The following is a 115,343-nucleotide window of genomic DNA, read 5'->3' as shown; positions in this document are numbered from 1 at the left end:
TGATTGAAATGATCCAATGTGGGAGCGGGCTTGCTCGCGAATGCGCTGTGTCAGTCACCTGTTCTGTATCGGTGACACCCCATTCGCGAGCAAGCCCGCTCCCACATTGGGTTCTGTATATGACTATCCAGCGTTACGTTGTCCCGGTTTGTCGCCACACCTTCACTTGTCCCACCTCCCTCGCCCGTGTAGAAAGCCCCTTCCCAGAAATCTCGCACAAGGACTTTCGATGAAGGCGCTGCCCTGGCTTTATCTCGCGCTGCTCGGCCTCGGTTATGGATTGGCCCTGAGCTATGGCCAACTCGGTTGGCTGGCATTGATCTCCGTGGGGCTTTTGCTGTTCGCCGCGTTCGCTGTGCGCCAGCAACAAGTACCGTTTGCGCGCTGGCTCGGCCATGGCCTGTTCATTGTTTTGGCCGTGGCACTTGCGCTGCACTGGTTACCGGGCTTCGCCAACGGGCGCGCGATCGACCCGCAACGCTTCACTGACAACGCCGTGCCGTTTGCGATGTACCTCAACCTCGACAAACCGCTGGTGGGCTTCTGGCTGCTGTTGGTCTGTCCGTGGATCGTCGCCCGGCGTTCGTTGCGCCTGACGGTCTATGCCACCGCCCTCGCCTTGACGCTGTGCGCAATTCTCGCCCTCGGCGGCGCGCTGTTGCTGGGCGTCATCGCCTGGGCGCCGAAGTGGCCGGATCAGGCCTGGCTGTGGGTGCTGAACAATCTGCTGCTGGTGACGCTGGTCGAGGAAGCGCTGTTTCGCGGTTATATACAGGGCGGACTCAGTCGTCGCCTTAAACATCTGCCCTACGGCGATAACCTTGCGCTGCTGTCGGCGTCGCTGCTGTTTGGTCTGGTGCATGCCGGTGCCGGCTGGACTTGGGTGTTGCTGGCAGGAGTGGCCGGGGTCGGCTATGGTCTGGCCTATCGTTTCGGCGGGCTGGGCGCGGCGATCGCCACCCATTTCGGCCTGAATCTGTTGCACTTCGGCCTGTTCACCTATCCGATGCTGGCCAGTTGACGCAAGCGCGGTTTTGCGACGGCGTACTTGAATCTGAAAAAAAACTTCAATAAAAACCTGTCAGCGCCGACAACCTTTCAAAGCCTTGCGGATTGAAAAACCATGCGTAACAACCAGCCCATTACACAACGCGAGCGGACCTTTCCAGCTCAGCAACGGTTGATTTCCACCACCGATGCCAAGGGCGTGATCACCTACTGCAACGACGCGTTCGTTGAAATCAGCGGGTTTTCGCGGGAGGAACTGATCCGGGCGCCGCACAATCTGGTCCGTCACCCTGACGTGCCATCGGCGGTGTTCTCGCACATGTGGGGCACATTGAAACAAGGCTTGCCATGGATGGGCATCGTCAAGAATCGCTGCAAATCCGGTGACCACTATTGGGTTAACGCCTACGTCACGCCGGTGTTTGATGGCAGCCAGGTGGTCGGTTACGAGTCGGTGCGCGTCAAGCCCACCGCCGAACAGATCCGCCGCGCCGAAGCGCTTTACCAACGCATCAACCAGGGCAAGTCGGCGATTCCTTCGACGGACAAATGGCTACCGATCCTGCAGGATTGGCTGCCGTTCATTCTGGTCAGCCAGTTGAGCTTCATGATCGGCGCGACGCTGAACTCGCAATGGGGCTTTGCCCTCGCCGCCGCGCTGTCGGTGCCGCTGGGCCTGATGGGCCTGCAATGGCAGCAACGCGGGCTCAAGCGCCTGCTGCGCCTGGCCGAACAGACCACCTCCGATCCGCTGATCGCGCAGATGTACACCGACAGCCGTGGCGCGCAGGCGCGTCTGGAGATGTCGATCCTCAGTCAGGAAGCGCGCCTGAAAACCTGCCTGACTCGCCTGCAGGACACCGCCGAACACCTGACCGATCAGGCCAAGCAGTCCGACGCCCTGGCGCACAACAGCTCGACCGGCCTGGAACGCCAGCGCGTGGAAACCGAACAGGTTGCCACCGCCGTCAACCAGATGGCCGCCACCACCCAGGAAGTCGCCAGCCACGTGCAGCGCACGGCTGACGCCACCCAGGAAGCCAATCGCCTGACCGGCCGCGGACGCGACATCGCCGGGGAAACCCGCGAAGCGATTCAGCGCCTCTCGGTGGTCGTCGGCGAAACCGGCCTGACCGTGACGCAACTGGCCAAGGACAGCGACGAAATCGGCGGCGTGGTCGACGTAATCAAAGGCATCGCCGACCAGACCAACCTGCTCGCCCTCAACGCCGCCATCGAGGCTGCACGTGCCGGCGAAATGGGCCGAGGTTTTGCGGTCGTGGCTGACGAAGTCCGCCAACTGGCACAACGCACCAGCGAATCGACCGGGCAGATTCATGCGCTGATCGCCAAGTTGCAACAGACCGCCTCCAGCGCCGTGCAAACCATGGAAGCCGGGCATCGCCAAGCCGAAGAAGGCGTGGCGCGGGTACTGGAAGCGGATCAGGCGTTGGTCGGCATCAGTGAAGCGGTGGCTAATATCACCGACATGACCACCCAGATCGCCGCCGCGACCGAAGAGCAAAGTGCCGTGGCTGAGGAGATTAGCCGCAACATCAGCAATATTTCGGAACTGGCGGATCAGACGTCCGAGCAAGCGCACAACTCGGCGTTGCTCAGTGAAGAACTGACGAAGACGGCCAACACGCAGTATTCGTTGGTGGCGCGGTTTAACCGCTGATTGGATGGCTGGAATGAAAAAACCCGGATGGCGTGAGCTTTCCGGGTTTTTTTTGCCTGCTGCAATTGGCGGTCTCCGGTAGAGCGCTTTCGCGAGCAGGCTCGCTCCCACATTGGAACTGCGTGGGACCACAGTTTTGTGTCCGACGACAATCCCCTGGAGCGAGCCTGCTCGCGAAGAGGCCTTCTCTGCCGAAGTCGATCTCCCTCAAGCAATGTAGACACTGCCTACAACTCGCCCAGAATGAGCCGACTGGTGCTCGTTGAGGCCAGGTTCTATTGTTTGCCGGTCAAAACTTATTCACATAAGCTGGTCAGCATGAATACACATCCTTCGGAGGCTCCGATGGCCACCACCCGAAAAACCGACAAACCCAGCAAAAGGAAGTTCGTGAAGAACTGACATTCCTCGATGTTCGGCAAGCCGCGCGTGATGGGCAGAAAGTGTTCGATAAATTTGTGATCACTGGCAGGCTACCGATCACAAAGTAGGCCTGAATGCCAGCAATCAAAATCTCTGCACTTTTTGAACGAATCAATAACTGGCAGAACTTCGCTGCACACTTCTACAACTACAAAATCTGCGATGAATTACCTGCCATTTTCGGACGGGATGAACGACTCGATCTGAACGACATGCACCATATCCACCTTGCCAGTACACAGGCACTGCAGGCTCGATGGGCAAAAATCAATCGTCAGTATTACCGGACAGCATTGGTAAATGATGCTGACAATGACTTTTGGCTGATTTATGCCTATGACTCTTTTCGGGATGAGTACTTGCTACTGACGATCACCGGCCCGGATGCCCATAACCGAAGCGAGTGGGGGTCATTTTTGCGCACCGTGCATTGTGAAATCGTTGAACCCTGGGCATTAGGCAGGATTATCTTTCCCGATCTGGATGATTTGTGACTCAAAGAGCTAATCGAGACCGGCAACAAGCGAAAGATCGCTACCTGCGCACCGTCCATGCCGATGATTTGTAGGGGCTGTGGCAGGCTGCGATCCTTTGATACTGCAAAACCGGGCAGCGAAAGCTTCCGGTTTTTTTATTGCGTGTCTGAAATTGATAGTGCTTGGCAGACCACCTTCGCGAGCAGGGCTCGCTCCCACTTTGGAACGTAGTGGGATCACAGACATGTGCCCGACGACAATCCCCTGTGGGAGCGAGCCTGCTCGCGAAGAGGCCATAAAAGCCAGCGAAATTACTGAGGCAACTTCAGCTTATCCAGCAGCCGATTGACCAACAGTTCGTTGAGCATGATCACCTGTTGCAGCGCCAGCAGTGGTTTGCGTTCCGGGCCGCCTATCGAGTTGGCGATATTACCGGCCATGGCATGCGCGTATGAAAGCGACTCGCAGGCCTCGACCAACAGGGTTTCGTCATCCAGCGTGGGGTCGACAACATAGATGGGGCGATATTTCGGCGAACTTGGCGGGGCTGCCAGGTCTTCGGGTTTGAGGTAGTAATCGAGGGCGCGGTCGGTGGCTTCCTGGATTTTTTGCGGGTCTAGTGCGCGGTCGTGGGAGGGTGGCGGGTTGGGGGTTACTTTGAACATGATGAAACTCCTATTGCAGATTCAAGGAGCCATCACCTTCGCTACCAAACGAGGGTGGCGGCCATACGCGGGTTGGTAGACCGGCTGCAATAGGAACCCGGCGCCCGCGAACGAGCCCCACGCATGACCACCATATAAACCGAGCCCTCAAAAAAGGACGGCATCAAGGCGTAGACATACGGCCATCACAGACGGGCTACCAAACCCGATCACTGCTTTGTGTCAGTGACCGAGAAACGATATAGCCAACCTCACGGCGCGTAAGCCGGCGGATTCTGGCGTACGCGTAGGCAACGGCGCAAGGAGTTGTAGCCGGGATGGCGTAACGGATCGTGTAGTTTAAACGTTGGTATTTGATGATGTTTAAGGGCAGGGATTGCCTCTGACAGTCAGGTGGTTTGAGGTCGTCTGGAAGAGCGCTTTCGCGAGCAGGCTCGCTCCCACATTTGGACCGAGTACGTCAGTGAGGGATTGGTCGACTGTGAGGCCACCATCGCTGGCAAGCCAGCTCCCACAGGGATTTGGTCCAAACGGTAGAGATTGGTCGACTGGGAGACCGCCATCGCTGGCAAGCCAGCTCCCACAGGGATTTGGTCCAAACGGTAGAGATTGGTCGACTGTGAGGCCACCATCGCTGGCAAGCCAGTTCCCACAGGGATTTGGTCCAAACGGTAGAGATTGGTCGACTGGGAGACCGCCATCGCTGGCAAGCCAGCTCCCACAGGGATTTGGTCCAAACGGTAGAGATTGGGCGACTGGGAGGTCGCCATCGCTGGCAAGCCAGTTCCCACAGGGATTTGGTCCAAACGGCAGAGATTGGTCGACTGGGAGGCCGCCATCGCGAGCAGGCTCACTCCTACAAGGGGCGCGGTGTACATCAGGAAAAATCAGGTCGGCTGTCAGGCCGCCTTCGCCAGCAGGCTCGCTCCCACAGAAAAGCAAAGCAGCGCAGCTGCCCGCGGCAAAGCCGCCCCACTCAACAATGAGCGCAAGCTCGCGTGCCCTTGATCTTGATCCACCGGCGACGTCGGAAGGCTGAGTGGAGGGATTGATCCGGGGAGGGAGCGCAGCGACCGTCTGGCGCAGCCAGACACAGCGGAAGGAGGTGCAGCGAAGCAAACCGGAGCCGCTGCGCCCGGATCGATCCCGGAGCGAAGGGACCCGAGCCTGCGAGGGCCGAACGCAGGAGCTAGCGTTTTTTGCTTACTTTTTTCGGCGCTTGTAAAAAGTAAGTCGCCGTCAGGCGAAACCGCCAGCCGCAGCGCCCGAAGCAACGGATATGCCCCCAAGAGCAAGATCAACAGCTACCCCCTCACCCCAACCCTCTCCCCCAAGGGGGCGAGGGGGAAAGGGAGCCGATCTCCATGGAGAACAGAATCTCGGTCAACCCTTGAGAAACTCGGATACTTTCTGCGCGGCGCGGGCCAAATGCTGTTCATGCGTAAACCCAGAAACCTTCAGCGGCTTCAAATCATGATCCCCTGCCGCCAGCCAAGTCACCTCAATACTCGGTGACAAGCTGTAAGCCGCAACCGCCTCGCGATTCCCCAGAGCATCCCGCTCCCCCTGCACTATCAACGCCCGCGTACGCAACGAAGCCAAATGCTCAACCCGCGGCTTCTCCGGCTTCCCAGCCGCATAAAACGGATACCCCAGACACACCAACGCATCAACACCCAACTCATCCGCCACCAGACTCGCCATTCGCCCGCCCATCGACTTGCCGCCAACCGCCAAAACCCCAGCGACATGACGCCGCACAAGCGCAAACACCTCCCGCCAGCAATCCAACAGTTTCGCAGCAGGATTCGGCGGCCGCTTCACCCCATCCACCCGCCGCTGCGCCATATAGGGAAACTCAAACCGCAACACGTTGACCCCAAGCCCGGCAAGACGCCCAGCCATGTCGTTCATCCAGTCGCTATCCATCGGCGCCCCCGCCCCGTGGGCCAGGATCAAAGTCGCCGAAGCCTCACCAACAGCGGCATCCCATAACCATCCATGATCGAGCACACACTGCGCCCATTGATCCCCGTCAATACTGGCCTTGTGCTGTTTGTCCATGCTTGCCTCGCTTTTAGTCTGCCTATAACTCCAGGCGAAGGATTCGTGCGGCTTGCGCGCGCTCACTTCGGCTGAACCGTGGATGGGGAACCATGAACACTTCTATCAGTACCGCCTACAACTACAAGGTGGTCCGCCAATTCGCCATTATGACGGTGGTGTGGGGCATCGTCGGCATGGGCCTCGGGGTTTTTCTCGCGGCGCAATTGGTCTGGCCGGAACTCAACTTCAATCTGCCCTGGACCAGTTTCGGCCGTCTGCGCCCGCTGCACACCAACGCGGTGATCTTCGCCTTCGGTGGCTGTGCGCTGTTCGCCAGCTCTTTCTATTCGGTGCAACGCACCTGCCAGACGCAATTGTTCGCGCCGCAAATCGCCGCATTCTGCTTCTGGGGCTGGCAACTGGTGATCCTGCTGGCGGCAATCAGCCTGCCACTGGGTTACACCAGCTCCAAGGAATACGCCGAACTGGAATGGCCGATCGACATCCTGATCACCATCGTCTGGGTTGCCTACGCCATCGTGTTCTTCGGCACGATCATGCAGCGCAAAACCAAACACATTTATGTCGGCAACTGGTTCTTCGGCGGGTTCATCATCACCGTGGCGATCCTGCACATCGTCAACAATCTTGAGTTGCCGGTAAGTTTCACCAAGTCCTACTCGGTGTACGCCGGTGCAACCGACGCGATGGTGCAGTGGTGGTACGGCCACAACGCCGTGGGCTTTTTCCTCACCGCCGGCTTCCTCGGCATGATGTATTACTTCGTGCCGAAACAGGCCGAGCGTCCGGTGTACTCGTATCGCCTGTCGATCGTGCACTTCTGGGCCTTGATCACCCTGTACATCTGGGCCGGCCCGCACCACTTGCACTACACCGCGCTGCCGGACTGGGCGCAATCGCTGGGCATGGTGATGTCGCTGATCCTGCTGGCACCGAGCTGGGGCGGCATGATCAACGGCATGATGACCCTCTCGGGCGCCTGGCATAAGTTGCGCAGCGATCCGATCCTGCGCTTCCTCGTGGTGTCGCTGGCGTTCTACGGCATGTCGACCTTCGAAGGGCCGATGATGGCGATCAAGACTGTCAACGCCCTCTCCCACTACACCGACTGGACCATCGGCCACGTTCACGCCGGCGCCCTCGGCTGGGTGGCGATGATTTCGATCGGCGCGCTGTACCACATGATCCCGAAAATCTTCGGCAAGGCGCAGATGCACAGCGTCGGTTTGATCAACGCGCACTTCTGGCTCGCGACCATCGGCACCGTGCTCTACATCGCGTCGATGTGGGTCAACGGCATCGCCCAAGGCCTGATGTGGCGCGCGGTGAACGAGGACGGCACGCTGACCTACTCCTTCGTCGAAACCCTGGTGGCCAGCCATCCGGGATTTGTCGTGCGGCTGATCGGCGGGGCGATTTTCTTAAGCGGCATGTTGCTGATGGCTTACAACACCTGGCGCACCGTGCGGGCCTCGCAGCCTGCCGACGTCGTCGCTGCCGCGCAGATGGCCTGAGGAGTCCGCCATGAAACACGAAACGATTGAAAAGAACGTCGGCCTGCTGATGCTGCTGATGGTGTTCGCCGTGAGCATCGGCGGCCTGACCCAGATCGTCCCGCTGTTCTTCCAGGACGTCACCAACAAACCGGTAGAAGGCATGAAGCCCTACACCGCGCTGCAACTGGAAGGCCGCGACATCTATATCCGCGAAGGCTGCGTCGGTTGCCATTCGCAGATGATCCGCCCGTTCCGAGCCGAAACCGAACGCTACGGGCACTACTCGGTGGCCGGTGAAAGCGTCTGGGATCACCCGTTCCTGTGGGGTTCGAAACGCACCGGGCCGGACCTCGCCCGGGTTGGTGCGCGCTACTCGGATGACTGGCACCGCGCGCATTTGTACAACCCGCGCAACGTCGTGCCGGAATCGAAGATGCCGGCCTATCCGTGGCTGGTCACCCAAGCGGTCGACAGCAGCCACACCGAAACCAAGCTGAAAACCATGCGCACCCTCGGCGTGCCGTACACCGATGACGACATCAGCGGCGCGGTCGCCAGCCTCAAGGGCAAGACCGAAATGGACGCCCTCGTTTCCTACCTGCAAGTGCTCGGCACTGCAATCAAGAGCAAGAGGTAAGTCATGGTCATTGAAATGAGTGCAGGCCTGATTCGCGGCCTCGGCACGGTCGTGGTGTTCGTCGCCTTCGTCGGCCTGACCTTGTGGGTGTTCAACCGCAAGCGCACCCCGGAATTCGCCGAAGCACGCCTGCTGCCCTTCGCCGACGAACCACTACCCGAAACAATTTCAGCCCCTGAAACAAGGAGTACCCGGCCATGACCACCTTCTGGAGTACGTGGATCTGCGTACTGACCATTGGCAGCCTGATCGGCCTGACCTGGCTGCTGATCGGCACCCGCCGGGGCGAGACCAAGGGCAGCGTCGACCAGACCATGGGCCACAGCTTCGACGGCATCGAGGAGTACGACAACCCGCTGCCGCAGTGGTGGTTCATGCTGTTCGCCGGCACGCTGGTGTTCTCGGTGGGTTATCTGATTCTGTATCCGGGCCTGGGCAACTGGAAAGGCATCCTGCCCGGTTACGAGGATGGCTGGACCGGCGTGCACGAATGGGAAAAGGAAATGAACAAGGCCGACGCCCGGTTCGGTCCGATCTTCGCCAAATTCGCGGCGATGCCGCTGGAAGAAGTGGCCAAGGATCCACAGGCGCTGAAAATGGGTGGTCGTCTGTTCGCCTCCAATTGCTCGGTGTGCCATGGCTCGGATGCCAAGGGCGCGTTCGGCTTCCCTAATCTCGCCGACAGCGACTGGCGCTGGGGTGGCGATGCCGAGACGATCAAGGCCACCATCATGGGCGGCCGCATGGCGGCGATGCCGGCCTGGGGCGAAGTGCTCGGTGAGGCTGGGGTGAAAAACGTTGCCGCGTATGTGCGCCACGAACTCGCCGGCCTGCCGCTACCCGCCGACAGCAAGGCAGATCTGCAAGCCGGGCAGCAGGCGTTCAGCACTACTTGCGTTGCCTGTCATGGCGCCAGCGGCCAAGGCACTGCAGCGATGGGCGCGCCAAACCTGACTCATCCGGCCGGCTTCATTTATGGCACCAGCCTTACCCAGCTTGAGCAGACCATTCGCCATGGTCGCCAAGGGCACATGCCAGCGCAGAACGAACTGCTGGGCAACGATAAAGTGCAATTGCTTGCCGCTTATGTGTACAGCCTTTCGAAAAATGATGAGCAATTGAGCGGCAAGCTTCAAGCTGAAAGCTCCAAGTAAAAGCAACAGCCCTGTATGCAATTTTGCAGGCGACTTGTACCCACTTGTCGCTTGCAGCTTGCAGCTCGTAGCTGCTTCTTTTTGTCGCACCCCTCGCGCCCTCTCCTTTCGGAACCCCTGATTCGGGTCTACGCTTCATCGAAGCGGACCGGCTGAAGTCGGTTTTCAGATCAATCCCGAACAATGCGCACCATGAACCGGTTGATGGATTCGCCGCAAACGCAGGTAGATAACGGCTGTTGCGCCGATTGCCTTCAATCCCCCGATCACAACGTGTGAACGGGCACCGTTGACGGCGATCCGGATTGCGAGCTTTTCACGCCCACTGCGACATTTTGTCAGAGGCCATTTTTGACCCTACGCGGCGCATGGAAAGGCCGCAGAATCAGCGTTGGAAAGCATTGACCCAGGTCATGGCGCGTTGCAATGACCCCCTGCTTTATACATACTTGCGGCCGATTTTATCCCTATAAAAATACCCAAACCGTGGAACCTTAGAATGAGCACAGCAATCAGTCCGACTGCTTATAACTATAAGGTAGTCCGCCAGTTCGCCATCATGACGGTGGTCTGGGGGATCCTTGGCATGGGGCTCGGTGTCTTCATCGCCTCGCAACTGGTCTGGCCGGAACTGAACTTCGGTCTGCCGTGGACGAGCTTTGGACGCTTGCGCCCGTTGCACACAAACCTGGTGATTTTCGCCTTCGGCGGTTGTGCACTGTTTGCCACTTCCTACTATGTCGTGCAGCGAACCTGCCAGACGCGACTGATTTCCGACAGCCTCGCGGCCTTCACCTTCTGGGGCTGGCAAGCGGTCATCGTCGGCGCCATCGTTACCTTGCCGCTGGGTTACACCACCACCAAGGAATACGCCGAGCTGGAATGGCCGATCGCGATCTTGCTGGCGATTGTCTGGGTCACCTACGGTCTGGTGTTCTTCGGCACCATCACCAAGCGCAAAACCAAGCACATTTATGTCGGCAACTGGTTCTACGGCGCGTTCATCGTCGTCACCGCGATGCTGCATATCGTCAACCACATGTCGCTGCCGGTCAGCCTGTTCAAGTCTTATTCGGCTTACTCCGGTGCCACTGACGCGATGATCCAGTGGTGGTACGGCCACAACGCCGTGGGCTTTTTCCTGACCACCGGTTTCCTCGGGATGATGTACTACTTCGTGCCGAAACAGGCCGAACGCCCGATCTACTCCTATCGTCTGTCGATCGTGCACTTCTGGGCGTTGATTACCCTGTACATCTGGGCCGGCCCGCACCACCTGCACTACACCGCGCTGCCGGACTGGGCACAATCGCTGGGCATGGCGATGTCGATCATTCTGTTGGCGCCAAGCTGGGGCGGCATGATCAACGGCATGATGACCCTGTCGGGCGCCTGGCATAAATTGCGCACCGACCCGATCCTGCGCTTCCTCGTGGTGTCGCTGGCGTTCTACGGCATGTCGACCTTCGAAGGGCCGATGATGGCGATCAAGACGGTCAACTCGCTGTCGCACTACACCGACTGGACCATCGGCCACGTACACGCCGGCGCCCTCGGTTGGGTAGCAATGATTTCGATCGGCGCGATCTACCACATGATTCCGAAACTGTTCGGCCGGGCGCAAATGCACAGCACCGGGCTGATCAATGCGCACTTCTGGCTTGCCACTATCGGCACCGTGCTTTACATCGCCTCGATGTGGGTCAACGGCATCACCCAGGGCCTGATGTGGCGTGCAATCAACGATGACGGCACCCTCACCTACTCGTTCGTCGAAGCGCTGCAGGCCAGCCACCCGGGCTTCATCGTCCGTGCGCTGGGCGGTGCTTTCTTTGCCAGCGGCATGCTGCTGATGGCTTACAACGTGTACCGCACCGTTCGCGCGTCGGATCCGGTTGAAGCCGAAGCCGCCGCCAAGATTGCCGTCGTTGGAGCTCACTGATGAAGCATGAAGCTGTCGAGAAGAATATTGGCCTGCTGGCCTTCTTCATGGTCATCGCCGTCAGTGTGGGCGGCCTGACCCAAATCGTTCCGCTGTTCTTCCAGGACGTCACCAACAAGCCGGTCGAGGGCATGAAGCCGCGCTCGGCGCTGGAACTGGAAGGCCGCGACGTCTACATCGCCAACGGTTGTGTCGGCTGCCACTCGCAGATGATTCGCCCGTTCCGCGCTGAAACCGAACGCTATGGCCACTATTCGGTTGCCGGTGAAAGCGTCTGGGACCACCCGTTCCTGTGGGGTTCCAAACGTACCGGGCCGGACCTGGCCCGCGTGGGCGGACGTTACTCCGATGACTGGCAACGTGCGCACTTGTACAACCCGCGCAACGTGGTCCCCGAGTCGAAAATGCCGGCTTACCCGTTCCTCGTGGAAAACAAGCTCGACGGCAAGGAAACCGCGAAAAAAATGGAAGTCTTGCGCACCCTCGGCGTGCCGTACACCGACGAAGACATCGCCGGTGCACAGGATGCCGTGAAGGGCAAAACCGAAATGGACGCGCTGGTGGCCTATCTGCAAGGCCTGGGCACCATCATCAAAAGCAAACGGTGAATCTGATGGATATCGGGATGATTCGAGGCCTGGGCACCGTGGTCGTGATGGTGGCCTTCATCGGTCTGGCCTTGTGGGTGTTCAGCCCCAAGCGCAAGTCGGAATTCGACGACGCGACCATGCTGCCTTTTGCCGATGATCCCGAAGCCATCAAGCACGTCGAGCAAGCTTCTAGGAGTAACAAAGAATGACTACATTCTGGAGTCTGTACGTCACAGTCCTCAGTCTCGGTACGATCTTCGCCCTGACCTGGCTGCTGCTGTCGACCCGCAAGGGCCAGCGCAGCGAACAGACGGACGAGACGGTCGGCCACTCCTTCGACGGGATCGAGGAGTACGACAACCCACTGCCGAAATGGTGGTTCATGCTGTTCGTCGGCACCATCGTGTTCGCCCTGGGTTACCTGGCGCTGTACCCGGGTCTGGGCAACTGGAAAGGTCTGCTGCCGGGCTACAATTATCTGGATACCGAGAAGCAGACCGCGTTCGCCAACGGCCAGACCGGCTGGACCGGCGTCCACGAGTGGGAAAAGGAAATGGCCCGTTCCGACGCTCGCTTCGGTCCGATTTTCGCCAAGTTCGCGGCGATGCCGATCGAAGAAGTCGCCAAGGATCCGCAAGCACTGAAGATGGGTGGCCGTCTGTTCGCGTCCAACTGCTCGGTGTGCCACGGTTCCGACGCCAAGGGTGCCTATGGCTTCCCCAACCTGACCGACGCCGACTGGCGCTGGGGCGGCGAGCCGGAAACCATCAAGACCACCATCATGGGCGGCCGCCACGCGGTGATGCCGGCGTGGGCTGAAGTGATCGGTGAGCAAGGCGTGGCTGACGTAGCCGCCTTCGTGGTGACCAATCTCGACGGGCGCAAGCTGCCGGAAGGCACCAAGGCCGACCCGGCCAATGGCCAGAAACTCTTCGCCGCCAACTGCGTGGCTTGCCACGGCCCTGCCGGCAAAGGAACGCCGGCCATGGGCGCGCCTGACCTGACCCATCCGGGCGCGTTCATCTACGGCTCGAGCTTCGCGCAACTGCAGCAGACCATCCGCTACGGCCGTCAGGGCCAGATGCCAGCGCAGGAACAACTGCAGGGCAATGACAAGGTGCACCTGCTGGCGGCGTATGTTTACAGCTTGTCACATGGTGAAAAAGCAGCGGAAGCGCAGGCAGAGTAACGCCAACGCTTGAAGCGTAAAAGGCCCCGCCAATGAGATTGGCGGGGCCTTTTTTCATGCCGGCATTCATGATTCGAAACGTTTGTTCAATGGACCTGAGCTGCGATGCCCGGTAGGGTTTTTCGGCCCCGATAAGCCATATCGGGTCCACTTCAAGGATGAAGCCCTAATGTCGAAAGATGATCAACGCACGCAGCAGAATCAGCCTCACACCAGCTCTGCCCACAGGGCAAGGTTCGAACGAACCTCTGCCAAACCGTTACCTAAGGTTTCGCAGCAGACCATGAACAGCCCCGGTAACGGTGGCGGACTTGACGGCCTCGGCGGCGGTCGACTGCTCTGACAAGGGCGAACCCGAGCGCACCGTCATCACGCCTCGCAGCGTGGATCTTTGCTGATGTTTCTACTGGATACCCATGTAGTTTCCGAGCGGCGAAAAATTGCCGACTTCCAGCTCAGCGGCGTCCCTCTGATCAACCCATGGATCGCCGCGAATAACTGGTAGATAGACACCCCGCGCCCGATCATCGGCGGGGCGTTTTTCATGGGCGTTGGGCAAAGATTGAATGCACCGCCGTGGTGTCGATCAACGTCCGATTGCGCCACTGGTTGTTTTCCACCAGATAAACCTGCAGATGCTTGCGGTCCTCGGTGAAGCTAGCGGTCAGATAGGTCTGCTGAGAGGTACTGCCGCTCAGGTAAACAGGCACGTTCCCCTCCTGATACGCATCACCGCCATCCTTATGCAAATGGCCAGCAAAGATCGCCGTCACTTGATATTTGTTGACCATATCGCGGAAGCGTTTTTGTTGCGTATAGCTCCCCTTGTGGTCCAACGGTTTATGCATATTGATGATGATGGCGTAACCCGACGCTCGGGCCAGTCTCAGATCGGTCTCGAGCCAGTCAAGGGCATCATTGATTTCAAATGTCGTCGGATTCAATGGATGAGCAATCCGGGCGGTGTAGGTCGGCTCGTTGTTGAGCTGAACCATATGCACTTCGCCGATATTTTTCGAATAGGCGAGGCTTCCGGAATACGTCTTGCCCAGAAAGCCGCTGGCTATCTTCAGATCGAAGTTATCGACTTTACGCTCATGATGCTCCTTGAACTCGACGATACTCCCGGCAGCACAGCTATTGGTAAAGCAATCGTCGACGTTATTTTCATAATCGTGATTGCCCAGCCCATACAAATAATCACCAGCGAAATACTTGTTCAAAGTGGCCTTCATATAAGACCGCTGCCAACCGTGCCCAAAAGCGGTTATATCGCCATTGATCATCAAAGGAACCTGCGCTAGAGAGCCGTGTTGATTTCTGAATTCGGCAATGCTCGCGAGTTGGGTTTCAACCAGCCATTTCGAGCGTTCCTTGAAGTCTGAATCCGATTCGGGCTCGCGACTGTCGGTCTTGTCGGTCCACGGATACTGAGTATCCGAAGCAAATACCATGTGTTTCGGCATGTCAGTAGCAGCCTGAGCGGAAATAGCCGAAGCGACCAGGCAAGCACTGATAAAGAGGCTCATTAGATTATTCAAAGTCATGCTTTAAATTCCATTTAAGTTAACCGTCGATGCGCAAAAGAATTTTCGCGAGAACAAAACTTATGCGAATACAGCGAAAACTTCAAAGCATTCACCAACAACAATCAAGTTTATATATTTCAGACCCGACGACTTACAACATGCGGCGCCATTGGAACCTGGTAGAACTTGTAATGGCAGTGATAACGAGCGTCGGATTATCATTCAACTTTGCGAAATCAACGCCTGCGACTTGAACATGCGATTGAAAAGATGAACTAGCCGCTTCGGCAAAACCGTCCATACTCACTTAGTCAATTGATCTGCGTCAGGCTTTCGCGCAATCGCTACACCATCTGCATTTTTTACCCAACGCGACCAAAGGTCGCACCCTTGAGCCAGAGCGGCAGGCGTATCATCGCGCTACTGCAACAGCCCTTTTTGACTTCGGTTGGCACGTATCGACCGAGGCATTTTTCCACTGCCGTGGGATGCAATGATGAGCAATCAGATTCCGGTACACGACGTCACGCCGCCGAGCAAGAACGCGAACAACAGCGTCGACCTTTATGCCTCACGAGAAAAAATCTACACCCGTGCTTTCACCGGCCTGTTCCGCAATCTGCGGATGCTCGGCGGTGCGGCGTTGTTTCTGCTGTATTTCGGCACGGTGTGGCTGAACTGGGGCGGCCATCAGGCGGTGTGGTGGAACCTGCCGGAGCGCAAGTTCTTCATCTTTGGCGCGACTTTCTGGCCACAGGATTTCATCCTGCTCTCCGGTCTGTTGATCATTGCTGCATTCGGCCTGTTCTTCATCACTGTCTATGCCGGGCGCGTCTGGTGCGGTTACACCTGCCCGCAGAGCGTATGGACGTGGATTTTCATGTGGTGTGAAAAGGTCACCGAAGGCGACCGCAATCAGCGCATCAAGCTCGACAAGGCGCCGATGAGCGCCAAAAAATTCCTGCGCAAACTGGCCAAGCACTCGCTGTGGCTGCTGATCGGTTTCGTCACCGGCATGACCTTTGTCGGCTACTTCTCGCCGATCCGCGACCTGGTCATCGAGTTCTTCACCGGCGAGGCCGATGGCTGGTCGTATTTCTGGGTCGGTTTTTTCACCCTCGCCACGTACGGCAATGCCGGTTGGTTGCGTGAGCAGGTGTGCATCTACATGTGCCCGTATGCGCGCTTCCAGAGCGTGATGTTCGACAAAGACACACTGATCGTTTCCTACGACCCGCGCCGTGGTGAAAGCCGTGGGCCGCGCAAGAAAGGCATCGACTACAAGGCGCTGGGGCTGGGCGATTGCATCGACTGCACGATGTGTGTGCAGGTCTGCCCGACCGGCATCGACATCCGCGATGGCCTGCAGATCGAGTGCATCGGCTGCGCTGCGTGCATCGACGCCTGCGACAGCATCATGGACAAGATGGATTACCCGCGCGGGCTGATCAGCTACACCACCGAACACAACCTGTCGGGGCAGAAAACCCATAAACTGCGTCCGCGCCTGATCGGTTACGCCGTGGTACTGCTGGCAATGATCAGCCTGTTGGTCGCCGCGTTCTTCATGCGCTCGCTGGTTGGATTCGATGTCAGCAAGGACCGCGTGCTGTACCGCGAAAACGCTGAAGGGCGGATCGAAAACGTCTACAGCCTGAAGATCATGAACAAGGATCAGCGCGACCACACCTACCTGCTGCAAGCCGAGGGCCTGCCGGACCTGCGCCTGCAAGGCAAGCGCGAGATCAAGGTGGCCGCCGGCGATATCGTCAGCATGCCGGTCGAGTTGTCGAGCGCGCCGGAACAACTGCCATCGAGCACCAACGAGGTGAAATTCACCCTCAAGGACGCCGATGACGACAGCGTCCACGTTGAAGCCAAGAGCCGATTCATCGGCCCACAAATCCGTTGAGAGAATTTTGAACATGCCCGCTGCAAACGCCGCAAGTCCCTGGTACAAGCACCTCTGGCCGTGGATCATCATCGCCATCCTCGCCTGCTCGGTGGCCTTGACCCTGTCCATGGTGACCATCGCGGTGAACAACCCGGACAATCTGGTCAACGACAACTATTACGAAGCGGGCAAAGGCATCAACCGTTCACTGGATCGCGAGCTGCTGGCGCAAACCCTTAAGCTGCGTGCAGCGGTGCACCTGGATGACGTGACCGGTGAAGTCGACTTGCGCTTGAACGGTGACAGCCAGCCGCAAACCCTGGAGCTGAACCTGATCTCGCCGACCCAGCCGGAGAAGGATCGCAAGATCGTTCTGACCCGCAGCGCAAGCGAGAGCGGGCGCTACATCGGCCAGTTGGGTGACAAGGTTGAAGGTCGGCGGTTTGTCGAATTGCTCGGAAGCCAGGACGAGCACGTGTGGCGCATGTTCGAAGAAGAGCTGGTCAGCCATGACAAGGAACTGCTGCTGGGTGATGAGCCATTGCAGGGTGCGGAAGACCTGAAAAACTAAGCCTTTTACTCTGATCGTTCCCACGCTCTGCGTGGGAACGCAGCCGGGACGCTCCGCGTCCCAGCCGAAGCGGACGCGGAGCGTCCGGGGAGGCATTCCCACGCGGAGCGTGGGAACGATCATCGGAACGCGCACCATGACCAGCCCAACCCCCTGCTACCACTGTGCCCTGCCCGTCCCGTCCGGCAGCCGCTTCACCGCCGTCGTCCTCGGGCAGGCCCGCGAGTTCTGCTGCCCTGGCTGTCAGGCCGTGGCCGAAGCCATTGTCGCCGGTGGCCTGGAAAGCTATTACCAGCATCGCAGTGAAGCCTCGGCCAACCCCGAAGCGCTGCCGGTGCAACTGAGCGATGAATTGGCGCTGTACGACCGCGCCGACGTGCAGCAACCCTTCGTCCGCCACGAAGGCGACCTCGCTGAAACCACCTTGTTGATGGAAGGCATCAGTTGCGCCGCTTGCGGCTGGCTGATCGAGAAACACTTGCGCACCCTGCCCGCCGTCGCCGAAGCGCGGCTGAACCTGTCCAACCATCGCCTGCACGTGCGTTGGGCCGATGCACAACTGCCACTGAGCCAGATCCTCGCCGAACTGCGCCACATCGGTTACGCCGCCCACCCCTATCAAGCCGATCGCGCCAGCGAACAATTGGCCAGCGAGAATCGCCTGGCCCTGCGCCAACTCGGCGTCGCCGGTCTGCTGTGGTTTCAGGCGATGATGGCGACCATGGCGACATGGCCGGAATTCAACATCGACCTCAGCCCCGAGCTGCACACGATCCTGCGCTGGGTCGCGCTGTTTTTGACCACGCCGATCGTGTTCTACAGCTGCGCGCCGTTCTTCAAAGGCGCGATGCGCGATTTGCGTACCCGCCACCTGACCATGGACGTGTCGGTATCGCTGGCGATCGGCAGCGCTTATATCGCCGGAATCTGGACGTCGATCACCGGCGTCGGCGAGCTGTACTTCGATGCGGTCGGCATGTTCGCGCTGTTTCTGCTCGCCGGGCGTTATCTGGAACGCCGCGCCCGCGAACGCACCGCTGCTGCCACTGCGCAACTGGTCAACCTGTTGCCGGCCTCGTGCCTGCGCCTGGATAGCGACGGTCAGAGCGAACGCATCCTGCTCAGCGAATTGCGCGTAGGCGAGCGGATTCTGGTGCAGCCGGGCTCGATTCTGCCGGCCGATGGCAAGATCATCGACGGCCAGTCGAGCATCGACGAATCGCTGCTGACCGGCGAATACCTGCCGCAGCCACGCACGCTCGGCGATGCGGTTACTGCGGGCACGCTTAACGTCGAAGGCGCATTGACTGTGCAAGTGCAGGCGCTGGGACAGGACACGCGTCTTTCCGCGATCGTGCGCCTGCTCGATCGCGCTCAGGCGGAGAAACCGCGTCTGGCGGAAATCGCCGACCGCGCCGCGCAATGGTTCCTCCTGCTGTCGCTGATTGCGGCAGCAATGATCGGCCTGCTGTGGTGGCAACTGGATTCAGCGCGGGCGTTCTGGATCGTCCTCGCCATGCTGGTGGCGACCTGCCCGTGCGCGCTGTCATTGGCGACGCCGACCGCCCTCACCGCCGCCACCGGCACCCTGCACAAACTCGGGCTGCTGCTGACCCGTGGCCATGTGCTGGAAGGCTTGAACCAGATCGACACAGTGATCTTCGACAAGACCGGCACGCTCACTGAAGGCCGCTTGGTGCTGCGCTCGATTCGCCCGCTCGGCGCGCTCGACAGTGAGCAATGCCTGAGCCTGGCTGCTGCGCTGGAAAACCGTTCGGAGCACCCGATCGCCCGGGCGTTCGGCCGTGCGCCACTGGCCGCCGAGGACGTGCACAGTACACCGGGTCTGGGCCTGGAAGGCGTGGTCGGTGAGCAACGCTTGCGCATCGGTCAGGCCGAATTTGCCTGTGCCCTGAGCGGCGCGGAGCTGCCGTCGCTGCCCGATGAAGCCGGGCAATGGCTGCTGCTCGCCGACAGCCACGGGCCGCTGGCGTGGCTGGTGCTTGACGATCGCCTGCGTGACGATGCCCCCGCCCTGCTCGCGGCCTGCAAGGCGCGCGGCTGGCGCACGTTGTTGTTGTCCGGCGACAGTTCGCCGATGGTCGCCAGTGTCGCCGCCGAACTGGGCATCGACGAGGCCCGTGGCGGTTTGCGCCCCGATGACAAACTGCAAGTGCTACAGCAACTTCATCGCGAAGGTCGCAAAGTGCTGATGCTCGGCGATGGCGTCAACGACGTGCCGGTATTGGCGGCAGCCGACATCAGCGTGGCGATGGGCTCGGCTACCGATCTGGCGAAAACCAGCGCCGATGCGGTGTTGCTGTCCAACCGCCTCGACGCCTTGGTGCAAGCCTTCACACTGGCGCGACGCACGCGCCGGGTAATCATCGAAAACCTGCTGTGGGCGGCGCTGTACAATGGCCTCATGTTGCCGTTCGCCGCCCTCGGCTGGATCACTCCGGTGTGGGCGGCGGTCGGCATGTCGATCAGTTCGCTGACCGTGGTGCTTAACGCCCTGCGCCTGACTCGCCTGCCGAGCGCGCCGGCCGCCGGCAGCCCGACCCAAACCCGCCCGCTGCCGGCCTGAGCCGCGCGAGCCTGGAGTTACCGATGCCAGCTCTCTACGTGATGATTCCCGCTGCCTTGCTGATCGTCGCCATCGCCGTGTACATCTTCTTCTGGGCGGTGGACAGCGGTCAGTACGACGACCTCGACGGCCCGGCGCACAGCATCCTGTTTGACGATCAGGACCCCAATCACACCGCCGCCGTGGACGAAGCCAACGCCGGCAAACCGGACGACAAGGCGCCGCCCCATGCTTGAACTGGCGCCCCTGCTGGTCTCGGCGCTGATCCTCGGCCTGCTCGGTGGCGGCCATTGTCTGGGCATGTGCGGCGGCCTGATGGGCGCGCTGACCCTGGCGATCCCCAAAGAGCAGCGCAGCCGGCGCTTTCGCCTGTTACTGGCTTACAACCTCGGGCGGATTCTCAGTTATGCCACGGCGGGATTGCTCATCGGCCTGGCCGGATGGGCCGTCGCCAACAGTCCGGCGGCGCTGTTCATGCGCGTATTGGCCGGGTTACTGCTGATCGCCATGGGTTTGTATCTGGCCGGCTGGTGGAGCGGGCTGACCCGTATCGAAGCGCTCGGGCGTGGCTTGTGGCGTTTTATTCAACCGGTGGCGAATCGCTTGCTGCCGGTTTCCAGCCTGCCGCGCGCCTTGCTGCTCGGTGCGCTGTGGGGCTGGCTGCCGTGCGGACTGGTTTACAGCACGCTGTTGTGGAGCGCGAGCCAGGGCAATGCGCTGGACAGTGCATTGCTCATGCTCGCTTTTGGCCTCGGCACCTGGCCGGTACTGCTCGCCACCGGGCTGGCGGCTGAACGGGTCACGGCCATTTTGCGCAAACGCAGCGTGCGCATGGCGGGTGGCTTGCTGGTGATTCTGTTTGGCTTGTGGACCTTGCCCGGGCCGCATCAGCATTGGCTTATGGGCCATTAAACCGGCGGCGTGGCCTTCGCGAGCAAGCTCGCTCCCACAGGGGATTTTAGGCGTACACAAAATCTGTGGGAGCGAGCTTGCTCGCGAAGAGGCCCGCAGGATCAACACACCTCCCCCTGTTGATGCAAATCAACAGCCCCATCGCCGCCCCCGGATAGACTCGCCACACTGCCAGCCTATCCGGGGGAATGCCCGCATGCTCGACGCCATTCGTTGGGACTCTGATCTGATCCGCCGCTACGATCTGGCGGGACCACGCTACACCTCATATCCGACCGCCGTGCAATTTCACGGTCAGGTCGGCACTTTCGACCTGTTCCATGCCCTGCGCGACAGCCGCAAGGCCCAGCGGCCGTTGTCGCTGTACGTGCATGTGCCGTTCTGCGCGAACATTTGCTACTACTGCGCCTGTAACAAGGTCATTACCAAGGATCGCGGGCGTGCGCAGCCGTATCTGCAACGGCTCGAGCAGGAAATCCAGTTGATCGCCTGCCACCTCGACCCGGCGCAAAAAGTCGAGCAACTGCATTTCGGTGGCGGCACACCGACCTTTCTCAGCCACGATGAATTGCGTCAGCTGATGGCGCACCTGCGCAAGCATTTCAATCTGCTCGATGACGATTCTGGTGACTACGGCATCGAAATCGACCCGCGCGAAGCCGACTGGTCGACCATGGGCCTGTTGCGCGAATTGGGATTCAACCGGGTCAGCATTGGCCTGCAAGACCTTGACCCGGCGGTGCAGCGCGCGGTCAATCGCCTGCAAAGCCTGGAAGAAACCCGCGCGGTGATCGATGCGGCGCGAACCCTGCAATTTCGCTCGATCAACATTGATCTGATCTACGGCCTGCCAAAGCAGACACCGGACAATTTCGCTCGCACCGTCGAGGAAGTGATCAGCCTGCAACCGGATCGTCTGTCGGTATTCAACTACGCGCACCTGCCGGAACGCTTCATGCCGCAACGGCGGATCAACAGCAGCGAACTGCCGAACCCGGTGCACAAACTGGAAATGCTCCAGTGCACCATCGAGCAACTGACCGCTGCCGGTTACCGTTACATCGGCATGGACCACTTCGCCCTGCCCGATGACGAGTTGGCGATCGCTCAGGAAGAACACACCCTGCAACGCAACTTTCAGGGCTACACCACCCACGGTCACTGCGACCTGATTGGTCTGGGCGTGTCGGCGATCAGCCAGATCGGCGATTTGTACTGCCAGAACAGCAGCGACCTCACGGCTTATCAGAACAGCCTCTCCAGCGCGCAACTGGCGACCAGTCGCGGCCTGGTGTGCAACGCCGACGATCGCTTGCGCCGCGCGGTGATTCAGCAACTGATCTGTAATTTCAAACTCGATTTCGCTGAAATCGAGCAGCAGTTCAACATCGACTTTCAGGGCTATTTCGGTGCGCTGTGGCCGCAACTGCAAGGCATGGCCGAGGATGGCCTGATCAAACTCGAGCGCGAGCGCATCGAGGTGTTGCCGGCGGGCCGATTGCTGGTGCGCTCGGTATGCATGGTCTTCGATGCGTACCTTGAGCAGCAGAACCGCCAGCGTTTTTCCCGAGTGATTTAAGGTTTGTTCAGCAACGAGCCGACCTTGAAATTCTGGTCAGGAGTCAGCGCCGACTGGTTCATCACTTTCGACAAGGCGAGGTTGGCGGTGATCAGGCCACTGTTGAGCGCGGCGATGGCACCACGCAATGCGGCGAGCTTGTTGATCTTTTCTTCAGCGGAAAGCGTTCTGTCGGACATGACCGCCGCCATGCGCGCTTTCTTCTCGATGATCTCCTTCTGGATTTTTCGGATCATCTTCAGCAATTGCTGGATGTTCTCCGGCAAGCCGCTGTTATCGACGTCGCTGTTCTCGCCGCCGACAGCAGCGGATTTGGCGATGGCCGCGCCAGACAGCGACACTTTGACGCCCTCGACCAAGGTCGGGGTTGCCGTGTTCGACAAGTCGTCATCGCGGTTGATCGCAGCGTCGGTATTGTTGATCTCCGGCGCGGCAGCAACGCCGCTGCTACCGGGGCCTAGCGTGCCAATGGCGGTCATCGGGGCCTTCCCTGAATGGATGCTGATAGCTGTTTATCGGCCGCAGGTGCTGCGGCTTTATGTCTGTGGGACAACGCCGCCGCGTGCTGGCCTGAATGTCCTCGCGTGAGTTACCCTTACGGCTTATGTGTGTTTTCCCACAAGGATTGAAGAAATGTCCGAGCCAGTCAAACTGCGCGCTCACAACCAGGCCCATTGCAAGGATTGCAGCCTGGCCCCGCTCTGCCTGCCACTTTCGCTGAATCTGGAAGACATGGACGCGCTGGACGAAATCGTTAAACGCGGCCGCCCGCTGAAGAAGGGCGAGTTCCTCTTCCGCCAGGGCGACACCTTCGATTCCGTTTATGCGGTTCGCTCCGGCGCCCTGAAGACTTTCAGCCTGAGCGATGCCGGTGAAGAGCAACTGACTGGCTTCCACCTGCCGAGTGAACTGGTCGGACTGTCGGGCATGGACACCGAGAAACACCCGGTGTCGGCCCAGGCGCTGGAAACCACTTCTGTCTGCGAAATCCCTTTCGAGCGCCTCGACGAACTGGCCCTGCAATTGCCGCAACTGCGCCGCCAGTTGATGAGGGTGATGAGCCGCGAGATTCGCGACGATCAGCAAATGATGTTGCTGCTGTCGAAGAAGACCGCTGACGAGCGCATCGCGACCTTCCTGGTCAACCTGTCGGCCCGCTTCCGCGCTCGCGGCTTCTCGGCCAACCAGTTCCGCCTGAGCATGTCGCGCAATGAAATCGGCAATTACCTGGGCCTGGCGGTGGAAACCGTGTCGCGGGTGTTCACCCGTTTCCAGCAGAACGAGCTGATTGCCGCCGAGGGCAAGGAGATCCATATTCTCGACCCGATCCAGCTGTGCGCACTGGCCGGCGGTTCGATCGAAGGCTGATCACGACCCGCGGTTGAGCGAATCGTTTCAGCCGCGGGTATACTGCGCCGTTTGCAGCCCTGCCAGGACACCCCGATGGTCTTCGACTCCTTCGACATCAAATCCCTGATCCGCCCCGTGATCGACTTCCCGAAACCGGGTGTGATCTTTCGCGACATCACCCCGTTGTTCCAGTCGCCGACGGCGCTGCGCCTGGTGATGGACAGCTTCGCCCACCGCTACGTCGAAGCCGACTTCACCCACATCGGCGCCATGGATGCCCGGGGTTTTCTGATCGGTTCGGTACTGGCCTATCAGTTGAACAAACCGCTGGTGCTGTTCCGCAAGCAAGGCAAACTGCCGGCGGACGTGCTCGCCGAAGGATATGCCACCGAATACGGCGAAGCGTTTCTGGAAGTGCACGCCGACAGCCTGTGTGAAGGCGATTCGGTGGTGATGTTCGATGACCTGATCGCTACCGGCGGGACGTTGATTGCAGCGGCCAACCTGATTCGCCGCATGGGCGCGCGGGTGCATGAAGCGGCGGCGATCATTGATCTGCCCGAGCTGCAAGGTTCGCAGCGCTTGCAGGACATGGGCATCCCGACTTTCTGCCTGACGCAGTTTGCTTTGACTGATAAATAATCAAGATCTAAAGATTGATCGTTCCCACGCTCCGCGTGGGAATGCCTCAAGGGACGCTCTGCGTTCCAGCTTGCGATATGGACGCGGAGCGTCCCGGGCTGCATTCCCACGCAGAGCGTGGGAACGATCATGCATCGGACGATTTTTTGCTTTTAGAGTCCCATCTGCTTGCTGATGATTTCGTTCATCACTTCCCGCGTCCCGCCGCCAATCGACAGAATGCGGTTATCCCGATACAGCCGCTCCACCAGGCTTTCGCGCATGTAACCGAGCCCGCCAAGAATTTGCACCGCTTCGGTGGTAATCCGGTCAGACGTGTCGGTGGCGAAGTTCTTCGCCATGGAAATCTCCTTGATCACACTCTGCCCCGCCGCCATTTTTGCCGCTTGCCGATACGTGAACTCGCGCGACACTTCCAGCGCCGTGGCCATTTCGGCGAGGCGATGTTTGATCACCTGAAACTTGCCGATGGGTTTGCCAAATGCCTCACGCGCGCGCGCCCACTTCAGGCTCTCCTCCAGCGCCAATTGCGCCGTCATGTTGGCCATCAATGCCAGCGCCAGCCGTTCGCTCTGAAAATTGCCCATGATGCAGGCGAAGCCCATATTCTCTGCGCCAATGAGGTTTCCTACAGGCACGCGGCAATCGTCGAAGAACAATTCAGCGGTGTCCGACGCCCACCAGCCCATTTTCTTCAATTGCCGACCGACACTGAAACCCGGCGTGCCCTTCTCGATCAGCAACAGGCTGATACCGCCGAACCCCGGCGCACCGGTGCGCACCGCGACGGTGTAGAAATCGGCGCGCACGCCGCTGGTGATAAAGGTTTTGCTGCCGCTGATCCGGTAGAAATCGCCGTCTCGCACGGCGCGGGTTTGCAGGTTGGCGACGTCGGAGCCGCCGCCGGGCTCGGTGACCGCCAGGGCGCTGATCTTTTCGCCGCTGAGCACTTGGGGGACGACCCGCTCTCGCACTTCAGGCCGCGCCCATTTGACGATCGGCGGCAAACCGATATCCAGCGAACCCAACCCCGCCACCAGCCCGCCTGAGCCACAGCGCATCAGCTCTTCACTGGCGGCGACCTTGGCGAACAGATCGCCTTCATGGCTGCCGCCGAGCGCTTCGGGATAGCCGATACCGAGAATGCCCGCCGCACCGGCCTTGAGGTACAGCTCACGGGGAAAGCTTTCGGCTTCTTCCCACTGATCAATGTCCGGCAGGATCTCGCGTTCGACGAAACGCCTGACGCTGTCGCGGACCAATTGGTGGCTGGGGTCGAAGTATTCCTGAAAGGCAGGCATGGGCGAGCTCCACGGAAGGGTTCGCCGACGTTAACCGAGCGCTTGCTTGGTTATCAATGAAATTGTGTGAATCAGATGGACCGCGGCGCGCCATTCGCGAGCAGGCTCGCTCCCACAGGGGATTTGTGAACGACACAAACCAATGTGGGAGCGAGCCTGCTCGCGAAGGCGTCAGTTCAGACGCCGCAAATTCAGAGGGAAATCGGTTTACGCCCGGCAAACGAATGCGCCAGCGTGCCGCCATCGACCAGCTCCAGCTCACCGCCCAGCGGCACGCCATGGGCAATCCGCGAAGCGATCAGACCTTTGTTCTGCAACAACTGCGCAATGTAATGCGCCGTCGCCTCGCCTTCGACCGTCGGGTTGGTGGCGAGGATGACTTCGGCAAAGGTCCCCGCCTCTTCAATCCGCGCCATCAATTGCGGAATGCCGATCGCTTCCGGCCCCAGGCCGTCCAGCGGCGACAGATGCCCCTTGAGCACGAAATAGCGGCCACGGAAACCGGTCTGCTCCACCGCATAGACATCCATCGGCCCCTCTACAACGCAGAGCAGCGTGTCATCGCGGCGCGGGTCGGCGCATTGCGGGCACAGATCATCTTCGGTGAGCGTGCGGCACTGGCGGCAATGGCCGACGCCTTCCATGGCCTGGCTCAAGGCCTGAGCCAGACGAGTGCCGCCGCTGCGATCACGTTCGAGCAACTGCAACGCCATGCGCTGAGCGGTTTTCTGACCCACGCCCGGCAAAGTGCGCAAGGCGTCGATCAGTTGGCGAATCAAAGGGCTGAAGCTCATGGGTACACAGTCCGACTAAACAACGAGACGCGGTTTATACCCGCGCCTCTGGCCAGCGTCAAATCCTCAGTCCTGGGCAACCCGAACCACCAGTTTGCCGAAGTTGCGCCCTTCCAGCAGACCGATGAACGCCTCGGGCGCCTGCTCCAGACCTTCGACCACGTCCTCGCGGAACTTGACCTTGCCGTCGCGTACCCACGGCACCATGTGGCTGATGAATTCCGGCTGACGGTCACCGTAATCGTCGAAAACGATGAAGCCCTGAATACGCACACGCTTGGTCAGTAGAGTGCGTTGCAGCATCGGCAGGCGATCCGGGCCAGTCGGCGCCTCGGCGGCGTTGTAGCCGGCGATCAGGCCGCACAAAGGGATGCGCGCCTTGGGGTTGAGCAATGGCACGACCGCGTCGAAGACATGGCCGCCGACGTTCTCGTAATAGATGTCGATGCCGTTGGGGCAGGCCTTGGCCAGTTGCTCGGCGAAGTCGTCGGCCTTGTGGTCGATGCAGGCATCAAAACCCAGCTCCTCAACCACGTATTTGCACTTCTCGGCCCCACCGGCTACGCCGACCGCGCGCAGGCCTTTGATCTTCGCCACTTGCCCGACCACCGAGCCGACGGCACCGGACGCCGCAGCCACCACCAGGGTTTCGCCTTCTTTCGGCTGACCGATGTCCATCAGCCCCATGTACGCGGTCATGCCTGGCATGCCCAGCACCCCGAGGGCCATCGACGGGCTCGGCAGGCCGGCCGGGATCGGCATGATGTTGCGACCGTCGCTGATGCTGTGGCTCTGCCAGCCAGTCGCGCCGACCACCAGATCACCAACATGAAATTTCGGATGATTGGATTGCTCGACCCGGCTGACGGCGCCGCCGGTCATGACTTCGCCGATCTGCACTGGCGCAGCGTAGGACGGTGCGTCGCTCATACGTCCGCGCATGTACGGGTCGAGCGACAGGTACAGGGTTTTCAGCAACACCTGACCGTCCTGCAGATCCGGCAGCGCCTCGCGCTCCAGACGAAAGTTCTCCGGGGTCGGTGCGCCGGTCGGGCGCGAGGCGAGGACGAAACGTTGGTTGAGGGTGAGAGGGTCGGACATGTCAGCGTCTCCTGTGAATGGGGAATTCGGTGTATAGGGAGCAGACCTTGGTAGCGGTGGTGTGTTCGATGTTTCTTCAGTTTTGACCGAGGCTCGCTCCCACTGATCGTTCCCACGCTCTGCGTGGGAATGCAGCCCGGGACGCTCCGCGTCCCAATCGCAAGCTGGAACGCGGAGCATCCCCAGAGGCATTCCACGCAGAGCGTAGGAACGATCCGCGCCGGTCAGAAACAAAAATGCCAGGCGCGATGCCTGGCATTTTGTGTAGCCCATCTGCCGCCAAATGGCGAATCAGAATGGCAGTTTCATACCCGCTGGCAGGTTCATGCCGGCGGTCATGCTGCCCATTTTTTCCTGGCTGTTGGCTTCGATCTTGCGCACGGCGTCGTTGACGGCGGCGGCGACCACGGCTTCCAGCATCTCTTTGTCGTCTTCGCTCAGGCCTTCGACCAGGCTTGGGTCGATGCTCACGCTTTTCACGTCGTGACGACCGGTCATCACCACGGTGACCATGTCGCCGCCGGCCTTGCCGGTGACTTCGGCGTTGGCCAGTTCTTCCTGCATCTTGGCCATTTTTTCCTGCATCTGCTGCGCCTGCTTCATCAGGCCGGCCATGCCACCTTTCATCATGGGAATCACCTCAAACGTACTTGGATAAAACAGCGCCCGGCCATCTTGGCCGAGCACCTTCAGTTATTAGCCTTGGGTGACCAAGGCGTCGACAGGTTCAATAGTATCGCTTCGCACCACCGCGCCGAACTGCTGAACCATCTGCTGGATGAACGGATCACCGTGGATCGATTCCTCCGCCTCACGTTGGCGATTGGCGCGGCGGCGCGAGGCGGCTTGGGCCGGGGTTTCCTGCTCGGGCTTGATCAGCTCGATGGTCAGCGTCAGCGTGCGCCCGTGGAACTGGTTCAACGCCTCATTGAGACGACGCTGTTGCGTGGCGTTGAACAGTGCACTGTGGGCCGGATCCAGGTGCATCAGCCAGTGGTCGCCGTCGACCGCAATCAACGTGCAGTTGGCGGCGATGCTGCCGGTCATGCCGGAAATCGGCAGTTTCGGGAACAGCTCCAGCCATTGCAGGGCCAGACCGGTTGCCGGCGCAGCAGCAGGTTCCGGCTCGGGTTCAGGTTCGGGATCGGCGGCGTGTTCGCTGGCCAGTTCGTCGAGGTAGCTGTAGGCCGAATCCATGTCCGGCTCGATGTAATCCTCGTCCAGCGGCGGTTCGTCGTCCATGTCCATGCCTGGCGTAGCGGCATCGACGTCAGCGACGGACGGCTCGGGAATTGGCGCAGCGGCCCACTCCGGCGCATCCGGCACCACGCTGTCCGGGGTCGGCAGCGGCATCGGCGGCAGTTCAGGCTGCTCGCCGGCGGTTTCCAGTACCGGCTCGACGGCGGGTTGCTGGAGCGGCGCGGGCTCGGGCTCGGCTTCCACCGGGTCGTTCCACGGCAGATCGACCACGGCTTCGATAGCGACTGGCTCAGGCTCAGGCTCCGGTTGCGCTTCGACAACTGGCGCAACAGGTTCTGGCTCGGCAGCCGGCGCCGCTACCGGTGCGGGCGCAGGTGCCGGGGCAACAGCCGCAGCGACCACCGGCGCAGGCTTCGGCGCGGCAGCCACTGAGTTTGCGGAATCAACTGTGGCCTGGCTGATCCCCACTGGCTTTAGCGCTTGCCTCGGCGCGTCCGCCGTATCCGCCGGGCGGAACGCGAGCATCCGCAGCAAGACCATTTCGAAACCGCCGCGCGGGTCCGGCGCCAGCGGCAAATCGCGGCGACCGATCAGGCCCATCTGGTAATAGAACTGCACGTCTTCGGCCGGCAGTGCCTGGGCCAAGGCCAATACGCGATCACGGTCGCCGTGGCCATTGTCGACGCCTTCCGGCAGCGCCTGAGCGATGGCCACGCGGTGCAGCACGTTGAGAATTTCCGAGAGCACGCCGTTCCAGTCCGGGCCTTGCTCGGCCAGATGCCGCACGGCTTCGAGCAGCGCCTTGGCATCGCCTTCGATCAGTGCATGCAGCACGTCATAGACCTGACCGTGATCCAGCGTGCCGAGCATCGCGCGCACGTCGGTAGCGAGCACCTTGCCTTCACCGAACGCGATGGCCTGATCGGTCAGGCTCATGGCGTCACGCATCGAGCCGTCAGCCGCGCGGCCGAGCAGCCACAGTGCATCGTCTTCGAACGGTACGTTTTCTGCGGTCAGCACGTGAGTCAAATGCTCGACCACACGCTCGGGCGTCATGTTCTTCAGGGAGAACTGCAGGCAGCGCGAAAGAATCGTTGCCGGAAGTTTCTGCGGATCGGTGGTCGCCAGGATGAACTTGACGTAGGGCGGCGGCTCTTCAAGGGTTTTCAGCAGCGCATTGAAGGAATGGCTGGACAGCATGTGCACTTCGTCGATCAGGTAGACCTTGAAGCGCCCACGGCTTGGCGCGTACTGCACGTTGTCGAGCAGTTCGCGGGTGTCCTCGACTTTGGTGCGGCTGGCGGCGTCGATCTCGATCAGGTCGACAAACCGGCCTTCATCGATCTCGCGGCACACCGAACATTCGCCGCAGGGGCTGGAGGTGATACCGGTCTCGCAGTTCAGGCACTTGGCAATGATCCGCGCGATGGTGGTCTTGCCGACCCCGCGCGTCCCGGTGAACAGGTAGGCGTGGTGCAGCCGTTGGCTGTCCAAGGCATTGATCAGAGCCTTGAGCACATGGGTCTGGCCGACCATTTCGCGGAACGAGCGCGGACGCCATTTACGTGCAAGAACCTGATAACTCATCGAAAACCGTCGCAGCGAAGGAAACAGAAGCGGCTAATGCTAGCGGAGCAAGGGCAAAATTGCATCCGGTGTCCTCGTCTAATATGGCTAAGCTGCATCAGCAGAGGCTTTTATCAGCTCGGGATGGGGAATTACCGGAGCGTCTATGCGGTGGGCCGTGGCGGCATTGCTGGGTATCAGCCTCAACGCGATGGCCGCGCAAGCGCCGTTGCGCTTCGCCGTGCCGGATAGCTGGGCGATGCCGATGGTGCAACTGCAAGGCGGCAGACCGACCCAGGGCATCCTGCACGACATCCTGCTCAGCCTGGCGACCCAGGTCGGCGCGCCGGCGCAATTCATCGTCCTGCCGCGCGCGCGGGTCCAGAGCGCCATGGAGCACGGCGACATCGACGTGCGCTGCTATGCCGCACAGTCGTGGCTGCCGAATCAGTCCGGCGATTACATCTGGAGCGTACCGCTGTGGTTCCAGCGCGACCTGCTGATCAGCCGCGAGGATAAGTCAGCGCAGATCAATCCCGCCCAGCTGCCGCGCCAGGCCATCGGCACCGTTCTCGGCTACAGCTACCCTACCCTGCAACCGCTGTTCGACGCCGACCAGTTGCAACGCGAAGACGCGCGCAATCAGGAACAGGTGCTGGAAAAGCTCCTCGCCGGACGCTACCGCTACGCGGTGAGCAATCAGTGGACGCTGGACTGGATCAACCAGCGCCTGTTGCCGGAGCAGCAGTTGCGAGGGGTCGCGGTACTGCAGGAGCAGAATATCGGTTGCTATGTGAGGAACGACCCGAAGGTGCCGGTGCAGCGAATTTTGCGCACGTTGCTGCGAATGAAGATGTCGGGCGAGATCGACGACATTATCCGGCTCTACACCGGCGCCTCATCAACCACACCCTAACCCCATGTGGGAGCGAGCCTGCTCGCGAAAGCGGTATATCAGGCGACACAGTTGTTGAACACGCCGACGTCTTCGCGAGCAGGCTCGCTCCCACAGGGTTGGCCGGGTCAATAACCGTGCGATTCGCGGAATTTCTGATAATCGTGAAAGTCGATCCACTCGACCACGTCGTAAGGCAGATAAAGCTGCTGTCGGGCGCGGGAAATGGCGATGTACACGGCACAGATGCGCTGATCGAACTCGTAGGCGTCCTTGAATTTTTCGTTACTGAGCAACGCCCGCGTCAACAGCACGCGCCTGAACTCCATGCCGCCGGCCTGCTCTGCCATCAGCAACAGGCAGGCCTTGCCCGGTTCGATGATCTTCTGGCTCAGTCGCGTCAGGTCGGCAATCATGAAGCCGTTTTGCAACTGTGCTTCGATCCACAAAAAGGCTTCATCGAACTGGTTGGCGGCGCGCACCTGCTGCCAGTCAGCCATGTCGCTGAAATACGGATGCGGTCCTTTCTCGCTGGACCCGGCGTTATAGAAATCACGACGGAACAGCTCGATGGCGGTGGTCATGAAATGCTTGATGTCATCCTGCGCTTCCCTGTCGGGGAAACTGAAGGCGCAACTGGAATCGTGCAGGTGGATGGCCCACATCATCGTGTCCCACGGTGACGCGGTCAGCACCACGCAACCTTCGGGCGGTACGAAGGCTTCCGGGTAGTACTCGATATCGACGTCGGCGTGACGAGCCCCTTCGAACGGCACTTTGCTCTTCTGCGTATGGCGCGAGATCAGTGGATTGACCAGGCGCTCGACATTGCGCCCCGAGCGCACCGAATAGCAGATATCGCTCTGGCGAACTTCACGCTTGCGCTTGAGCGGCTCGCCCTTGGCCTGCTGATATTCATCGCCGAGGGTGATCAGCACCTGCTGCCCGCGCTCGATGATTTGCAGCAGCGACGCCGGCACATCCTGGCTTTCATCGATGATCACATGGGTGTAGCGCGGCGGGACGCGGCAACCGGCGAGACTGGCGCGTTTGATCATCAACAACGTCTGAAACCCGCTCTGGCTGGCCCAGGCCGGATTGGCCTGCAGATACACCCACAGGCGACTTGAGTATTCCAACAGCGCTTGCGAGTCTGCGCCGGTCAAGGGCTGCTGGAAGTGCGGCAAGTGCCTGGCGGACAACGTGTGGTCTCTTGAGGCGCAGTACAGCTCTAGCACGCGCAGACAGACCTCGAGGGTGCCCGGCCCGTCGTGGTGGCGAAAGCCGAACATATTCAGCTCCTGCGCCAGCGCCTGCTTGCTCGGAAGCCGATTCGGGGCCTTGGCCACATGCAGGCGCGGACCAAGCAATTGCGCCTGGGCAAATTCGAAAAAGGTCTGGCCGATTTCCGTGTCATGCACCTGCACGATGTGCTTGCGCAACGTCGCCAGTTTCGCCGGGGTGCGCGCCAGTACCAGCGTGCGTTTCGAGCGCAGGCACTCGATCAGCGCGCTGAGCATGTAGCTCTTGCCGATCCCCGCATAACCCTGCACATGCAGGTCTTCGTCGAGGTTGGCGCGAAAAGTCCGCAGCAGCTTGTCCTGCGCCGCGCTCAACCAGTGCTCGCGCTCGCGGGGCGTGACCATCTGCTGGCGGAACGGGTTGTTCTGTTGCTGATGGCGAATCTTGAAGTCGACATCCCATTGCCCATCGGGCAACAGGTAGTGCTGCGCAGCGACTTCATCGGTCATGAGAAACCGCAGGTTCAGGCCTTTGAGCGCATTAAGGCCGAAGTACAATTTGCGCGAATCGAACAGACGCCGCGCCTCTGCAAGCAGTCCCGCCGATCCGGAGCGCCGAGCGGTGACGGACCAGTCAATGAGTCTGGCGAGAATCTTCTCCGCAGCGCTGGCGCTCAAGTCCTGTTCCGTGGCCTGGGCGAGGTTCTGGATGACCAGCACCGCCGCCAGCTCCGGGTCGCTCAGGTTGGCCAGTGCCGCGTCACCGTCGGGCTGCAACAACGCCGTACACGCATCATGTGTGATCGGCAGAAGTACCGGTGTGGCCAGATCAAAATGTTTCGGGTGCATACAACCTCGCCGCCTGGGCTTTAATACAACACCAGATCAGTCCTGGTCATTCTTGTCGTGCATTTCATGGGACTGCGGCAGATTTCCCTCACTGCCGCCCTCGGGGCTGATCCGCAGCTCGAAGGAGTAGCCGCCGAGCGTGCCGGACATGCCGCGTCGATCTGCACCGTTAGCCAGCGGGCCTGCATCGATCTGCGCCTGTACTTCGTAGAGCGCCATTTCCAGCAGTTTGCGCAGGTGTTCAGGGCCTTGAGCGGTGGCGTGCAGTTGCAGGTTGTATTGGCCGGTTGCCGAAGCTGATTCGTGCTCAACGATGGTCGACTGTACCTCCACCGGATCCGGCTGTTCGCTCTCTTCGGCCGCATTGAAAGCGGCAGATGCCGCCAGAATTGCGGCGTGCTCTTCGTCCATCAGGTCAAGCACTCGCGACAGCTCCAGCGTGCGCTCGGGCTGATCCTGCATCTGCGCTTTGACTTCCAGACGACGTAACTGCCATTCGCGCAGTTTCTCTCGGGTCAGATCGTCAATTTCAGCCACTTGCCTTACCTCTCGTTGCCAGGCGAGGGAGTATGCCACTGTTCGGCTTCGACAGCCGCACGGGCACCGGGACGCTGCGCTGCTGTTCCGCGCGTTTCTGATGGCGGATCAACGCCAAAGGCCAAATCGCAGGCATAAAAAAACCGCAGTGGGCGAAACCCATGCAGTTCTGTTTGCAGCCTTGGTTCGTTAAGGTGGTGCCCCCACCAGCCACACCCCGGCACACAATGTTCCCGCTGTGGCTGCTTCCTTCCGGATCTGACCAGGTTCACGGGTAATCGTTGCGGGGGGACCGATGGGGTCACCATAACGACGCTTGCCTGTCGGCGAGCCGCGCCATTGTACCTGTCTGAGATGAAGTTACAACCGTTGGTTGCAGATAAAAAATACCAACAGGTTCAAGGACATGCGAAGACGGCGAAAGATCGCAGCCTACGGCAGCTCCTAGAGGGCCAGGACTTCGTCTGCACGACCGCCAGCCTGCTGGATCACCAGATGGATGAAGTGCAGCTTGGCAATTGCCGCTGCCGGCAGTACGAACGGGTAGAAATCCGGCTGGCCCATGCTGCGCGACAGTTCGTTGAGCATGCCGGCCAGTTCGATCCACGCATTGACGAACGACAGGAATGCCGTGCCGCCCGGGTGCTCCGGGTCGTAAAGGGTGCTGGTCGGAAAGGGCTGATAGTCGAAGTCCATTTCCCGCGCGCTCATGCCAAAGCCGAGCGCCGTGTCCACCGCGTCCATCATGTGCAGGTAATGCGCCCAGGTTTCTGCCCAGTCTTCCCATGGGTGCATGGTCGCGTAGGCGCTGACGTAGTGCTGCGGCCAGTCCAATGCCGCGCCTTGCTGATAATGCCGGTCCAGCGCCTCGGCGTAACTGGCGCGCTCGTCGCCGAACAGGGTGCGGAATGCGCCAAGCCAGGGGCCGTTGGCGATGAGGCGATCCCAGTAGTAGTGGCCGACCTCATGGCGAAAATGCCCGAGCAGCGTGCGATATGGCTCGTGCATCACCGCCCTGACCTGCTCACGGTGAGCGTCGTCGGCCTCTTTGATGTCAAGGGTGATCAGGCCATTGGCATGGCCGGTCATCGGCGCGTTGCCTTCCAGGTCGACACCGATGAAGTCGAACGCCAGCCCTGTTTCTTCATCCTTGGTTTTCGGGATGACCGGCAAGCCGAGGGTGATCAGTTGCGCGACCAGCCGACGCTTGGCGATTTCGACCTTGCGCCAGCGCTCGGGGTTTTCCGCGACGGACAGGTCGGGAATGGTGCGGTTGAGGCTGCAAGCGATGCACAAGGTGTCGTGATCGTCGGCCGGCAGCAGCCAGTTGCACGCGGCGGGCATGTCGAGGTTGGCGCAGCGACGGAACAGACCGGCGTCGGGATCGACGTCGAGTGTCCAGGTGCCCTCTTCCGGCCCCGGTTGCAGCGAGGTCAGGCGACTGTGTTCGGGTTGATAGCCAAGCAAGGCGTTACAGGCCAGACACTGACTGTTGCGAAAGAACAGCGACTGGCCGCAACGGCACGGCCAGACTTTGCTGTTGCGCGAGGATCCGGCCACGAACGGCGCGATGATGCGGGAACTGAGCTGCTCGAAAAAGCGGTGCATGGCGATCTCTCCCTGGGACTGGCCAAGACTAGATCATCCTGAAGACAACATCGTTCCCACCCATAACCGCGGAGTCGGGTGATAGCACTATTGTGGTGAGGGGATTTATCCCCGCTCGACTGCGCAGCAGTCGCCAAAAACCGTACACGCGATACAGATGAAATGATCGCTCGCAGGGTTTTGGGGTCGCTGCGCAACCCAGCGGGGATAAATCCCCTCGCCACGGGTGTCGCCGAACGGGGATAAATCCCCTCGCCACAGGTGTCCATCCGAAGAGGGATAAATCCCCTCACCACAGGAGTTCATCCGCTCAGACAGCGACGCCGTGGGTTTTGAGGAAGGCGATAAACGCTTCTTCGTCCATGACCTTCACACCCAGCTCATTGGCCTTGGTCAGTTTCGAGCCAGCACCCGGGCCTGCGACCACACAGTGGGTTTTCGCCGATACCGAGCCTGCGACTTTCGCACCGAGGCTTTCCAGATGCTCCTTGGCCACATCCCGGCTCATCAGTTCGACCTTGCCGGTCAGCACCCAGGTTTCGCCGGACAGTGGCAGACCTTCGACAACTTTCTTCTCGCTCTGCCAATGCATGCCGAAATCGCGTAGTTGCTGCTCGGCCTGCTCGGCCAACTGCCGATGCTCGGGCAAGGCGAAGAACTCGCGCACCGAGTTGGCCTGCTTCTCCGGCAATGCCTGGCGCATGTCCAGCCAGTCAGCGTTCATCACCGCTTCCAGCGAGCCAAAGCGGTCGGCGAGTTTCTGCGCACCACCGGGGCCGACGAAAGGAATGTGCAGTTTGTCGAGCAAGCCGCCCAGCGTAGTGCTGGCGGCGAACTCGGCACCCAGTTCGCCCTGATCCTGAATCTGCAGACCATGGCCGAGCAATTCGCTGATGACCTGTTGGTTGTGCGCATCCTCAAAGAAACTGTGAATCTCGTGCGCCACTTCCAGGCCGACGTCCGGCAGGTAGGTCAGCACATGCGGCAAGGCCTGTTGCACGCGCTCCAGCGAACCCAGCGAACGCGCCAGCACCTTGGCCGTCTCTTCGCCGACATCGGGAATGCCGAGGGCGTAGATGAAACGTGCCAGGCTTGGTTGCTTGCTGTCCTCAATGGCTTTCAGCAGCTTGTTACTGGAAACCTCGGCAAAGCCTTCCAGATCGACGATGTCATCGAATTTCAGTGCATAGAGATCGGCCGGCGAACTGACCAGACCCTCGTCAACCAGTTGCTCGACGCTCTTGTCGCCCAAGCCTTCGATATCCATGGCCCGACGCGAAACAAAGTGGATGATCGCCTGCTTCAATTGCGCGCCACAGGCCAGTCGGCCGACGCAGCGATACACCGCGCCTTCGCTGAAGGTTTCCTGCCCTTGCTGCGCTTGACCAGTTGCGTGCGTTCAACGTGGGAGCCGCACACCGGGCAGCTTTCAGGAATGGCGACGGGCCGAGCGTTGTCAGGACGACGCTCGGTGACTACCTGCACCACTTGCGGAATCACATCGCCGGCGCGGCGAATGATCACCGTGTCGCCGATCATCAAGCCCAGACGTGCGACTTCGTCCATGTTGTGCAACGTGGCGTTGGCCACGGTGACGCCGGCGACTTTCACCGGTTTCAGACGCGCCACCGGAGTGACGGCACCGGTGCGGCCGACCTGGAATTCCACGTCGAGCAGTTCGGTGAGTTCTTCCATCGCCGGGAATTTGTGCGCGATCGCCCAACGCGGCTCGCGGGCGCGGAAGCCCAGTTCACGCTGGTCGGCGATGCTGTTGACCTTGAACACCACACCGTCGATTTCATAGGCCAACGAGTCACGGCGCGCGCCGATGTCGCGGTAATACTCCAGGCATTCGTCAATGCCCTTGGCCAGCTTCAGTTCGTGACTGATTGGCATGCCCCACTTCTGCAACTGCTTGAGGTTGCCGATGTGGGTGTCGGCAATATCGTGGGACACCTGGCCAATGCCGTAGCAACAGAATTCCAGCGGCCGGTTGGCGGTGATTTTCGAGTCGAGCTGGCGCAGGCTGCCTGCTGCCGCGTTGCGCGGGTTGGCGAAGGTCTTGCCGCCGATTTCCAGTTGCGAAGCATTGAGGCGCTCGAAACCGGCCTTGGACATGAACACTTCACCGCGCACTTCCAGCGTCGCCGGCCAGCCTTCGCCGTGCAGCTTCAGCGGAATGTTGCGCACGGTGCGCACGTTGACGCTGATGTCCTCGCCGGTGGTGCCATCGCCACGCGTGGCGCCGCGCACGAGCAGACCGTCCTGATACAGCAGGCTGACCGCCAGGCCATCGAGCTTCGGCTCGCAACTGTATTCCACCGCCGTGCCGCCACCGAACAGATCGCCAGCCGGGACGTCGAGGCCTTCGTTGACGCGGCGATCGAACTCGCGCATGTCGGATTCTTCGAAGGCGTTGCCGAGGCTGAGCATCGGGATTTCATGCCGCACCTGAGTGAACGCAGTCAGCGCCATGCTACCGACGCGCTGGGTCGGCGAATCGCTGGTGATCAGTTCCGGGTTGGCCGCTTCCAGTGCCTTGAGCTCGTGGAACAAGCGGTCGTACTCGGCATCGGGAATGCTCGGCTCGTCGAGAACGTGATAGCGATAGTTGTGCTGATCCAGCTCAGCGCGCAGCTCTAGAATGCGGTTTTTGGCGGCGGTCATGGGTGTTCTCTCATAAAGCAAAAGAGCAGCCGAGGCTGCTCCAGTGTTATTCCATTATCGGCGATGGGGCCAAAGATCGCAGCCTCGTTGCACTCGTCAGCTCCTACAGGCCCAAGGCTGCGATCTTTTGATCTTGCCCTTAGCGCTTCTGGGTCAGGGCGCGGCGCTCGAATTCAACGATGCGCTGACGGTAGTGCTCGATCGTCTGCGCAGTCAGTACGCTGCGCTGATCGTCTTTCAGCTCGCCGTTCAGTTCCTGGGACAGCTTGCGGGCTGCCGCGACCATCACGTCGAAAGCCTGCTTCGGATGACGCGGGCCTGGCAGACCGAGGAAGAAGCTCACCGCCGGGGTGCTGAAATGGTCGATGTCGTCCAGATCGAAGATACCCGGCTTGACCGCGTTGGCCATGGAGAACAGTACTTCGCCGTTGCCGGCCATGCTTTCGTGGCGGTGGAAAATGTCCATCTCGCCGAAACGCAGGCCGCTTTCGAGAATGTTCTGCAATAGCGCCGGGCCCTTGAAGCCGGCCGGGTCGCGGCAGATCACGCTGATCACCAGGACTTCTTCGGCTTGCGGCTGATCTTTTTCCGCCACGGCCGCTGCAGGCTTGCTGTCTTCGGCGAAATCGTCATCGCGGCTGCTGAAGCTCGGGCCGCCGTCCAGATCGAGGTCGAGGTTCAGGTCGCCCTGCGCCGGGCCGTTGCTGCCACGCTTGCCACGTTTCGAACCGGATTCACGCGGCTCGCGGGCTTCGCGGTTGGGCATGCTCACCGACGGCAGATCGTGCTCGTCCAGTTGCGGCTCTTTGTGCGTATCCAGGACGCGGGCCGGGCCCAACAGCTCGGCGCTGGTGTCCTCGTCCGGCAGATTGGACAGGCTCCGGTCGAGACGGAATTTCAGCTTTCCCTTGCCGCCGCGCATACGGCGCCAGCCATCGAAAAGAATACCGGCTATCACAATGATGCCGATGACGATCAGCCACTCGCGCAGACCGATTTCCATGTAATCCCGTGCCTCTATAAAAAATGCTGAAAAATAAGGGGTTTACACTGCGTAAACCGCTTTAAAACGTGGCGCCAACTCTATGTTCTGACAGGCGTTTTGCCCACGTATACGAAAAATTGACATTAAACTAGCACGATCAAAGGCTTCGCAGCTACAAGCTTTAAGCTCCAAGCCACAAGCCGTCCACTTGCAGCTTGGAGCTTGTCACTTGCAGCTGCGCCGCTAGGCATCCACCATCGCCATCGCCTCCTCGACATCCACCGCCACCAATCGCGAACAACCCGGTTCATGCATGGTCACGCCCATCAACTGCTCGGCCATTTCCATGGCGATCTTGTTGTGGGTGATGTAGATGAACTGCACGGTCTGCGACATCTCTTTGACCAGGCGTGCGTAGCGTCCAACGTTAGCGTCATCCAGTGGCGCGTCAACCTCATCGAGCATGCAGAACGGCGCCGGGTTCAACTTGAAGATGGCGAAAACCAGGGCCAGAGCAGTCAGGGCTTTTTCGCCGCCGGAGAGCAGATGGATGGTGCTGTTCTTCTTCCCGGGCGGCTGCGCCATGATCGTCACCCCTGTATCGAGTAGATCTTCGCCCGTCAGTTCCAAATACGCGCGCCCGCCACCGAAAACTTTCGGGAAAAGTGCCTGTAATCCGCCGTTGATCTGATCAAAGGTATCTTTGAAACGGTTGCGGGTCTCCTTGTCGATCTTGCGGATGACGTTTTCCAGAGTCTCCAGCGCTTCGACCAGATCGGCGTCCTGCGCATCCAGATAACGTTTACGCTCCGATTGTTGCGTGTATTCATCGATGGCCGCGAGATTGATCGCACCCAGGCGCTGAATCCGCGCGTTGATGCGTTCGAGTTCTTCTTCGGCTTCGCGTTCACTGGCTTGCGCAGTCAATGTCGCGAGCACGCCGTTGAGATCGTAGCCATCTTCGAGCAATTGATCCTGCAAAGCCTTGCGGCGCACGGTCAGGGCTTGCCATTCCATGCGTTGCTGTTCGAGCTGGCCGCGAATCAGCTGCGATTGCTGTTCGGCCTGAGTGCGGCGTTTTTCCGCGTCGCGCAATTCACGATCGGCGTCTTCCAGTGCGATTTGTGCGGTCTTGAGCTCTTCATCGACGGTCATGCGTTTGTCGAGCAACTCTTCGAGCTTCAGGCGCAGTTCTTCCAGCGGCGCCTCACCCTCCTCCAGATTCAGACTCAACTGTTCGCGCTTTTCAGTCAGGCGCTCGGCCTGCATTTCCAGGCGCTCCAGCGCCTGTCGCGTGGAGTCGTGCTGGGCACGCAGCGAACCGAGACGCACGGCCAATTGATGGGCGTGATCCTTGTGCTGCCGCGCTTCCTGCCGCACACGATCAAGACGTTCGCGCAGGCTGTCGCGCTGGGCCAGCAGCAGCTCGCGTTGCTCGGTGTCGAGCGCCATGGCATCCAGCGCTTCCTGCAATTGCATGCGCGCTTCGCCGACCTGCTCGTGCTCAAGCTCGCGCTGCTCGCCGAGTTCGACCAGCTCTTCATCGAGACGGGTGCGGCGCAATGTCAGCTGTTCGGCCTTGGCTTTGCCAGCGGACAATTGTGCTTTCAGTTCGCCTTGCTGGCGCGCTTCGTCCTGCAGCAAGCGGCGCAGATGTTCGCGGCCGTTTTCCTGCTGGCGCTGTTGCGCGCGCAAGGTTTGCAGGCGGGTTTCCATGGCCTCGACCGTGGCTTCGCGCTCTTCGCGCTCCAGTTGCAGGTCTTCGATTTCCTGGCCACGGGCGAGCATGCCGCTTTCCGCTTCGCTGGCCCGGCGCACGCGCAGGAAATGCCGACCGACCCAGTAACCGTCGCGGCTGATCAGGCTCTGGCCTGCACTCAACTGACCGCGCAAGGCCAGTGCCTGCTCAAGGCTGTCGACCGGTTTGACCTGGCCAAGCCACGGCGACAGATCGATCTGCGCCTCGACTTTATCCAGCAGACTGCCCGCCACCCGCACGCCATCGCTGGCCGGGCTGAGCAGGCGCAGATCGCCCTGAGTGAAACCGGACAGATCAAAACCGCTGAAATCGTCGACCAGCACCGCTTGCAGATCGGCGCCGAGCACGGTTTCCACTGCCAGCTCCCAACCGGCCTCGACCTTCAGGCCTTCGGCCAGACGCGGACGCTCGGCGAGATTGTGTTCTTTCAACCATTCGGCGGTGCCGGTGCCCGGATCGAGCGCGGCCTGCTGCAAAGCTTCCAATGAAGCCAGACGCCCGTTGAGCCGCTGCAGATCGCCCTGCGCCTGCTGCTGCGCGGTCAACGCTTGCTGCAATTCCTGACGCAGTTGTTCGAGCTTTTCGACCTGCGCTTCTTCGCTGGTCTGCAAATCTTCCAGGGTCGCTTCGGACTCGGCGAGCTGCTCGTTGAGCGCCATGATTGCCGCGTCTTCCGGGTCGGCGGAAAGCAACGCGCGCTCTTCGGCGAGACGTTTCTGCCGGTCGGCCAGGCGCTCCATGCTGCTTTCCAGCTGTTGGATCCGCGACTGTTGCACTTCGGCCTGACGGCGCGGTTCGGCAGCGGTCAGGTTGAAAGCGTCCCACTGCTCCTGCCAACCGTGCATGGTGGTTTCGGCTTCTTCGAGGGCCGCGGCGGCTTCCTCGGCGGCGGCGCTGGTGACTTCCTGTTCTGGCGTGAGCATGTCGAGCTCTTCGCCAAGGGTCAGCAGCAACGTGCGGTCGTGGCCCAGGTGCGACTCGGTTTCCAGACGCGCGCGCTCGGCTTCTTTCAGATCGTCCTGCAACTGGCGCAGACGCTGCTGACCGTGCTGGATACTTTGCTCGACCCGGGCGATGTCGCCGCCGACCGAATAGAAGCGGCCCTGCACCAGATTGAAGCGCTCGGACAAGTCGTGGTGGCCGTCGCGCAGGCGTTCGATGGCCGCATCAGCGTTACGCTGTTCAGCGACCAACGCTTCGAAACTGACTTCCTGGTTGCCGATGATCGACTCGCGCTGGCCGACCTGCTCGTTGAGATCCTGCCAGCGCAGCGCCGACAGTTGCGCCTTGAGCTGACGCTCTTCGGCCTTGAGTTCCTGATACTTTTTCGCCGCCTCGGCCTGACGGTGGAGACGTTCGAGCTGGCGCTCCAGCTCTTCGCGCAGGTCGGTCAGGCGGGCGAGGTTTTCGTGGGTACGGCGGATACGGTTTTCCGTCTCGCGGCGACGCTCCTTGTACTTGGAGATGCCCGCCGCTTCTTCGATGAAATTGCGCAGGTCTTCCGGCTTGGATTCGATCAGCTTGGAGATCATCCCCTGTTCGATGATCGAGTAGCTGCGCGGGCCGAGGCCGGTGCCGAGGAAGATATCGGTGATGTCGCGCCGACGGCATTTGGTGCCGTTGAGGTAATAGGTGGTCTGGCTGTCGCGAGTGACTTTACGGCGGATGGAAATTTCCGCGTAGGCCGCGTACTCACCTAGCAACGTGCCGTCGGAGTTGTCGAACACCAGTTCGATGCTCGCCTGGCTCACCGGTTTGCGGCTGGTCGAGCCATTGAAGATGACGTCGGTCATCGACTCGCCACGCAGGTTCTTCGCCGAACTTTCACCCATCACCCAGCGCACGGCGTCGATGATGTTCGACTTGCCGCAACCGTTCGGCCCGACGACCGCCGCCATGTTACTGGGGAAGTTCACCGTGGTCGGGTCGACGAAGGATTTGAACCCCGCCAGTTTGATGCACTTTAGCCGCACGCTCAGGCAACCGTCAGCGCAGACACCACCAGATCGCAGCTGCGCTGGGCATACGCCGTGAGCACGATGCGGATCTGCGGCAAATCACGGGCGAGGACGGCGGCCAGCAAGCGTTCGAACAGTTCGAGGAATTCGCTCATTTCCGCCTTGCGCTGTTCAAGAGCGAGGAAATACGCGCGGCTCATCGCCGGCTGGAGGTTCTCGACGGTTTCTTGCAGGTACGGATTGTTGGCAAACGGATAGGCGGCGCGCATCACCGCAAAGCTGTCATCGACGAAGCTGCGGATATCGCCGCGTTCGTAATTGGCGGTCAGGCGCTGCTGGATCTGCACGAACGGCGCCATGTCCGACTGCACTTGCCAGCCATTGGCCACCGAATTGCCAAGCAGGATGTACAGCTCGCTCATCAGCGTGCACAGGCTCTGCACCTTGTGCGGCGTCAGCTCGGTGACGTGGGCGCCACGACGCGGCAGGATCGCGATCAGGTGACGGCGCTCGAGGATCAGCAAGGCTTCGCGGACCGAACCGCGGCTGACGTTGAGCGCCAGCGTGACCTTCTGTTCCTGGATGCGCTCTCCCGGCTTCATTTCGCCACGAATGATGCGTTCGGCGAGGTGGTGAGCGATTTGCTCGGCGAGGCTGTCCGGCGCCTTGAACGTCATGGTTGTCCTTCAAACTCTATCGATCTGCACAAGCGGCGCAGTGTAGCGCATAAGCACGGTCATGGCGGAGTGCCCACTCAGCGGTTTTTGGCACGAATCCCGCAAAAAAGCGCAGTGACCGATGAAGGTCAATACTGAATAGACACGCTGTTGATCGACGAAACGGATTTTCCTGACCTTTAAGTCAGAAAACCATTGACCGAAAAGTCAGACCTGCTAAATTCGGTTCACGTCGGTTAACAACAATAATGAGTCTGCGAGGCCTTCCGTGATCCAGTTTTTACTTAACCAGGAACTCCGTAGCGAGCACGCCCTGGACCCGAATCTGACTGTGCTCAATTACCTGCGCGAACACGTGGGCAAGCCCGGCACCAAAGAAGGTTGCGCCAGCGGCGACTGCGGCGCCTGCACTGTGGTAGTAGGCGAGTTGCAGACCGATGACACAGGACGTGAACACATTCGTTATCGCAGCCTCAATTCGTGCCTGACTTTCGTCTCGTCATTGCACGGCAAGCAACTGATCAGCGTCGAAGACCTCAAGCACAAGGGCGAACTGCACAGCGTGCAGAAAGCAATGGTGGAGTGCCACGGTTCGCAGTGCGGCTTCTGCACCCCCGGTTTCGTTATGTCGCTGTTCGCCCTGCAAAAGAACAGCGATGCGCCGGATCAGGCCAAGGCTCACGAAGCGCTGGCCGGCAACCTCTGCCGCTGCACTGGCTACCGCCCTATTCTCGCCGCTGCCGAACAATCCTGCTGCGCCAGGCCTGCGGATCAGTTCGACGCCCGTGAAGCCGAAACCATCGCCCGCCTCAAGGCCATCGCGCCGACCGATATCGGTGAACTCAACAGCGGTGATAAGCGCTGCCTGGTGCCGCTGACCGTCGCTGACCTGGCCGACCTCTACGACGCTTATCCACAAGCCCGACTGCTCGCCGGCGGCACCGATCTGGCGCTGGAAGTCACCCAGTTCCACCGCACCCTGCCGGTGATGATCTACGTCGGCAACGTCGCCGAAATGAAGCGCATCGAAACCTTCGCAGACCGCATCGAAATCGGCGCCGCCACCGCCCTCTCCGACTGCTACGAGGCGTTGAATGCCGAATATCCGGACTTCGGCGAATTGCTGCATCGCTTCGCCTCGCTGCAAATCCGCAACCAGGGCACCCTCGGCGGCAACATCGGCAACGCCTCGCCGATCGGTGACTCGCCACCGCTGCTGATCGCCCTCGGCGCGCAGATCGTGCTGTGCAAAGGCGAGACCCGCCGCACCCTGAACCTGGAAGATTACTTCATCGACTACCGCGTCACCGCGCGCCAGGAAAGCGAATTCATCGAAAAAATCATCGTCCCGCGCGCCAGCGCCGAGCAGTTGTTCCGTGCCTATAAAGTGTCGAAGCGCTTGGACGACGACATCTCCGCCGTCTGCGCTGCGTTCAATCTGCGCGTGGAAAATGGCGTGATCAGCGACGCCCGAGTGGCCTTCGGCGGCATGGCGGCGATTCCGAAACGCGCTGCGCATTGCGAAGCCGTGCTGCGAGGCGCGCCGTTCAACAACGCCGTGATCGAACGCGCCTGCGCCGCGCTGGCCGAGGATTTCACACCGCTCTCGGACTTCCGTGCCAGCAGGGAATATCGCCTGCTCAGCGCGCAGAACCTGCTGCGCAAATACTTCATCGAACTGCAAACACCGCACATCGAGACTCGGGTGACCGCTTATGTCTAACCATCACGCCGTAGAGAAGACCCAGGCTGAATTGGCCGAACTGTTCGCCAAGGACCTGACCACCGGTGTCGGCCGCAGCGTCAAGCACGACAGCGCCGCCAAGCATGTGTCCGGTGAAGCGCAGTACATCGATGATCGCCTGGAATTTCCCAATCAGTTGCACCTGTATGCGCGCCTGTCGGACCGCGCCCACGCGAAAATCCTTAGCATCGACACGCAGCCGTGCTACGCCTTCGAAGGCGTGCGCATTGTCATCACCCACGAAGACGTGCCGGGCCTGAAAGACATCGGCCCGCTGATGCCGGGCGATCCGCTGCTGGCCATCGATGACGTGCAGTTCGTCGGCCAACCGGTGCTGGCGGTCGCGGCGAAAGATCTGGAAACCGCGCGCAAAGCGGCGATGGCGGCGATCATCGAATACGAAGATCTGGAACCGGTGCTCGACGTCGTCGAAGCCCTGCGCAAACGCCATTTCGTGCTCGACAGCCACACCCATCAGCGCGGCGACTCGGCTTCGGCGCTGGCAACCGCAGAGCACCGCATTCAGGGCACGCTGCACATTGGCGGCCAGGAGCACTTTTATCTGGAGACACAAATCTCCTCGGTAATGCCCACCGAAGACGGCGGCATGATCGTCTACTGCTCGACGCAGAACCCGACCGAAGTGCAGAAACTGGTCGCCGAAGTGCTCGACGTGTCGATGAACAAGATCGTCGTCGACATGCGCCGCATGGGCGGTGGTTTCGGTGGCAAGGAAACCCAGGCCGCGAGCCCGGCGTGCCTGTGCGCGGTGGTCGCGCACCTGACCGGCCAGCCGACCAAGATGCGCCTGCCGCGCGTCGAAGACATGCTGATGACCGGCAAGCGCCACCCGTTCTACGTCGAATACGACGTCGGTTTCGACAGTAGCGGCCGTCTGCACGGGATCAACATGGAGCTGGCCGGCAACTGCGGCTGCTCGCCGGACTTGTCCGCCTCGATCGTTGATCGGGCGATGTTCCACTCGGACAACTCCTACTACCTCGGCGATGCAACCATCAACGGCCACCGCTGCAAGACCAACACCGCGTCGAACACCGCTTACCGTGGTTTCGGTGGCCCGCAAGGCATGGTCGCCATCGAAGAAGTGATGGATGCGATTGCCCGGCACTTGAAGCTCGACCCGCTGGCGGTGCGCAAGGCCAACTACTACGGCAAGACCGAGCGCAACGTCACCCATTACTACCAGACCGTCGAGCACAACATGCTCGAAGAGATGACCGCCGAACTGGAAGAAAGCAGCCAGTACGCCGAGCGTCGCGAAGCGATCCGTCGCTACAACGCCAACAGCCCGATCCTGAAAAAAGGCCTGGCGCTGACCCCGGTGAAATTCGGTATTTCCTTCACCGCCAGTTTCCTCAATCAGGCCGGTGCGCTGATCCATATCTACACCGACGGCAGCATCCACTTGAACCACGGCGGTACGGAAATGGGTCAGGGCCTGAACACCAAAGTCGCCCAGGTCGTGGCGGAAGTGTTCCAGATCGAAATCGACCGTGTGCAGATCACTGCGACCAACACCGACAAAGTGCCGAACACCTCGCCGACCGCAGCCTCCAGCGGCGCCGACCTGAACGGCAAGGCCGCGCAGAACGCAGCACAGACGATCAAGCAACGCTTGGTCGAATTTGCCGCGCGGCACTACAAGGTCAGCGAAGAAGACGTCGAATTCCGCAACGGTCACGTGCGGGTCCGCGAGCAGATCCTGACCTTCGAAGCGCTGATCCAGCAGGCATATTTCAATCAGGTTTCGCTGTCGAGCACCGGCTTCTACAAGACCCCGAAAATCTACTACGACCGCAGTCAGGCGCGGGGCCGGCCGTTCTATTACTTCGCTTTCGGCGCGGCCTGCTGCGAAGTGATCGTCGACACCCTGACCGGCGAATACAAGATGCTGCGCACCGACATCCTGCATGACGTCGGCGCCTCGCTGAACCCGTCGATTGACATTGGTCAAGTCGAGGGTGGCTTTGTCCAAGGCATGGGCTGGCTGACCATGGAAGAGCTGGTCTGGAACAACAAAGGCAAGCTGATGACCAACGGCCCGGCCAGCTACAAGATCCCGGCGGTGGCGGACATGCCACTGGATCTGCGGGTGAAACTGGTGGAAAACCGCAAGAACCCGGAAGACACGGTGTTCCACTCCAAAGCCGTCGGTGAGCCGCCGTTCATGCTCGGCATCGCCGCGTGGTGCGCGATCAAGGACGCGGTGGCGAGCCTCGGTGATTATCAGCATCAGCCGCAAATCGACGCCCCGGCCACACCGGAGCGGGTGTTGTGGGGCTGTGAGCAGATGCGCCAGCTCAAAGCGGTGAAAGCCGTCGCAGCTGAAACCGAGCTGGCTCCGCTCTAGGACCGAGGCGCGGCCATTCGCTGGCAAGCCAGCTCCCACAGGGTTTTGTGGTGCTCACAGAATTTGGATTCAACACAAATCCTGTGGGAGCTGGCTTGCCAGCGAATAGGCCCGAACAGACAACTATGTTGTAGGGGTGACATATGTACAACTGGATCGACGCCCTCGCCGACCTGCAGAACCAGGGCGAGCCCTGTGTGCTGGTGACGATCATCGAAGAACTCGGCTCGACGCCACGCAACGCCGGCTCGAAAATGGTCGTCAGCGCTGACCGCCTGTTCGACACCATCGGTGGCGGGCATCTGGAATTCAAAGCCATGCAGATTGCCCGCGAGATGCTCGCCAGCGGCAAGCAGGACACCCATCTGGAGCGCTTCAGCCTCGGCGCCAGCCTCGGCCAGTGCTGCGGCGGTGCCACGGTGTTGCTGTTCGAACCGATGGGCCAGGTCCAGGCGCAGATTGCCGTGTTCGGTGCCGGCCACGTCGGTCGCGCCCTCGTCCCGCTGCTGGCCAGCCTGCCCTGCCGGGTGCGCTGGATCGATTCGCGCGAGGCGGAGTTCCCTGAACACATCCCCCACGGCGTGCGTAAAATCGTCAGCGAAGAACCGGTGGATGAAGTCGATGACCTGCCCGCCGGCAGCTACTGCATCGTCATGACCCACAACCATCAGCTTGATCTGGAACTGACCGCCGCGATTCTCAAGCGCAACGATTTCACCTGGTTCGGCCTGATCGGCTCGAAAACCAAACGCGCCAAATTCGAACACCGCCTGCGCGATCGTGGTTTCGAGCCGAGCGTGGTGCAGCGCATGCGCTGCCCGATGGGCATCGGCGAAGTCAAAGGCAAATTGCCTGTGGAAATCGCCATCTCCATCGCCGGCGAAATCATCGCCACCTACAACGCCAATTTCGGCCAGCACAGCGCCCACGCCGAACCGATTGCCCGATTGCTGCCCGCCTCGCGCCGCAGCCAGTCCGCCAAACTCAAAGCCTCAAACTGATTAGAGAACCCTCATGCCTCTGACTCGCAAAGCCTACCGCGCCGCCATTCTGCACAGCATTGCCGACCCTGCCGAAGTCGGCATCGAAGCCTCCTACGAATATTTCGAGGACGGCCTGCTGGTGGTCGATGACGGCAAGATCAGCGCCCTCGGCCACGCCAGCGAACTGCTGCCGACCCTGCCGGCGGATATCGAGATCAACCATTATCAGGATGCGCTGATCACTCCGGGCTTCATCGACACGCACATTCACCTGCCGCAAACCGGGATGGTCGGCTCCTATGGCGAGCAATTGCTCGACTGGCTGAACACCTACACCTTCCCCTGCGAAAGCCAGTTTGGCGACAAGGCCCACGCCGACGAAGTGGCCGATATTTTCATCAAGGAATTGCTGCGCAACGGCACCACCACGGCGCTGGTGTTCGGCAGCGTGCATCCGCAATCGGTGAATTCGTTTTTCGAGGCGGCCGAGAAGCTCGACCTGCGCATGATCGCCGGCAAGGTGATGATGGACCGCAATGCCCCGGATTATCTGGTCGATACCGCTGAATCCAGCTACGTCGACAGCAAGGCGCTGATCGAGCGCTGGCACGGCAAGGGCCGTTTGCACTATGCGGTGACGCCGCGCTTCGCCCCCACCAGCACCCCGGAACAACTGACCCTCGCCGGGCAACTGCTCACGGAATATCCGGATCTGTACATGCAGACCCACATCAGCGAAAACCTCAAGGAAATCGAGTGGGTCAAAGAGCTGTTTCCGGAGCGCAAGGGCTACCTCGACGTCTACGATCACTACCAGTTGCTCGGCGAACGCTCGGTGTTTGCCCACGGCGTGCACTTGTGTGACGAAGAATGCGCGCGACTGGCAGAAACCGGCTCGGCGATCTCGTTCTGCCCGACCTCGAACCTGTTCCTCGGCAGCGGCCTGTTCAATTTGCCGATGGCGGAAAAACACAAGCTCAACGTCGGCCTCGGCACCGACGTTGGCGGCGGCACCAGTTTCTCGCTGCTGCAGACGCTGAACGAAGCGTACAAAGTGATGCAACTGCAAGGCGCGCGCCTGAGCCCGTTCAAGTCGCTGTACCTGGCAACGCTGGGTGGCGCGCGGGCGCTGCGCCTGGAAGACAGGATCGGCAACCTGCAGCCGGGCTCCGATGCCGACTTTCTGGTACTGGATTACAACGCCACGCCGCTGCTGAGCTATCGCTTGAAGCAGTCCAATAACATTGCCGAGACGTTGTTTGTACTGACGACGCTGGGTGATGACCGCACCGTGGCGCAGACGTATGCGGCGGGGGCGCTGGTGCATCAGCGCTAAGCCTCTTCGCACTGATCGTTCCCACGCTCTGCGTGGGAACGATCAGTCAGGCAAAAAATCCCCCGCACCTTTCCAGCTGCGGGGGATTTTTTTGCATCAATGAGTTCAGAGCTTGGCCGCTGGACGCCCCGGCTTCTTGGTCTGCAACAAATGCGAGAACACCGCATGCAGATCATCCGACGCGCCTTCCTCGTCGAGGTTGAGCTTGCTGTCGATGTGATCCATGTGATGCATCATCAGGTTCACCGCCAGCTCACCGTCGCGTTTCTCGATCGCGTCGATCAACTGCGTGTGTTCATCGTACGAGCAATGCGAGCGGTTGCCGCTTTCGTACTGGGCGATGATCAATGAAGTCTGCGACACCAGGCTGCGCTGGAAGCTGATCAACGGCGCGTTCATCGCCGCCTCCGCCAGCTTCAGGTGGAATTCGCCCGACAGCCGAATACCGGCGCCGCGATCGCCGCGCGAGAAACTGTCGCGCTCATCGTTGACCATCTGCCGCAGCTCGGCGATCTGCTCGGCAGTGGCATGTTGCACCGCCAATTCAGTGATCGCCCGCTCGACCAGACGCCGGGCGAGAAACACCTGACGCGCTTCCTCAACACTAGGGCTGGCGACGACGGCGCCACGGTTCGGCCGCAACAGCACCACGCCTTCATGGGCCAGACGCGACAGCGCGCGGCGAATGATGGTGCGGCTGACCCCGAAGATTTCCCCCAGCGCTTCTTCGCTCAATTTGGTGCCGGGCGCCAGACGCTGTTCGAGGATGGCCTCGAAGATATGCGCGTAGACAATATCGTCCTGGGTTCCGCTGCGGCCGGCTTTGCCTGCTCGCGGTTGTTTCTTGAGGGGTTGCAACTGTTCGTTCATGGGCACTCGAGTCGGGAAAGCTGCGGCGAATAGACCGTGACTGTAATACGGCACAGTAGGTCGCTGGCAAGTATCGCGTAAAAAACAGCGCGATTGTACACAATGAATGGTGGCAACACGACTGTACGGCTGTTTGCGCCTGCGGCTGTATTGCAACGGTTTGTCAGGTTTGAGTTTAGGCTTGATCGCAGAATCCGCCTTCTACGCACAATCCCCGTAGGAGTGAGCCTGCTCGCGATGGCGGTGTGTCATTCAGCAATAATTCGACTGACACACCGCCATCACGAGCAGGCTCACTCCTACAGGGGATTGCATCAAAGGGGACATCTCCATTGCTATAAGGAACACCGCCGTCATGACCGACGCCACCCACGCCCGCCTGCGCCCTCTTGCCGACACTTCGCCTTCCGCCATCGTCGCCGGTTTCATCGCGATGATGACCGGTTACACCAGCTCGCTGGTGCTGATGTTCCAGGCCGGACAAGCGGCCGGCCTGAGCAGCGGGCAGATTTCTTCGTGGATCTGGGCGATTTCGATCGGCATGGCCGTATGTTCGATCGGTCTGTCGCTGCGCTATCGCACACCGATCACCATCGCCTGGTCGACCCCCGGCGCGGCGTTGCTGATCACCAGCCTGGGCGGCGTCAGTTACGGCGAGGCGATCGGCGCCTACATCACGTGCGCGGTGCTGGTGACGATCTGCGGCCTGACCGGCAGCTTCGAACGGCTGGTAAAAGATCCCGGCCTCTTTGGCGGCGGCCTTGCTGGCAGGGATTCTGTTCAAGATCGGCAGCGAAATCTTCGTCGCCGCGCAACACCGTACCGGGCTGGTGCTGGGAATGTTCTTCACTTATCTGGTGGTCAAGCGCCTGTCGCCACGCTATGCGGTGCTCGCAGCGCTGCTGATCGGCACCGCGCTGTCGGGCTTCATGGGGCTGCTTGATTTCAGCGGCTTTCATCTGGAAGTGGCCACCCCGGTGTGGACCACGCCGCACTTCTCCCTGGCCGCAACCATCAGCATCGGCATTCCGCTGTTCGTGGTGGCGATGACCTCGCAGAACATGCCCGGCATCGCCGTGCTGCGTGCCGATGGCTATAACGTCCCGGCCTCGCCGCTGATCACTACCACCGGCATCGCCTCGCTGTTGCTGGCGCCGTTCGGCTCCCACGGCATCAACCTCGCGGCCATCAGCGCAGCGATCTGCACCGGCCCGCATGCCCACGAAGATCGCAACAAGCGCTACACCGCCGCGGTGTGGTGCGGGGTGTTCTACGGGATTGCCGGGGTGTTCGGCGCGACGTTGGCGGCATTGTTTGCGGCGTTGCCGAAAGAACTGGTGCTGTCGATTGCTGCGCTGGCGTTGTTCGGGTCGATCATCAATGGCTTGAGCATTGCCATGAGCGAGGTGAAGGAACGGGAAGCGGCGTTGATCACCTTTATGGTCACGGCGTCGGGGTTGACGCTGTTTTCCATTGGTTCGGCGTTCTGGGGGATTGTGGCGGGGGTGGTGACGCTGGTGATTCTGAATTGGCGTAAAGACTAAAAGCAAAGATCGCAGCCTTCGGCAGCTCCCGCAGGAGATCGCGTTCCCCTGTAGGAGCTGACGAGTAAAACGAGGCTGCGATCTTTTGATCCACGAAAAAAAACGGCGACCCTAAGGTCGCCGTTTTTTCAGTATCACTTGGCCGCGTTGATCGGCTTTTCCGGATACCACACGTCCAGCAGCGGGCTGACTTCGTACTTGGTCAGCTCGGAGCGGTTTTTCAGCCAGGCTTCAACGGCAGCGCGCTGCTCTTCGTTGACCGAGCCACGCTTCTGCAGGCACACCAGACCGAAGTCGTCGCCGCCAACATAACCCAGACCGTTGGCTTCCATGGCTTCTTTGATGAATGCTTCGAGGAAAGCGTCAATGGCTTCTTCGGACAAGTCTTCTTTGAAGTCCAGGTTCAGTTCGAAACCCAGCTCTTGAAATTCATCAACGCACAGTTTTTTGCGCAGACGCTGGGAACGGTTAGTCGCCATTGGAACAATCCTCTTAAGTAATAACGGCCGGCACTTTACCAGTTTAAGCCAGCGATTGCCCGACTCTCTGGCCGCTGCGGCCGACCGCCTGTAAAAAAATAAGCGATTGGCCGGGCCTGACACGGCACAAGCTGTTACAGCTTGGGGCATAATGCCGACACTTTCATGACCACTGAGGGCCTTTTCATCCATGTCCTCGTCTTTTTCCCCCTCTTTTGCAGGGTTTTATTGCATATGATCAAATCGTTGCGTCCACTGTTTCTCGCCGGCCTTCTTCTGCCTCTGGCCCTGCCTGTCTCCGCTGCCACCATCAACACTTCCCTCACCCCGAACGTCGAAAAAGCCCTTAAGGCCAGCAAGTTGCAGCCCACTGCGCTGTCGCTGGTGATGGTGCCGCTCGACGGTCCGGGCACGCCGACCGTGTTCAACGCCGACGTCTCGGTCAACCCGGCCTCGACGATGAAACTGGTCACCACTTACGCGGCGCTGGAAATGCTCGGCCCCAACCATCAGTGGAAAACCGAGTTCTACACCGACGGCGACCTGAGCGGCGGCATTCTCAACGGCAACCTCTACCTCAAGGGTGGCGGTGACCCGAAGCTGAACATGGAGAAACTCTGGCTGTTGATGCGCGACCTGCGCGCCAACGGCGTGACGCAGATCACCGGCGACCTGATCCTCGACCGCAACTTCTTCGTGCAGCCGCAATTGCCGGAATTCAACGATGACGGCAACGACGACAACAAGCCGTTCCTGGTCAAGCCCGATTCGCTGCTGGTCAACCTCAAGGCCCTGCGCTTCGTCGCGCGCAATGACGGTGGCCGCGTGTTGATTTCGGTGGAGCCGCCGATTGCCAGCATTCGTATCGAAAACACCGTCAAGGCCCTGCCGTCCAAGCAATGCACCGGCGGCGTGCGCTACAACCAGGTGCCGCAGGCCGATGGCAGCGTGACCGTGACCGTTGGCGGCCAGTTGGGCGAAGGCTGCAGCTCGCAGACTTACCTGTCGCTGCTCGACCACGCGACCTACACCGCCGGCGCCGTGCGGGCGATCTGGAAGGAACTGGGTGGCAGCATTCAGGGCAAGGACCGTCTGGCGCCAACGCCGAGCAGCGCCAAACTGCTCGCCCGCGCGTACTCGCCGGATCTGGCCGAGATCATCCGCGACATCAACAAATACAGTAACAACACCATGGCCCAGCAGCTGTTCCTCAGCCTTGGCCAGCGTTTCCGCAACGATGCCGACGGTGACGACGCCCGGGCCGCGCAACGCGTGGTGCGTCAGTGGCTGGCGAAGAAAGGCATCACCGCGCCGCATCTGGTGATGGAAAACGGCTCCGGTCTGTCGCGGGCCGAGCGGGTCAGCGCGCGTGAGATGGCCAACATGCTGCAGGCCGCCTGGCACAGCCCGTACGCCGCCGAATACATCAGCTCGCTGCCGATTGCCGGTACCGACGGCACCATGCGCAAACGCCTGAAAACGACAGCGATGCGCGGTGAAGCCCACGTCAAGACCGGCACGCTGAACACCGTGCGCGCGATCGCCGGTTTCAGCCGTGACGTGAACGGCAATACCTGGGCGGTGGTGGCGATCCTCAACGACAAGGCCCCGTTCGGCGCCTCGTCGGTGCTCGACCAGGTGCTGCTGGATCTGTACAAACAGCCAAAACTGCCGCAGACCGCTTCGGTGCTGTAACCCAATCCAAGCCACACCACAAAACCCTGTGGGAGCTGGCTTGCCAGCGATAGCGGACTGTCAGTCACCGAATATGCTGACTGGAATAACCCTATCGCTGGCAAGCCAGCTCCCACAGGTTTGTGGTGTATCGAGCATCAGCGGCTCAGCTCATCTCCCGCTCAACCCGATCCCGGCCATTCTGCTTCGCTGCGTAAACCCCTGAGTCAGCGCGCAGCAACAACGCATCCGCGCCCTCCCCCGGCCGCCAGCTGGCGATGCCGAAACTGGCGGTGACCACGCCAACCACATCCACCGGCGCGCTGCGCAGGCCTTCCCACAACTCCATCGCCAGCATGTACGCGTGCTCGCCGTCGATGTCCGGGCACAGCACCATGAACTCTTCGCCGCCCAAACGGCAGAACACATCGGTGCGACGCAGACGATGGCCAATTCGCTCGCAGACTGCTTGCAGCACACGGTCGCCGACGGCGTGGCCGTAATGGTCGTTGATGCGTTTGAAGTGGTCGATGTCGAGCATGATGACCGACAACTCGCCGCCGCCCCGCTCGACCCGGGCCATTTCCGTGGTCAGGCGTTCCTGGAAATAGCGACGGTTGTGAATGCCGGTCAGCGAATCAGTGATCGACAACGCGCGCAATTCTTCTTCCACGCGCTTGAGGTCGGAAATGTCCGAGATGTAGCCGTGCCACAGCACCCCGCCACCGGGCAGTTCCTCCGGCGTCGCTTCTCCGCGCACCCAGCGCAAGCCGCGCTCGGGCAGTTGCACGCGGTACTCCTCGCGCCACGGGCTGAGATTTTCCGCCGATTCACGGATCGATGAGCGCACGCGAATGGCGTCCTGTGGGTGGATGCGGCTGAAGATCGCCTCGGCGTCGAACAGCAGCGCGTCCGGCTCCAGCTCGTAGATCTCGCGGATGCCGTCGCTGGCATAGATCACGCTGAAACGCCCGTCGAATTCCATCTTGAACTGATAGATGCCGCCCGGAACATGGGCGCTGAGCTTCTTTAGCAGAATGTCCCGCGCCGCCAGTACTTCGTGAACGCGCTTGCGTTCGGTGATGTCGATGCAGATCGCCAGATGCCCGACCCACAGGCCTTGTTCGTCGAGCACCGGCGTAGCGAGCATGTTCACCGGCAGATGACTGCCGTCGCTGCGCACCAGCGTCCACTCGCGTGCTTCATGGCCGCCGACTTCGCCGCCCTCGACCAGCATCGCGTGGCAGGTCGGAATACTTTTGCCATAGCGTGCGCTCAACTCGGCGGAACGCGCCGCCAGCTCGCGAGGTAAATGCAGGTTTTCCAGGGTCATGCGCCCGACCACTTCGGCGCTGCTGTAGCCGAGCATTTGCTCAGCCCCGGGGTTGAAAGTGTTGATCACTCCGCGCAGGTCGGTGGCGATGATCGCGACCTGGGTGGCGGCATTCAATACACCGCGCAACTGGCCGTGGGTGCCGCGCAGTTCCTGCTCACGCTCGTGCAGTTCCTGGGTGCGTACCTCGACCAGCCGCACCGCGCGCTGGCGCTGACTGACCAGCACGTAAAGCAAGGCACTGAGCAGCGCGCTGAGCAAGCCGCCGAGAATGATCACGCTGCCCACCGAAGAATGGTTGGCCTGCATGAACGCGTAACTTGGCAAGATATCGACCTGATAATCGTGATCGGCCATGCGCAGCAAACGCGTCGCCGCCAGATCGCCGGGCACCGCCTCGTTGGTCGATTCGAACAACGCCTCGTGCTGACCCTGGGTCGACAAGTCGAGAATCCGCACCGACAGATAATCGTGCAGGGCATCGGGCAGACCGTCGGCGAGCAACTGGCGCATGCTGATCACCGCCATCACGTAACCGAGCGGCTGCGACTCGCCCGGGCGAATGACCGGTGCCAGCAGCAAAACCCCGCGCGCGTAGGACGACTCGATGCCGACCAGATGCATCGGTTTTGACACGACCATGCTGCCGAGGTGGTCGGCGCGCTGCAGTGTTTCGCGGCGCAAGGGTTGGGCGAGCAAGTCGTAGCCCAGCGGGGGCGCCAGTCGACTTTGGGTCTGGGTATAGAGCACCGGCACGTATGCGTCACGCGGCGGCGCCAGTTGCAATTCGCCTTTGGCGTCCAGTTCACGAATGGTGAAATCGCTCAGGCCTTCATCACGCACGCGCTGTTCGAACGCAGCCCGATCGGCGCCAGCGACTTTCGGGGCGTAGGTGTAGGCTTGGGTGCGCAGCAACAAGGGGCGGGAGTAACCGTCGAATTCGGCGCGGGACACCGATTCGGAGTTGGCAAAAAACCGGCGCAGACCATCGAGACGTTGCTCCTGGTCCTGAAAACGTTCGGCGATGCGGCTGTAGCGTTCGTTGGCCAGCAGTTGGAAACGCTGACGCGATTGTTGCTGAAACTGATTGAAGGTGCCCCATGCGAGCAGCCCGGTGAGAATCCCGCCGGCAAGCAATACCAACAGCGCGACCAGCCAGGCTGAGACGTCTTCGCTGATGAAACCGAGGATTTTCGGGCGCACGGGGTGCAACGGCATAAGCACGACTCACTCCGCCAGATTCCCGGGAAAAACCCCATTGGCGGTGAGTGAGTTATAGCTATTAGCCACTAATTTAGCTAGCACCGCTGGATCCACCGAGCCGTTAAAAATCAACGCTCTGTGGATCCAACCGGCGAAAGCGTCAACGAGCCGTGATTTTCCAGGCGCGGTGGATCTTGGTATTGCGGGCAAAATCCGGATCAATGGTCTGCGCGCTGATTTCCTCGACCGCATAACGCTCGGCGAGATTTTCCTCCAACTGGAACTTGCGGAAGTTGTTGGAGAAATACAGCACGCCACCCGGTGCCAGACGCGCCATGGCCAGGTCAATCAACTGCACCTGATCGCGCTGCACGTCGAAGATGCCTTCCATGCGCTTGGAGTTGGAGAACGTCGGCGGGTCGATGAAGATCAGGTCGTATTCGTCGCGGCTGCTTTCCAGCCACGCCATGACGTCGCCCTGCTCCAGACGGTTCTTGTCCGAGAAGCCGTTCAGCGACAGGTTGCGCCGCGCCCAGTCCAGATAGGTTTTCGACAGGTCGACGCTGGTGGTGCTGCGCGCGCCGCCCTTGGCCGCGTGCACGCTGGCAGTCGCGGTGTAGCAGAACAGATTGAGGAAGCGTTTGCCGGCCGCCTCTTTCTGGATACGCATGCGCATCGGCCGGTGATCGAGGAACAGGCCGGTGTCGAGGTAATCGGTAAGGTTGACCAGCAGCTTCACGCCACCTTCATTGACCTCGACGAACTTGCCCTGCGCAGCCTGACGCTCGTACTGCTTGGTGCCACTCTGGCGCTCGCGGCGTTTCACCACCACGCGGTTCTTGTCGACATTCAACGCCTGCGGAATGGCCGCCAGCGCATCGAACATACGCGCCGAAGCCTTTTCCGGGTCGATGGATTTCGGCGCGGCGTATTCCTGAACGTGCACCCAGTCGTGGTACAGGTCGATGGCCATCGCGTATTCCGGCATGTCGGCATCGTAAACGCGGTAGCAATCGATGCCTTCGCGCTTGACCCACTTGCCCATTGCCTTGAGATTTTTCTGCAAGCGATTGGCAAACATCTGCCCGCCTTCGCTCAGGCGCGGCTGTTCGATCACTGGCGCCGGGGCTGGCGTCGGCTTGATCGGGTTACCGTTCTTGTTGAACTTGCGCTCTTGCGGTTCATCCGGGGTCTGATCGTAAGCGGCTTGCTCGCGCTCGGCCTGACGCTGTTCCGGGGTGCGGCGTTCGCCAGTGACGAACTGATCCGGCAAGACCTTGATCAGCAACAGCTTGCACGGCAGCGCGCCGTTCCAGAACGAATATTGCTTATGGCTGCGAATGCCCATGCGCTTGCCCAGATCCGGGGCGCCGGTGAACACCGCCGCTTCCCAGTTCAGGCAGGCCTGACGCAGACGCTCGCCCAGATTCTGGTAGAGATAAAGCAGGCTCGCTTCGTCACCGAGACGCTCGCCGTACGGCGGATTGCAGATGACCAGGCCTTTCTGGTTTTGATCCGGGCGCGGCTCGAAGGTCGCCACTTCGCCCTGGTAGATCTTGATCCACTCGCTGAGGCCGGCGCGTTCGACGTTGTTGCGGCCCGGCTGAATCAGACGAGGGTCAGCTTCATAACCGCGAATCCACAGCGGTGGCTTGGCCAGGCCAGCAGCGGCGCGCTCGGCGGCTTCTTCATGAAGTTTTTCCACAGCGCCGGTACGTGACCGAGCCACGCGGTAAAGCCCCACTGCTCGCGACGCAGGTTCGGCGCCATGTCGGCGGCGATCATTGCCGCCTCAACCAAGAACGTACCGACACCGCACATCGGGTCAGCCAGCGCGCCGCCTTCGGCAGCAATGCGCGGCCAGCCGGAACGGATCAGGATGGCGGCCGCGAGGTTTTCCTTCAGCGGCGCCGCGCCCTGCTGCAAGCGGTAGCCGCGCTGGTGCAGGCTGTGGCCGGACAGGTCGAGGGACAGAATCGCTTCGCCGCGATCCAGACGCAGGTGAATGCGCAGGTCCGGATTGAGCTTGTCGATGGATGGGCGGTCGCCCTGCGGCGTGCGCAGTTTGTCGACGATGGCATCTTTGACTTTCAAGGCGCCGAAGTGGGTGTTGTCGATACCCGAGCCGTGGCCGCTGAATTCGACGGCCAGGGTGCCGTCGCTGAGCATGTGATCCTGCCAGTCAATGTCGAGCACGCCGTGGTAGAGGTCTTCGGCGTCCTTCATCGGGAAACGCTTGAGCACCAGCAACACGCGGTTCGCCAGACGCGACCAGAGGCACAGGCGATAGGCGGTTTCCATGGTTGCCATGCCACGCACGGCAGAGGTGTGCTCGCGCGCTTCTTCAAGGCCAAGCCCGACGGCTTCCTCGATGAGCAGGCCTTCAAGGCCTTTGGGGCAAGTGAGGAAGAGTTCGAAACGATCGGACATGGTAATTCCAGAGCCTTTGGCTAGTGGGCCGGCAACGCATTGCCGACCCGGTTTTCAATCAGGCGCTTTTCTGAAAGAGCGCCCGCGTGGCACGAAGGTGTGCCGTTCCATCCCCGCTGCTCGGGTTAAAAGAGCTTAGATGCCGGGACAGATAAAAAAGTTGGTGCAACAAAAAGACTGAAAGCGACCCTTCGTCGAATAGTACCCAAGCGCAAACGTGGGTCATTCTCACTAAGGATTGACCCGCTGGATCAGCGGGGCGCCGATCATACCGGGGTTTGCGCAATGCACGTTGAATAAATACGCAGTTACTTATCGCCATAGCATCCTTTACGTTACGTGCTTATGACAAAACGATCATTCCCTCGGTGTGACTCATTGGTTAGAACTGAGCGCAGGTTGACGTCGCAACGGCGTCAACACCTTGGCTCGCCACGCCGGCAGCGAGCCGCACAATGGCAGGTTTTTTCTGCCAGACCTCAATTGAGGTCAACGCGACACTACAGTCAACAAGTGAGGGAAACACCCTATGAGAAGACTTAAGCGTGATCCGTTGGAAAGAGCATTTTTGCGCGGATATCAATATGGCGTTGGTGGCAAATCCCGTGAGCTTTGCCCATTTACTCTACCGTCGGTACGCCAAGCCTGGATCAACGGCTGGCGAGAAGGACGCGGCGACAACTGGGACGGTATGACCGGCACTGCGGGAATCCACAGACTCAACGAACTTCACGCCGTCGGCTGACACAGGGCATTTATTCCGACACGACAATCTGAATCTGCATTGAATTAACCACGCACGTCCTTCCCGGACGGCGGGCTACGGCCCAGGGGCTCCTTCGAGGAGCCCTTTTTATTGCCTGCAAAAAAGGTTAATCGGGATCCACGTGGCGAGGGGATTTATCCCCGCTCGGCTGCGCAGCAGTCGCGAAGTCGGAATTTCAATTTAACTGGCATATCAATGTGCAAGGTTTGGGGCTGCTGGGCAGCCCAGCGGGGATAAATCCCTCGCCACAAAGGCTCCCACAAGGCCTCCGCAATCCTCAGCGCAGCGCGGCGATGGCGTCTACCGCTTCGCGAATCAGCGCCGGGCCTTTGTAGATGAAGCCCGAATATATCTGCACCAGGCTCGCGCCGGCAGTGATCTTCTCCGCTGCATGTTTGCCTTCGGTAATCCCGCCCGCAGCGATGATCGGCAAACGCCCGGCCAACTCGCCCGCCAGCACTTTCACCGTGTTGGTGCTCTTCTCACGCACCGGCGCGCCGGACAGACCGCCCGCCTCGTCGCCATGCTCCATGCCTTCAACGCCAACCCGACTGAGGGTGGTGTTGGTCGCGATCACCGCGTCCATGCCGGTTTCGATCAACGCCTGCGCCACCTGCACGGTTTCTTCGTCGGTCATGTCCGGGGCGATCTTGATTGCCAGCGGCACATGCTTGCCGTGGCGCAGCGCCAGTTCGGCGCGGCGCGTGGCCAGGTCCGCGAGCAATTGCTTGAGCGAATCACCGAACTGCAGGCTGCGCAGGCCCGGGGTGTTTGGCGAGCTGACGTTGACGGTGACGTAGCTGGCGTGGGCGTAAACCTTGTCCAGGCAGATCAGGTAATCGTCGACCGCACGCTCGACCGGGGTGTCGAAATTCTTGCCAATGTTGATGCCCAGCACGCCCTTGTATTTTGCCGCAGCGACCCGCGCCAGCAAATTATCCACGCCAAGGTTGTTGAAACCCATGCGGTTGATGATCGCGTCGGCTTCCGGCAGGCGGAAGATCCGTGGTTTCGGGTTACCCGGTTGTGGACGCGGGGTCACGGTGCCGATTTCAACGAAGCCAAAGCCCAGTTGCGCAAAACCATCGATGGCCGCGCCGTTCTTGTCCAGGCCTGCCGCAAGCCCCACCGGGTTCGGGAACTCCAGCCCCATGACGGTCACCGGCATCTTTGCCGGTGCCTTGCACAACAAGCCGTTGAGGCCCAAACGTCCACCCGCGCCGATCAGATCCAGCGACAGATCGTGGGAGGTTTCCGGGGAAAGTTTGAACAACAGCTGACGGGCCAGGGTGTACATGGGCGGCAATGACTCGGGCGGCGAAAAGAGGCGGCGATTATAGCCGGGCATCGTCGCCCGGCGCGAGGCGCCTGCGCGAATCAGGCGACTGGCATATGCCTTGCACCGCCCTGCTCATCAGTCTGCCGACCAATGACGGCGCGCAGGCCAGGACAATGGCGTCGTCCCCGGTTTTGCCTGCGCAGAATCCGGGACGGCGTTTTTTGAGGTAGCGTATGAACGAAACGTCCTTGGGGCCTCTGGCCTGGGTCAACGGCAGCGATGCGCCGGAAAAAAGCGCGATCAATCTCGGCTTCATGGCGCTGAGCGACTGCGCCTCGGTGGTGGTCGCCGCCACTCAGGGCTTCGCCCAGCCCTACGGCCTGACTCTGAACCTCAAGCGTCAGGCATCTTGGGCCAACCTGCGCGACAAACTGGTCAGCGGCGAACTGGATGCCGCGCACAGCCTGTACGGGCTGATTTATGCGGTGCACCTGGGCATCGGCGGCGTCGCCCCCACCGACATGGCGGTGCTGATGGGCGTGAACCAGAATGGCCAGAGCCTGAACCTGTCCCATGGTTTGCAACAGGCTGGCGTGAACAGTCCTGAAGCGCTCGATCGGCATGTGCACCAAAGCCGCGCAAAACTGACCTTCGCCCAGACCTTCCCCACCGGCACACACGCGATGTGGCTGTACTACTGGCTGGCGAGCCAGGGCATCCATCCGTTGCAGGACGTCGACAGCGTGGTGGTGCCGCCGCCGCAAATGGTCGCGCACCTGCAAGCCGGGCGCATCGACGGCTTTTGCGTCGGCGAACCGTGGGCGGCCAGCGCCGTGCAGCAGGACCTCGGCTTCACCCTGGCGACCAGCCAGAGCATCTGGCCCGACCACCCGGAAAAAGTCCTCGGCTGCACCCGCGAATTCGTCGAGCAATATCCCAACACCGCGCGGGCGCTGGTCATGGCCATTCTTGAGGCCAGTCGCTTCATCGAAGAAAGCCCGGAAAACCGCCGCAGTACCGCGCAATTACTCAGCGCCACCGAATACCTCGACACCCCCGCCGCGTGCATCGAGCCGCGTTTTATGGGCGACTACGCCGATGGCCTCGGTAATCGCTGGCAGGATCCGCATGCGCTGCGTTTTCATGGCGATGGCGAGGTCAATCTGCCCTACCTTTCCGACGGCATGTGGTTCATGACCCAGTTCCGTCGCTGGGGTCTGTTGCGCGAGGATCCGGATTATCTGGCCGTCGCCCGCCAGGTTCAGCGCCTGGATTTGTATCGCGAGGCAGCGAGCGCTGTCGGCGTAGCGTCTTCCTGCGCAGACCTGCGCAGCAGCCAATTGCTCGACGGCAAGGTCTGGGACGGCAGCGATCCGGCGGGCTATGCGCGCAGTTTCAAGCTGCATGCCCTGAGCGACGCCGCCCCGCTTCTCGCCCAGCGCTGACAGGAGACCGCGAACATGTTGCGCATTCTGCTGATCAACGATACCGCGAAAAAAGTCGGACGCCTGAAAGCGGCGCTGACCGAGGCCGGCTTCGAAGTGATCGACGAGTCCGGTCTGACCATTGACCTGCCGGCGCGCGTCGAAACGGTGCGCCCGGACGTGATCCTGATCGATACCGAGTCACCGAGCCGCGATGTCATGGAGCAAGTGGTACTGGTCAGCCGCGACCAGCCCCGGCCAATCGTGATGTTCACCGACGAACATGATCCGGGGGTGATGCGTCAGGCGATCAAGTCCGGGGTCAGTGCCTACATCGTCGAAGGCATTCACGCACAGCGGCTGCAGCCGATTCTCGATGTGGCGATGGCGCGCTTCGAGAGTGACCAGGCTTTGCGCGCGCAATTGCAGGCCCGTGATCAGCAACTGGCCGAGCGCAAGCGCATCGAACTGGCCAAGGGTTTGCTGATGAAGATGAAGGACTGCAACGAAGAAGAGGCCTACACCCTGATGCGCCGCCAGGCCATGAGCCGCCAGCAGAAGCTGATTCAGGTGGCGGAGCAGATCATTGCCATGAGTGAGTTGCTGGGCTGAGACTTTGTGTTGTCAGAGCGGGCCTCTTCGCGAGCAGGCTCGCTCCCACAGGTGGCATACATTCCAATGTGGGAGCGAGCCTGCTCGCGAATGGCGGCACCTCGGTCACGAACTGTTGGCACAAATCTCGCTAAGCAAACCGCACAGGTAACCAACGGCGGTTGCCCCACCTACGACAAAGACGTCGCTCACCCCGTTCGCCCCTCGGCGAATCAGGTAGCGGCGTTTTTGCGTTTTGGCCCCACAGAGCGGGGCCGGTGGTGCGGCCGTGAGGCGCTCCACCTGCTGTGCATGACTCCTTTCGAGACTCTTTTCAGCCGAGGTGCGCGATGAATTCAAGCTTCTGGAAATCCGGCCATACCCCGACCCTGTTCGCGGCCTTCCTGTATTTCGACCTGAGCTTCATGGTCTGGTACCTGCTCGGCCCGCTGGCGGTGCAGATTGCCGCCGACCTGCACCTGACCACCCAGCAACGCGGCCTGGTCGTCGCCACGCCGATTCTCGCCGGCGCGGTGTTGCGCTTCGCCATGGGCATGCTCGCTGATCGCTTGTCGCCAAAGACCGCCGGGCTGATCGGCCAGGTCATCGTCATCTGCGCGCTGTTCGGTGCCTGGAAACTCGGCATCCACAGCTATGAACAGGCGCTGATCCTCGGCCTGTTCCTCGGCATGGCCGGCGCCTCGTTCGCCGTGGCCCTGCCGCTGGCCTCGCAGTGGTACCCGCCAGAGCATCAGGGCAAAGCCATGGGCATCGCCGGTGCGGGCAACTCCGGCACCGTGTTCGCCGCGCTGCTGGCGCCAGTGATTGCCGCTGCGTTCGGCTGGAGCAATGTTTTCGGTTTCGCCCTGATCCCGCTGGTTCTGACCTTGGTGCTGTTCGCCCTGTTGGCAAAAAACGCCCCGCAGCGGCCAAAACCGAAAGCCATGGCCGACTACTTCAAGGCCCTCGGTGATCGCGACAGCTGGTGGTTCATGTTTTTCTACAGCGTCACCTTCGGCGGCTTCATCGGCCTGGCCAGCGCCCTGCCCGGTTACTTCAACGATCAATACGGTCTGAGCCCGGTGACCGCTGGCTACTACACCGCGGCCTGCGTGTTCGGCGGCAGCCTGATGCGGCCATTGGGTGGCGCGCTGGCCGATCGCTTCGGCGGCATCCGCACTTTGCTGGCGATGTACACCGTCGCTGCCATCTGCATCGCAGCGGTGGGCTTCAATCTGCCAAGTTCCTACGCGGCGCTGGCGCTTTTCGTCTGCACCATGCTCGGCTTGGGCGCCGGCAACGGTGCGGTTTTCCAACTGGTGCCGCAGCGTTTTCGTCTGGAGATCGGCGTGATGACCGGGCTGATCGGCATGGCCGGCGGTATCGGCGGCTTCGCCCTCGCGGCCGGCATGGGCGCGATCAAGCAAAGCACCGGCAGTTATCAACTGGCGCTGTGGTTGTTCGCCAGCCTGGGTGTGTTGGCTTGGTTTGGCCTGCACGGCGTCAAGCGCCGCTGGAGAACCACCTGGGGTTCGGCGGCAGTAACGGCAGCGCGGGTCTGAGGCTCGAATGGCTCTGCAATTCAGTTTCGCCGAAGCCAGCGTCACCGGCCCGCGCGCGGAGAATCAGGACGCCCTGCGTTCGGTAACACCGGCGCCGGCACTGGCGGTGAGCAAGGGATATCTGTTCGCCATCGCCGACGGCGTCAGCCAGTGCGCCGATGGCGGCCTCGCCGCGCGTTCGACCTTGCAGGCGCTGGCGCTGGACTACTACGCGACGCCGGAAACCTGGAGCGTGGCCCAGGCGCTGGATCGCCTGCTGCTCGCGCAAAATCGCTGGCTGCAGGCCAACGGTGGTGGGCAACCGCTGCTGACCACGGTCAGCGCGCTAGTGATGCGCGGTCGACGCTTCACCCTCGCCCACGTCGGCGATTGCCGGGTTTATCGCTGGCACGCCGAGCGCTTGCAGCGCATCAGCGAGGATCACGTCTGGGAGCAACCGGGCATGCAACACGTGCTCAAACGTGCGCTCGGGCTCGATCAGCATCTGGTCCTGGATTTCCTCGACGGCGAACTGCGTGAGGGCGAAAGCTTTGTGCTGCTCAGTGACGGCGTCTGGTCGACCTTGGGCGATACCGCAATCGCGGCGATTCTGCGCGATCAAGCGGATCTGCCCAGCGCCGCGCAAACCTTGGTCAACGCCGCGCATCTGGCCGGCAGTCGGGACAACGCCAGTGCCCTGCTGGTGCGCGTCGATGCGCTGGGCGAAGCGAGCATTGGCGATGCGCTGGTGCAATTGCAGCAATGGCCACTGCCGCCAACGCTGAAACCCGGGCAAGCGTTTGAAGGCTGGCAGGTGCAAGGCATCATCGGCCAGAGCCAGCAATCATTGCTATATCGCGTGCTCGATAGTCAGGGTCAGCCTTGGTTGTTGAAGACCTTGCCAGCGCGGCTGGCCGACGATCCGCAAGCCGGGCAGGCGCTGCTGTCGGAAGAATGGTTCCTCAAGCGCGTGGTCGGCCGGCATTTTCCGCAAATCCATGCCTGCACTCAGCGTCAGCATTTGTACTACGTCATGCGCGAATACGCCGGGACGACGCTGGCCGACGTGTTTCAACACAGCGGCCCGTTGCCATTGGCGCAGTGGCAGGACATCGCCGAGCGCCTGTTGCGCGCGGTCGGGCTGTTGCATCGGCGGCAGATTCTGCATCGCGACATCAAACCGGAAAACCTGCTGCTGGGTGATGACGGCGAGCTGCGCCTGCTGGATTTCGGTCTGGCTTACTGCCCGGGACTGTCAGAGGACGCGCCGTCAACCCTGCCGGGAACGCCTAGTTTCATCGCCCCGGAAGCGTTTCGCGGCGAACCGCCGAGTGCACAACAGGATTTGTATTCTGTCGGTGTCACTCTCTATTACCTGCTCACCGGGCATTTTCCCTATGGCGAAATCGAAGCGTTCCAGCGGCCCCGATTTTTTGGCGTACCGGTGAATGCCAGTCGTTACCGCCCGGACCTGCCGGAATGGCTGGCGCAAAGTCTGGAACGCGGCGTCGCCGCCGATCCGCAGCAACGCTTCGAAACCGCTGAAGAGTGGCTGCTGGTGCTGGAACAGGGTGAGCGGCAAAGTTTGAGTGTGCGGCCCCGGCCTTTACTGGAGCGGGAGCCGTTGAAGGTCTGGCGGACCATGGCGTTGGTGGCGTTGCTGGGGAATTTAATCCTGCTGGTTTTGTTGTTTCACAGTTGAACCGCGCCGCGCCATTCGCGAGCAAGCTCGCTCCCACAGGGCATTTGTGAACACCACAGCCCCCAGTGGGAGCGAGCTTGCTCGCGAAGGTGTCAGCCCAATCACCACAACTCTATGTGCCTGAACGCTCCACGAACGGGCAACCCGCTTCGATTCGGTGCAAAAAATCAACGCTATAACCGCGCCTAACCAATAAAACCGCGCTTCGCGTAGTTGGCACAACCACTGCATTATCCTTTTCACCATACATAAAGCCCAACCTTCAACGACGAAGGCTGCGCTTCCCGAGAGAACGGGACCAGGACAAAGGCGTCCTCGCTAGGCAACTAGCGGGACGCCTTTTTTGTTTGCGCAAAATTTGTCGAGCAAGGCCCGACGGCCCACCAGAGGCCAGCCGCAGCTCCCGGAGAACCTGATGAAAAAACTCAAACTGGTGATGATCGGCAATGGCATGGCCGGGGTGCGTACCCTGGAAGAACTGCTCAAGCTGAGCGACGAGCTCTACGACATCACCGTCTTCGGCGCCGAACCGCACACCAACTACAACCGCATCCTGCTGTCGCCGGTGCTGGCCGGTGAGCAGACTTTTGAAGAGATCGTCCTCAACGACCTCGACTGGTACCTGCAAAACAACATCAAGCTGCTGCTCAACCGCAAAGTGGTGGAGATCGACCGGGTCAAACGCCGAGTGATTGCCGAGGACGGCACCGAAGCCGAGTACGACCGCCTGCTGATCGCCACCGGCTCGACCCCGTTCATCCTGCCGATTCCCGGCAACACCTTGCAGGGTGTGATCGGTTACCGCGACATCGCCGACACCCAGGCCATGATCGACACCGCCAGGACCCACAAGCACGCAGTGGTCATCGGCGGCGGCCTGCTCGGCCTCGAAGCGGCCAATGGCCTGATGCTGCGCGGCATGCACGTCACCGTGGTGCACCTCGGCGAATGGTTGCTGGAGCGGCAACTGGACAAAACCAGCGGCCAGCTTCTGCAATCGGCGCTGGAATCCCGTGGCCTGCATTTTCGCCTGTGCGAACAGACCCAAGCCCTTCACGACGCCGGCAATGGCCGGGTCGGCTCGGTGCAGTTCAAGAACGGCGACATCATCCCTGCCGACCTGGTGGTGATGGCCGCCGGCATCCGTCCCAACACCGAACTGGCGGAAAAGGCCGGCATCCCGTGCAACCGCGGGATTCTGGTCAACGACACCCTGCAAACCTACGACCCGCGCATCTACGCGATCGGCGAATGCGCCAGCCATCGCGGCATCGCCTACGGTCTGGTGGCGCCGCTGTTCGAACAAGCCAAGGTCTGCGCCAATCACCTCGCGCAACTGGGTTTCGCTCGCTATCAGGGCTCGGTGACTTCGACCAAATTGAAAGTCACCGGTATCGACCTGTTCTCCGCCGGCGACTTCATGGGCGGCGAAGGCACCGAAACCATCACCCTCTCCGACCCGATCGGCGGCGTGTACAAAAAACTGGTGATCAAGGATGACGTGCTGGTCGGCGCCTGTCTGTACGGCGATACGGCAGATGGCGGTTGGTATTTCCGGCAGATTCGTGAGAATCACGCCATAGGCGAGATCCGCGATCACCTTATGTTCGGCGAAAACGCTTTAGGCGACGTAGGACATCAGGGCCAGGACAAAGCCATGGTCATGGCCGACAGCGCCGAAGTCTGCGGCTGCAACGGTGTGTGCAAGGGCACTATCGTCAAGGCGATTCAGGAACACGGCCTGTTCAGCGTCGACGAAGTGAAGAAACACACCAAGGCGGCCAGTTCCTGCGGTTCCTGCGCCGGTCTGGTCGAGCAGATCCTGATCAATACCGTGGGTGGCGCGGCCGACGTCAAACCGAAAAGCGAAAAAGCCATCTGTGGTTGCAGCGACCTCAACCACGGGCAGATTCGTCAGGCGATCCGTCAGGAACACCTGCTGACCATCGCCGAGACCATGAGCTATCTCAACTGGCGCACACCGAATGGCTGCGCGACTTGCCGCCCGGCGCTCAACTACTACCTGATTTCCACTTGGCCCGGCGAGGCCAAGGACGACCCGCAATCGCGTCTGATCAACGAACGCGCCCACGCCAATATCCAGAAGGACGGCACCTATTCGGTGGTGCCGCGCATGTGGGGCGGCGTGACCAACCCGTCGGAACTGCGGCGGATCGCCGATGTGGCCGACAAGTACAACGTGCCGATGGTCAAGGTCACCGGCGGTCAGCGCATCGACTTGTTGGGTATCAAGAAGCAGGATCTGCCCGGCGTGTGGAAAGACCTCGACATGCCGTCCGGCCACGCCTACGGCAAATCCATCCGCACGGTGAAAACCTGTGTCGGCAGCGAGTTCTGCCGCTTCGGCACACAGAACTCGACGCAACTGGGCATCGAACTCGAGCACGACCTGTTCAACATGTGGTCGCCGCACAAAGTGAAGCTGGCCGTGTCCGGTTGCCCACGCAACTGCTCGGAAGCTGGCATCAAGGACGTAGGAATTATCGGCGTCGACTCCGGCTGGGAGATGTACATCGGTGGCAACGGCGGGATCAAGACCGAAGTCGCCGAGTTCTTCGTCAAGCTCAAGACTGCCGAAGAAGTCCGTGAATACAACGGCGCGTTCCTGCAGCTCTATCGCGAAGAAGCCTTCTACCTCGAGCGCACCGTGCACTACCTGCAACGGGTCGGCATGGAACACATCAAGAAGAACGTGCTTGAAGACGCCGAGCGGCGCAAGGCCTTGAACGAGCGCCTGCAATTCTCCTTGTCGTTCGAACAGGACCCGTGGAAGGAGCGCCTGGCGCAGCCGCAATTGAAGAAAGAATTCGATGTGATCCCCGTGAAAAACCTGGAGGTGCCGGCATGAACTGGCTCGATATCTGTGCACTGGAAGAGATCAACGCCCTCGGTTCGCGGATCATTGCCGGGCCGAAAGGTGACATCGCGATTTTTCGTACAAGCGACGACGAGGTTTTCGCCCTCGATGACCGCTGCCCGCACAAGGGCGGGCCTCTGTCGCAAGGCTTGATCTACGGCAAGCGCGTGGCCTGCCCGCTGCACAACTGGCAGATCGACCTCGAAACCGGCGAAGCCCAGGCGCCGGACATCGGCTGCGCCCATCACCATCCGGCGCGGGTCGAGAATGGTCGTGTGCAACTGGCCCTGCGGGACGCCATCTGATGAACCGCCAGACGACCGCCTCGACCTGCTGTTACTGCGGGGTCGGCTGCGGCGTACTGATCGAGCATGACGGCGAGCGCATTCTCGGCGTCAGCGGCGATCCGGCGCACCCGGCCAACTTCGGCAAACTGTGCAGCAAAGGCTCGACGCTGCACCTGACCGGCGACCTCGCCGCCCGCGCCTTGTACCCGGAACTGCGCCTGGGCAAAGGCCTGGCGCGCGGCCGCACCGACTGGAATACGGCACTGGAACACGCCGCCAACATGTTTGCCGAAACCATCGCCGAGCACGGCCCGGACAGCGTGGCGTTCTACATCTCCGGGCAGTTGCTCACCGAGGACTACTACGCTTTCAACAAACTGGCGCGGGCGCTGGTCGGCACCAACAACATCGACAGCAATTCGCGGCTGTGCATGTCCTCGGCGGTGGTCGGCTACAAACGCAGCCTCGGCGCCGACGCGCCGCCGTGCAGTTACGAAGATCTGGAGCTCAGCGACTGCGTGATGATCGTCGGCAGCAACATGGCCTACGCCCATCCGGTACTTTTCCGTCGGCTGGAAGAAGCCAAATCCCGCCGCCCGCAGATGAAAGTCATCGTCATTGACCCGCGTCGTACTGACACCTGCGATTTGGCTGACCTGCATCTGGCGATTCTTCCGGGTACCGATGTCGCCTTGTTCCATGGGATTTTGCATCTGCTGTTGTGGGAAGACTGGATCGATCGCGATTTCATCAAGGCGCACACCGAAGGCCTCGCCGAACTCAAAACCCTGGTTCGCGATTACACCCCGCAGATGGTTTCGCAATTGTGCGGCATCAGCATCGAGCAACTGCAGCAATGCGCAGAATGGGTCGGCACTGCGCCGAGCTTCCTGTCGCTGTGGTGCATGGGCCTGAATCAGTCCTCCGCCGGCAGCGCAAAGAACAGCGCGCTGATCAATCTGCACCTGGCCACCGGGCAAATCGGCCGGCCCGGTGCAGGACCTTCTCCCTGACCGGTCAGCCGAACGCCATGGGCGGGCGGGAAACCGGCAGTCTTTCCAATCTGCTACCGGGCCATCGCGATGCCGCCAACCCGGAACATCGCGCCGAAGTGGCGGCGTACTGGGGCGTGGAGAGCTTGCCCGAGGCGCCGGGCTTGAGCGCCATCGAGCTGTTCGAAAGCGTGAGAAGCGGCAAGATCAAGGCTTTGTGGATCGCCTGTACCAACCCGGCGCAATCGATGCCGGACCAGAGTGCAGTGCGCGCAGCCCTCGAGGCCTGTCCGTTTGTGGTGTTGCAGGAAGCCTTTCGAACCACCGAAACCGCTGCGTTTGCCGACCTGCTGTTGCCGGCCGCCACTTGGGGCGAGAAGGAAGGCTCGGTGACCAACTCCGAGCGGCGCATTTCCCACGTGCGCAAAGCGGTTGTCGCACCGGGCGAAGCGCGGCCGGACTGGGCCATCACGGTGGATTTCGCACAGCGTCTGGAGCAACGTCTGCGCCCCAAACAGCCGAGCCTGTTCGCTTTCGATCAACCTTCGCAGTTGTTTGATGAATTCAAAGCGCTGACCCGTGGGCGAGACCTGGATCTGTCCGGGATCAGCCATGCCTTGATCGACGAGATTGGCCCGCAGCAATGGCCCTTCCCTGCCGGCGCCCGGCAAGGCACGCCACGCTTGTACGGCGACGGCATTTTTCCTACAGCCAATGGCCGCGCGCAGTTCATTGCCGATCCGTATCGCGCCGCCAAGGAACAACGCGACGCGCGCTTCCCGCTGACTTTGATCACCGGTCGCCTGCGTGACCAGTGGCACGGCATGAGCCGCACCGGCACCGCCGCGCAATTGTTCGGCCACGTCAGCGAAGCCGTGCTGAGCCTGCACCCTGACGAAATGCGCCGGCACCGCTTGCAGCCCGGCGATCTGGTCAATCTGAAAAGCCGCCGTGGCGCGGTGATTGTTGCGGTCGGTAGCGACGACAGCGTGCGTCCGGGCCAGGCGTTCCTGCCGATGCACTGGGGCGATCGCTATCTCAAGGGCGGCGTTAACAGCCTGACCCTGCCGGCGTTTGATCCGCTATCGAAACAACCAGAACTCAAACACAGCGGCGTGCGTCTGGAGGCGGTCAACCTGCCGTGGCAGCTGTTCGCCTTGATCGAGGGTGATGTTCAACGGCATCTCGAGACGCTACGACCGCTGTGCGAGGCGTTTACCTACGTCAGCCTCAGCCTTGTCGGTCGTGAGCGGCCAGCGTTGCTGATACGCGCTGCACACGCCGAGGCGCCGGATCCACAGCTGCTGGGTGAGATCGACCAGTGTCTGTCACTACTGGATGGCCCGGTTCTGGCCTACGACGATCCGCGTCGCGCCATTGGCAAGCGAGTGCGCATCGAAAACGGCCGTATCACCGCGATTCGCCTGGCCGGCGAAACCATTGCGCAACACTGGTTGCAGAGCCTGTGGCTGGAGGGCCGCGCCGACCAACAACTGCGGCGCTGGCTGCTCGCGCCGATGAGCGCGCCGCCGGGCGCTGTCGGCGCCATTGCGAGCGACAAGACCTTGTGCAATTGCGAAAACGTCAGCCTCAACGCAGTCTGCGCCGGCATTCGCCAGGGCCTGGATCTGCCAGGTCTGAAAAACACTCTCCGATGCGGCACGCAATGCGGTTCCTGCGTGCCGGAAATCAAGCGTCTGCTGGCTGCCGAAGCGCGGCCGGTCGCGGTCATTTAACGAGGACAACACCATGAATGCGAAAGTCTGGCTGGTGGGCGCAGGCCCCGGCGATCCGGAGCTGCTGACGCTCAAAGCGGTGCGCGCGTTGCGCGAGGCCGATGTGGTGATGATCGATGATCTGGTCAACGACGCGGTGCTGGAGCACTGCCCGGCTGCGCGGGTGATCCCAGTGGGCAAGCGCGGCGGCTGCCGTTCGACGCCGCAGGCATTCATTCACCGGCTGATGCTGCGTTACGCACGCCAGGGCAAATGCGTGGTGCGCCTGAAGGGCGGCGATCCGTGCATTTTCGGCCGCGGTGGCGAAGAAGCGCAGTGGTTGCGCGAGCGCGGTGTTGAAGTGGAACTGGTCAATGGCATTACCGCCGGGCTGGCCGGGGCGACCCAGTGCGATATTCCGCTGACGTTGCGGGGCGTGGCGCGCGGGGTGACGCTGGTCACTGCGCACACGCAGGATGACAGCCAGTTGAACTGGCAGGCGCTGGCGCAAGGCGGGACGACGCTGGTGATCTATATGGGCGTGGCCAAGCTGGGCGAGATTCGTGATCAGCTGCTGGCCGGAGGGATGGCGGCGGATACGCCAGTGGCGATGATCGAAAACGCTTCTTTGGCGCATCAGCGTGAATGTCGCAGTGATTTGACTGCGATGGCTGAGGACGCATTGGCGTTTGAATTGAAGAGCCCGGCGATTCTGGTGATCGGTGCGGTGGCGGCTGTTACTCAAGAGCAAAAGATCGCAGCCTTCGGCAGCTCCGGGACGGCGTACAACGTGCAGGCGCTTTAAGCGTCAAAGCCAAATCGCAGACAAAGAAAAGCCCGGCCTGAGCCGGGCTTTTCCATCAGCGGCAGCTAATTACTTAGCTTGAGCTTCAACCTGCGCTTCTACGCGACGGTTTACAGCGCGGCCAGCGTCAGTTTTGTTGTCAGCAACTGGGCGGGATTCGCCGTAGCCAACAGACTGAACGCGGGACGATTCAACACCGTACTGGTTGGTCAGAACTTGCTTAACGGCGTTTGCACGACGCTCGGACAGTTTCTGGTTGTAAGCGTCAGGACCGACGGAGTCAGTGTGACCTTCAACAGTAGTGGTGGTGGATGGGTACTGCTTCATGAAGTCAGCCAGGTTTTTGATGTCGCCGTAGCTGTTTGGCTTGACTACCGACTTGTCGAAGTCGAATTTCACGTCCAGCTCAACACGAACAACTTCAGCAACTGCTGGGCAGCCATCAGCGTCAACGGTTACGTTGGCTGGGGTGTCCGGGCACTTGTCAACGTTGTCGCAAACGCCATCGTTGTCGCTGTCGGAGCAGACTTCAGCAGGTGCTGGAACTGGAGCAGCAGCTGGCTTGGAGCCGCCACCGAAGTTCACACCGATACCGACGCTAGGAGCCCACTCGGTGTCGCCCTGGTCGATGTTGTACTGAGCTTCAACGCCGGCACGGGCGTAGAAGTTCTCGGTGAAGTACAGCTTGGCACCGCCGCCAACGTTGGCGAAGGTGGAACGGTTACGACCGTTCGAACCGTTCTGGTCGATGCTCTGGTCAGAGAAACCGGCCGAAACGTATGGACGAATCATGTCGCCTGGGTTGTTGAAGTGGTACAGAGCGTCCAGAGCGGTGTTAGCGCCTTTGACGTTCTTGCCATCGTCGGCACGTACGTTGTGCACTTCGTCGTAGCCCAGACGCAGTTCAACGTCGTCGGTCAGGAAGTAACCGATCGAACCGCCGAACAGGTTGCCGTTGTTCTTGAAGTTACGAGCGCTGTCGAATTGTTCTTTCTTAGCGAAGCCTTCGATTTCAACTGCGCCTTGGCCTTGTGCCAGAGCGCCGAACGAAGTGGCGGCAATCAGAGAACCAATGGCCAAGCCCAAGGTGTTTTTCAGTTTCATCCGTTAAATCCCCATCTGGTGATTGTGAAGCAGTCCCGCAAACCGGGGGACAACTCGGCGGCAAGTCTATCAGAACTTGCCTACACGTAAGAGATATTTGCGCTGAACTAAGTTTCAGCAATGCCTGCAAATTTCTCACGCAATTTATCTAGAGCGCGTTTGTAACGCATTTTTGTCGCACTCAAACCCATGTGCATGATGTCTGCGATCTCCTGAAACTCCAGCTCTGCGACAAATCGTAGCACCAGAATTTCGCGGTCAATCGGATTCACATACACCAGCCAGCGATCAAGCCCACCCTTCTCCTCCGGCTTCGGCGCCTTTTCTTCAGACGCTTCTTCAAGAGGGTCCAGACTGAGAGCGTCCATCAAGCGACGCTTACGCCGTTCCTTCCGATACTGCGTGATGCATTCGTTGTAAGTGATGCTGTAAAGCCAGGTTTTGAACTTCGATTTCCCCTCGAAGTTCTTCAGGCCGTACAGCACCTTCAGCATCACTTCCTGACAGACATCGTCTGCGTCGCGATCGTTCCCAAGATATCTCGCGCAGACGTTAAATAATGTTCGCTGGTAACGCCGCATCAACTCTTCGTAGGCGCGCGTTACGTGAAACAGCTCGGTATGCGAGCGCGCGACCAACTCCTCATCAGAGAGCTCGCGGGGGTCGTAGCGCGTGGATAGCGGTTGGGCTTTATTCAAAACAAGTCGTGCCGACAGTCAGGTCAATGTCCGCCACAACCAGCCTCGGCTGGCATTTTGCGGCGGCATACATTAGCAGGGTTTGCCGGTTTAGCGGCTACTCACATGCTGTTCCAGCAGGATCCGATTGGAAAGAGAGACTAGCTCACCCTCATCGGTCAGCAATGTGGTTTTAACCGTGCCGATCTCTTCGATCTGGCCTTCGACCTCGCCAACACGCACTTGTTGCCCAACCTCATACAGCTCACGCACATAGATTCCCGCAAGAATCTGACCGGCAATTTCCCGGCTTCCCAAACCCATGGCCAGCGCAACTGCCAGACCAACGGTAATCAATACGATGACAATCACATGGTTCAGCAGGTCAGTCTTGACCTCGAGCTGGCTGATCGCAACCGAGATGCTGATGATGATCACCAGCCCCTGCGCGATCCGCCCCAACCCGGAAGCGTAGTCCAGGCCTACGCCTTCTGCTGCGCCGCGCACCAGCCCGTTGGCCAGTTGCGCCAGCAGGACTCCGACCAGCAACACCAGCGCGGCGCCGAATACTTTCGGCAGATACAACGCCAGCATATCCAGCGTAGCTGAAACTCGCTCAAGGCCAAGGGATTCTGCCGCAGAAACCAGAAAGATCAGCAGAACGAACCAATAAACGATTTTACCGATCAGCGTCGAGATCGGCACCTGCAGCCCGGCGCGCGACATCAACTTGGTCAACCCGGTGCCGCCCATCAGGCGATCGAGGCCCAGTTTGGCGAGCAATTTGGAAAGCAAGGTGTCGAGCAGTTTGGCCACGACGAAACCCAACAGCAGCACAACCAGTGCGCCGAACAGGTTCGGAATGAAATTAGCGACTTTGGTCCACAACGCAGTCATTGCAGTGACGAGGCTCTGAGTCCAGAGATCAAGTTCCATATTCAATCAGCCTTATCAGCAATGCGAGCAGTGGTTTTACGGAGACGGGAAACCGGCGAGACATGCGCCGAGCCATTGTTCAGGGCGATCATCAGCGCGGGCAGCCAGCGGCCCAGCAGGCTGAACAGATCGCCGGCGCCGACCTGGCGGTTGGCGGTTTTGAGTACGCGGCCCAGGCACGCATCGTCGTCGCGGCTGGACGGCGAAGCGTTGAGCATGTCGCGCAAAGACTGTTCAAACGGATCGTGCATACGCACCTCTCGTGATGTCTGTGAAAGACGCGGGCAGATTTGCTCGGGTCACATGCGCCATGTTCACACCCAGCGCAATCGACGGAACAACCACCACTGGCCGAATGCCAGGGCGAGTACCGTCAGGCAGGCAATCAGGAAACCATACGGGCTCTCGGCGAACGGAATCCCGCCGACATTGATACCCAGCAGACCGGTGATGAAACTCATCGGCAAAAAGATGCAGGTAATGATGCCGAAGCGGTACATGGTGCGATTCATGTGCACGCTCAAACGCCGGTCTTCGGCCTCCAGCACAAGCCCCACGCGCTCTCGGGTCAATTCGAGCTCTTCCAGATAACGGGTCAGGCTGTTGTTCAATTCGTTCCAGTAGTCGGCGTCGTCTTCAACGAACCAAGGCAGTTTTATCCGCGTCAGTTGTCCGAAAATGTCCCGCTGCGGCGCAAGAAAGCGCTTCAGCCCGGCTGCCCGACGGCGGATGTGCAAAATGGCGCCATGCTCGGGGGTATACCGTTCGTCGGCATCGAGTTTTTCTTCCTCTTCATCGACCACTTCCGAGAGACACGTGACCAGATCCTGCACTTTATTGGTGAGGAACTGCGCCAGATACAGCATCAATTCGGAGGACGTTCTCGGCCCTTTGCCCTCGCCAAGCAGCGTCATCAGCTCATCCGTGGCGCGCAACGGACGCAAACGCAGGGAAATCACCCGCTGAGCGGAAGCGAAGATCCGCACCGAGACCATGTCTTCCGGCTCGGCGCCGGGGTTGAGATTGACCCCGCGCAAAAACAACAGCAGCTCGGAGTCGGGCAACGGCAACAGACGCGGCCGGGTATTTTCTTCCAGCAGCAGATCGCAGGTGAATTCATTGAGCCCGCTGGACTTGCGCAGCCAGGTCTGGGTCTGCGGATGGCTGCGGTCCCAGTGCAGCCACAGGCTTTCATGGGCCTGCAACTGCAAATCGTCGAGCTCAGTCCGGGCTATCGAACGCGCACCGCCCTTGCCATCCAGCACCAGGGCATGCACCAGCCCCCATTGCGCGTTTTCTTCCTCGAACATCCGCATCCCTTGTCGAAAAGCTTATTCAGGCATTTTCAGCGGAGCCGGCGAAACAATCACGCCGTTGTTGTCCGCATAAATGTACTGACCGGGGTGAAACGTCACGCCGGCGAAGGTCACTGGAACATTGAGGTCGCCGATGCCGCGCTTGTCGGTTTTCATCGGGTGACTGGCCAGCGCCTGCACGCCGAGATCGGTCTGCGCAATGACGTCGACGTCACGGATGCAACCGTAGATCACCAGCCCTTCCCAACCGTTCTGCGCGGCCTTGGCGGCAATCATGTCGCCCAGCAGGGCGCGGCGCAGCGAGCCGCCACCGTCAACCACCAGCACTTTGCCCTTGCCGTTGAGCTCGGCTTGCTCCTTGACCAGCGAATTGTCTTCGAAGCACTTGATGGTCACGATTTCGCCGCCGAAGGAATCGCGGCCGCCGAAATTGCTGAACATCGGTTCCAGCACCTGTACCAGCTCCGGGTAGGCGTCGCACAGGTCAGGCGTAAGGTAATGTTCCATCGAAAAACTCCTGTAACAAGGAAGACGATCAAGGGATGCCGCATTCTGATGAGACGAGTTCCGGCGGTCGCTGTTTACCTTAGTCCATGCCATGGTCGCTGAGCGAACCTGAACCGCGGCTGAAACGTTATCGCTAAACAGTCACCAAATATGACCGGAACCGCACAATGCGTCATATCTTAGCCGCAAGCCAGGCTGAACGGAACGCCCCTCACCCTGCAGCGGCCAGATCCGCCGTCTGCGCCAGCAATGGCGTCTGCTGATCGTTCAACCAGCGCGCCACCAGCGGCCAGACCTCAGCCTGCGCCGCTTTGCTCACCAGCATTTCGACATGACCGAAATTATCCGAGAAGCCCTGCTCGCGGCCGAGATTGATGAACTGCTTGTGCTCGGAGCCGATCTGCTCGAACAGCTTGCGGCAGGCCCACGCCGGATCCTGATGATCGCCCGCTGCCGTCACGGCCAGCACCGGCACCTGAACCTCGGCGAGCCCCGCCCACCAGTCCTTGTCCTTGTCGCCGAAGCGGCCAAACAAGCCGTACCAGCGCATGCTTTCGATGGCCAGGCCGATCGGCTCGTCTTCCGGACCGCGTTTGAGGCGTGAGCCGGACAACTGCGCGAAACGCTTGAGAATAAAGCGCCCGCCCCACTCCACCGGTGGGATTTTCAACGGCCAATAGGTGCGGCTGACCTGCGTGCCGAAAAACGCCGCCGAGGCCACGGCCGGTTCGCCAAGGTATTCGCCACCGAGCGCTGCTGCCAAGGTGATGCCGCCCAGCGAATGGCCGATCCAATGCGGGATCTGCCCGCTCTGCTCACGCACGAACGCGGCAATCGCCGGCAGGTCGTAACGGGCGTAGTCGGCGACACGGTTGCGCCGATAATCTTCGTTGCGCTGGGACAGGCCGTGACCGCGCATTTCCGGAATCCACACGTCGAAGCCCAGCCGCGTCAGATACGCGCCGAGCCCGAGGCCTTTGGGGGAAAACCAGAAGCGCCGATTGGAAAAGCTGCCGTGCAACAGAATCACCGGCACGCCGCGTGGCGCCGTGTCATCGGCCATGCCCAGGCGGGTGACGGCGATTTCCACGGACCAGTCCGGGCTGTTGCCGGGTTTCAATCGATAGACGTCTTCGCTCAGATCGCCGCGCCGCTCGGCGCTGATCAGCGCGACAGGAAACAGGTTGCTGCTGCTTTGCATAATGCTCTTGCACAAAAAAGGGCGGCATCCGATGGAGCCCGCCCTACTTCAATCTCAAGGCCCGGCCCATGTGGGAGCGAGCCTGCTCGCGAAAGCGGTGTATCAGCCAACATCCATGGGTGAATGTTGCTGCGTCTTCGCGAGCAGGCTCGCTCCCACATGGGGCGCGGGCCAATTACATACTGATCAAGCCTGACCTTCGGCGAGGAAGAACCAGGTTTCCAGCACGGTATCCGGGTTCAGCGACACGCTTTCGATGCCCTGTTCCATCAGCCACTTGGCCAGATCCGGATGGTCGGAAGGACCCTGACCGCAGATGCCAATGTACTTGCCGGCCTTGTTGCAGGCCTGAATGGCATTGGCCAACAGCTTCTTCACCGCCGGATTACGCTCGTCGAACAGGTGCGCGATGATCCCCGAGTCACGGTCCAGACCCAAAGTGAGCTGGGTCAGGTCGTTGGAGCCGATCGAGAAACCGTCGAAGAATTCGAGGAATTCCTCAGCCAGAATCGCGTTGGATGGCAGCTCGCACATCATGATCACGCGCAGACCGTTCTCGCCGCGCTTCAAGCCGTTTTCGGCGAGCAGATCGACCACTTGGCTGGCTTCGCCGAGAGTACGGACGAACGGCACCATGATTTCCACGTTGGTCAGGCCCATCTCGTTGCGCACGCGTTTCAGCGCGCGGCATTCGAGTTCGAAGCAGTCGCGGAACGATTCGCTGATGTAACGCGAAGCGCCACGGAAGCCCAGCATCGGGTTTTCTTCTTCCGGCTCGTAGAGCTTGCCGCCGATCAGGTTGGCGTATTCGTTGGACTTGAAGTCCGACAGACGCACGATGACTTTTTTCGGCGTGAACGCGGCAGCCAGGGTGCTGATGCCTTCGACCAGTTTGTCGACATAGAAGTCGACCGGGTCGCTGTAACCGGCAATACGCTTGTCGACGCTGTCTTTGATTTCCTGCGGCAGGCCGTCGTAGTTCAACAGCGCTTTCGGGTGCACGCCGATCATGCGGTTGATGATGAATTCCAGACGCGCCAGACCGACGCCGGCGTTCGGCAATTGGGCGAAGTCGAAGGCGCGATCCGGGTTGCCGACGTTCATCATGATCTTGAACGGCAGCTCCGGCATGGCGTCGACGGAGTTCTTCTTGATGTCGAAGCCCAGTTCACCTTCGAAGATGTAACCGGTGTCGCCTTCGGCGCAGGATACGGTCACGCCCTGGCCATCCTTCAGCAGCTGGGTGGCGTTGCCGCAACCGACCACGGCCGGAATGCCCAGCTCGCGGGCGATGATCGCCGCGTGGCAGGTACGCCCGCCACGGTTGGTGACGATGGCGCTGGCGCGCTTCATCACTGGTTCCCAGTCCGGGTCGGTCATGTCGGAAACCAGCACGTCGCCCGGCTGGACTTTGTCCATTTCCGAGACGTCTTTGATGATGCGTACTTTACCGGCGCCGATGCGCTGGCCGATCGCCCGACCTTCCACCAGCACGGTGCCGGTTTCCTTGAGCAGGTAACGCTCCATGACGTTGGCCTGGGTGCGGCTTTTCACGGTTTCCGGACGCGCCTGAACGATGTACAGCTTGCCGTCGTCACCGTCCTTGGCCCACTCGATGTCCATCGGGCAGCCGTAGTGCTTCTCGATGATCATCGCCTGCTTGGCCAGCTCACTGACTTCGGCGTCGGTCAGGCAGAAACGCGCGCGTTCGGCCTTGTCGACATCGACAGTCTTGACCGAACGACCGGCCTTGGCCTCGTCGCCGTAGATCATCTTGATAGCTTTGCTGCCCAGGTTGCGCCGCAGGATCGCCGGACGACCGGCTTCCAGCGTGCCTTTGTGTACGTAGAACTCATCCGGGTTGACCGCGCCCTGCACGACGGTTTCGCCCAGGCCGTAAGCGCCGGTGATGAACACCACGTCACGGAAACCCGATTCGGTATCGAGGGTGAACATCACGCCGGCGGTGCCGGTTTCCGAACGCACCATGCGTTGCACGCCAGCCGACAGGGCGACCAGTTTGTGGTCGAAGCCCTGGTGCACGCGGTAGGAAATCGCACGGTCGTTGAACAGCGAAGCGAACACCTCTTTGGCGGCGCGGATAACGTTTTCCACGCCACGGATGTTCAGGAAGGTTTCCTGCTGACCGGCGAAGGACGCGTCCGGCAGGTCTTCGGCGGTGGCGGAGGAACGCACAGCCACGGCCACATCAGGATTGCCGGCCGACAGCGCGGCGAACGCGGTGCGGATCTCGGTATTGAGCTTTTCAGGGAATTCGGCGTCCATGATCCATTGACGGATCTGCGCGCCGGTCTTGGCCAGGGCATTGACGTCGTCGACGTCGAGCGCGTCGAGGGCCTTGTGGATCTGCTCGTTCAGGCCGCTCAGTTCGAGGAAGTCACGATAGGCCTGAGCCGTCGTGGCGAAGCCGCCGGGGACCGAAACACCGGCGCCTGCCAGGTTACTGATCATCTCGCCCAGGGATGCGTTCTTGCCCCCCACATGCTCAACATCGTGTTTGCCGAGCTTATCGAGGGAAACTACGTACTCTACCAAGGTGATCTCTCCACTAACTGTGTTGGAAAAGCTCAGAAACCGGCGGCCCGGGGGAGCCTTGGCCGGTTGTATGGCCTGGACCTGGAAAATAAGTGAGAATGCGGGCCAATGGCGGCCGGCAAATCGCGCCTATCATATCCAAGATTCGTTACTAGCTTAAGGCCCAAGGTGCAAATGAAACGATCTGCTTTCTTCATCTCCGATGGCACCGGCATTACCGCCGAAACCCTGGGTCAAAGCCTGTTGGCGCAGTTCGAAAACATCACCTTCAGCAAATTCACGCGGCCTTACATCGACAGCGTGGAAAAAGCGCGGGCCATGGTACAACAAATCAACAAAGCCGCTGAAACCGACGGCTTTCGCCCGATCATCTTCGACACCATCGTCAATCAGGACATTCGTGAGATTCTCGCAACGTCCAATGGTTTCATGATCGACATTTTCTCGACCTTCCTCGCGCCGCTCGAACAGGAGCTCACCGAGCATTCTTCCTACACCGTGGGCAAATCCCACTCCATCGGGCACAACTCCAATTACATGGAGCGCATCGAGGCGGTGAACTTCGCCCTCGACAACGATGACGGCGCGCGCACCCACTATTACGACAAAGCCGATCTGATACTAGTGGGCGTGTCGCGATGCGGCAAAACGCCGACGTGTCTGTACATGGCCATGCAGTTTGGCATCCGCGCGGCCAACTATCCGCTGACCGAAGACGACATGGAACGCCTGACCCTGCCCACCGCCCTGCGCGCCCACCAGCACAAGCTGTTCGGCTTGACCATCGACCCCGACCGCCTCACCGCGATCCGCAACGAGCGCAAGCCCAACAGCCGTTATTCGAGCTACGCCCAGTGCGAGTTCGAAGTGCGCGAAGTGGAAAACCTGTTCCGCCGCGAGAACATTCCCCATATCAATTCCACGCATTTCTCGGTGGAAGAGATTTCGGCGAAGATTCTGGTGGAAAAAGGCGTTGAGCGGCGTTTCAAGTAGGTTTGCGGTGCCAGATCTGACGCCTTCGCGGGCAAGCCCGCTCCCACAGGGTTTCGTGGTGGATACAACATTGCAACCAGCCTGAAAAACCTGTGGGAGCGGGCTTGCCCGCGAAGGCGGTGGCACATTCAGCATCAATGGTGTCTGACCCACCGCTATCGCGAGCAGACTCACTCCTACAGGTGCTGAAGGCGTTCACAATTCCTGTGTTCATCACGAAACCCTGTGGGAGCCAGCCTGCTGGCGAAGAACGATAACGCGCTCTGTCAGATCACAAACAGATCAATGAATCGATTCACCGCTGTGGCTTCCAGCCGCGCCTGATCCTCACAGAGCGCAAATATCTCAGCGCAACGCTGCCCGGCAAACCGTGTGGCCAGGTTGGCCTTGAACTTGTCCTCCAGCAACGGAATGCCCTCGGCGCGGCGGCGGCGATGGCCGATCGGGTATTCCACCACCACGTTCTCGGTGCTGCTGCCGTCCTTGAAAAAAACCTGCACGGCATTGGCAATCGAGCGTTTGTCGGCTTCGAGGTATTCGCGGGTGAAGCGCGGTTCTTCGACGATGACCATTTTCTCGCGCAGCACATCGATGATCGGGTGCGCCCGGTGGAAATCGTCTTCGTAGTGCTCGGCTGTCAGATTGCCGAATGCCAGCGGCACGGCGGTCATGTATTGCAGGCAATGATCGCGGTCGGCGGCGTTGGCCAGGGGGCCGACCTTGGAAATGATGCGGATCGCCGATTCATGGGTGGTAATGACGATGCGGTCGATCTCATGCAGGCGATTGCGCACCAGCGGATGCAAGGTCACCGCCGCCTCGCAGGCGGTCTGCGCATGGAATTCGGCGGGGAAGCTGATCTTGAACAGCACGTTTTCCATCACATAACTGCCGAACGGCCGGGAAAAGCTGAAGGCACGCTTGCCCTCGGGTTTCAGCGCCAGATCATTGTTGCTGTGGCTGAACGATACCTCATAGAAGCCCCACTGCTTCGCGCTCAACACACCGGGAATGCCCATCTCGCCGCGCATGGCGATGTCGGCCAGCCTTACGCCACGACTCGCCGCATCCCCCGCCGCCCAGGATTTGCGCGAGCCGGCATTCGGCGCATGGCGATAAGTGCGCAGCGCCTGACCGTCGGCGAAGGCATGGGACAGCGCCGACAGCAGCTGCTCGCGATTGGCGCCCATCAGTCGGGCGCTGACGGCAGTCGAGGCGACTTTCACCAAAATGACGTGATCGAGTCCTACCCGGTTGAAAGAGTTTTCCAGGGCGATCACGCCTTGGATCTCATGGGCCATGATCATTGCTTCCAGCACATCGCGGACCGTCAGCGCCGCTTCGCCGTTGGCGACGCGTTTTTGCGACAGGTGATCGGCAACGGCGAGGATGGCGCCGAGGTTGTCGGACGGATGGCCCCACTCGGCGGCGAGCCAGGTGTCGTTATAGTCGAGCCAGCGGAAGATGCAGCCGATGTCCCAGGCTGCCTTGACCGGATCAAGACGATAGCTGGTGCCCGGCACTCGTGCACCGAACGGCACAATCGTGCCCTCGACGATCGGGCCGAGGTGTTTCGTGCATTCGGGGAAACGCAGGGCCAGCAAGCCGCAGCCCAGCGTGTCGATCAGGCAATTGCGCGCGGTGTCCAGCGCCTCGGCGGAGTCGGGCTTGAAGGTGAGGACGTAGTCGGCGATGTCCTGCAGGACTGCGTCGTAATCGGGGCGATTGTTCAGGTCGACGTTGGCGCTCATGTTCGATTCACTCGTGAAGTGGTTCGTTGATGGGACCTCGGTTCAGGGCTAACGATTTCTTATGATTGAAATGCAATCCACAGTGGGAGCGAGCCTGCTCGCGAAGGCTGAGTGTCAGTCAACATTTGCATGTCTGATGCATCGCTTTCGCGAGCAGGTTCGCTCCCACAAGGATACTGCTGTTGCTTAAAAGCAATCACCGGGCACGCGGACGTAACCTTCCATGAGCACCCGCGCACTGCGGCTCATGATGGCTTTTTTCACCATCCACTCGCCATTCTCCAGCGTCGCCTCAGCGCCCACGCGCAACGTCCCGGACGGATGCCCGAAACGCACCGCATTGCGTTCAACGCCCCCCGCCGCAAGATTGACCAACGTCCCGGAAATAGCTGCCGCCGTGCCGATCGCCACCGCTGCCGTGCCCATCATGGCGTGGTGCAGCTTGCCAATCGACAACGCGCGCACCAGCAGATCCACGTCACCAGCAGCGATCGCTTTGCCACTCGACGCCACGTAATCCGCAGGTTTGGCAACGAATGCGACTTTCGGCGTGTGCTGCCGCTTGGCGGCTTCTTCCAGATTGGCGATCAGGCCCATGCGCAACGCACCGTAGGCACGAATCGTCTCGAACATCAGCAGTGCTTGCGGATCGCCGTTGATCGCGCCCTGGAGTTCGGTGCCGGTGTAGCCGATGTCTTCGGCGTTGACGAAGATCGTCGGGATCCCGGCGTTGATCATGGTCGCCTTGAACGTGCCGACACCCGGCACTTCCAGCTCATCGACCAGATTGCCGGTAGGGAACATCGAGCCACCACCGCCCTCTTCTTCCGCCGCCGGCTCCATGAATTCCACTTGCACTTCGGCCGCCGGAAAGGTCACGCCGTCGAGCTCGAAATCACCGGTTTCCTGCACTTCGCCATCGGTGATCGGCACGTGGGCAATAATCGTTTTGCCGATGTTGGCCTGCCACACGCGCACCACCGCAACACCGTTGTCCGGGATGCGGCTGGCGTCGACCAGACCGTTGCTGATGGCGAACGAACCGACCGCGGCCGAGAGGTTGCCGCAGTTGCCGCTCCAGTCGACGAACGGCTTGTCGATCGAGACCTGACCGAACAGGTAGTCGACGTCGTGATCGGCACGGGTGCTTTTCGACAGGATCACGGTTTTGCTGGTGCTCGACGTCGCGCCGCCCATGCCGTCGATCTGCTTGTCGTACGGGTCGGGGCTGCCGATCACCCGCAGCAGCAATGCATCGCGCGCCGGACCGGGCACCTGCGCGGCTTCGGGCAGGTCGGTGAGGCTGAAGAACACGCCTTTGCTGGTGCCGCCGCGCATGTAGGTGGCGGGGATCTTGATTTGTGGTGCGTGAGCCATATTGCTCCTTACCGAAAGCATAGGACTTGAAATCCCATGCCCACATCAGTTGATTTAAACGGCAACCGCCGACTCTTCGAGGAAGTCCTGTGCGAAGCGCTGCAACACGCCGCCGGCCTCGTAGATCGACACTTCTTCAGCGGTATCGAGGCGGCAGGTCACCGGCACTTCGACGCGTTCGCCATTCTTGCGGTTGATCACCAGCGTCAGATCCGCGCGCGGCTTGCGCTCGCCGATCACGTCGTAGGTTTCGCTACCATCGATGGCCAGGGTGTGGCGATTGGTGCCGGGTTTGAATTCCAGCGGCAACACGCCCATGCCCACCAGGTTGGTGCGGTGAATACGCTCGAACCCTTCAGCGGCAATCGCCTCGACACCGGCCAGGCGTACGCCTTTCGCCGCCCAGTCACGGGAGGAACCCTGACCGTAATCGGCGCCGGCAATGATGATCAGCGGCTGCTTGCGCTGCATGTAGGTTTCGATCGCTTCCCACATGCGCATGACCTGGCCTTCCGGCTCGACGCGCGCCAGCGAACCCTGCTTGACCTTGCCGTTTTCCACGACCATTTCGTTGAACAGCTTCGGATTGGCGAACGTTGCGCGCTGGGCGGTCAGGTGATCGCCACGGTGGGTGGCGTAGGAGTTGAAGTCCTCTTCCGGCAGGCCCATTTTCGCCAGGTATTCGCCGGCGGCGCTGTCGAGCATGATCGCGTTCGATGGCGACAGGTGATCAGTGGTGATGTTGTCCGGCAGCACCGCCAGCGGGCGCATGCCCTTCAATGGACGGGCGCCGGCCAGTGCGCCTTCCCAGTACGGCGGACGGCGGATGTAGGTGCTCATCTCGCGCCAGTCATACAGCGGCGCGACTTTCGGCCCGGTGTCTTCATGCACGGCGAACATCGGAATATAGACCTGACGGAACTGCTCAGGCTTGACCGACGACTTCACCACCGCATCGATTTCTTCATCGCTCGGCCAGATGTCTTTCAGGCGGATTTCCCGGCCATCGACCACGCCCAGCACATCCTTCTCGATATCGAAACGGATGGTCCCGGCGATCGCGTAGGCAACCACCAGCGGCGGCGAGGCGAGGAATGCCTGTTTGGCGTACGGGTGAATGCGCCCGTCGAAGTTGCGGTTGCCGGAAAGCACAGCGGTCGCGTACAGATCGCGGTCGATGATCTCTTGCTGAATCAGCGGATCGAGGGCGCCGGACATGCCGTTGCAAGTGGTGCAGGCAAATGCCACAACGCCGAAACCGAGCTGTTCCAGCTCAGTGGTCAGCCCCGCTTCGTCGAGGTACAGCGCCACGGTTTTCGAACCCGGCGCCAGCGAAGATTTCACCCACGGCTTGCGGGTCAGGCCGAGCTGGTTGGCATTGCGCGCCAAGAGGCCGGCGGCGATGACGTTGCGTGGGTTGCTGGTGTTGGTGCAACTGGTGATAGCGGCGATGATCACTGCGCCATCGGGCATTTGCCCCGGCACGTCATCCCATTGGCCGGAGATGCCTTTGGCGGCCAGATCGGACACCGCGACGCGGGCGTGCGGGTTGCTCGGCCCGGCCATATTGCGCACCACCGAGGACAGATCGAAAGTCAGCCCGCGCTCGTATTGCGCGCCTATCAGGCTGTCAGCCCACAGGCCGGTGAGCTTGGCGTACTGCTCGACCAGTTGAACCTGCTGGTCTTCACGACCGGTCAGTTTCAGGTAATCGATGGTCTGCTGGTCGATGTAGAACATCGCCGCGGTGGCGCCATATTCCGGGGCCATGTTGGAGATGGTCGCGCGGTCGCCGAGGGTCAGCGCTGCTGCACCTTCGCCGAAGAACTCCAGCCAGGCACCGACGACTTTCTGTTTGCGCAGGTATTCGGTCAGGGCCAGGACCATGTCGGTAGCGGTGATGCCCGGTTGCAGCTTGCCGGTCAGTTCGACGCCGACGCTTTCCGGCAGGCGCATCCACGACGCGCGGCCGAGCATCACACTTTCGGCTTCGAGGCCGCCGACACCGATGGCGATCACGCCCAGCGCATCGACGTGCGGCGTGTGGCTGTCGGTGCCGACGCAGGTGTCGGGGAACGCCACGCCTTCACGCACCTGAATCACCGGGGACATTTTCTCCAGGTTGATCTGGTGCATGATGCCGTTGCCCGGCGGGATCACGTCGACGTTCTTGAAGGCCTTTTTGGTCCAGTTGATGAAGTGGAAACGGTCTTCGTTGCGGCGATCTTCGATGGCGCGGTTCTTCTCGAAGGCCTGGGCATCAAAACCGCCCGCCTCGACGGCCAGCGAGTGGTCGACGATCAATTGCGTCGGCACCACCGGGTTGACCTGCGCCGGGTCGCCGCCCTGCAAAGCGATGGCATCGCGCAGGCCAGCGAGGTCGACCAGCGCGGTCTGGCCGAGGATGTCATGGCAGACCACCCGCGCCGGGAACCACGGGAAATCCAGATCGCGTTTGCGTTCGATCAGTTGCTTGAGCGAATCGGTGAGCGTGGCCGGGTCGCAGCGACGCACGAGGTTTTCCGCCAGCACGCGGGAGGTGTACGGGAGGGCGTCGTAGCTGCCGGGCGCAATCGCCTCGACCGCCGCGCGGGTGTCGAAGTAATCCAGCGGCGTGCCGGGCAGGTTCTTGCGAAATTCTGTGTTCATCGGGTCAGGACTCGGGTCACGGTAATTACAAGTGATGGGCGTTACACCGGCGCTGAAGTGGACTCGGTCAACTGAGGGAGGGGGCTTGCTCGCGAATGCGGGGTGTCATTCAACCGATTTGTCGACTGATACACCGCATTCGCGAGCAAGCCCGCTCCCACATTGGTTACCGGTTTATCCAGCTACCCGTGTTTCACACTCACCCACTAGCGACGTTCGATTGGCACGAACTTGCGCTGTTCGACGCCGGTGTATTCGGCGCTTGGACGGATGATGCGGTTGTTGGCGCGTTGTTCGAACACGTGCGCGGCCCAGCCGGTCAGGCGCGAGCAGACGAAGATCGGCGTGAACAGCTTGGTCGGGATGCCCATGAAGTGGTACGCCGAGGCATGGTAGAAGTCGGCATTCGGGAACAGTTTCTTCTGCTCCCACATGGTCTTGTCGATGGCCTCGGAAACCGGGAACAGCACCTTGTCACCAACCTCGTCCGCGAGTTTTTTCGACCAGCCCTTGATCACCTCGTTGCGCGGATCGCTGTCCTTATAGATCGCGTGGCCGAAGCCCATGATCTTGTCCTTGCGCTCAAGCATGCCGAGGGTGCCCTTGATCGCCTCTTCCGGCGACGAAAAGCGCTCGATCATTTCCATCGCCGCCTCGTTGGCGCCGCCATGCAACGGACCGCGCAGCGAACCGATGGCCGCGGTCACGCACGAGTACAGATCCGACAAGGTCGAAGCACACGCGCGCGGTAAAGGTCGAGGCGTTGAATTCATGTTCGGCGTAGAGGATCAGCGACACGTTCATGACTTTGACGTGCAATTCGCTCGGTTTCTTGCCGTGCAGCAAGTGCAGGAAGTGGCCACCGATGGTCGGCTCGTCGCTGACGCAATCGATGCGTTTGCCGTCATGGCTGAAGCGATACCAGTAGCACATGATCGCCGGGAACGCGGCGAGCAGACGGTCGGTCTTGTCGCGCTGTTCGGAGAAATCGTTCTCCGGTTCGATGTTGCCGAGGAACGAGCAACCGGTGCGCATGACGTCCATCGGATGTGCGTCGGCGGGAATGCGTTCGAGTACTTCCTTCAAAGCTTGCGGCAGGTCGCGCAGCTTGCTCAGTTTGGTCTGATAGTCGGCCAATTGCGCTTTGGTCGGCAGTTCGCCGTACAGCAGCAGATAGGCGACTTCTTCAAATTGCGCGTCGGCGGCCAGTTCACGCACGTCGTAGCCGCGATAGGTCAGCCCGGCCCCGGCCTGGCCCACGGTGGACAATGCGGTTTGCCCGGCGACCTGACCCCGGAGCCCGGCGCCACTGAGTACTTTTGCTTCGGCCATTGTGTTCTCCAATCTTCTTGAATTTGTATGGGAAAACTTGTGGGAGCGAGCCTGCTCGCGAAAGCGCTGGATCAGTCGACATCAATCTTGGATGTCAGTCCGTCTTCGCGAGCCGGCTCGCTCCCACAGGGTTTTGTTCAGCCTTTTTTCTGTGCAAACAACGCATCGAGCTTCTGCTCGAACGTGTGGTAATCGATACGATCGTAGAGCTCCATGCGAGTCTGCATGGTGTCGATGACATTCTGTTGCGTGCCATCGCGGCGGATCGCGGTGTAGACGTTTTCCGCCGCCTTGTTCATCGCGCGGAACGCCGACAGCGGGTACAGCACCAGCGATACGTCGGCGCCGGCCAGTTGTTCGGTGGTGTACAGCGGCGTTGCGCCGAATTCGGTGATGTTGGCCAGGATCGGCGCTTTTACGCGATTGGCGAACAGCTTGTACATGTCCAGTTCAGTAATCGCTTCCGGGAAGATCATGTCGGCGCCGGCCTCGATGCACGCCGCTGCGCGATCGAGTGCCGATTCCAGCCCTTCCACTGCCAGCGCATCGGTACGCGCCATGATCACAAAGCTGTCGTCGGTGCGCGCATCGACGGCGGCTTTGATGCGATCGACCATTTCCTGCTGGCTGACGATTTCTTTATTGGGGCGATGGCCGCAGCGCTTGGCGCCGACCTGGTCCTCGATGTGAATCGCCGCCGCGCCGAACTTGATCATCGACTTGACCGTGCGCGCCACGTTGAAGGCCGACGAGCCAAAACCGGTGTCGACATCCACCAGCAGCGGCAGATCGCAGACATCGGTAATCCGCCGCACGTCGGTGAGCACGTCATCCAGCCCGGTGATGCCCAGGTCCGGCACGCCGAGCGAGCCTGCGGCCACGCCGCCGCCGGACAGGTAGATCGCCTTGAAACCGGCGCGCTTGGCCAGCAGCGCGTGGTTGGCGTTGATCGCGCCGACCACTTGCAAAGGATGCTCGCTGGCGACCGCATCGCGGAAGCGCTGGCCCGGCGTGTTCAGGTTGGAAGTCATGCATCACCTCGTTCAGTGGCTGTCTGGTTGTGGGCGCCGTCCTCGTAGTGACGGGCGATGTTGCGTTTCGAGGCGCCGATGTGGCGGCGCATCAACAATTCCGCGAGCTCGCCGTCGCGGTCGGCGATCGCATCGAGAATCCGGTGGTGTTCGGCGAAGGCCTGGTGCGGGCGGTTCGGCGTGGAGGAAAACTGGATGCGGTACATGCGCACCAGTTGATACAGCTCGCCGCAGAGCATCTGCGTCAGCGTGCGATTGCCGCTGCCCTGGATGATCCGGTAATGAAAGTCGAAATCGCCTTCCTGCTGGTAATAACCGACACCGGCCTGAAACGCAGCATCGCGCTCGTGGGTTTCCAGGACCCGGCGCAGTTCGTCGATCTCCTCGACGCTCATGCGCTCGGCGGCGAGGCGGCAGGCCATGCCTTCGAGGGATTCGCGGATTTCATAGAGCTCGATCAATTCGGCATGGCTAAGCGAAACCACCCGCGCCCCAACATGCGGCACGCGCACCAGCAGGCGCTGGCCTTCCAGACGATGGATCGCCTCGCGCAACGGCCCCCGACTGATGCCATAGGTGCGCGCCAGTTCCGGCTCGGAGATCTTGCTGCCCGGGGCGATCTCGCCTTTGACGATAGCGGCCTGGATGCGCCGGAAGACGTTTTCCGACAGCGTCTCGGAATCGTCGCCACTGATGACCGGGGGATCGAGCTGATCCAGCATGATTGTCGACACCTTTAAATCCAATGCGGCAAAAACTAGCTAATAAGGCCGCACCAGTCAAAGGATAAATAGGTATTGTCGACAATCGTCTAATAACCGCAATCAACTGAGCACTCAGCCAGTGTGGGAGCGAGCTTGCTCGCGAAAGCGGAATGTCAGTCAACGTTGCTTCGAATGGCACGCCGCCTTCGCGAGCAAGCTCGCTCCCACAGGGGCTCCCACAGGGATAATTGCTCAACGCCCATGGAGCGGCGCAAGCGCTGGCGCCATAAAACCACCGTGCTAGAATGCCGCCCGCATTTGCGGGTCTTTGTACGGCTTGCCATAAAAAGCTGATAGGCACACGCGGGGGTTTGCGCACGGTTGTGCGGGGCACCTGAACCGATAACGGAACGCTGCGCACCAGGATTTATGAGACTCAAGCCTTTCCCCACCTTTTTTGCTCTGTTTTGCCTGCCCGGCCTCGCCGCCGCGGGGAAAAAACCGTGTACGGCCTCAACGAATACGCTTCGCTTGACGGTATCAATCTCGAAGTCGCGGCCAAGCTCGACACCGGGGCGAAAACTGCCTCGCTGAGCGCTCGCGACATCAAACGCTTCAAACGCAACGGTGAATCCTGGGTACGTTTCTACCTGGCGATCGACGCCGCGCATTCGCACCCCATCGAACGGCCGCTGGCGCGGGTCAGCAAGATCAAGCGCCGCGCCGGCGACTACGATCCGGAAGAAGGCAAGCAGTACACCGCACGCCCGGTGATCGAGCTGGATATCTGCATGGGTTCGGCATTGCGCAGCATAGAAGTGAACCTCACCGACCGAAGTGCGTTCCAATACCCGCTCTTGATCGGCTCCGAGGCGCTGAAACGCTTCGACGCGCTGGTCGACCCCAGTCTTAAATACGCTGCCGGCAAACCTGCCTGCACCATCGCCGCTCATACCGCCGAGTAATTTCCATGCGTTCTCTAACCTTCCACCTGAAAATCCTGATCGCCGTGCTGGTGCTGCTGGGCGTTTCGGTTACGGCCTATCAGATTTTCGTGCTCGGCATCCCGGTGACCGAAGACGCCACCGACGACCTGTGGAACATCGACGCCAAGGTCGAGTTCGTCGCCAGCACCAAGGATCCGGTGAAGATCCAGATGTTCGTGCCGCCATTGAGCCGCGATTACGTCAGCCTCAACGAAAGCTTCATCTCCAATAATTACGGCGTCGCGGTCAACCGCGTCGACGGCAACCGCAAGGTGACCTGGTCGGCCCGCCGCGCCAAGGGCAACCAGACGTTGTATTACCGCCTGGTGCTGACCAAGCGCTATACCGCGGAAAAATCCAAGGTCAAAGGCCCGACCTTCCGTGACAGCATGGTCATCGAAGGCCCGGAAAAGATCGCCGCCGAAGCCCTGCTCGCACCGATCCGCCAACATTCGGCCGACGTCGAAACCTTTATTGGCGAGGCGATCAAGCGCGTCAACAATGTCAACGACGACAACGTGAAATTGCTGCTGGCCGGCGATCCGTCGACGTCGCACAAAGCCAAGATCGTCGAACTGCTGCTGTCGATCGCCCACGTTCCGGTAGAAAAAGTCCACACCATCCGCCTCGTCGCCGATCAGCCACAGACACCCGAATTGTGGTTGCGCAGCTTCAACGGCAACGACTGGCTGTACTTCAACCCGGAAACCGGTGAACAAGGCCTGCCAACCGACCGCCTGCTGTGGTGGACCGGTGACGAAAACCTGATCACCGTCGACGGCGGCAAGAAAGCCAACGTGACTTTCAGCCTGAACAACAGCGAGATGAACGCGATTCGTCTGGCCAAGCTGACCGACGAAAACACCGACGCCAACTTCCTCGATTACTCGCTGTACGGCCTGCCGCTGCAGACCCAGCAGACCTTCATGATTATGGTGATGATCCCGATCGGCGTGCTGGTAATCCTGATCCTTCGCAACCTGATCGGCCTGCAGACGCTCGGCACGTTCACCCCGGTGCTGATCGCCCTCGCCTTCCGCGAAACGCAGCTGGGCTTCGGCATTCTGCTGTTCACGGTGATCACCGCGCTGGGCCTGTCACTGCGCTCGTACCTCGAACATCTGAAACTGCAGATGCTGCCACGCCTGTCTGTGGTACTGACCTTTGTCGTGGTGTTGATCGCGGCGATCAGCCTGTTCAGCCACAAGCTTGGCCTTGAGCGTGGCTTGTCGGTGGCGCTGTTCCCGATGGTGATTCTGACCATGACCATCGAACGCCTGTCGATCACCTGGGAAGAACGCGGCGCCAACCATGCGCTGAAAGTCGCCATCGGTACGCTGTTCGCCGCCTCCCTGGCGCACCTGATCATGACCGTGCCGGAGCTGGTGTACTTTGTCTTCACCTTCCCGGCGATCCTGCTGATTCTGGTCGGCTTCATGCTGGCGATGGGTCGCTATCGCGGCTACCGCCTGACCGAGCTGGTACGTTTCAAGGCCTTCCTGAAGAAGGCTGACGCCTGATGTTCGGTTTCTGGAAGACCTGGAAGGCCCTCGAGGCGCGCGGCATCATGGGCATCAACCGCCGAAACGCGGACTACGTGCTCAAGTACAACAAGCGCAGCCTGTACCCCATTGTCGATGACAAGATCCTCACCAAGGAACGCGCCATCGCCGCCGGCATCCACGTGCCGGAGCTGTACGGGGTGATCTCCACCGAGAAGGAAATCGACAAGCTCGACGAGATCATCGGCGGGCGCAACGACTTCGTGATCAAACCGGCGCAGGGCGCGGGCGGCGACGGCATCATCGTCATCGCCGACCGCTTCGAAGGCCGCTATCGCACGGTGTCGGGCAAGATTCTCGCCCATGAAGAGCTCGAGCATCACATCTCGAGCATCCTCACCGGCCTGTACTCGCTGGGTGGCCACCGCGACCGCGCGCTGATCGAATACCGCGTGACCCCGGACCAGATCTTCAAGAGCATCAGCTACGAAGGCGTGCCGGACATCCGCATCATCGTGCTGATGGGCTACCCGGTCATGGCGATGTTGCGCTTGCCGACGCGCCAGTCCGGTGGCAAGGCCAACCTGCACCAGGGCGCCATTGGCGTTGGCGTCGATCTGGCCACCGGTTTGACTCTGCGCGGCACCTGGCTGAACAACATCATCACCAAACACCCCGACACCACCAACGCGGTGGATGGCGTGCAACTGCCCTACTGGGACGGTTTCATGAAACTCGCCGCTGGCTGCTATGAGCTGTGCGGACTGGGTTACATCGGTGTGGACATGGTGCTCGATCAGGAAAAGGGCCCGCTGATTCTAGAGCTGAATGCGCGGCCGGGGCTGAACATCCAGATTGCCAACGATTGCGGGCTGACCTTGCGTACCCACGCGGTTGAAGCGCGGCTGGAAGAGCTGAAGGCGCGGGGCGTTAAGGAATCGGTAGAAGAGCGGGTGGCGTTTACCCAGGAGATGTTTGGGCATATTCCTGCGGTCGAGGGCTGATCCTCCACATTGATCGTTCCCACGCTCTGCGTGGGAATGCAGCCCGTGACGCTCCGCGTCACAGTGGACGCAGAGCGTCCATGGCGGCGTTACCACGCGGAGCGTGGGAACGATCAAAGAACCCGAGCTTCAACTCTGCCGCCCATCTGCCAATCGCCGACATCTCCTCTAGGAGCAATTCCCGCAGAGGACTACAATCCCCACCCCGCCTCTACGGCCGATCTGCCCCGCCCATGCTGACCTGTTCCGTACACCCACTGCCCTACCGTGCCAATCCCGCCGACTATTTCGCGGCCATCCGCAATGCCCCCGGCGCCGTGCTGCTCGACAGCGGCCGGCCGAGCGCCGAGCGCGGCCGTTATGACGTGCTCAGCGCCTGGCCGCTGGAACAACTGGCGGTGTTGCCGGACGAAAGCGGTGCACACTTCCTCCAGCGCCTGCGTGACAACCTCAGCCGCTTGGGCGACGCGCAGGTGCCTGCCGGGTACGAATTGCCGTTCGCCGGCGGATTGATCGGTTATTTGAGCTACGACTTCGGCCGGCATCTGGAAAACCTGCCGAGTCAGGCGCTGGATGACCTGGAACTGCCCGATGCGCGTTTCGGCCTGTACAACTGGGCGCTGATCAGTGATCACCACGGGCAAACCAGCCAATTGGTCTTTCATCCATCGCTTGTCGACAGTGAACGGCAACGACTGATCGCGCTGTTCACTCAGCCTCAAGTTGACGCGCTGGCCCCCTTCAAACTGAACGCCCCGATGGCCGCTGATCTCTCGGCCGAGGATTACCGTCAGGCGTTCGAGCGTATTCAGAATTACATCCAGGCCGGCGACTGCTATCAGGTCAACTTCGCGCAACGCTTTCGTGCTGAATGCCAGGGCGATCCGTGGCTGGCTTATTGCGCATTGCGCCAGGCCTGCCCAACGCCGTTTTCCGGGTTCCAGAGCCTGCCCGACGGCGGCGCAGTGCTGAGCCTGTCACCGGAACGCTTCGTCAGAGTCAGCCAGCGTCAGGTCGAAACCCGCCCGATCAAAGGCACCCGCCCCCGTGGCGTCACCCCAGCCGAAGACGCGGCCAACGCCGCCGAACTCTTGGCCAGCCCCAAGGACCGCGCGGAAAACCTGATGATCGTCGACCTGCTGCGCAACGACCTCGGGCGCACCTGCCGCATCGGCTCGGTGCGGGTGCCGGAGTTGTTCAGTCTGGAGAGTTATCCGAATGTGCATCACCTGGTCAGCAGCGTGACCGGTGAACTGGCGGCGGATCGTGATGCGCTGGACCTGATCGCGGGCAGCTTCCCCGGTGGCTCGATCACCGGCGCACCGAAGATTCGGGCGATGCAGATCATCGACGAACTGGAGCCGACCCGGCGCGGTTTGTATTGCGGATCGTTGCTGTACCTGGACGTGCGCGGCGAGATGGACAGCTCCATCGCCATTCGCAGTCTGTTGGTCAAGGATGGCCAGGTGTGCTGCTGGGGCGGCGGCGGGATTGTCGCCGATTCGGACTGGCAGGCGGAGTATCAGGAGTCGATGACCAAAGTGCGGATCCTGCTCGATACCCTGCAGAACCTCTGAAAGCTTAGAAGCTTCGCGAGCAGGCTCGCTCCCACAGGGAAATGCATTCCAATGTGGGAGCGAGCCTGCTCGCGAAGACGTCCTTCCAGACGACTACAAACTCAACTCTCTATTAGAGGCTTTGAGGAACTCCTGCTTCAGCTCTTCAAACGAATGCACCGCCGGGAACTGCGGAAACTCGCGAATCACGTTGTCCGGCGCATGAAACAGAATCCCCGCATCCGCCTCGCCGAGCATGGTCGTGTCGTTGTACGAATCGCCCGCCGCGATCACCCGGTAGTACAGGCTCTTGAACGCCAGCACCGACTGGCGCTTGGGATCTTTTTGACGCAGTTGATAGCCCGTCACCCGACCGCTTTCGTCAGTGATCAAGCGATGGCAGAGCAAGGTCGGGAAACCCAGTTGGCGCATCAGCGGCTCCGAGAATTCATAAAAAGTGTCCGAGAGAATCACCACCTGGAAACGCTCGCGCAGCCAGTCGACGAACTCCACCGCGCCGTCCAGCGGTTTCAGCGTGGCGATGACTTCCTGAATGTCCGAGAGCTTGAGACCGTGCTCATCGAGGATGCGCAGACGCTGCTTCATCAATACGTCGTAGTCGGGAATGTCCCGGGTGGTAGCCTTGAGGGCGTCGATTCCGGTTTTTTCGGCGAAGGCGATCCAGATTTCCGGTACCAGTACCCCTTCAAGATCAAGGCAAGCAATTTCCACAAGACACTCCCGTTTGTAGTGATTATTGAGTCGAGCGAGGCCGAACTCTAGCGTCTGCACCAGACGCGCGCAACGCAGAGGACGCCCCGGCCCCGGCAGCTTTTTGTTACCATCGGCCTCCTATAGAGCGCCCGAGCGCCATTGACCTGTAGGAAGCCGCCCTGATGAGCCCAACGTTTGACGTCGTGGAACTCGCCACGACCTATGCCAACAAATCCGCCCAGGACATCCTCAAACTCGCGTTCGCCGAGTTCGGCGATGACTTGTGGATATCTTTCAGCGGCGCCGAGGACGTGGTGCTGGTGGACATGGCGTGGAAGCTGAACAAGAACGTCAAAGTGTTCAGCCTCGACACCGGCCGCCTGCATCCGGAGACCTATCGCTTCATCGAGCAAGTGCGCGATCACTACAAGATCGATATTGAAATCGTCTCGCCGGACTACACGAAACTCGAACCGTTCGTGAAGGAAAAAGGCCTGTTCAGTTTCTATAAAGATGGCCACGGCGAATGCTGCGGCATCCGCAAGATCGAGCCGCTGCGGCGCAAGCTGTCCGAGGTCAAAGCCTGGGCCACCGGCCAACGCCGCGACCAGAGCCCGGGCACCCGCAGCGCTGTGGCAGTGCTGGAAATCGACACGGCCTTCTCGACGCCGGAACGCACCCTGTACAAGTTCAACCCGCTGGCGCAGATGACCAGCGAGGAGATCTGGGGCTACATCCGCATGCTCGAACTGCCGTACAACAGCCTGCACGAGCGCGGTTTCATCAGCATCGGCTGCGAACCCTGCACCCGCCCGGTGCTGCCGAACCAGCACGAGCGCGAAGGCCGCTGGTGGTGGGAAGAAGCCACGCAGAAAGAGTGCGGGTTGCATGCGGGGAATATCATCAGCAAGAGCAAGGTTTGATCCCCCATTTATAGAAAGATCTGTGAGAGCGAGCCTGCTCGCGAAAGCGCGGTTCCAGTCAACGTTTCAGTTGCCTGATCCACCGCATTCGCTAGCAGGCTCGCTCCCACATTGATATGTGCCAGGCACATAAAAGGTGTACACAAGGTTGTCACTATCGGTGCCATTTATGTGTGCACTTTCAGTTCTGACGCCCTGAAAAGTTACACTCCCCAGCAGAATCCCCATCCACTTGCCCCTCTGCAAATTCCCTCCCCTGAAAAAAATTCCTGTCCAATCGATCAATTTATATCGCCTGTTTTTCAGCCACTTATGCCGCATTGATAACTATTCGAAATGAGCCCTGCCGCTTATAGATTGGCAACTGGCACAAATCTGGCTTTATCGCATACATGTTTTGTATACAAAACTGCGAAACATACACACTTTCGATCCGCAAGCCTGAAGCGCCCTATCCCGTACAGGCTGCAGATGCCCCGTAACCAGTGATGTCTTTCCGCCGCGCCGAAGATTTGTCGAGCCTGAGCGCTCATGCACAGTCATCGCGGGGGGAACATCAGGAGCCTGCCGGAATGCGTACAAGTCTTTCGAATAACATCGCGCTGAATCTGCCCTCCTCCACGCTCGATCAACCGTTGCCCGATGACGGGCTGAGCGAGCCGCTGCAACTGAGCCCGCGTCTGCACAACAGCGATCTGGCGCCGACCAAAGCCGAGGGCCGGCGCTGGGGCCAGTACAGCATCTTCGCCCTGTGGACGAACGATGTGCACAACATCGCCAACTACTCGTTCGCTATCGGCCTGTATGCGCTGGGTCTGGGCGGCTGGCAGATTCTGTTGTCGCTGGGGATCGGCGCGGCGCTGGTGTACTTCTTCATGAACCTGTCCGGGTACATGGGGCAGAAAACCGGGGTGCCGTTTCCGGTGATCAGCCGGATCAGCTTCGGCATCCACGGTGCGCAAATTCCTGCACTGATCAGGGCGGTGATCGCCATCGCCTGGTTCGGTATTCAGACGTATCTCGCTTCAGTGGTATTCCGCGTCTTGCTGACTGCCGTGCATCCTGGCTTCGCCGAATACGATCACAACTCTATACTCGGCTTGTCGAGCCTGGGCTGGGTGTGCTTCGTGGCGATCTGGCTGGTGCAACTGGCGATTCTTGCCTACGGCATGGAAATGGTACGCCGCTACGAGGCGTTTGCCGGGCCGGTGATTCTGCTCACCGTAGCCGCGCTCGCCGGGTGGATGTACTTCCAGGCCAACGCGACCATTGCCTGGTCGATCCGCGAGCCGCTGACCGGTGGCGAAATGTGGCGCAACATCTTCGCCGGCGGCGCGTTGTGGCTGGCGATCTACGGCACGCTGATCCTCAACTTCTGCGACTTCGCCCGTTCTTCGCCGTGCCGCAAAACCATCAAGGTGGGAAATTTCTGGGGCTTGCCGGTGAACATTCTGGTGTTCGCGGCGATTACTGTGCTGCTGTGTGGCGCGCAGTTCCAGATCAACGGGCGGATCATCGAAAGCCCGACCGAGATCATCGCCTCGATCCCCAACACATTCTTTCTGGTGCTCGGCTGCCTGGCTTTTCTGATCGTCACCGTCGCAGTGAACATCATGGCCAACTTCGTCGCCCCGGCGTTCGTCCTCAGCAACCTGGCGCCGAAGTACCTGACCTTCCGCCGCGCCGGGCTGATCAGCGCGACCATCGCCGTGCTGATCCTGCCGTGGAACCTCTACAACAGCCCGCTGGTGATCGTGTATTTCCTGTCGGGCCTCGGCGCCCTGCTCGGCCCGCTGTACGGGGTGATCATGGTCGACTACTGGCTGATCCGCAAAGGCCGGATCAATGTGCCGCAACTCTACAGCGAAGACCCCAACGGCGCTTATTACTACAGCGGAGGCATCAATTTCCGCGCGGTGGCGGCGTTTACTCCTGCAGCGCTGATCGCCATCGTCCTGGCCCTGGTACCTGGTTTCCACAGCGTTTCGCCGTTCTCCTGGCTGATCGGTGCCGGTATCGCCGGCATGCTTTACCTGATCATCGCCAAACGCCAGACGCATTACGCCGAAGTCAGCGGCGAATGCATCGCTGTGGATAACGTCAGCCACTGATCCCTTCGCGGCCCGGTTTTCGGGCCGCACCACTGCCCGCAATAAGGATTTTCCATGCGTATTCTCGTGGTCAACGTCAACACCACCGAATCCATCACCGACGCCATCGCCCGCTCGGCGCAGTCCGTCGCTTCGCCCGGTACCGAAATCGTCGGCCTGACCCCGTACTTCGGCGCCGAATCGATTGAAGGCAATTTCGAAAGCTACCTCGCCGCCATCGCCGTGATGGACCGGGTGATGGCCTACGATCAACCGTTCGATGCGGTGATCCAGGCCGGCTACGGCGAGCATGGCCGCGAAGGCTTGCAGGAATTGCTCAACGTGCCGGTGGTGGATATCACTGACGCGGCGGCCAGCACCGCGATGTTCCTCGGCCATGCCTACTCGGTGGTGACCACGCTGGATCGCACCGTGCCGCTGATCGAGGATCGGCTGAAATTGTCCGGCCTGTGGGATCGCTGTGCCTCGGTGCGCGCCAGCGGGCTGGCGGTTCTGGAGCTGGAACATGAACCGCAGCGTGCGCTGGAAGCGATCGTGCAACAGGCCGAACTGGCGGTGACTCAGGACAAGGCCGAGGTGATTTGCCTGGGCTGCGGCGGCATGGCCGGGCTGGATGAACAGATTCGCCGCCGCACCGGCGTGCCGGTGGTGGATGGCGTGACAGCGGCGGTGACGATTGCCGAATCGCTGGTGCGCTTGAAGTTGTCGACCTCCAAGGTGCGCACGTATGCCACGCCACGGCCGAAGAATATTGTTGGCTGGCCGCAGCGCTTTGCTCGATAGACCGCGTTACCGTTTATCGCGAGCAGGCTCACTCCTACATTTGGAATGCGTTCTCCTGTGGGAGCGAGCCTGCTCGCGAATGAAAACGACTCGCTCCCAAGCCCTATTCAAATAGCACTGAACCGCCGCACCAACCCCTGCTCAGCAAATTGTTCAATCACGAAATCCACAAACGCCCGGGTCTTGCCCGGCAACAATTTGTGCTCGGCGTAATAGATCGAAATGTTGCCATCATCGACAAACCAGTCCGGCAGCACCCGCTGTAACGTCCCGGCCTGAAGATACGCAACCGCAAACGGCATGCTCACCAGCGCGATCCCCAGACCTTGCATCGCCGTTGCACAGGCAGCCTCGGAATCACTCATGGTCATCCGCGCCCGCAACGTCAGCGGACTGTGTTGTTGATCGCGATGGGTAAGTTGCCACGAACGCACACGCCCGGTCTGCGGTGAGCGGATCAGGATGCCGTCATGTTGCTTGAGGTCATCGGGATGACTGATCGGCGCATGGTTGTGCAGATAATCCTCCGATGCCACAAGTACCCGATGCGCCGGCGTGAGCCTGCGCGCAACCACGCCTTGGGGCAGTTCAAAGCCGCCGCCAATTGCCGCATCGAAGCCCTGCCCGATCAGATCGACCTGGCGGTTATCGAAATGCCAGTCCGGGTTGATCGCCGGATAGCGCCGCAGGAACTCACCGAGCAGCGGCACGATATACAGACGGCCGAATACCGTGCCCATGCTGACTTTCAGCGTACCGGCCGGTTGCCCTCCGGCGCTGGCCAGATTGGCCACGGCATTCTGGATGGTGGTCAGGCTGGCGCTGACTTCACTTAAAAACAGCTGCCCCGCTTCGGTCAGGGTCAGGCTGCGTGTACTACGCTGGAACAGCCGCACGCCGAGCCGCGCCTCCAGTTTCGCCACGCTTTTACCCACTGCCGCCGGGGTCAGGCTCAAGCGTCGTGCGGCCTCGGCAAAGCTGCCGACCTCGGCGCTGCGCACAAAGCATTCGATACTGCTGAACGTTTCCATGATCACCACTATAAACTTCTGGTTTACACAGACTATAGCAATCATGGTCTACCCGGTTGTCGATGCCACGCCGATACTCGGCACCAACACCAAGGCATTCCGCCTTGAACACTTGGAGATCGAACATGACCACTCAACACCTCAGCGGCAAAGTCGCTCTGATTCAAGGCGGTTCGCGCGGCATCGGCGCAGCCATCGTCAAACGTCTGGCCGCTGAAGGCGCCGCCGTCGCTTTCACCTACGTCAGCTCCACCGCGAAAGCCGAAGAATTGCAGAACAGCATCACCGGCAACGGCGGCAAAGCCTTGGCGATCAAGGCCGACAGCGCCGATGCCAGCGCGATTCGCCACGCCGTCAGCGCCACCGTCGAAGCGTTTGGGCGCTTGGACATTCTGGTCAACAACGCCGGCGTGCTGGCCATCGCACCGCTGGAAGACTTCAAACTGGACGACTTCGATCAGACTTTGGCCATCAACGTGCGTAGCGTGTTCATTGCTTCGCAGGAAGCGGCGAAACACATGGGCGAAGGCTCGCGGATCATCAACATCGGCAGCACCAACGCCGATCGCATGCCCTTCGGCGGTGGCGGCGTGTACGCGATGAGCAAATCGGCACTGGTCGGCCTGACCAAAGGCCTGGCCCGCGATCTCGGCCCTCGGGGCATCACCATCAACAACGTGCAACCTGGCCCGGTCGACACCGACATGAACCCGGCCCATGGCGACTTCGCCGACAGCCTGATCCCGCTGATGGCCGTCGGTCGTTACGGCACCGCCGATGAAATCGCCAGCTTCGTCGCCTACCTGGCAGGGCCGGAAGCCGGTTACATCACCGGTGCCAGCCTGACCATCGACGGTGGCTTCGGCGCCTGACAGAACGGCAAAAAAAGCCGCCCTTCTTTATAGGAAGGGCGGCTTGTTTGTTTGAGCGGTCAGGCCAGTTCCAGCGTCGGCAGGCCAAATGCGCTTGGCCTGAAGTCTTTCAGCGAGCGGATAATGCCGTCAGCGTGAGCATATTTCTCATCGGCCATCGCCGCGTCGGGGATGGCGATTGCGGTCATGCCTGCTGCTTTCGCCGCGGTGACCCCAAACGGCGAATCCTCGAACACCAGACAATCCTTGGGCGCGACGCCCAGACGCCGAGCGGCGGTGAGGAAAATATCCGGCGCCGGTTTGGCCGCGCCGACTTCCGGATCGTCCGCTGTGACGATGAAATCGAACAACGCGAACCAGTCGCGGTGCAAAGTGGTTTTCTGCCCGAACGACTGGCGCGACGAACTGGTGCCGACCGCGATCGGAATGTTGTGCGCCTTGAGGTGACGCACCAGTGCTTCGGCCCCCGGCATCGCCTGGGCCTTGGGGAAACGCTCGCGCATCAGCGGCTCGCGAATCTCCAGGAATTCTTCCGGGCTGATCGGTAACTCCAGCGCCTGCACCACGTAATTGGCCAGGTCATTGGCCCCGCGACCAATGATGTTCTGCTTGACGCTCCAGTCGAAGGTTTTCCCGTAGCGCCCGGCAATCAGCGAGGTGACCTCGGTGTAAATGCCCTCAGTGTCGAGCAGCAAACCGTCCATATCGAAAATCACGGCCTTGATCGGGCCGAACGTCTTCAGCGGTGCATTCATCATCGGATCCGTTAACAAAGACATCCCGGGCGACAGGCAATGTGCCGCAACGCGGATCTGATTAATGGGTTCAGCAGCATAGCGAGGCGGATGGACATTGAGCAACGGGCAACACCATCGACGCCCTTTCGCATTTAGCGAAACCTCCTACAGATACTGCCTACTTACCCGACTTCTTTCCTTTTTGATCCCCTGCAAAGTCCGCGCTCCCGTTTCTTCATATGCGCGAGCGACTGCGAATGTTTCAACCCGATCAGCTCCTGGCCCTGAACAACAGCATCGGACTGCTGGTGGTGGCCGCCCTGAATCCCCAGCAGCCCGATTTCGAAGCGCTGATCGATGAGTTCCGCCTGTGCCTGAACAACTACGACGCCTGGGCCGAACAGTTCTGGACCGGGACCGCGCTGGACATCGAGCAGGTGTTCAAGGTTGGCAATGACGTACAGCTGAGCGCGCCGATCACCTCGCGCGCACCTGTCAGCTCATCGGTGTTCATGTGTCCGGCCAGCGGGCCGCTGACCCTGGTGCATTTGTTTGAAGCCGCGCGCTTCGTGCCGATCGGCGACACCCCGGTGACCCTCGAACCGCTGCTCAGCGAAGTCGACGGCGTACAGACCTTCGGCGAACCACTGCGCCACACCATCGGCCCGAGCGGGATCCTCGAAGTGACCGATTGCATGCGCGGCCAGCGCTACCGCGTCACCTTCTTTCCCGATGTTTCCACTGCCCACGTGCGCGCTTTGTACGCCTCTTATCAAGGCGTCATCGCCGGTCTGGAAAACTGGCTGCGCGGCGAATGGACAGGTTTCGAGCCGCAGTGGACGGAGTTTTCCAGCGCCGGTTTTCTAGATCGTTACGGGCACTTGCAGCGGGCCGATTGGCGTGGCCTGGAAAAAGCCCTGAATGGCGTCTGGGATGACATTCAACAGCTGTTTGCCCTCCTCACCGATCTGCAGGAGCACAGCGCAAAGCTTCTGGAATACCTCAGCGAAGTCGAACTTGAGGCGCTGCTGGCGGCGTCCAGCGAGGCAATTGCCAACGCCTTGTTGATGCTCAGCGACGAGCCGTTGCTGTTCATTCATCTCGCCGCGTTCACCAGTTGGCTGAAGATGCTGCCGCCGCAATACCTCGCCGAAGTGGTGGCTGAAGTTCGCACCGAGTTGCTCATCAGTTTCCTGTTGATGCGCGTGGCGGGCGGTGCCGGCGTATCGCTGCGTTTGAGCAGCAAGGTCTTGGCGAAGATCAAGTCGCCACGGGCGCGGGAGTGGCTTGCCGCCTCAGCCCTGCGTCTGGCTGAGCTCACTTCGACGCCGGAGCTCAAGCAGCACGCGAGCACGCTGAAGCCGCTGATGTTTCATGCGCGCGAGGTGGAGCTGAAGCCGACACCGTCGATTCCGCTGAACATTCGCCAGGCCGACACAGTGGTGTTGAGCGTGCCGAATCCGGCGCCACTCGCGCGGGAAAAATCCCGAGGCATGGCCCGTCTTGAGCGCCACGAGCCCCACGACGACGTCCCCGACCAAGCAAAGAACCCCAACGGCGACGCCGCCGACTGCGTACCCAACACCTGTACCAACGGCTGCCCGGTGTCGATGGTCACCGGCGAAGAACTGCTGACCCTGACCGACGCGGTGCTCGATGGCGTGCTGCCCTTCGAGTTCACCCGCTTGTACCGCAGCAGCGCGGTCGAGATCGACATCGGCCTGGGTTTTGGCTGGAGCCATACGCTCGCGCATCGTCTGGCCTTCGATGGCGATGGCGTGACCTGGATCGACCACGAGAACCGCCGCACCCGCTTTCCCCTGCCCAACGTCGCGCGCCCGGCGATCCACAACAGCCTGTCGCGGGCGGCGATCTTTCTCGGTGATGAACCGGAAGAACTGATCCTTGCTCTGGCCGGCGACAGCGCGCGGTTCTATCACTTTCGCGCCGGCCGGCTGACCGCAATCAGCGATGTCTACGGCAATCGTCTGACCCTGCAACGCGATCGCTCCGACCGCATCCAGCGTCTGGACAACGGCGCCGGCCGCGCGCTGCTATTGCGTTATGACCGCACGCAACTGGTGGCAGTCGACTATCAGGTGTTCGTTCAGGGCGAGTGGATCACCGAGCAAAACCTCGCCACCTACAGCTTCGATGCCCGGCAACGGCTGCTGGTCGCGACCAACGCGGTTGGCGACAGCGAGCGCTACGACTACGACGATCACCACGTCATCCTCCAGCGCCAGTTGACTGGCGGCGCGAGCTTCTTCTGGGAGTGGCAGCGCGAGGGCAAAGCCGCCCGCTGCGTGAGGCACTGGGCGTCGTTCTCGCAGATGAACACCCGTTACGTCTGGAACGATGACGACGCCAGCGTGACCGTGCATTACGTCGACGGTACCGAAGAAGTCTACGTCCACGACGAGCGCGCGCGGCTGGTGCGCCAGGTCGCGGCCGATGGCGGCGAGCAGCTCAAGGCCTATGACGGGCAAGGCCGGTTGATCGCCGAGCAGGATGCTCTGGGCGCGGTCACCGAATACCGCTACGACGAAGTCGGACGGCTGATCGCGCTGATTCCACCAGACGATGCGCCAACGTCCTACGAGTACCGCAACGGTTTTCTCTACAAGCGTTGCCGAGGCGATGCGGTGTGGATCTATCGGCGCAACGCTGAAGGCGCCGTCACCGAAGCGGTCGACCCCGACGGCCAGGTCACCCATTACTACTACAACCTGCGTGGGCAGTTGTTGTCGCTGCGCTACCCGGACAGCAGCCGCCATCGCTGGGTGTGGAACGAGCTCGGCCAGCTCATCGAAGAAACCCTGCCCGATGGCGGCGTGCGGCGGTTCTCCTACGATGCATTGGGACGGCGGATTACCACCCAGGACGAATTTGGTGTTGTCAGCCGGCAGCAGTGGGACGCGGCCGGCCGACTGATCCTGACGACGTCTCCTACGGGCAGCACCCGCGCCTACAGCTACGGCGCCTACGGCCAGATCACCGCCGAACGCGATGAACTCGGGCGCATCACCCGCTACGAGTATGACGACGACCTGCACCTGGTCTCGCGGCGGATCAACCCCGACGGCACCCGCGTGCAGTATCGCTATGACCATGCGCGATTGCTGCTGACCGAGATTGAAAACGAGTCTGGGGGAAAGTATCGACTGGATTACACGCCGACCGGATTGATCCGCCAGGAAACCGGGTTTGATGGGCGACGCACCGCGTACGTTTATGACCTGAATGGTCGCCTGCTGGAAAAGACCGAGTTCGGCGAGCAGGGTTTATCGCTGGTCACCCAGTACCAGCGCGATGCGGCTGGAAGGTTGCAGGTCAAGACCCTGCCTGACGGGGTCAAGGTCCGTTATGACTACGACCGCCTCGGCCGGCTGATCGGTGTCGATGACGGCCAGAATCATCCGCTGGCCTTCGAGTACGACCGTCAGGACCGCTTGATCACCGAGCATCAGGGCTGGGGCACCTTGCGCTACGCCTATGACGCCTGCGGCCAGCTCAAACGCCTGCGCCTGCCGGACAACAGCAAGCTCGACTATCACTACGCCAAGGGCGGTGCCCTGAGCGCCATCGACCTCAACGGCACCCCGCTCACCCGCCACGTCTATCAATCCGGTCGCGAGCAGCAGCGTCAGCAAGGTTTGCTGCTCAGCGAATATGCCTACGACGACCAGGGCCGTTTGCTCGCCCACGCCGTAGGCCATCGCCATTCCTCGCTGTACCGCCGCGATTATACCTACAGCGCCAACGGCAATCTCGAGCACATCGCCGACAGCCGCCACGGCCAGCGCACTTACGGCTACGACGCCCTCGACCGGTTGATCCGCGTACGTCACTCACGCGACGAACTGCCCGAATCCTTCGCCCACGACCCGGCCGGCAACCTGCTGATGCAGGACCGCCCCGGTCCTGCGCAGATCAAGGGCAATCGCCTGCTGATGCAGGGCAACCGTCATTACGACTACGACGCCTTCGGCAACCTGATCCGCGAACGTCGTGGCCACGGCCAGACCCTGGTCACCGAATACCGCTACGACTGCCAGCACCGCCTGATCGGCCTGACCCGCCCCGACGGCCAGACCGCCACGTATCAATACGACGCCTTCGGCCGGCGCATCCGCAAAACCGTCGACGACGCCGTCACCGAATTCTTCTGGCAAGGCGAACACCTCGTCGCCGAAAGCAGCGCCACGCAATACCGCAGCTTCCTCTACGAACCCGGCACCTTCCGCCCACTCGCGATGCTGGATGGCAAAGGCCCGAAAAAGGCCTGCCCGTTCTACTACCAACTCGACCACCTCGGCACCCCGCAGGAACTCACCGACTACAGCGGCGAAATCGTCTGGTCCGCGCAATACGACGCCTACGGCAAAGTCGCCGCCGTCACCCTGGCCGGCGAAGACTATCTGGACCAACCGCTGCGCTTTCAGGGGCAGTACTTCGACATTGAAAGCGGCCTGCACTACAACCGCCATCGTTATTACGACCCGAGATTGGGGCGGTATCTGACCCCGGACCCGGTGAAGCTCGCGGGTGGGTTGAACCAGTACCAGTACGTGCCGAATCCGACGGGGTGGGTGGATCCGTTGGGGTTGACGTCCAACTGCCCGCCGCCGAATAAACCTGGGTGTGATGTTCCGGGGGCGAGTGATGGGGTTAAGGTTGATGAGGGGGAGCCCGCAGTCCCCGCACCTAGGTCACCGCCCGAAAATTTTGGCAGCAATGAAAAATTGGCCGGGCACTATGAAAAACATGGGGCAGAGTTCAACGCGACGAGCCAGGAAGAGTACCTGTCTACTGCGAGAATGGTTATAAATCACGGCACGCGAATTGAGTACGAGTACAAGGGCGAAGCCCGATCAGGTTATCTGCGTCTTATGGGAACCAATAGAAAGGGCGAGGCAAAATTCGCTTTCGTAGGTACCAATAATAAAAATGAAATCACGACGCTCCACGCCAAGAGTGGAAAAGAATTATGGCGAACAATAAATGGAGCCGGGAAAGACAAAACGGTGAGACCTGCAGATGATTAAAAAGTATCTGGTAAATATCGTTGAAATTGACCCCATGATTGAGGAGATGGTCCTGCTTAGCGTCAACGGTGTGACTGTTAGATGTTTCGCAGGCCACTGCCCGTCAGTCATCGAAGTAGGTGAGACCTACTCAGCCGAGTTCGAAATGGTGCTACCGGACGAAATTGACATCGCAAAATGTGAAAACAGCGAAACATATGTCGAGATGCTTGACGACGGTTTCTCATGCGAGATTCAGGGGCGCTTAGAAGGCGATACGCTCAAGTCGTTCGTCGAATTTGCGGATCAAGATATCCACTTCGATTTTCCGCACCTCAATGGTCAGTTTGTAAAAATCAGAGCACAAAGAATCGACGTCTCGTTCTGAGGAACAGATTTTCTGCAGGGCCTGCTGAGTCAGGCCCTTAAACCATCATTCAAACCCTCAGCACCCCCTCACTTCTCATCCCCATCCTCCTCATACTCCATATCCGCCTCATCCGCATCGTTCAACGGCACCGTCGCATCATCCATCAGCGAGCCCGGATCTTCGTTCCCCGGGTCATTGATAAACGGCAATCCACTCGGGCCCTTCTCTTCTTTGCCTTCGGTTTCGGGAGTCATGGCGCACCTCTTGAGCGTGTGGGATGTATGACGTTCGAAAAGCCCTGCCGCCAATCGTTCCTCTGCCTGACGGCCAGACACGAAAAACCCGGCGCCAGGCCGGGTTTCCGTTGATCAATCAGCGATGTTTATTTTTGTGTTTGTTCTTGTGCTTGTGGCCGCCGGAATGAGATCCGCCATCGTCGTCGCCAAGATTGTTACCTACCGCGCCGCCTGCTGCGCCGCCCAGGCCCGCGCCGATGGCGGAGCCGGTGGAGCCGCCGAGGCTGTTGCCGACGACCGAGCCGCCTGCTGCGCCCAGACCGCCACCAATCGCGGCTTCGGTGCGGTTGCGTTTGTTCGCGCCGACGGCACTGCCCGCCGCGCCGCCGACACCTGCGCCGACCGCCGCGCCCGTGCTGCCGCCAAGTTGTCCGCCAACCACATTACCCAGCGCACCGCCGAGACCACCGCCTACGGCAGCGGTGCCATCTCCGGCCGCCATCGCGCCCTGCGCCACGACCAGGCCAAAAAACAGTGCAGATAATGACAATCGCATATAAACCTCGCAGTTCCCGAATCGGGACAGTCCGCCCAAGCGGGGCGTATGCAGATTGGAGATGATTTCGCACGAAACGTTCAGCCATGAAAAAGCCCGACATCGAGTCGGGCTTTTTCTGACAGGCCATCAGTCTCAGTGGCGCTTGTGGCCTTTGCCCAGGTTGCTGCCGACTGCGCCGCCGGCCGCACCGCCCAGACCTGCACCGATGGTGGCGCCGTTGCGGCCGCCCAGGCTGTTGCCTATCACCGAGCCACCGGCTGCACCGACACCACCGCCGATTGCTGCCTTGGTGCGGCTGCCCTTGCGTGCTGCGACTGCACTGCCCGCTGCGCCCGCGACACCAGCGCCAATTACCGCGCCTGTGCTGCCGCCCATTTTCTGACCGACCACGTTACCCAGCGCGCCACCGAGGCCACCGCCCAGCGCCGCGGTGCCATCACCGGCAGCCATCGCACCTTGAGCAACCAGAAGGCCAAGAACCAACGCAGGCAATGTTAAACGCATGACGAAAACCTCAAATAAACAGGATGACGAGAAGGAGCGGGATTTAATGTGTTCGGCGCAGGAAAGTCCAGACGCAGACGGCAGCGTCGATTGGACCGCGCACAGGGAAAAGGTTTTATACCGGACAAAAAAAGCCCGCTGGGGAGACGGGCTGGAGACTTGCTTTCTAACGGATGGCTTCACCCTACGTTGACCAACGTGAAAAGTTTGTGAAAAAAACCGACATTAATGTCAACGCCCGCCAGGCATTTCCGATCCGCACTCCCGCGCACGTAAAAAACCCCGTTCAGTGACGGGGTACGGGATGAAATCACTTTCTGGCCCTTGCCGTGACCCTGGGCAGGAATTTCGCTTTCGGCCCTTTCGGGGCCGTGGATTTGATTTTGATGGTGCTCACCGGATCTTCGCCAAAACCCGACTGATACTCCGTTTGACCGCAGCGCACACAGTTGTTGAAGGAAAACTCAGCGCCATCGTCTTCGATATATGGACCTGTCATAGCCTCTCCCCTGCGGAACCGGGCCGATACTGGCAAAACTGTTTTGCCTGAAAAATATCGACCTCCGAGGATTTTGAGACTAGCCGGTCATTCCGGGACTAGCCGTACACGGAGCCTGGTCTCCGACGAGCGGAGGATCCGCTCCAATTGGACAATTGGAGCCCTATCGCCCAAGACCGTTGGCCTTGGAGACGATTTCCTCTACGCAGGCCGAGACTGACATTTGACTTGCATCGAAAACCAAGGCGGGAGATTCAGGCACTTCGTAAGGTGCGCTGATCCCCGTAAACTCCGGGATCAGACCAGCGCGGGCCTTGCGATAAAGTCCCTTCGGATCCAGCCGCTCACATACATCGAGTGGCGTGTTCAGATAGACCTCAAGAAAACGCTCGTCGCCAATGATGGATCGTGCTTTTTCACGGCTCACTCTGGTCGGAGAGATACATGCCACCATCACGGTGATACCCGCGTCATTCATCAAACGCGCTACTTCAGCGATACGGCGAATATTTTCGGAGCGATCCTCAGCACTGAAACCCAAGTCGCTGCAAAGTCCGTGACGAACATTATCGCCATCCAGCACGAAGGCAGGCTTGCCACTTTCAATCAGCTTTTTTTCAATCGCGAACGCCAGCGTCGATTTGCCTGAACCGCTCAATCCGGTAAACCAAATGGTAAAAGGCTTCTGCGCCACGGCACGCTCCCGATCACTGGGAGCAACTTGCGTAGGGTGCAGAACGACATTCTCAGGCACGCTGTTTTTTTCGCTTGTCATACGTTTCCTCATCTCGCGTAGAGTCTGAGTTCAAACACGTTGGTCTTGAGCGGCAACTCGCCGCTCAAAAGCCGTAGATCGGGCCAGACATCATGATTGACCGTTATTCGATAAACCGGCTGATAGTCGATCCGATCCAGCGAATACCCAATGAGCCCTCGAGAAAAGGCAGCCTGGCTGCGTCTACGGTAAGACGCCATTCGTCATTCAGATAAAATTCCAGCCCTGCTTCACTCGCTACCACGCGAACGTCACCGCTATGAGGAAGTCCCGTCACCTGCACATCGGGCTCGGGATTCCAGTGCGCGCCATCATTTGTCCAAAGTACCAGTCCGGCCTCGACATCATTGATAGGCTGTATCAGCAGTGCGTTCATATCCGTGTCACCGCCACTGCCTTGATAAGTCACCACCGCAACGTGAGAATCGGTAGATGGCGTGTCCAACGAATAACTGAACGCCAGGCTGCGTTGTGCTTGCGAAACGTCTTCAATCTTCTTGATCAGACACAGGTTACCAAGGATGGCCTCTTTGCCGCCGTCTTCGAGTGTCTTCGGCACGCCGTAGACGAGTTCGACGCCCGCCCACTCCTGCTGAATGTTTTTCGAACGCTGGCAAGCAGCCAGACGCTCTTCAGACTTACGGTTGAACAGACTTCGCTCGAACAACTCCGATACAAACGGAAAAGTATGGCCGTGGTGAGCATAGTCTTTTACGTTCAACAAGCGGACTTCGTTGACGGCGCCGTAAGGACCAAGGCAGATGTAGTCCAGTGCTTTATAGGTGCCCCGTTCCAGAACCCACAAACCGCTCATGGAGCTGCGGCGCAAATCACGTCCGGTCATCTGGCTTTCTCCCACCAGCATGATGTCGGACGAAACGGCCAGGCCTCGCGTATAGATTGGACTCCCCGACTCCCAGAGAACTTCGTTGCTTTCCAGATCGATCAGCGCACCGATATTGCTGTGGCAGGCAATTTTCTGCCCTTCGTCCGATACCCACACATTGTGCAGGCCCGTACGTCGCTCAATGGGCTTGACACTGACCAGCTCCAACGCCGGATAAGTCAGTACTGCCATTAACGAACCGTTATGGTGGCCGTGAGCGATGACATAAAGATGACCATCTTTTTCGAATACGGAATTGAGATGATCGCCGGTGATTTCTTCCAGTGAAAGACGATCCCAGCGAACGTTGCTCAGCCGCTTTTCCTGAAAATGCCCGGGCTTTTCCAGGTCGACCACAGTGATCGCGTTACGTCCGGTGTTGGTACACACCACGCGACCGTCAGATGCGCAGAGCAGCTGGTGTGGTTCCGAGAGAAAGGTTTCGGAATGGAAACTACCGTGCGAAAGAAATCCCACTTCTGAGGTCGCGTAGGTCTGGATATCCTTCAGCTTTACGTTATCCAGCCCAGAGTGGCTGAGCACAAAATCCTTGCCCCCCGGAAACCATGAAACGCCGTAGTATTCAGTGCGTTCGTTCTCGAGCGGGATAACTTTTCTGGAATGCACCTCGACGAGGAGCAAATATCCTGTGGTCGCAACGACTGCAAATAGCGGTTCCACTACTCTCTACCTCAGTAATGTAAATCTCGACCCTTGTTGATGCAGCGAGTGACGCAGAGCCATGAATGCGGCCATTCTAACTGGTCAGTACAATAGTTCAACGCCAACAAAACCGGATTTCGACCCCTGCGCGCAGCCGATCAATGAGCAGCAAATGATGACCGAGCAATTTTCGAACACGCAGAAAGCAAAAAACCCGACCTCTTTCGAAATCGGGTTTTTTGATATTCAATGTGGCGGTGAAGGAGAGATTCGAACTCTCGATACAGTTTCCTGTATACACACTTTCCAGGCGTGCTCCTTAAGCCACTCGGACACTTCACCGTATCTCTGCAGACATGTTCTGTCTGTCGAGGCGCGCTAATGTAGTCGAAAGCTTTCCTGATGGCAAACTTTTTTCAGAATTTTCATGCGCTTAAGAGAGCACGCTGCGTTCGGTCGGTGAGCACGATGGCAAACCCGCCAATCTCGGGTGAGGCGCGCGCTTCCTTTATAGAAGGCAAGAGGTGTGCGGCGCAGGCTGAACGCCGAAATGGTGACCGGCAGGTCAGTCACGGCGCTTTACCTGGCCTGCGACGGTGGGTAACGTCTGCCCATCTTTCTAATAAGGAATAGCGTCATGAGCGAGTTGATTGCCTACCACCTCGAAGACGGTATCGCGACCCTGACCCTGAACAATGGCAAGGTCAACGCGATTTCTCCGGATGTGATTGCGGCGTTTAACGCGGCGCTGGATCAGGCGGTGGCGGATCGCGCCGTGGTGATCATTACCGGGCAGCCGGGGATTCTGTCGGGTGGTTATGATCTGAAGGTGATGACCGCCGGCCCGAAAGAAGCCGTTGCGCTGGTAACGGCCGGTTCGACCCTGGCCCGCCGTCTGCTCTCTCACCCGTTCCCGGTGATCGTTGCTTGCCCGGGGCACGCTGTGGCCAAGGGCGCTTTCCTGCTGTTGTCCGCCGATTACCGCATTGGTGTCGACGGCCCGTTCAGCATCGGTCTGAACGAAGTGCAAATCGGCATGACCATGCACCACGCCGGTATCGAGCTGGCGCGTGATCGCTTGCGGCGTTCGGCTTTCCATCGCTCGGTGATCAATGGCGAGATGTTCGATCCGCAAAGTGCCGTTGATGCAGGCTTCCTCGACAAAGTCGTCACTGCCGAAGAATTGCAAGGCGCCGCGCTGGCTGCCGCGCGTCAGTTGAAGAAGATCAACATGCTGGCGCACAAGAACACCAAACTCAAAGTGCGCAAGCAGCTGCTGGAAACCCTCGATGACGCCATTGTCCAGGATCAGCAGCATTTAGGCTGATTCGTCCGAGATCTGCGCGCTAGCGAAAAGCCCGAACCTCGTGTCGGGCTTTTTCTTACGTGCCGCGTTGAATATTCACTGAAAGCTCTAGGACGCGCCTGACAAGCAGTGCTGAAACATGCGCTTAAACATCGGCCATCTCCGGAGTCTATAGCGGCAATTGCCGAAAACAGTGCACATCCGTACACTGCGCCACCTTTCGTCCCGGTGGGCCTGTAAAAATGCTGTTCGTGCTTCGTATGTTGTTGATGGGCCTGCACTTTATTTTGGCCGGCGTGCTGGGTGTGATCCTTGGATTGTGCCGCCCGTTCCACCCGGACAACAGTCGACTCTGCGCCCGCCTCTACGCTTTGCCGGCGATGTGTATCTTGCGTTTGCGGGTCAGGTCCGAGGTCAACGGCTTGATGAACAAGCCCGACAGTTGCGTGATCATCGCCAACCATCAGTCCAACTACGATCTGTTCGTCTTCGGCAATGTCGTCCCCCGCCGCACCGTGTGTATCGGCAAGAAAAGCCTGAAGTGGGTGCCGTTGTTCGGTCAGTTGTTCTGGCTGGCCGGCAATGTGTTGATCGACCGTGGCAATGCGCACAAGGCGCGGCAGTCGATGCTGACGACGACCCACACCTTGCAGAACGAAGACACCTCGATCTGGGTGTTTCCGGAAGG

At 60.5% G+C, this 115,343-nt stretch carries 86 protein-coding genes, 1 tRNA gene, 1 other RNA gene and 6 pseudogenes (1 of these 94 running past the window's edge); 48 read left to right on the top strand and 46 right to left on the bottom strand.

Annotation, left to right across the window (positions count from 1 at the left end; translation table 11 throughout):
- Positions 1 to 229 precede the first annotated feature (229 nt).
- From ACZZZ4_RS17995 to ACZZZ4_RS17985, 3 genes are all read left to right on the top strand, one after another.
- Complete coding sequence (locus tag ACZZZ4_RS17995; RefSeq protein ID WP_310409676.1) at positions 230 to 1,021, top strand: CPBP family intramembrane glutamic endopeptidase; 792 nt, start codon at positions 230 to 232, stop codon at positions 1,019 to 1,021.
- 102 nt (positions 1,022 to 1,123) lie between these two features.
- Positions 1,124 to 2,689: a methyl-accepting chemotaxis protein gene (locus ACZZZ4_RS17990; protein WP_129999168.1), complete on the top strand. Its 1,566-nt coding sequence runs from the start codon at positions 1,124 to 1,126 to the stop codon at positions 2,687 to 2,689.
- Positions 2,690 to 3,186: 497 nt separating this feature from the next.
- Positions 3,187 to 3,606, top strand: a complete 420-nt coding sequence (locus ACZZZ4_RS17985; protein ID WP_039763041.1) for a type II toxin-antitoxin system YafO family toxin — start codon at positions 3,187 to 3,189, stop codon at positions 3,604 to 3,606.
- Between the two features lie 293 nt (positions 3,607 to 3,899).
- Here ACZZZ4_RS17985 and ACZZZ4_RS17980 read toward each other — a convergent pair whose 3' ends face one another.
- Both ACZZZ4_RS17980 and ACZZZ4_RS17975 read right to left on the bottom strand, forming a co-directional pair.
- Positions 3,900 to 4,253, bottom strand: a complete 354-nt coding sequence (locus tag ACZZZ4_RS17980) for a DUF6124 family protein (RefSeq protein ID WP_016773880.1) — start codon at positions 4,251 to 4,253, stop codon at positions 3,900 to 3,902.
- A gap of 1,383 nt (positions 4,254 to 5,636) precedes the next feature.
- Positions 5,637 to 6,317 (bottom strand): alpha/beta family hydrolase, encoded by a 681-nt coding sequence (locus ACZZZ4_RS17975; protein WP_463548351.1) that lies wholly within the window; start codon positions 6,315 to 6,317, stop codon positions 5,637 to 5,639.
- 92 nt (positions 6,318 to 6,409) lie between these two features.
- Between ACZZZ4_RS17975 and ccoN (ACZZZ4_RS17970) the strand changes: the two genes are divergently transcribed.
- The 8 genes from ccoN (ACZZZ4_RS17970) (at position 6,410) to ccoP (ACZZZ4_RS17935) (ending at position 13,328) form a co-directional block, all read left to right on the top strand.
- Positions 6,410 to 7,834, top strand: coding sequence for a cytochrome-c oxidase, cbb3-type subunit I (ccoN, locus tag ACZZZ4_RS17970; protein ID WP_463548350.1), 1,425 nt, complete (start codon positions 6,410 to 6,412; stop codon positions 7,832 to 7,834).
- A 10-nt stretch (positions 7,835 to 7,844) separates the two neighbouring features.
- Positions 7,845 to 8,453 carry a cytochrome-c oxidase, cbb3-type subunit II gene (gene ccoO / locus ACZZZ4_RS17965; RefSeq protein ID WP_003223389.1) on the top strand — a complete coding sequence of 203 codons (609 nt, stop codon included), beginning with the start codon at positions 7,845 to 7,847 and terminating at the stop codon, positions 8,451 to 8,453.
- 3 nt (positions 8,454 to 8,456) lie between these two features.
- The gene (locus ACZZZ4_RS17960) at positions 8,457 to 8,654 is read left to right on the top strand and encodes a cbb3-type cytochrome oxidase subunit 3 (RefSeq protein WP_016773878.1); all 198 of its coding nucleotides are present in this window, start codon (positions 8,457 to 8,459) and stop codon (positions 8,652 to 8,654) included.
- Positions 8,651 to 9,607, top strand: a complete 957-nt coding sequence (gene ccoP, locus ACZZZ4_RS17955; protein ID WP_463548349.1) for a cytochrome-c oxidase, cbb3-type subunit III — start codon at positions 8,651 to 8,653, stop codon at positions 9,605 to 9,607. The genes ACZZZ4_RS17960 and ccoP (ACZZZ4_RS17955) overlap by 4 nt, the downstream gene beginning before the upstream one ends.
- A 499-nt stretch (positions 9,608 to 10,106) precedes the next feature.
- Positions 10,107 to 11,549 (top strand): cytochrome-c oxidase, cbb3-type subunit I, encoded by a 1,443-nt coding sequence (gene ccoN, locus ACZZZ4_RS17950; protein ID WP_039763035.1) that lies wholly within the window; start codon positions 10,107 to 10,109, stop codon positions 11,547 to 11,549.
- The gene (ccoO, locus tag ACZZZ4_RS17945; protein ID WP_007917161.1) at positions 11,549 to 12,157 is read left to right on the top strand and encodes a cytochrome-c oxidase, cbb3-type subunit II; all 609 of its coding nucleotides are present in this window, start codon (positions 11,549 to 11,551) and stop codon (positions 12,155 to 12,157) included. The genes ccoN (ACZZZ4_RS17950) and ccoO (ACZZZ4_RS17945) overlap by 1 nt, the downstream gene beginning before the upstream one ends.
- 5 nt (positions 12,158 to 12,162) lie before the next feature.
- Positions 12,163 to 12,348 (top strand): CcoQ/FixQ family Cbb3-type cytochrome c oxidase assembly chaperone, encoded by a 186-nt coding sequence (locus tag ACZZZ4_RS17940; protein WP_016775513.1) that lies wholly within the window; start codon positions 12,163 to 12,165, stop codon positions 12,346 to 12,348.
- Positions 12,345 to 13,328 (top strand): cytochrome-c oxidase, cbb3-type subunit III, encoded by a 984-nt coding sequence (gene ccoP / locus ACZZZ4_RS17935; RefSeq protein WP_463548348.1) that lies wholly within the window; start codon positions 12,345 to 12,347, stop codon positions 13,326 to 13,328. Before ACZZZ4_RS17940 ends, ccoP (ACZZZ4_RS17935) begins: the two co-directional genes overlap by 4 nt.
- A 542-nt stretch (positions 13,329 to 13,870) precedes the next feature.
- Here the strand turns inward: ccoP (ACZZZ4_RS17935) and ACZZZ4_RS17930 are convergent.
- On the bottom strand, positions 13,871 to 14,875 hold the full coding sequence (locus tag ACZZZ4_RS17930; RefSeq protein ID WP_415763156.1) for a metallophosphoesterase family protein: 1,005 nt from the start codon (positions 14,873 to 14,875) through the stop codon (positions 13,871 to 13,873).
- A gap of 478 nt (positions 14,876 to 15,353) precedes the next feature.
- Between ACZZZ4_RS17930 and ccoG the strand changes: the two genes are divergently transcribed.
- The 6 genes from ccoG (at position 15,354) to hemN (ending at position 22,400) form a co-directional block, all read left to right on the top strand.
- A complete protein-coding gene (gene ccoG, locus ACZZZ4_RS17925; RefSeq protein WP_463548347.1) occupies positions 15,354 to 16,769 on the top strand; it encodes a cytochrome c oxidase accessory protein CcoG in 1,416 nt (471 codons plus the stop codon).
- A 13-nt stretch (positions 16,770 to 16,782) separates the two neighbouring features.
- Complete coding sequence (locus ACZZZ4_RS17920; RefSeq protein ID WP_415763158.1) at positions 16,783 to 17,322, top strand: FixH family protein; 540 nt, start codon at positions 16,783 to 16,785, stop codon at positions 17,320 to 17,322.
- 136 nt (positions 17,323 to 17,458) lie between these two features.
- On the top strand, positions 17,459 to 19,909 hold the full coding sequence (locus ACZZZ4_RS17915; protein WP_463548346.1) for a heavy metal translocating P-type ATPase: 2,451 nt from the start codon (positions 17,459 to 17,461) through the stop codon (positions 19,907 to 19,909).
- Between the two features lie 23 nt (positions 19,910 to 19,932).
- The gene (gene ccoS, locus ACZZZ4_RS17910) at positions 19,933 to 20,145 is read left to right on the top strand and encodes a cbb3-type cytochrome oxidase assembly protein CcoS (RefSeq protein WP_039763029.1); all 213 of its coding nucleotides are present in this window, start codon (positions 19,933 to 19,935) and stop codon (positions 20,143 to 20,145) included.
- Positions 20,138 to 20,821: a sulfite exporter TauE/SafE family protein gene (locus ACZZZ4_RS17905; protein ID WP_041479091.1), complete on the top strand. Its 684-nt coding sequence runs from the start codon at positions 20,138 to 20,140 to the stop codon at positions 20,819 to 20,821. The genes ccoS and ACZZZ4_RS17905 overlap by 8 nt, the downstream gene beginning before the upstream one ends.
- A gap of 196 nt (positions 20,822 to 21,017) precedes the next feature.
- Entirely contained in the window at positions 21,018 to 22,400 is a 1,383-nt protein-coding gene (hemN, locus tag ACZZZ4_RS17900) for an oxygen-independent coproporphyrinogen III oxidase (protein ID WP_463548345.1), read from the top strand.
- Here hemN and ACZZZ4_RS17895 read toward each other — a convergent pair.
- Entirely contained in the window at positions 22,397 to 22,879 is a 483-nt protein-coding gene (locus ACZZZ4_RS17895) for a hypothetical protein (protein ID WP_463548344.1), read from the bottom strand. The two genes, hemN and ACZZZ4_RS17895, sit on opposite strands and share 4 nt — an antisense overlap.
- A 154-nt stretch (positions 22,880 to 23,033) precedes the next feature.
- Here ACZZZ4_RS17895 and fnr point away from each other — a divergent pair, with 154 nt between their 5' ends.
- On the top strand, positions 23,034 to 23,768 hold the full coding sequence (gene fnr, locus ACZZZ4_RS17890) for a fumarate/nitrate reduction transcriptional regulator Fnr (RefSeq protein ID WP_016773865.1): 735 nt from the start codon (positions 23,034 to 23,036) through the stop codon (positions 23,766 to 23,768).
- A 75-nt stretch (positions 23,769 to 23,843) separates the two neighbouring features.
- Entirely contained in the window at positions 23,844 to 24,392 is a 549-nt protein-coding gene (locus ACZZZ4_RS17885; protein WP_024012326.1) for an adenine phosphoribosyltransferase, read from the top strand.
- Positions 24,393 to 24,544: 152 nt separating this feature from the next.
- Here the strand turns inward: ACZZZ4_RS17885 and ACZZZ4_RS17880 are convergent, their stop codons facing one another.
- The 5 genes from ACZZZ4_RS17880 to dnaX form a co-directional block, all read right to left on the bottom strand.
- Entirely contained in the window at positions 24,545 to 25,693 is a 1,149-nt protein-coding gene (locus ACZZZ4_RS17880) for an acyl-CoA dehydrogenase family protein (RefSeq protein WP_463548343.1), read from the bottom strand.
- Positions 25,694 to 25,884: 191 nt separating this feature from the next.
- Positions 25,885 to 26,487 (bottom strand): recombination mediator RecR, encoded by a 603-nt coding sequence (recR, locus tag ACZZZ4_RS17875; protein ID WP_463548342.1) that lies wholly within the window; start codon positions 26,485 to 26,487, stop codon positions 25,885 to 25,887.
- Positions 26,488 to 26,553: 66 nt separating this feature from the next.
- Positions 26,554 to 27,588 carry an NADP-dependent oxidoreductase gene (locus ACZZZ4_RS17870; RefSeq protein ID WP_039763023.1) on the bottom strand — a complete coding sequence of 345 codons (1,035 nt, stop codon included), beginning with the start codon at positions 27,586 to 27,588 and terminating at the stop codon, positions 26,554 to 26,556.
- A gap of 291 nt (positions 27,589 to 27,879) precedes the next feature.
- A complete protein-coding gene (locus tag ACZZZ4_RS17865; RefSeq protein WP_003223337.1) occupies positions 27,880 to 28,218 on the bottom strand; it encodes a YbaB/EbfC family nucleoid-associated protein in 339 nt (112 codons plus the stop codon).
- Between the two features lie 66 nt (positions 28,219 to 28,284).
- Complete coding sequence (dnaX, locus tag ACZZZ4_RS17860; protein ID WP_463548341.1) at positions 28,285 to 30,375, bottom strand: DNA polymerase III subunit gamma/tau; 2,091 nt, start codon at positions 30,373 to 30,375, stop codon at positions 28,285 to 28,287.
- A 145-nt stretch (positions 30,376 to 30,520) separates the two neighbouring features.
- On the opposite strand from dnaX, the gene ACZZZ4_RS17855 reads away from it, so the two are divergent.
- Positions 30,521 to 31,270 carry a substrate-binding periplasmic protein gene (locus ACZZZ4_RS17855; protein ID WP_415763163.1) on the top strand — a complete coding sequence of 250 codons (750 nt, stop codon included), beginning with the start codon at positions 30,521 to 30,523 and terminating at the stop codon, positions 31,268 to 31,270.
- A gap of 107 nt (positions 31,271 to 31,377) precedes the next feature.
- Here the strand turns inward: ACZZZ4_RS17855 and ACZZZ4_RS17850 are convergent, their stop codons facing one another.
- The 8 genes and pseudogenes from ACZZZ4_RS17850 to ACZZZ4_RS17815 all read right to left on the bottom strand — a co-directional run bounded on the left by ACZZZ4_RS17850 (position 31,378) and on the right by ACZZZ4_RS17815 (position 43,530).
- Entirely contained in the window at positions 31,378 to 33,339 is a 1,962-nt protein-coding gene (locus tag ACZZZ4_RS17850; RefSeq protein WP_463548340.1) for a hypothetical protein, read from the bottom strand.
- A 36-nt stretch (positions 33,340 to 33,375) separates the two neighbouring features.
- Entirely contained in the window at positions 33,376 to 33,876 is a 501-nt protein-coding gene (locus ACZZZ4_RS17845) for a hypothetical protein (protein WP_463548339.1), read from the bottom strand.
- A gap of 201 nt (positions 33,877 to 34,077) precedes the next feature.
- Positions 34,078 to 34,174, bottom strand: an RNA gene (gene ffs / locus ACZZZ4_RS17840) — signal recognition particle sRNA small type.
- Between the two features lie 146 nt (positions 34,175 to 34,320).
- A complete protein-coding gene (locus ACZZZ4_RS17835; RefSeq protein WP_463548338.1) occupies positions 34,321 to 35,484 on the bottom strand; it encodes a zinc-binding metallopeptidase family protein in 1,164 nt (387 codons plus the stop codon).
- 310 nt (positions 35,485 to 35,794) lie between these two features.
- A pseudogene (gene ligA / locus ACZZZ4_RS17830) lies at positions 35,795 to 38,151 on the bottom strand (NAD-dependent DNA ligase LigA).
- Positions 38,152 to 38,290: 139 nt separating this feature from the next.
- Positions 38,291 to 39,154: a cell division protein ZipA gene (zipA, locus tag ACZZZ4_RS17825; protein WP_016773851.1), complete on the bottom strand. Its 864-nt coding sequence runs from the start codon at positions 39,152 to 39,154 to the stop codon at positions 38,291 to 38,293.
- Between the two features lie 225 nt (positions 39,155 to 39,379).
- Positions 39,380 to 42,868 carry a chromosome segregation protein SMC gene (smc, locus tag ACZZZ4_RS17820; protein ID WP_415763168.1) on the bottom strand — a complete coding sequence of 1,163 codons (3,489 nt, stop codon included), beginning with the start codon at positions 42,866 to 42,868 and terminating at the stop codon, positions 39,380 to 39,382.
- A 2-nt stretch (positions 42,869 to 42,870) separates the two neighbouring features.
- Positions 42,871 to 43,530: a GntR family transcriptional regulator gene (locus ACZZZ4_RS17815; RefSeq protein ID WP_039763015.1), complete on the bottom strand. Its 660-nt coding sequence runs from the start codon at positions 43,528 to 43,530 to the stop codon at positions 42,871 to 42,873.
- Between the two features lie 268 nt (positions 43,531 to 43,798).
- On the opposite strand from ACZZZ4_RS17815, the gene xdhA reads away from it, so the two are divergent.
- From xdhA to guaD, 4 genes are all read left to right on the top strand, one after another.
- Positions 43,799 to 45,253: a xanthine dehydrogenase small subunit gene (xdhA, locus tag ACZZZ4_RS17810; protein WP_463548337.1), complete on the top strand. Its 1,455-nt coding sequence runs from the start codon at positions 43,799 to 43,801 to the stop codon at positions 45,251 to 45,253.
- Positions 45,246 to 47,645 (top strand): xanthine dehydrogenase molybdopterin binding subunit, encoded by a 2,400-nt coding sequence (gene xdhB, locus ACZZZ4_RS17805; protein ID WP_463548336.1) that lies wholly within the window; start codon positions 45,246 to 45,248, stop codon positions 47,643 to 47,645. The genes xdhA and xdhB overlap by 8 nt, the downstream gene beginning before the upstream one ends.
- A gap of 143 nt (positions 47,646 to 47,788) precedes the next feature.
- A complete protein-coding gene (gene xdhC / locus ACZZZ4_RS17800) occupies positions 47,789 to 48,646 on the top strand; it encodes a xanthine dehydrogenase accessory protein XdhC (RefSeq protein ID WP_463548335.1) in 858 nt (285 codons plus the stop codon).
- A gap of 13 nt (positions 48,647 to 48,659) precedes the next feature.
- Positions 48,660 to 49,964 (top strand): guanine deaminase, encoded by a 1,305-nt coding sequence (gene guaD / locus ACZZZ4_RS17795; RefSeq protein ID WP_463548334.1) that lies wholly within the window; start codon positions 48,660 to 48,662, stop codon positions 49,962 to 49,964.
- Between the two features lie 105 nt (positions 49,965 to 50,069).
- On the opposite strand, the gene ACZZZ4_RS17790 is transcribed toward guaD, so the two are convergent.
- On the bottom strand, positions 50,070 to 50,834 hold the full coding sequence (locus ACZZZ4_RS17790; RefSeq protein ID WP_007918375.1) for a GntR family transcriptional regulator: 765 nt from the start codon (positions 50,832 to 50,834) through the stop codon (positions 50,070 to 50,072).
- 355 nt (positions 50,835 to 51,189) lie between these two features.
- Here ACZZZ4_RS17790 and ACZZZ4_RS17785 point away from each other — a divergent pair.
- Positions 51,190 to 52,378: pseudogene (locus ACZZZ4_RS17785) on the top strand (benzoate/H(+) symporter BenE family transporter).
- A 134-nt stretch (positions 52,379 to 52,512) separates the two neighbouring features.
- Here ACZZZ4_RS17785 and ACZZZ4_RS17780 read toward each other — a convergent pair.
- Positions 52,513 to 52,857, bottom strand: coding sequence for a YggL family protein (locus tag ACZZZ4_RS17780; RefSeq protein ID WP_016773843.1), 345 nt, complete (start codon positions 52,855 to 52,857; stop codon positions 52,513 to 52,515).
- Between the two features lie 234 nt (positions 52,858 to 53,091).
- Here ACZZZ4_RS17780 and dacB point away from each other — a divergent pair, with 234 nt between their 5' ends.
- Positions 53,092 to 54,552 carry a D-alanyl-D-alanine carboxypeptidase/D-alanyl-D-alanine endopeptidase gene (dacB, locus tag ACZZZ4_RS17775; protein ID WP_463548333.1) on the top strand — a complete coding sequence of 487 codons (1,461 nt, stop codon included), beginning with the start codon at positions 53,092 to 53,094 and terminating at the stop codon, positions 54,550 to 54,552.
- 145 nt (positions 54,553 to 54,697) lie between these two features.
- Here dacB and ACZZZ4_RS17770 read toward each other — a convergent pair whose 3' ends face one another.
- Both ACZZZ4_RS17770 and rlmKL read right to left on the bottom strand, forming a co-directional pair.
- Positions 54,698 to 57,082 (bottom strand): sensor domain-containing diguanylate cyclase, encoded by a 2,385-nt coding sequence (locus tag ACZZZ4_RS17770; protein WP_415763173.1) that lies wholly within the window; start codon positions 57,080 to 57,082, stop codon positions 54,698 to 54,700.
- A gap of 145 nt (positions 57,083 to 57,227) precedes the next feature.
- A pseudogene (gene rlmKL, locus ACZZZ4_RS17765) lies at positions 57,228 to 59,497 on the bottom strand (bifunctional 23S rRNA (guanine(2069)-N(7))-methyltransferase RlmK/23S rRNA (guanine(2445)-N(2))-methyltransferase RlmL).
- A 529-nt stretch (positions 59,498 to 60,026) separates the two neighbouring features.
- Between rlmKL and rmf the strand changes: the two are divergent.
- Entirely contained in the window at positions 60,027 to 60,242 is a 216-nt protein-coding gene (gene rmf / locus ACZZZ4_RS17760) for a ribosome modulation factor (protein ID WP_003223300.1), read from the top strand.
- Between the two features lie 298 nt (positions 60,243 to 60,540).
- Here rmf and ACZZZ4_RS17755 read toward each other — a convergent pair whose 3' ends face one another.
- On the bottom strand, positions 60,541 to 61,560 hold the full coding sequence (locus ACZZZ4_RS17755) for a quinone-dependent dihydroorotate dehydrogenase (protein ID WP_463548332.1): 1,020 nt from the start codon (positions 61,558 to 61,560) through the stop codon (positions 60,541 to 60,543).
- 215 nt (positions 61,561 to 61,775) lie between these two features.
- Between ACZZZ4_RS17755 and ACZZZ4_RS17750 the strand changes: the two genes are divergently transcribed.
- From ACZZZ4_RS17750 to cobA, 8 genes and pseudogenes are all read left to right on the top strand, one after another.
- Positions 61,776 to 62,987 carry a CmpA/NrtA family ABC transporter substrate-binding protein gene (locus tag ACZZZ4_RS17750; RefSeq protein ID WP_415763176.1) on the top strand — a complete coding sequence of 404 codons (1,212 nt, stop codon included), beginning with the start codon at positions 61,776 to 61,778 and terminating at the stop codon, positions 62,985 to 62,987.
- Between the two features lie 15 nt (positions 62,988 to 63,002).
- Entirely contained in the window at positions 63,003 to 63,578 is a 576-nt protein-coding gene (locus tag ACZZZ4_RS17745) for an ANTAR domain-containing response regulator (RefSeq protein ID WP_007916390.1), read from the top strand.
- A gap of 329 nt (positions 63,579 to 63,907) precedes the next feature.
- Positions 63,908 to 65,119 (top strand): nitrate/nitrite transporter, encoded by a 1,212-nt coding sequence (locus tag ACZZZ4_RS17740; RefSeq protein ID WP_016773839.1) that lies wholly within the window; start codon positions 63,908 to 63,910, stop codon positions 65,117 to 65,119.
- Positions 65,120 to 65,126: 7 nt separating this feature from the next.
- On the top strand, positions 65,127 to 66,800 hold the full coding sequence (locus ACZZZ4_RS17735; RefSeq protein ID WP_463548331.1) for a protein kinase domain-containing protein: 1,674 nt from the start codon (positions 65,127 to 65,129) through the stop codon (positions 66,798 to 66,800).
- A 415-nt stretch (positions 66,801 to 67,215) separates the two neighbouring features.
- Positions 67,216 to 69,669 (top strand): nitrite reductase large subunit NirB, encoded by a 2,454-nt coding sequence (gene nirB, locus ACZZZ4_RS17730; RefSeq protein WP_151551279.1) that lies wholly within the window; start codon positions 67,216 to 67,218, stop codon positions 69,667 to 69,669.
- A complete protein-coding gene (gene nirD / locus ACZZZ4_RS17725; protein WP_016773836.1) occupies positions 69,666 to 69,983 on the top strand; it encodes a nitrite reductase small subunit NirD in 318 nt (105 codons plus the stop codon). Before nirB ends, nirD begins: the two co-directional genes overlap by 4 nt.
- Positions 69,983 to 72,693, top strand: a pseudogene (locus ACZZZ4_RS17720) (nitrate reductase). The gene nirD and the pseudogene ACZZZ4_RS17720 overlap by 1 nt, the downstream one beginning before the upstream one ends.
- Before the next feature lie 13 nt (positions 72,694 to 72,706).
- Positions 72,707 to 73,477 (top strand): uroporphyrinogen-III C-methyltransferase, encoded by a 771-nt coding sequence (cobA, locus tag ACZZZ4_RS17715; RefSeq protein ID WP_463548330.1) that lies wholly within the window; start codon positions 72,707 to 72,709, stop codon positions 73,475 to 73,477.
- A gap of 69 nt (positions 73,478 to 73,546) precedes the next feature.
- Here the strand turns inward: cobA and ACZZZ4_RS17710 are convergent, their stop codons facing one another.
- The 8 genes from ACZZZ4_RS17710 to ppsA form a co-directional block, all read right to left on the bottom strand.
- On the bottom strand, positions 73,547 to 74,581 hold the full coding sequence (locus ACZZZ4_RS17710; RefSeq protein WP_016773833.1) for an OmpA family protein: 1,035 nt from the start codon (positions 74,579 to 74,581) through the stop codon (positions 73,547 to 73,549).
- 107 nt (positions 74,582 to 74,688) lie between these two features.
- The gene (gene sigX, locus ACZZZ4_RS17705; RefSeq protein ID WP_016773832.1) at positions 74,689 to 75,279 is read right to left on the bottom strand and encodes an RNA polymerase sigma factor SigX; all 591 of its coding nucleotides are present in this window, start codon (positions 75,277 to 75,279) and stop codon (positions 74,689 to 74,691) included.
- A gap of 90 nt (positions 75,280 to 75,369) precedes the next feature.
- Positions 75,370 to 76,194: a mechanosensitive ion channel family protein gene (locus tag ACZZZ4_RS17700; protein ID WP_016773831.1), complete on the bottom strand. Its 825-nt coding sequence runs from the start codon at positions 76,192 to 76,194 to the stop codon at positions 75,370 to 75,372.
- Positions 76,195 to 76,196: 2 nt separating this feature from the next.
- Complete coding sequence (locus tag ACZZZ4_RS17695; RefSeq protein ID WP_056784148.1) at positions 76,197 to 76,445, bottom strand: hypothetical protein; 249 nt, start codon at positions 76,443 to 76,445, stop codon at positions 76,197 to 76,199.
- Positions 76,446 to 76,508: 63 nt separating this feature from the next.
- The gene (locus tag ACZZZ4_RS17690) at positions 76,509 to 77,504 is read right to left on the bottom strand and encodes a zinc transporter ZntB (protein WP_463548329.1); all 996 of its coding nucleotides are present in this window, start codon (positions 77,502 to 77,504) and stop codon (positions 76,509 to 76,511) included.
- Positions 77,505 to 77,525: 21 nt separating this feature from the next.
- Complete coding sequence (gene rraA / locus ACZZZ4_RS17685) at positions 77,526 to 78,017, bottom strand: ribonuclease E activity regulator RraA (protein ID WP_463548328.1); 492 nt, start codon at positions 78,015 to 78,017, stop codon at positions 77,526 to 77,528.
- 211 nt (positions 78,018 to 78,228) lie between these two features.
- Positions 78,229 to 79,218 (bottom strand): alpha/beta fold hydrolase, encoded by a 990-nt coding sequence (locus tag ACZZZ4_RS17680; RefSeq protein WP_463548327.1) that lies wholly within the window; start codon positions 79,216 to 79,218, stop codon positions 78,229 to 78,231.
- 186 nt (positions 79,219 to 79,404) lie between these two features.
- Positions 79,405 to 81,774 (bottom strand): phosphoenolpyruvate synthase, encoded by a 2,370-nt coding sequence (gene ppsA, locus ACZZZ4_RS17675; RefSeq protein WP_039762994.1) that lies wholly within the window; start codon positions 81,772 to 81,774, stop codon positions 79,405 to 79,407.
- A 174-nt stretch (positions 81,775 to 81,948) separates the two neighbouring features.
- Between ppsA and ppsR the strand changes: the two genes are divergently transcribed.
- On the top strand, positions 81,949 to 82,767 hold the full coding sequence (gene ppsR / locus ACZZZ4_RS17670) for a posphoenolpyruvate synthetase regulatory kinase/phosphorylase PpsR (protein ID WP_016773826.1): 819 nt from the start codon (positions 81,949 to 81,951) through the stop codon (positions 82,765 to 82,767).
- Between the two features lie 266 nt (positions 82,768 to 83,033).
- On the opposite strand, the gene prpD is transcribed toward ppsR, so the two are convergent.
- The 6 genes and pseudogenes from prpD to ACZZZ4_RS17640 all read right to left on the bottom strand — a co-directional run bounded on the left by prpD (position 83,034) and on the right by ACZZZ4_RS17640 (position 91,626).
- Positions 83,034 to 84,518, bottom strand: a complete 1,485-nt coding sequence (gene prpD, locus ACZZZ4_RS17665) for a 2-methylcitrate dehydratase (RefSeq protein WP_463548326.1) — start codon at positions 84,516 to 84,518, stop codon at positions 83,034 to 83,036.
- Positions 84,519 to 84,704: 186 nt separating this feature from the next.
- Positions 84,705 to 85,895: a 2-methylaconitate cis-trans isomerase PrpF gene (prpF, locus tag ACZZZ4_RS17660; RefSeq protein WP_463548325.1), complete on the bottom strand. Its 1,191-nt coding sequence runs from the start codon at positions 85,893 to 85,895 to the stop codon at positions 84,705 to 84,707.
- A gap of 54 nt (positions 85,896 to 85,949) precedes the next feature.
- Positions 85,950 to 88,544, bottom strand: a complete 2,595-nt coding sequence (acnD, locus tag ACZZZ4_RS17655) for a Fe/S-dependent 2-methylisocitrate dehydratase AcnD (RefSeq protein ID WP_463548324.1) — start codon at positions 88,542 to 88,544, stop codon at positions 85,950 to 85,952.
- Between the two features lie 206 nt (positions 88,545 to 88,750).
- Positions 88,751 to 89,876: pseudogene (gene prpC, locus ACZZZ4_RS17650) on the bottom strand (bifunctional 2-methylcitrate synthase/citrate synthase).
- A gap of 137 nt (positions 89,877 to 90,013) precedes the next feature.
- A complete protein-coding gene (gene prpB, locus ACZZZ4_RS17645) occupies positions 90,014 to 90,907 on the bottom strand; it encodes a methylisocitrate lyase (RefSeq protein ID WP_024012298.1) in 894 nt (297 codons plus the stop codon).
- Entirely contained in the window at positions 90,904 to 91,626 is a 723-nt protein-coding gene (locus ACZZZ4_RS17640) for a GntR family transcriptional regulator (protein WP_463549286.1), read from the bottom strand. The genes prpB and ACZZZ4_RS17640 overlap by 4 nt, the downstream gene beginning before the upstream one ends.
- Positions 91,627 to 92,040: 414 nt before the next feature.
- Here ACZZZ4_RS17640 and rloA point away from each other — a divergent pair.
- From rloA to pabB, 4 genes and pseudogenes are all read left to right on the top strand, one after another.
- Positions 92,041 to 92,576, top strand: a pseudogene (rloA, locus tag ACZZZ4_RS17635) (retropepsin-like aspartic peptidase RloA).
- A gap of 5 nt (positions 92,577 to 92,581) precedes the next feature.
- A complete protein-coding gene (gene rloB / locus ACZZZ4_RS17630; protein WP_116659146.1) occupies positions 92,582 to 94,117 on the top strand; it encodes an osmotic stress tolerance membrane protein RloB in 1,536 nt (511 codons plus the stop codon).
- Complete coding sequence (locus ACZZZ4_RS17625) at positions 94,117 to 95,103, top strand: alpha-L-glutamate ligase-like protein (protein ID WP_071171576.1); 987 nt, start codon at positions 94,117 to 94,119, stop codon at positions 95,101 to 95,103. The genes rloB and ACZZZ4_RS17625 overlap by 1 nt, the downstream gene beginning before the upstream one ends.
- A 233-nt stretch (positions 95,104 to 95,336) precedes the next feature.
- On the top strand, positions 95,337 to 96,680 hold the full coding sequence (pabB, locus tag ACZZZ4_RS17620) for an aminodeoxychorismate synthase component I (protein ID WP_463548323.1): 1,344 nt from the start codon (positions 95,337 to 95,339) through the stop codon (positions 96,678 to 96,680).
- 93 nt (positions 96,681 to 96,773) lie between these two features.
- Here the strand turns inward: pabB and thrH are convergent, their stop codons facing one another.
- Positions 96,774 to 97,391 (bottom strand): bifunctional phosphoserine phosphatase/homoserine phosphotransferase ThrH, encoded by a 618-nt coding sequence (gene thrH / locus ACZZZ4_RS17615; protein ID WP_463548322.1) that lies wholly within the window; start codon positions 97,389 to 97,391, stop codon positions 96,774 to 96,776.
- Positions 97,392 to 97,555: 164 nt separating this feature from the next.
- Between thrH and ACZZZ4_RS17610 the strand changes: the two genes are divergently transcribed.
- From ACZZZ4_RS17610 to ACZZZ4_RS17600, 3 genes are all read left to right on the top strand, one after another.
- Positions 97,556 to 98,296 carry a phosphoadenylyl-sulfate reductase gene (locus ACZZZ4_RS17610; protein WP_310407058.1) on the top strand — a complete coding sequence of 247 codons (741 nt, stop codon included), beginning with the start codon at positions 97,556 to 97,558 and terminating at the stop codon, positions 98,294 to 98,296.
- Positions 98,297 to 98,868: 572 nt separating this feature from the next.
- Positions 98,869 to 100,407, top strand: coding sequence for an NCS1 family nucleobase:cation symporter-1 (locus ACZZZ4_RS17605; protein ID WP_129999207.1), 1,539 nt, complete (start codon positions 98,869 to 98,871; stop codon positions 100,405 to 100,407).
- A gap of 54 nt (positions 100,408 to 100,461) precedes the next feature.
- On the top strand, positions 100,462 to 101,190 hold the full coding sequence (locus ACZZZ4_RS17600) for an aspartate/glutamate racemase family protein (RefSeq protein WP_039762980.1): 729 nt from the start codon (positions 100,462 to 100,464) through the stop codon (positions 101,188 to 101,190).
- 107 nt (positions 101,191 to 101,297) lie between these two features.
- On the opposite strand, the gene ACZZZ4_RS17595 is transcribed toward ACZZZ4_RS17600, so the two are convergent.
- Positions 101,298 to 102,221 (bottom strand): LysR family transcriptional regulator, encoded by a 924-nt coding sequence (locus ACZZZ4_RS17595; RefSeq protein WP_463548321.1) that lies wholly within the window; start codon positions 102,219 to 102,221, stop codon positions 101,298 to 101,300.
- Positions 102,222 to 102,346: 125 nt separating this feature from the next.
- Between ACZZZ4_RS17595 and ACZZZ4_RS17590 the strand changes: the two genes are divergently transcribed.
- Positions 102,347 to 103,093, top strand: a complete 747-nt coding sequence (locus ACZZZ4_RS17590; RefSeq protein ID WP_463548320.1) for a 3-oxoacyl-ACP reductase family protein — start codon at positions 102,347 to 102,349, stop codon at positions 103,091 to 103,093.
- Positions 103,094 to 103,152: 59 nt separating this feature from the next.
- On the opposite strand, the gene ACZZZ4_RS17585 is transcribed toward ACZZZ4_RS17590, so the two are convergent.
- Positions 103,153 to 103,848, bottom strand: a complete 696-nt coding sequence (locus ACZZZ4_RS17585; RefSeq protein WP_039762976.1) for an HAD-IA family hydrolase — start codon at positions 103,846 to 103,848, stop codon at positions 103,153 to 103,155.
- Between the two features lie 239 nt (positions 103,849 to 104,087).
- Here ACZZZ4_RS17585 and ACZZZ4_RS17580 point away from each other — a divergent pair, with 239 nt between their 5' ends.
- On the top strand, positions 104,088 to 108,878 hold the full coding sequence (locus ACZZZ4_RS17580; RefSeq protein WP_463548319.1) for an RHS repeat-associated core domain-containing protein: 4,791 nt from the start codon (positions 104,088 to 104,090) through the stop codon (positions 108,876 to 108,878).
- Positions 108,871 to 109,245, top strand: a complete 375-nt coding sequence (locus ACZZZ4_RS17575; RefSeq protein ID WP_039763870.1) for a hypothetical protein — start codon at positions 108,871 to 108,873, stop codon at positions 109,243 to 109,245. The genes ACZZZ4_RS17580 and ACZZZ4_RS17575 overlap by 8 nt, the downstream gene beginning before the upstream one ends.
- Before the next feature lie 68 nt (positions 109,246 to 109,313).
- Here the strand turns inward: ACZZZ4_RS17575 and ACZZZ4_RS17570 are convergent, their stop codons facing one another.
- The 7 genes from ACZZZ4_RS17570 to ACZZZ4_RS17540 form a co-directional block, all read right to left on the bottom strand.
- On the bottom strand, positions 109,314 to 109,481 hold the full coding sequence (locus ACZZZ4_RS17570) for a hypothetical protein (protein ID WP_165368416.1): 168 nt from the start codon (positions 109,479 to 109,481) through the stop codon (positions 109,314 to 109,316).
- A gap of 118 nt (positions 109,482 to 109,599) precedes the next feature.
- Positions 109,600 to 110,019, bottom strand: coding sequence for a YMGG-like glycine zipper-containing protein (locus ACZZZ4_RS17565; protein ID WP_024012287.1), 420 nt, complete (start codon positions 110,017 to 110,019; stop codon positions 109,600 to 109,602).
- Positions 110,020 to 110,154: 135 nt separating this feature from the next.
- Positions 110,155 to 110,526 (bottom strand): bacteriocin, encoded by a 372-nt coding sequence (locus tag ACZZZ4_RS17560; protein ID WP_123418714.1) that lies wholly within the window; start codon positions 110,524 to 110,526, stop codon positions 110,155 to 110,157.
- Between the two features lie 310 nt (positions 110,527 to 110,836).
- Positions 110,837 to 111,025: a hypothetical protein gene (locus ACZZZ4_RS17555; protein ID WP_463548318.1), complete on the bottom strand. Its 189-nt coding sequence runs from the start codon at positions 111,023 to 111,025 to the stop codon at positions 110,837 to 110,839.
- A gap of 163 nt (positions 111,026 to 111,188) precedes the next feature.
- Positions 111,189 to 111,800, bottom strand: coding sequence for an adenylyl-sulfate kinase (cysC, locus tag ACZZZ4_RS17550; RefSeq protein WP_415763194.1), 612 nt, complete (start codon positions 111,798 to 111,800; stop codon positions 111,189 to 111,191).
- A 103-nt stretch (positions 111,801 to 111,903) separates the two neighbouring features.
- On the bottom strand, positions 111,904 to 113,367 hold the full coding sequence (locus ACZZZ4_RS17545; protein WP_129999218.1) for a hypothetical protein: 1,464 nt from the start codon (positions 113,365 to 113,367) through the stop codon (positions 111,904 to 111,906).
- 234 nt (positions 113,368 to 113,601) lie between these two features.
- A tRNA-Ser gene (locus tag ACZZZ4_RS17540) sits at positions 113,602 to 113,691 on the bottom strand.
- A gap of 295 nt (positions 113,692 to 113,986) precedes the next feature.
- On the opposite strand from ACZZZ4_RS17540, the gene ACZZZ4_RS17535 reads away from it, so the two are divergent.
- A complete protein-coding gene (locus ACZZZ4_RS17535) occupies positions 113,987 to 114,676 on the top strand; it encodes a crotonase/enoyl-CoA hydratase family protein (protein WP_039763863.1) in 690 nt (229 codons plus the stop codon).
- A gap of 221 nt (positions 114,677 to 114,897) precedes the next feature.
- Positions 114,898 to 115,343, top strand: partial view of a lysophospholipid acyltransferase family protein gene (locus tag ACZZZ4_RS17530; RefSeq protein ID WP_463548317.1) — the 5' portion only. The gene runs 277 nt beyond the window's last position; only the first 446 of its 723 coding nucleotides appear in the window; its start codon is at positions 114,898 to 114,900; the stop codon falls past the right edge of the window.

The organism is Pseudomonas sp. AC252, from assembly GCF_979258105.1.
Note: the sequence above shows the minus strand (reverse complement) of the source record. Positions and strands in the feature narration are given on the sequence as shown.

Excerpts from the sequence above, each read along its gene's own strand:
- ACZZZ4_RS17995 (WP_310409676.1), top strand. The coding sequence starts at position 230 with ATGAAGGCGCTGCCCTGGCTTTATCTCGCGCTGCTCGGCCTCGGTTAT.
- ACZZZ4_RS17990 (WP_129999168.1), top strand. The coding sequence starts at position 1,124 with ATGCGTAACAACCAGCCCATTACACAACGCGAGCGGACCTTTCCAGCT.
- ACZZZ4_RS17985 (WP_039763041.1), top strand. The coding sequence starts at position 3,187 with ATGCCAGCAATCAAAATCTCTGCACTTTTTGAACGAATCAATAACTGG.
- ACZZZ4_RS17980 (WP_016773880.1), bottom strand. The coding sequence starts at position 4,253 with ATGTTCAAAGTAACCCCCAACCCGCCACCCTCCCACGACCGCGCACTA.
- ACZZZ4_RS17975 (WP_463548351.1), bottom strand. The coding sequence starts at position 6,317 with ATGGACAAACAGCACAAGGCCAGTATTGACGGGGATCAATGGGCGCAG.
- ccoN (WP_463548350.1), top strand. The coding sequence starts at position 6,410 with ATGAACACTTCTATCAGTACCGCCTACAACTACAAGGTGGTCCGCCAA.
- ccoO (WP_003223389.1), top strand. The coding sequence starts at position 7,845 with ATGAAACACGAAACGATTGAAAAGAACGTCGGCCTGCTGATGCTGCTG.
- ACZZZ4_RS17960 (WP_016773878.1), top strand. The coding sequence starts at position 8,457 with ATGGTCATTGAAATGAGTGCAGGCCTGATTCGCGGCCTCGGCACGGTC.
- ccoP (WP_463548349.1), top strand. The coding sequence starts at position 8,651 with ATGACCACCTTCTGGAGTACGTGGATCTGCGTACTGACCATTGGCAGC.
- ccoN (WP_039763035.1), top strand. The coding sequence starts at position 10,107 with ATGAGCACAGCAATCAGTCCGACTGCTTATAACTATAAGGTAGTCCGC.
- ccoO (WP_007917161.1), top strand. The coding sequence starts at position 11,549 with ATGAAGCATGAAGCTGTCGAGAAGAATATTGGCCTGCTGGCCTTCTTC.
- ACZZZ4_RS17940 (WP_016775513.1), top strand. The coding sequence starts at position 12,163 with ATGGATATCGGGATGATTCGAGGCCTGGGCACCGTGGTCGTGATGGTG.
- ccoP (WP_463548348.1), top strand. The coding sequence starts at position 12,345 with ATGACTACATTCTGGAGTCTGTACGTCACAGTCCTCAGTCTCGGTACG.
- ACZZZ4_RS17930 (WP_415763156.1), bottom strand. The coding sequence starts at position 14,875 with ATGACTTTGAATAATCTAATGAGCCTCTTTATCAGTGCTTGCCTGGTC.
- ccoG (WP_463548347.1), top strand. The coding sequence starts at position 15,354 with ATGAGCAATCAGATTCCGGTACACGACGTCACGCCGCCGAGCAAGAAC.
- ACZZZ4_RS17920 (WP_415763158.1), top strand. The coding sequence starts at position 16,783 with ATGCCCGCTGCAAACGCCGCAAGTCCCTGGTACAAGCACCTCTGGCCG.
- ACZZZ4_RS17915 (WP_463548346.1), top strand. The coding sequence starts at position 17,459 with ATGACCAGCCCAACCCCCTGCTACCACTGTGCCCTGCCCGTCCCGTCC.
- ccoS (WP_039763029.1), top strand. The coding sequence starts at position 19,933 with ATGCCAGCTCTCTACGTGATGATTCCCGCTGCCTTGCTGATCGTCGCC.
- ACZZZ4_RS17905 (WP_041479091.1), top strand. The coding sequence starts at position 20,138 with ATGCTTGAACTGGCGCCCCTGCTGGTCTCGGCGCTGATCCTCGGCCTG.
- hemN (WP_463548345.1), top strand. The coding sequence starts at position 21,018 with ATGCTCGACGCCATTCGTTGGGACTCTGATCTGATCCGCCGCTACGAT.
- ACZZZ4_RS17895 (WP_463548344.1), bottom strand. The coding sequence starts at position 22,879 with ATGACCGCCATTGGCACGCTAGGCCCCGGTAGCAGCGGCGTTGCTGCC.
- fnr (WP_016773865.1), top strand. The coding sequence starts at position 23,034 with ATGTCCGAGCCAGTCAAACTGCGCGCTCACAACCAGGCCCATTGCAAG.
- ACZZZ4_RS17885 (WP_024012326.1), top strand. The coding sequence starts at position 23,844 with ATGGTCTTCGACTCCTTCGACATCAAATCCCTGATCCGCCCCGTGATC.
- ACZZZ4_RS17880 (WP_463548343.1), bottom strand. The coding sequence starts at position 25,693 with ATGCCTGCCTTTCAGGAATACTTCGACCCCAGCCACCAATTGGTCCGC.
- recR (WP_463548342.1), bottom strand. The coding sequence starts at position 26,487 with ATGAGCTTCAGCCCTTTGATTCGCCAACTGATCGACGCCTTGCGCACT.
- ACZZZ4_RS17870 (WP_039763023.1), bottom strand. The coding sequence starts at position 27,588 with ATGTCCGACCCTCTCACCCTCAACCAACGTTTCGTCCTCGCCTCGCGC.
- ACZZZ4_RS17865 (WP_003223337.1), bottom strand. The coding sequence starts at position 28,218 with ATGATGAAAGGTGGCATGGCCGGCCTGATGAAGCAGGCGCAGCAGATG.
- dnaX (WP_463548341.1), bottom strand. The coding sequence starts at position 30,375 with ATGAGTTATCAGGTTCTTGCACGTAAATGGCGTCCGCGCTCGTTCCGC.
- ACZZZ4_RS17855 (WP_415763163.1), top strand. The coding sequence starts at position 30,521 with ATGCGGTGGGCCGTGGCGGCATTGCTGGGTATCAGCCTCAACGCGATG.
- ACZZZ4_RS17850 (WP_463548340.1), bottom strand. The coding sequence starts at position 33,339 with ATGCACCCGAAACATTTTGATCTGGCCACACCGGTACTTCTGCCGATC.
- ACZZZ4_RS17835 (WP_463548338.1), bottom strand. The coding sequence starts at position 35,484 with ATGCACCGCTTTTTCGAGCAGCTCAGTTCCCGCATCATCGCGCCGTTC.
- zipA (WP_016773851.1), bottom strand. The coding sequence starts at position 39,154 with ATGGAAATCGGTCTGCGCGAGTGGCTGATCGTCATCGGCATCATTGTG.
- ACZZZ4_RS17815 (WP_039763015.1), bottom strand. The coding sequence starts at position 43,530 with ATGACGTTCAAGGCGCCGGACAGCCTCGCCGAGCAAATCGCTCACCAC.
- xdhB (WP_463548336.1), top strand. The coding sequence starts at position 45,246 with ATGTCTAACCATCACGCCGTAGAGAAGACCCAGGCTGAATTGGCCGAA.
- xdhC (WP_463548335.1), top strand. The coding sequence starts at position 47,789 with ATGTACAACTGGATCGACGCCCTCGCCGACCTGCAGAACCAGGGCGAG.
- guaD (WP_463548334.1), top strand. The coding sequence starts at position 48,660 with ATGCCTCTGACTCGCAAAGCCTACCGCGCCGCCATTCTGCACAGCATT.
- ACZZZ4_RS17790 (WP_007918375.1), bottom strand. The coding sequence starts at position 50,834 with ATGAACGAACAGTTGCAACCCCTCAAGAAACAACCGCGAGCAGGCAAA.
- ACZZZ4_RS17780 (WP_016773843.1), bottom strand. The coding sequence starts at position 52,857 with ATGGCGACTAACCGTTCCCAGCGTCTGCGCAAAAAACTGTGCGTTGAT.
- dacB (WP_463548333.1), top strand. The coding sequence starts at position 53,092 with ATGATCAAATCGTTGCGTCCACTGTTTCTCGCCGGCCTTCTTCTGCCT.
- ACZZZ4_RS17770 (WP_415763173.1), bottom strand. The coding sequence starts at position 57,082 with ATGCCGTTGCACCCCGTGCGCCCGAAAATCCTCGGTTTCATCAGCGAA.
- rmf (WP_003223300.1), top strand. The coding sequence starts at position 60,027 with ATGAGAAGACTTAAGCGTGATCCGTTGGAAAGAGCATTTTTGCGCGGA.
- ACZZZ4_RS17755 (WP_463548332.1), bottom strand. The coding sequence starts at position 61,560 with ATGTACACCCTGGCCCGTCAGCTGTTGTTCAAACTTTCCCCGGAAACC.
- ACZZZ4_RS17750 (WP_415763176.1), top strand. The coding sequence starts at position 61,776 with ATGAACGAAACGTCCTTGGGGCCTCTGGCCTGGGTCAACGGCAGCGAT.
- ACZZZ4_RS17745 (WP_007916390.1), top strand. The coding sequence starts at position 63,003 with ATGTTGCGCATTCTGCTGATCAACGATACCGCGAAAAAAGTCGGACGC.
- ACZZZ4_RS17740 (WP_016773839.1), top strand. The coding sequence starts at position 63,908 with ATGAATTCAAGCTTCTGGAAATCCGGCCATACCCCGACCCTGTTCGCG.
- ACZZZ4_RS17735 (WP_463548331.1), top strand. The coding sequence starts at position 65,127 with ATGGCTCTGCAATTCAGTTTCGCCGAAGCCAGCGTCACCGGCCCGCGC.
- nirB (WP_151551279.1), top strand. The coding sequence starts at position 67,216 with ATGAAAAAACTCAAACTGGTGATGATCGGCAATGGCATGGCCGGGGTG.
- nirD (WP_016773836.1), top strand. The coding sequence starts at position 69,666 with ATGAACTGGCTCGATATCTGTGCACTGGAAGAGATCAACGCCCTCGGT.
- cobA (WP_463548330.1), top strand. The coding sequence starts at position 72,707 with ATGAATGCGAAAGTCTGGCTGGTGGGCGCAGGCCCCGGCGATCCGGAG.
- ACZZZ4_RS17710 (WP_016773833.1), bottom strand. The coding sequence starts at position 74,581 with ATGAAACTGAAAAACACCTTGGGCTTGGCCATTGGTTCTCTGATTGCC.
- ACZZZ4_RS17700 (WP_016773831.1), bottom strand. The coding sequence starts at position 76,194 with ATGGAACTTGATCTCTGGACTCAGAGCCTCGTCACTGCAATGACTGCG.
- ACZZZ4_RS17695 (WP_056784148.1), bottom strand. The coding sequence starts at position 76,445 with ATGCACGATCCGTTTGAACAGTCTTTGCGCGACATGCTCAACGCTTCG.
- ACZZZ4_RS17690 (WP_463548329.1), bottom strand. The coding sequence starts at position 77,504 with ATGTTCGAGGAAGAAAACGCGCAATGGGGGCTGGTGCATGCCCTGGTG.
- rraA (WP_463548328.1), bottom strand. The coding sequence starts at position 78,017 with ATGGAACATTACCTTACGCCTGACCTGTGCGACGCCTACCCGGAGCTG.
- ACZZZ4_RS17680 (WP_463548327.1), bottom strand. The coding sequence starts at position 79,218 with ATGCAAAGCAGCAGCAACCTGTTTCCTGTCGCGCTGATCAGCGCCGAG.
- ppsR (WP_016773826.1), top strand. The coding sequence starts at position 81,949 with ATGAAACGATCTGCTTTCTTCATCTCCGATGGCACCGGCATTACCGCC.
- prpD (WP_463548326.1), bottom strand. The coding sequence starts at position 84,518 with ATGAGCGCCAACGTCGACCTGAACAATCGCCCCGATTACGACGCAGTC.
- prpF (WP_463548325.1), bottom strand. The coding sequence starts at position 85,895 with ATGGCTCACGCACCACAAATCAAGATCCCCGCCACCTACATGCGCGGC.
- acnD (WP_463548324.1), bottom strand. The coding sequence starts at position 88,544 with ATGAACACAGAATTTCGCAAGAACCTGCCCGGCACGCCGCTGGATTAC.
- prpB (WP_024012298.1), bottom strand. The coding sequence starts at position 90,907 with ATGACTTCCAACCTGAACACGCCGGGCCAGCGCTTCCGCGATGCGGTC.
- rloB (WP_116659146.1), top strand. The coding sequence starts at position 92,582 with ATGCGTTCTCTAACCTTCCACCTGAAAATCCTGATCGCCGTGCTGGTG.
- ACZZZ4_RS17625 (WP_071171576.1), top strand. The coding sequence starts at position 94,117 with ATGTTCGGTTTCTGGAAGACCTGGAAGGCCCTCGAGGCGCGCGGCATC.
- pabB (WP_463548323.1), top strand. The coding sequence starts at position 95,337 with ATGCTGACCTGTTCCGTACACCCACTGCCCTACCGTGCCAATCCCGCC.
- ACZZZ4_RS17610 (WP_310407058.1), top strand. The coding sequence starts at position 97,556 with ATGAGCCCAACGTTTGACGTCGTGGAACTCGCCACGACCTATGCCAAC.
- ACZZZ4_RS17605 (WP_129999207.1), top strand. The coding sequence starts at position 98,869 with ATGCGTACAAGTCTTTCGAATAACATCGCGCTGAATCTGCCCTCCTCC.
- ACZZZ4_RS17600 (WP_039762980.1), top strand. The coding sequence starts at position 100,462 with ATGCGTATTCTCGTGGTCAACGTCAACACCACCGAATCCATCACCGAC.
- ACZZZ4_RS17595 (WP_463548321.1), bottom strand. The coding sequence starts at position 102,221 with ATGGAAACGTTCAGCAGTATCGAATGCTTTGTGCGCAGCGCCGAGGTC.
- ACZZZ4_RS17590 (WP_463548320.1), top strand. The coding sequence starts at position 102,347 with ATGACCACTCAACACCTCAGCGGCAAAGTCGCTCTGATTCAAGGCGGT.
- ACZZZ4_RS17585 (WP_039762976.1), bottom strand. The coding sequence starts at position 103,848 with ATGAATGCACCGCTGAAGACGTTCGGCCCGATCAAGGCCGTGATTTTC.
- ACZZZ4_RS17580 (WP_463548319.1), top strand. The coding sequence starts at position 104,088 with ATGTTTCAACCCGATCAGCTCCTGGCCCTGAACAACAGCATCGGACTG.
- ACZZZ4_RS17575 (WP_039763870.1), top strand. The coding sequence starts at position 108,871 with ATGATTAAAAAGTATCTGGTAAATATCGTTGAAATTGACCCCATGATT.
- ACZZZ4_RS17570 (WP_165368416.1), bottom strand. The coding sequence starts at position 109,481 with ATGACTCCCGAAACCGAAGGCAAAGAAGAGAAGGGCCCGAGTGGATTG.
- ACZZZ4_RS17565 (WP_024012287.1), bottom strand. The coding sequence starts at position 110,019 with ATGCGATTGTCATTATCTGCACTGTTTTTTGGCCTGGTCGTGGCGCAG.
- ACZZZ4_RS17560 (WP_123418714.1), bottom strand. The coding sequence starts at position 110,526 with ATGCGTTTAACATTGCCTGCGTTGGTTCTTGGCCTTCTGGTTGCTCAA.
- ACZZZ4_RS17555 (WP_463548318.1), bottom strand. The coding sequence starts at position 111,025 with ATGACAGGTCCATATATCGAAGACGATGGCGCTGAGTTTTCCTTCAAC.
- cysC (WP_415763194.1), bottom strand. The coding sequence starts at position 111,800 with ATGACAAGCGAAAAAAACAGCGTGCCTGAGAATGTCGTTCTGCACCCT.
- ACZZZ4_RS17535 (WP_039763863.1), top strand. The coding sequence starts at position 113,987 with ATGAGCGAGTTGATTGCCTACCACCTCGAAGACGGTATCGCGACCCTG.